Consider the following 92,094-nt stretch of genomic DNA (forward strand, 5'->3'; position numbering starts at 1 on the left):
ATTCCGTTTTTTCAATGCCTTTTCAATCGCATTTTCCATCCAATATCCAATCATTCCTTGGCTCATTGCCCCACAAGTATCTAATGGCATTGCAGGTGTCTTTTCCGTTTCTGCAGCTTTTTGCTGCAATAAAATATTCCCCACTTGTGGGCCATTTCCATGTGCAATTACTATATCTACATCATTTTCCATTATTTTCACAAGTTGTTCCGCTGTTTTTTCCAACGCTTCTTGCTGCGCTCCCGCAGTAGCTTTTCCAGACTGTATCGCATTTCCCCCTAGTGCAACTACAATTTTTCTTCGTGCCATATTTCAGCCCTCCAGTTTATTTCGTTTTCACAGAGCTTTATAAAGTAATGCTGCCTGTAATTAATCCATAAATCGCAAAAAATGCTAAAGCACCAATTGCTACGGATGATGCTAATTCCACTCGAGTAAATATTTGCTTCGAACTCTTTTGCTTTTGAACATTGTAAAAAATAAAAATACCTGGCGCATATAAAGTCATTGTTAATAGTAGATACTCTAAACCAGCTGCATAAACTAACCAAACGCCATAAATACTTGCTATCAAGCCAATTACTATATTTTTATTTCGATCTATTTCCTCAGACTTTAAGCTATGCTTCAGTTGATAAAATGCTGAAAAAGCATATGGAATTAAAATAGCTGAAGATGCTAAAGAGAATGCAAAGTTATACGCCTGATCAGAAACGACGAATGTTAACAAGAACATTTGAATTAAACCATTTGTTATCCATAATGAATTTACTGGAGCCTTATTTTTATTTTCTTTTGCGAACCATTTTGGAAATACTCCATCTTTAGCCGCTAAATATGGAATTTCAGAAGCGAGCAAAGTCCAACCTAACCAAGCACCTAATACAGAGATGACTAAACCTAAATTAATAAAGATAGCACCCCATTTTCCAACAACACTTTCAAATAAATAAGCCATAGCCGGATTTTTCAAACCAGCAATATCTGCTTGCTGCATAAGTCCAAGAGACAATAATGTGATTAAAATGTAAATGATGAGTGTACCAATTAAGCCAATAACCGTTGCTTTCCCTACATCACTTCTATCTTTTGCTCGACTGGATAAAACAACAGCACCTTCTACCCCAATAAATACCCATAAAGTTACAAGCATTGTACTTTTAACTTGGCTGCCAACTGCTCCCCATGAAAAAGAACCAGTTTGCCCCCAAAATCCATCTAAGAACGTATCAATATGAAACGCGAAGATTCCTATGACAATAAATACAAATACAGGTACTAATTTTGCGATTGTAGTTACTAAATTCACAAGTGCTGCTGATTGAACTCCACGTAAAATTAACATGTGAACACACCATAATAATACGCTTGCACCAATAATGGACGCTACATTTTGCCCGCCTTCAAAGATCGGGAAGAAATATCCTAATGAAGAAAACAATAATGTGCCGTAAGCTACATTCCCAAGCCAAGCAGATAGCCAGTATCCCCACGCACTATTAAACCCCATAAAATTACCAAACCCTGCTTTTGCATAGCTAAAAATACCACCATCTAAATCTGGCCGTTTTACAGTTAGATTTTGAAAAGATAATCCAAGTGCAATCATCCCAATTCCTGTTATAACCCAGCCAATAATAATGGCTCCAGCTCCAGCACCTTTTGCCATATCACTTGCTAAATTAAAGGCTCCACCGCCAATCATAGACCCCACTACAAGAGCCGTTAATGTAAACAACCCTAGTTTCTTATCTTCACCCATTCCACTCACCTCTCTTTAATTGCAATAACAATACAAAAGCAATAGTGAATGATAGTGTCTAAAGGAGGAGAAAGAAGAAAGGAATACTCCCTTTCTTCTTTACTCCATGTTTCCTAAAGTAGCTGCCATAACCGCTTTAATTGTATGCATTCTATTTTCAGCTTGATCAAATACTTTTGAATGTTTACTGCGGAATACTTCGTCAGTTACCTCCATTTCTTTCAACCCATATTTCTCATAAACTTCTTCGCCATACATCGTTTCGACATCATGAAATGCAGGTAAACAATGTAAGAAAATCACGTTTTCATTCCCTGTTTCTTTAATCATTTTCATATTTACTTGATAAGGTTTCAATAACTCGACACGTTCAGCAAATTTTTCTTCTTCCCCCATAGACACCCATACATCTGTATAAATTACATCTGCATTCGCAACAGCTTCTTCCACATTACTTGTTATCATTACCTGTTCATTATATTTTTTTGCTAAATCTATTACTTCTTGTGCAGGCCATAAAGTTTCCGGTGTACAAATACGTACATCCATTCCAACGATTGCGCCACCAACTAGTAAGCTATTAGCAACATTATTTCGTCCATCTCCAACGTAAACGAGCTTCACATTTTTCAATTTCCCTACATGTTCTCTAATTGTTAATAAATCTGCTAGTGTTTGTGTTGGATGCCACATGTCTGTTAATCCATTCCAAACTGGCACACCAGAATTTTGTGCTAAAGATTCTACAGTTTCATGATTAAATCCACGAAACTCAATTCCGTCAAACATACGCCCTAACACTTTTGCTGTATCCTCTACAGATTCTTTTTTCCCAAGCTGAATATCACCTTTCCCTAAATATTCAGGATTCGCTCCTAAATCTGTACATGCTACTGTAAATGCACAACGCGTACGAGTGGAAGTTTTTTCAAATAAGAGCGCTACATTTTTACCTTCTAAATAATGATGAGGGATACCATTTTTCTTTTTCTCTTTTAATTCTGCTGCCAAATCTAGAAAATATAACAATTCTTCTTGTGTAAAATCTTTTTCTGCTAGAAAGCTTTTTCCTTTTAAATTTGATCTCGTCATTAACATACTTCATCCCTACTTTCTCCGTTATTTATACTAGATATCTTTACGAACAATTGGCATACTCATGCAACGTGGACCCCCACGACCACGAGATAATTCCGAACTTAGCACCTCAATCACTTCTATACCGTGTTCCCGTAATAACGTATTAGATACATAGTTGCGATCATATGTAACAACCACACCTGGCGCGATTGCTAATGTATTCGAGCCATCATTCCATTGTTCACGAGCAGAAGCAATTACATCTCCTCCTCCACATGGAATAAGAACTAATTCACTTAAGCCTAATACTTCTTTTAATGCTTCCATTAAAGAAGTACGATGTGTAATTTTGAGTGTTTCCTCATCTGGTCCTTTTTCTAAAATATAAATATTCATATTCCCTTTTGGCCCTTGAATAGCTGGATGAATTGTGAACTTGTCATAATCAACCATTGTAAATACTGTATCTAAATGCATAAATGCTCGGCATTTTGGAATTTCTATTGCTAATACTTTCTTAATTTTATTTTGTCGACTAAAGAGATTTTTAGCTAAACGTTCAATTGCTTTAGCTGAAGTACGAGCAGATACTCCAATCGCAATTGTTTCTTCATTTAAAATTAGCTCGTCGCCACCTTCAATTGGAAATTTATAATCACGATCTAACCAGATTGGTACATTATGTTTTGCAAATCTTGGATGATATTTAATGATGTACTCCATGAATAATGATTCACGTCTACGCGCTGGTTCTCTCATTTTATTTATCGTTAAGCCATCACCCACACTAGCTGCTGGATCTCGAGTAAAATATAAATTAGGCATTGGGTCTAAGTAAAACGGATAGTGATCTTCCATTAATTCATATAAATGTGTCTTCTTACTTGTTTCAATTTCGTTTTTCCGTACACCGCCCATAATTTTTTGAATTAATTCTTCATTTGAAAAGGAAAGTAAATATTCTTTTAAAGTTTGATGTGCAACATTTACGTCGGCCTGTCCTTCTTTTAAAATACGATCAACAAATTCTTCTCGAAGTTTTTTATCTACTAACGCCTCAGCGGCTAGTTTTTCTAAATAAAGAACTTCAACACCCCGATTGCGTAACGTTTGTGCAAAGTAATCATGCTCTTTTTGAATAATTGGTAAATATGGAATATCGTCAAATAATAATTGCTGTAAATAATCTGGTGTTAAGTTTTCCACTTCTTTACCAGGTCGTTTTAATAAAACCGTTTGTAATTCCCCAATTTCAGACGTAACATGTATCGGATGCTTCATTTGTTTTACCTCCTTTTAAATATGTTTGATGTCTTACAAGTACATAATAAATGCTACGCGCTTTCACCTTTGTGAAATCATCCACATTATCATTGTGAAATATTAAACAAGTTATTTTTTTAAAATCATATTAATTTGTATTTTTATAATAATCCATCCAGATTTTTTAATAGAAAATACATATATTACGCATATATGTTGAATATTTAACTTCCGTATTTACACAAAAATCCTGTTTTTAATAAAAATTAAAAACAGGACTTTGCATCTAAATAATTAAATTTAATCTTTCTTCTAAAATCTCCCTATCTGATTTCGACTGAGAAATTATAAGGCATGTATCATTTCCACATATACATCCTATTTTTTCTTTCCAATCTAACTCATCAAACAAAGCACCAATAACATGTGCATTTCCAGGTAATGTTTTAATAACTATTAATTGATCTACACAATCAATTTTCACAACAACCTCTCGTAATTTTTTCTTTAACTTTATATCAGTTTGTAAATGCTCTTCTGAGAAAATTTTATATATCATCAATCCTTCTTGAGAAGGTACCTTCGTTAAGTTTAACTCACGAATATCTCGAGAAACCGTAGCTTGTGTTACTAATACATCCTTTTTTGCTAACAATTCTACTAATCTTTCTTGTTTCTCTATTTCATACTCTTTTACAAATTGTTTAATTAATCGTTGTCTTTTTTCTTTTTTCATAAAAGACACCCCTTTTAATATTATAGCTCACTATAATTTTCATCCGAAAGGGACAGAAAAGAATGTTGCGGAAACGTTCATAGTTTATATCTTTGAACTATAGATATTAAATCTAGCTAAAAAAGAGAAGAACAGTATTCTGTTCTTCTCTTTTACATTGAAAATCGTTCAATTGTTTGTTTCAAGTCCTCTGCTTGTTGCTCTAAATCCTTTAATAATTGATCAATTACTACCATATTTTTAGATTGTTGCAACGTCACACGCGCCACTTCTTGTGAACCAGCTGATGTTTCCTCAGCAATTGCTGCCACAGCTTTCGTCTGTGCTCCTGTTTGATGAATGTGGCTCACTTGTTCGTTCATATAGCCACTAATTTGCTTCGTTGCATCAGCAACTTCCATAATACTTGATGACATTTCTTTTAAAATTAATTCCGTAGCTTCCCCACGTTTCGCCTCTTCTTTAGCTATTTTCACTTGTTCTGTCATTTTCATTGCAACTTGTTGTACTTCCTCTTGCATATTTCGTAATAACTGCGATATGTTTCTTGCAGAATGATCACTTTCATCAGCAAGTTTCCGTACTTCCTCCGCAACAACCGCAAAGCCTCTTCCATGCTCTCCTGCACGAGCAGCCTCAATAGAAGCGTTTAGTGCTAATAAATTTGTTTGGCTAGCAATCTCACTCACAACAGATACAATGTGTTCTACTTGTTTCATTCTTTCCTCTAACTTCTGTACATTTTGCATTGAATCTTCATTTTCTTTCGCCAATGTTTGAATACCTTGAATTAAAGACGTAAAGACACGAGTACTATGCCCTAAAGCTTGAACCATTTCTGAAGACAACTCATCAGACTGTTTCGCTTTCTCTTCTACTTCACTTGCAATTGATGTTGTTGTATCAACAGCAGAAACAATTGCCTGAATGGATGCCGCTGATTGCTCAGCTCCAGAAGAAATCTCTGCAAGTGTTTCAGAAACACCTTGTGCTTGTTTCGTTGCTTCGCCTGTTTGTTTTCTAATTTGCTGTACTTGATTGTTTGTATACGAAAATGTTGTATCAATATTTTTTACCATGCCCCTTAAGTTCCCTAGCATCATATTAAATGCAACACTTAAAGATTTAATTTCATCATCAGTCTTTGGTAATGGAACATCTTCACGAATATCTCCTTCAGCCGCTTTTCTCGCCGCCTCCTCTAACTTTCGAAGCGGTTTAATTAAAAATACCGCTGCTCCATATGCTAAAATTCCAGACCATACTACCCCTAATAACATAACGATAATATTATATGCAGTTTGACTTACATAACTTTGAAAATAATCGTATATCACATAAATAAAAAATATACTTGTTGAATATGTAATTAAAGCTAAAACTGTAGTGAATAGCATAAGTTGTGTACGTAAGCCAAAGGAAAATGTCTTCCTTTCTTTTTCCATCTCTTCTTTCCCCCTTTTTATAAGTAATATAAGTACTACCTATATATTATTATCCATATTTTCATTATAGAAGGATATAGGGATTTAAAAAATTATTATTTCCTTGAATATCAAATCCACTAAAAAAAATAAAGGATTCTGACAATTTGTGACTAATAACAGAAATAAGGGGCAACATTTGTAAAATTTATTTTTGACTGGGGGTTTTGTATGATTCAGGTTCGAAATCTAGTAAAATCATTTGGCTCACTTGATGTTTTAAAAGGAATTGATTTAGAAGTACAAGAAAAAGAAGTTGTTGTTTTAATTGGTGCCAGTGGTTCCGGTAAAAGTACATTACTTCGCTGTCTTAACTTTTTAGAAATGTACGATGAAGGTGAAATTCACTTACAAGGTGAACGAATTGATCCAAAGCATTCAAATTTAAACAAAGTCCGTGAAAATGTCGGTATGGTTTTTCAGCACTTTAATCTCTTTCCCCATATGACCTCACTAGAAAACATCATAGAAGCACCTATTCATGTAAAAAAATTAGAAACAGCAAATGCAAAGGAAATCGGAAATCAGCTTCTGCAAAAAGTCGGCTTACAAGACAAAGCAGATGTAACGCCCCACCTCCTGTCAGGTGGTCAAAAACAGCGTATTGCCATAGCACGAGCTCTTGCTATGAATCCTAAAATTATGCTATTTGATGAACCTACCTCAGCCTTAGACCCTGAACTTGTTGGAGAAGTACTTCAAGTTATGAAAGAACTTGCTGAAGAAGGAATGACCATGGTTATTGTTACTCATGAAATGAATTTCGCGAGAGATGTAGCTGATCGCGTCATTTTTATGGACGACGGAAAAATTGTAGAAGACGCTCCGCCAGCGCAATTCTTTTCAGCTCCATCACACGAACGAGCAAAACAATTTTTACGCAACGTTTTATAGTGTAACTTCTGTTTCAAACGAAAAGAAATACATTCATACGGTGCACAACTAATCATCTAAATACAATATTCAATAACATACTTAAAGCCATCCGTATGATCAATATATAGGAGGGGTTTTATGAAAAGAAAACTATTAACCATTGTTGCGAGTATTACATTATGTACATCTTTCATACTAGGAGCATGTAGTAAGGAAAGCTCTACTACTTCTTCAAATAGTGAAAAAGAATTTCGTTATGCGATGAGTGGCTTATATAAACCTTTTAACTATAAAGAAAATGACGGAAAGCTTGTCGGCTTTGATGTAGAAATAGGTGAGGCACTTGCGAAAAAAATGAATATGAAACCCACTCCTATTACAAATCCATGGGAAACGCTAATCCAGGGTCTCAAAGCGAAAAAGTATGATGTAATACTAGGAAGTATGGCCATTACAGAAGAACGCTTAAAGGCTGTTAATTTCTCCAATCCTTATTACCGTTCTGGTGCCCAAATTTTTGTGGCTAAAAAGAATGCATCTATCTCTTCTCCAGAGGATTTGAAAGGTAAGAAAGTTGGTGTTGTAAAAGCTAGTACCTTTAAAAACCTTGTTGCAAAACATACAGATCAAATTACAGAATACGATAGCGATATTACTGCACTTATGGATTTAGAGCCTGGACGTATTGATGCGGTAATCACTGATCAAATGGTTGGTTTAAGAATGATTAAAGAAGGTAAATCAAATATAAAAGAAGCTGGAAAACCATTAAATCTTGATGAAATGGGAATTGCTATTCGTAAAGATGATAAAGAAATGGTTGAGAAAGTAAATAAAGCTTTAGATGAAATTATTAAAGATGGTACGTATGAAAAGATTAGTAAAAAATGGTTTGGACGTAATATTCTTGGTGAGGAGGAAAAAACGAAGTAAATTAGTTATTCAAAAGTTTCATCCATTACGCCCCACTTTTTATCCCGCTATTTATGGGCAGTAAAACTCCCAATTAGTGCGAGATACTAATCAGTGGGGTATTTCATTCCCTACCAAAATCCATACAATATGAGGTGACACATATGTTTGAAATTTTTATGTCTACTTATCCCACACTCTTAAAAGCTACTATTGTCACATTACAATTAACACTAACATCCCTATTACTCGGTTCACTAATTGGATTACTATTCGCTTTTTTTCGGATCTCTAACAATAAAGTTTTAAATAGTATTGCTCATGTATATATCGCCATTATTCGTGGTACACCTTTAATTGTTCAAATTGCCATTCTCTATTTCGGGATTACATCCGTTGTTGTTTTTACTCCTTTTTGGGCAGGAGCAATTGCTTTAGCAATCCATAACGGTGCATATATTACTGAAATTTTCCGCGGATCCATCCAATCTATTGACCGTGGACAATTGGAAGCTGCTCGTTCTCTAGGTATGCCTTATCCTTTAGCAATGCGCCGTATTGTACTGCCGCAAGCATTTCGTCAATCTCTTCCTCCTTTAGGAAATCAATTTATTATTGGATTAAAAGATTCTTCACTTGTTGCTTACGTAGGAATGTCCGAATTATGGGGATCAGGTTTATCTATTGCTGCAGGTAACTTCCAACAATTAGAAACATACATAATCGTTGGTTTATATTATCTCGTGCTTGTTCTCCTATTCACTTACCTTGTTAACCTTTTGGAAAAACGACTACAAAGAAAAGAAACTAACTCCGTCCAACTCCCTACAAAGAACAAAAAGGAAGTTTCTTTATAAGAAAAAGCAAGCCTGAGATGGCTTGCTTTTTCACTGCAACATATATCTATTTTTACTGATTTATTTTTTTAATACTCTCTTCTTCCTCTATATGTTCCTCACGATATGAAATATTATGAGGATCTAGTCCATTTCCTAAAGAACCATAGAAATGCTCTCTATGCGGATCTACTAATTCACTTCCTTGATAATACACACGTGGTGTATTCCATAGCGCTGCCAAAGCTTTTGTCATTGGCATCTCATGATAGCGTTCCGGCCACATTTCTTTAATTTTCTCTTTTACTAATGGATAGTATTTAGAACTCATAGCAGGGAACAGATGATGTTCTGTATGATATGAGAAATTGAAATGTAAAACGTCTACCCAACGCGGCACTGTTACTGACAAACAGTTTGCTAACGGATCATTTACTGGAACAATTGGATTTAAACGGTGATTTGTTGCGATATATGCCATTACAATAAAGTTAGCAATTAACAACGGAATCACATATGCAAATAACCATTTTCCAGGTCCCATAATAAACAATAAACTAATCCAAACTGTCCAAGGCAAAAGAAGTTGAAGCCATACAGATTTTTGATTGGATGACTTAAATTCTTTTATAAAATGAAAGAACATTCGAGTCGAATGCAATGTAAATTGAATGGTTAGTGACAGAAAACTAAAGAATGAACGTACATGAAGAGGCATGCGATATACCCAACTCAAAAACTTACTCTTTTTCAGCTTCTCAAGTGTAGGCCATGCATCTGGATCATTCTCTTCATGTTGTGTATGAACGTGATGCGTTGCATTGTGCCACTTTCTCCAAAGTTTAGGACCCGTCGATAATGGCATAAACGCAATTGCTCCTAAGAAATCTCGAAGCCATGCCTTTCTTACAACAGTTCCATGTAAAATTTCATGCCCTAAAAACCCCAGTGAAGCAAAACATAATCCAAGAACAATCGCAATTCCTAGATTCGCCCACACATTCAATTCAAATACACCAATCGATATTAATCCCGCCAATGCCACAAGCAAATAAGCCAGTCCACCAAATAAACGAGTAGGAACTGGTTTGAATGCTTTTTTCGGCAAATGTGGTGATACACGTGCTGCATACCACCCAAACGTATGAAGCTCCTTCATCCTTTTGCCCCTTTCTTATGCCGCGTCTTGCGCAACTTACATATATCAATTCTTGCTTCCAGATTGATTTTACTAGCTGATTAAAAAGCATCTATGTATAAGGAAAATATACTCACTCTATCGTCACTTATTTTTTCGCTTTTATTATTAATGAAAAACATTTCTCTTTTTACTCTCTATCAACCTTTCCACATGATAAATCATATCAATAGAATTTCCATATTGTCAACAACTTTTATGACCTAGTAATAAAAGTTGGTTATATTTTTATAATTATACTTTATTTCACTAAAGAAAAAACATAGATTTTATAAGGTTTCATCCATTATCTATATACATACACTTATATACTATAGACTCTATCTTATTCAATAACTCTCTGTGTAAATAACAAATAAACTCACCTGAATCTAGCTTTGCACAACTCCTATCTCTTCATACCGACAACACTAAAAATTATATTAAAATAATTTTATCTTTCTTTTAATAAAAATAGGCCCTCTCTAAAACAGCACACATGAATTTCATATCTTATGGAAATATTAAAAGGAAAATTGTTCTAAAATCGGGAGGTTTCTATAATGACAAGCGATACATTTCCACAATTTCCATTATCTTATTGGATTGAATCTACTCAAATCCCTGCTTTTCCCCCTTTATCCGAAAATGTAAAGACGAAAGTCGCTGTTATCGGTGCTGGTATTACAGGTATTACTACTGCTTATTTACTTGCGAAAGAAGGCATCGATGTTGTTTTAATTGATTCTGGTCTTATTTTAAACGGAACAACTGGGCATACAACAGCAAAGGTAACAGCTCAACATGACCTAATTTATGATGAATTCATAAATCATTTCGGTTTGGAAAAAGCCAGGCTTTACTATGAAGCAAATAATCATGCTCTACAATTTATTAATGAAACTGTGCAAACATATAAAATCGACTGTAATTTCTCAAATGAAGATTCATATTTATATACAACTACCGATAATGGATTAAGAAATTTATCGAAAGAATATGAAGCCTATCAAAAATTAAATATACCTTGTGACTATGTTCAATCTCTATCGATTCCAATTCCAGTACAATCTGCACTTGTCATGAAAAATCAAGCACAATTCCATCCCCTTCTTTATTTGAAAACACTTTTAGAAAAGTTTGTGGAGATGGGCGGAAAAGTTTATGAACAAACTACAGCTATTGATGTAGAAAAGGGTGATTATCCACAAGTCATTACAAAAGGCGGACATCGCATCACTTGTGAATATATTGTCTCTTGTTCACATTTTCCTTTTTATGATGCGAATAGCTTTTTCTTTACGCGAATGTACGCAGAACGCTCTTATGCTCTTGCTATTAAAGCAAAAACAGATTATCCAGGTGGCATGTATTTAAGTATTGATGATCCAAAACGCTCCTTACGCTACACAACAAACAATGGTGAAAAATTAATTTTAATTGGCGGAGAAAGTCATAAAACAGGACAAGGAATAAACACGATGCTTCATTACGAAGCACTTTATTCTTTTGCGGAAGCAACGTTTGGAATAGATAAAGTTCCTTATAGATGGTCAGCACAAGATTTAATCACGCTAGATAAGCTCCCTTATATTGGACATATTAACGAGAGCAATCCAAATATATTTGTTGCAACTGGATATCGTAAATGGGGAATGACAACTGGAACTGCTGCCGCTCATTTACTGAAGGATTCCATTCTAAAAGTACACAGTCCATATAAAGAACTGTATGCACCATCACGCTTCCATGCAAATCCAGATATAAAAACGTTCCTCTCCCAAAACCTTGATGTTGCGAAACATTTAATTGAAGGAAAGATTGAAACCGCATTACGTAAACCAGAAGACCTCGAAGTTGGTGAAGGATCTGTCGTACATGTTAACGGGAAACGAGCAGGTGCTTATAAAGACAAAGATGGAAAATTACATATTGTTGATACAACTTGTACACATCTCGGCTGCGAAGTTGAATGGAATAATGGTGATTGTACTTGGGACTGTCCTTGCCACGGTTCCCGCTTTTCAATTGAGGGAGATGTTATTGAAGGTCCGGCAGATCAACCGTTAAAACGAGTTGATAATGAGTAAATAAATAAAGAAGTTCAACAGGTTTTCTGTTGAACTTCTTTATTTGTTATAAACCTTTTCAGGTAAATCCCGATACAAGAAGGAAAATATTAATCTCAAATAAAATAATATACTCATCTACAAATTAAAAGGGGTGAACATTATGCAACCTTCAGCTCCACCTCACCTAGAATCTACAGAAACTATCTTTTCGAGCTCTATTACAAAACTTGTTGTTTTTATTTGTTGGCTAGCTATTCTAGCTGATGGATATGATTTAGGTATTTACGGTGCCGTTCTGCCAAAGCTCCTAGAAGACAAAAGCTGGGCACTTTCACCAGCACACGCTGGTACAATTGCTAGCTATGCTTTATTTGGTATGTTTATTGGCGCTATTCTAGTTGGAACCATTACAGATCTAATTGGACGAAAATGGACTCTTATATGCTGTTTAGCACTTTTTTCTCTCACAATGGGTATAGCTGCACTTGCGCCTTCTCCCGAATTATTTGGTTTATCTCGGTTTATCGGAGGAATCGGATTAGGTGGTGTTATTCCAACAGCTTCAGCACTTACCGTTGAATATTCACCAAAAAAGCGACAATCTTTTATTTATGCTCTTATGTTTACTGGCTATCCTTTAGGGATCGTATTAGGCACTATTTTGTCTATGTTTATGTTAGAAGATTTCGGATGGAGAACTATGTTTGGCATCGGAATGATTCCACTGCTCCTCATTCCTTTCATTATTCGTTATTTACCTGAATCCATTCAATTTTTATTATCACGTAATCGCCAGGAAGAAGTAGACAAAATCCTTCATCGTTTTCAAATTGAATTCCATAAAAACGATGAAACTCATCAACCCGCATCTAATATACGAAAGAAAAATGGATTCCTTACTTTATTCTCAAAAGAATACAGAAAAGCAACGCTGCTTTTTTGGATCACTTATATAATGGGTATGTTTTTAATTTACGGTTTAAATACTTGGTTACCGCAGATGATGCGCCAAGCGGGATACCCTCTTGGATCTAGTTTATCATTTCTACTTATGTTAAATATTACTGCCGCTATCGGTGCATTATTTGCTGGAGCAATCGCCGATCGTATAGGAGCTAAAATTGTTATTAGCATCTCCTATCTTATGGCAGCTATATGTATTGGACTATTAACAATTAAACCATCTGTTACAATCATCTATCTTTTAATTGGTCTTGCTGGAATTGGATCAGTTGGCATTACTCAAATATTAAATGCATATGTAACACAATACTTCCCATCCCATATTCGGGCTACTTCCTTAGGATGGGGACTTGGACTTGGCCGAGTTGGTGCAATTGCTGGTCCTATTCTTGTCGGTATTATTATGACAATGCAATACGACTTAGCATGGAATTTTTACTTATTCTCATTTGCAGGTCTTCTTGCAGCTATATCTGTTTTCTTTATTCCTACAAAATAAAGCAGAGCACAATCTTACTTGTGCTCTGTTTTATATACTGCAAACAACATATCTCGAAACAACGTATTTAAACTCTCAATATCAATTCCTGATCCCTTTTCAATTCCTTTTACATATTGCTGATAGTAATGAATTTGCTCTTCTAAAAATTGATTCAACACCTCAATTTTCAATCCAATATCTAGCTCAGTACCTGCCTTTTTCTTTATTAACAATTGTTCAATTTCATCTAATACGCTACGTTCTAATGATAATTCTGTAATCAATCGATCAAATTCTACAGGTGGTAAAGTCTCTTTCTCCTCTAGCCACTTACAAGCTAAAATAGGACGTAATACGTAGAAGTACTTTTTCAACTTTACATTCTCACCTTGCAAAAATTCACGATAATTTTTTGAAGCCATATGTAAGTAATGATATATCGTTGCTTTTGGATCAAAATCCTTTTCACTCATTTGTTGAAGTTGCTCTGGGAAATTAGAGTTTTTCGAATAAAAAATTGGTGATCGAATCCACTCGAGTAAAGCTGGATTTGACTTTGCGAATAGTTGTAATGCCTTTTTAATATCCCATCCGCTTATATCTAAATCATCACTAATCGGATACTCAATTACATCTCGTTTATCATGAATTGATAAATACCACTCTACCGGATGCATATAAACAAATCTAACATCATAATCACTATCTTTTGATGGAAATCCCCAAGCACGACTCCCTGATTCTACTGCAAATAAAATTTTCACATCATTCTCTTTTTCAATTCTGTCTAACTCCAACTTAATTTTTTCTCTCATTTCATACCCTCTCCATTTTTTGATTATTTCCTTGGAAATTCGACAAATATACTACTAAGTTTACTACATACTAAAATAGCTGTCAGAAAATTCCCGACAGCTTGTCAAAACCTCTTATTTTTACTTATTCTTTTCTGTTACACTAACCGCAATTCGTTCAAACTCTTTTTGAATCTCCTCTTTATATGCGTCTACTTTTGAAAAATCCATAGCAGCAATATAAATTCGTTCCAATTTATCACGAACTGATTTTGCCTTTGCTAAGAAAGACATTGCTTCATTCATTTTTGCTTTATATTGAATCGACACATCACGAATCTCTGTCGCATACTTTTCATCTGTCCCTGGTGTCACGATCAAGGCATACATATCTATAATTTCATCACCTTCGCGGCTCGGAAAATACTCATGTGGCGCAGTGCTATCAAAAATTGCAAATCCTAATTCTCTTACGATCACCATATCAAGACTATTTGGATCAAATCCACAATGATATACTTCAACTTCAAATCCTTTTTCTTCTGCTGCCTTAGCTAATTTTTTGAGCATTGTTGATTTTCCAGAGCCAGGACGTCCTTTTATAAAATAACGATGTGATAATCCTTCTGTTAAATTAGGAACAAAATCAACTGCACCTTTCGGTGTAGCTGCTCCTAAAAAGCGATGTTTTACAAGCGATTGTTTCCCAACCTTATCTGTAAATAATTTCTGAATGAGCTGATCTGTTAGTTCATTTGCTTTATCAAAATTAATATTATCAATATATATTTTCTCCCACTCATCATGTATAACCAATGCCTCATTAAAACGAGCGTAAGCAGCTTGAAAAGCTTTGCTTGCTTCTGAAACAAATCGTTCAATTTCCACCTTCTGCTTTCTTAATTTATCTGAATCCCAAGCAACACCTAAATTGATATACTCCTCGACAACTCCTGGCATTTTCGGCTCAATAACATGCGGTGATGTTCCATCAACAATTCCTACTTTTAACTTCGGGATAATGACACCATCAACCGATTTGTTATCAGAAGAACAGTGTAAAAATTCAATATCATATCCCTTTTCAACCCATTCACGACCTATTGCCTTAATTAAAGAAGATTTTCCCGTTCCAGGTCCACCCTTTAAAATAAATAATCTGTTTAGTCCTTTTAAATTCTCTTCGTATAAATTATGAAATCCTCTAGCCGTATTTCCACCAGCATAATAATTCAATACATTCCCTGTCACTGCACTCACTCCTTCGCAGCATTCTATTTACATAAGCTACAATATGCGAGCAACTTTATTTGGGTGAATACCTATTTTATGTTGCACATAAAAAGGAAATGAATTACAATTTTATTATAACGAAAATTCCGAACTTTAAATTAAATATACCTTTATCAAGAGAGGCAGAGGGACCGGCCCTTTGAAGCCCAGCAACCTCAGTTGATACAAACTGAATAGGTGCTAATTCCTGCAAAATGCATTGCATTTTGAAAGATAAAACGTAACTATTGTGTGCAAAACTCATCTTTCTTGACTATGAAAGGTGAGTTTTTTATATTTCAAAACATATACTTGGAGGTATTTAAAGTGAAAGTAATTGACCTATCGCAAACATTTGAAAACAATATGTCTCAATTTCCTGGAACACCAAAAATCAATTTAGAGGCCATTACAAGTGTTGAAGAGACAGGCTATCAAGTTACAGACTTTCATTCTGTCGTTCATGTTGGTACGCATTGTGATGCTCCTGCTCATTTCATTTCAGGCGCAACGACGATTGACCAATTACCTTTAGATCAATTTGTAGGTGAAGCTGTTCTTATCGATGTAACTCATGTACAAGAACGGAAGCTACCTAAAGAAGTATTACAAAACGCTGACATAAGAGAAGATGATATTGTCATTTTCCATTCCAATCTATCTACTAAATGGAATACAGAAGCATATGAGAAAGAAGCTTTTTATCTTTCGGAAGAATTAGCTGAAGAACTCGTTCAATTAAAAGTAAAATCTGTCGGTTTAGATTTCATCTCTCCTGATGAGGTAACGACAGAAACATCGCCAATTCATCACATACTACTTGGAAATAATATTTATTTAATCGAAAACTTAACAAACTTAGATGCCATTCACACGAAACGTTTCTTTTTCTCAGCAGCACCTTTAAAAATTAAAAATAGCGACGGTGCTTTTGCAAGAGCATTCGCTGTAATTTTTTAAACAAACTATACAAAAAAGCAAAGGTCATCATTGACCTTTGCTTCTATTTCTTTTATTTAAACTAAGAAAGAATTGCTCGACACGAGGACGTAACCAAGCTAAATAATCTTTCTCTTTCTTCTTTGTACAAGCTATTTCTTCCCCATCTACCATTCCAACAAGCTCTAGCTCTAACAGTTGCCTCGTAAATGCTAACATATTTATTTCTTCATCCGGATACTCTTCTTTTAATTTCTCCTCAATTTCCCCTAATAAAAAACCGTCACGCATCATTGCCAATGCATCAATCCAAAGTGGCGGCATTTCATATTTTTCTCCTGTAATTGTATCTTTTACAATATAATTCTTTTGCTCTTTTCGAAATTGAATCGTGTGTAAGCATACAGTCGAATTTAATGTTAATTCCATCATACCACCTCTTTCATAATATCTGCATAGAAAAAAGGATGCGCGTGCACCCCTTCTTTTTCTGACACTACCGAACCGTTACATGAATAACAAATCTCATGTCGATATTTTCCTCCATTATAAACGAAGTATTTTATAAAAAAAACCCTTCTTGAAACATTTTATAAAATGTTTATATTTACACAACAAGAACACTTTTCTGAATTTTTTTCTTCTAGCCCATCATACTATCGATCAAAAAATCTTCACCTTCGTTCCTATTCCCATCTACTTGCAATTGAAAATTCACTCTATATTGTGCTGCATAACTTTCCACAAGCTGTACAACATATAACATAATATCGTATCGGCAGGATTTCTTTCTTTTTGCATTTGTGTAAATCCTTTTACAGCTCCTCTTTCCTCATATATCTAACTTTTAAAGTAGTTGTTCATATAAGTATAAAATTGCTTTCAGGGCAATATGTAATCTTATCATACGAAAAGGAAGGAGATCTCCCCTTCCTTTTCATCACAACTTATATCCATCTTACCCGGTCATGCAGCAACCCATCCGCAAAGTCATTTTCACCAACTACAAAATCATTCATATATAATTTCAAATATTCTCCATACTTACTTTCTGTATTTAATAATAATTCCTCTACATAATAAGCACCTTGTTTAAAGTCATCGAACAGCAAACTACACAAGCCAGCATAAATTCCGCATCCTACTTGGAAGTAAGTCGCATTCGTTTTATATTTATGAAAAACTTGACTGCTATTCATTACGTTATACATATATGTCTCGCTATTTTCATAAACGAGTAATACACCGACTAGATCCTCGCCCGCAATCTCTTCTTCGGCTGGATTAAATACTTTACGATTCCAGTTCCATAAATCTTCTACCTTATCTAAATTTTCCCTAATTATATTTGTTGTATACTCATTAATTCGGTAAAGAAACCCAACTTCCATGTTAAAGTTTTTCCCTAAAATTAAAACTTCCTCATGTGGCATTAAACAACCATAGAACTCTTTCTCCCCTAACTTTACTTTATACTCTGAAGCATATACATCTTCATAAAAATAAAGAGGACGATGATGACTCATATACATCGGATAACTCCATATCGCTTCATCTAAAAATCGCTCTACTGCCCATGAAGCATAAAGTGTATGAGGCTTTATAAGTGCTGCATCATGTAAAAATGACGTATCATGTTCTACTATATAACATGCTTTTGGCTTTTCATTTGGACGTTCCTTCATAAGTTCAACAACCATCCATTGAACAACACCTGGGTTCATACCTGAGCCTATAATTGCTTTTGTATTTGTAAATTTCTCTTTTTCCTTCTCAAACCGCGTATATCTTTCCGTAAGCTGAAAGCCAATTAAACTATCGTCCTGATCTACTGCCTCATTTTCCAAAGCTGAATTAATATAGCAAATTCCAAGTTCATTACAACAGCTTAATACTCTAATTGTATCTGCCCCTGAAACATCAATAACAACGCTCGTACCACTTTCTTTTAAATGCTGTTTAAATGTCACTACATCTTGGAGATTTATTTCAGATAAAAACAATTGCTCTTTTAAATTTGGAAACAACTCATCATAATAATTCCTATCTTTTTGTTTTATATCAACCAAATGAAATGTCACATTCTTTATCGTTTCATAAATTGGGTCTTTTTCATTTACTATCGCTTGATTTAAAATTGCTAAAACTGCTTTTGCTGCTCCACCAGCACTACCAAGTAAGGTAATCGATAACGAATTCGGAAACTGCTCCACCAACAAAACCCCTTTAATATATTAGTTAAGCAGTTCTCCCTCAAAAAAATAAATTGAATATACGAAAAGATAGCTCGTACAGATTTTTTGTAATTTTGCACAAGATTATCACCCCATAGATAAAGCTAACATATTTATATTCAGTTCATTTTTTCCCTCATATTCAAATCGAGCTAAACAAATAGGCTCGACCTTTTCTTCTGCATATAAAAGAAAAAGCCAGCCCTTCCAACTCGCTTACGGACAGTGGACAGATTTTACATGTTGAATATTTACATACATTTTCGCATCACGCGCTTTTAATATTTCAATATGCCCCTCATCAATCTTCGCCATCTTTCCGATTTTATTAGATTCCTCACCTAAATCGAACACCATGATTTTTCCAGCCATTTTAATAAGTTGTTCTTCAAACGTTCGAGCTAACGTAATATTTAACGGATTCACGGGGAGTTCATTTTTATTGAGGGCATAAGGCACTTGATTCTCTTTATACGGAATTAACCACTTCAAGTGTTTTAAAGATATATATACAGTTTTATAAACTGGACTATAAAAAACGATATAATCGTTCATTATACTTGTAACATACCCATGTATTGGAGCATTTCCAGCTACATAAATTTCTGTAAAAATCCCTTTAGAAGTACTTAATACTTTCCTCAAAGAAATGGAAGGGGATTCTCTCTTAATTACAGAATCCACATCTGGTTTTGAGATTTCTTCATCATATGGTCGTAAAAACTTATAATATTGTACATGGTATAAAGATATATATACGTAGTCTTGTCCATTGTAAAGAACCACGATATCATTTCCTACGTCTATTAATACACCTTTAAATCTTTTTTCACCGATTAGTTTGACATATATATTTTCTCCAATCCTTTTGTTTAACTCATTCATCTATATCCTCCTTCCTATAAATTTTTTTCTTTCCTATTTTTCATTTCAAAAAATAATCAGGGGCAATGTTCCGTCTGAATAGTAAGGACTTCCTTTTCATACTATCCGAAATAAGAAATCGTTCTTCACCTTCAACCATAATGCCCCTCTTATTTATAAAACATTATTCTTCTTCATTCTTTTTACATTTAACTATTTGGCTCACACTCTTAATATGAGACTTAATTACATAAATAACTTCATCGCAGTTTACTAGTGTAATACATTTAGCATGTACTTCGCTTAATAAACCTTCCACACATTCTGGACCGCCACGATTAATTTTTACCCACTTATACTTCAAGTCTTTTAATATATCTAAAAAAGTATCCTCCTCAGAGCAGAAACATGAACTATAGCAATCGCCACATTTACTTTCTTTCACTTTCTTCACTAGACTCTTCACATGTTTCAAATGATAATATACTAATTCACCATGAGGTAATTGTAACGTTAGATAATCTTTTCCTAACGATACGAGCTCACCCACTCGGCTTTCTGGTCCGCGAAGGTTTACCTTTACAGTCTCACCAACTAAACATTTAATTTGGTCACAGCATAATACGTTTTCCAATTTTACATCCCCCTTTCTTATTATCATCCTCTTCTTGATTGTCTTTGTGCACGAGCGCGCCCTGAATTATTGCTACTACTTTCCTTACTGCTACTATCGTCACTCTCATCGCTCTCTCCGCATGCTAATGCATTATAGTTAACGCTTTTAATATGCTTTATTGCAACTAATATAATTTCTTCTTTTACGATCAATGTCACGAAATCACAAGAAACATCTTGTAAGATGCCTTCTACTTTCTCTGGACCACCGCGATTAATTTTCACCCAGCAATATTTGAAGCTTTGAAGTAGTGCTTCAAAATCTTCTGCACATGCGCAATCTTCCCAATCGCACTCACTTGTTCCACAGTCTTTCGCATTTTTTGTAATACTTTTTAGATGATTAAGTTGATAGTAATACAGTTCACCTTTTTCATTCTGCAATACGAAGTAGTCCGGACATACTGATATTATTGTTCCTTTTTGAGATTCTGGACCACCCCTGTTTACTCTCACAAAAGATCCGATTAAGTCTTTCAAAAAATCCCAATGAAATAAACTCACGAGAAAACCCCTTCCATTAATTTATAAGCTTTTGCACTGATAGTATATGTATCTGTACAGGTTACGTTCTCTATGTTTGTCCTAGCTAGAAAAAAATATGCTTTTAACATGGTAGACTACTACCTATCAAAAACCCGAAAAATCCTAAAACCTCCTTAAATTTTTGATATTTCGAGACAAAAAAATCCCGTATGAAGATACATTTCTGCATATCTTCATACGGGATTTCCCATCGTTTAATCTTCATCTTTAACATCCATATCTTCTGGAATTGGTTCGTTTAATATTTCTTCCACTAATTGCTTATATTTCTTCATTTGTTCTAAATGTGTATTGAATTGTTCTTTATTTAATAAATATTGCTCTCCATCAAATAGCGCACGAACTTTCTTTTGCTGAATTAGCTCTTCAATATACGACTTTGGTAAATTCAAATACTCCGCAGCTTCTTCTACTGTTATATACAACGCGTTCATTCCTTTATCATTTTTTCCTATATACTGTATCTTACTTTATTTTTGTAAACAAATAAAAAAGATTTTGTAAATGCAATTTAAAAAGAAGGTGGATGCATTCCATTTATTGTATAATAATATAGTAAAGATTTTTTTAAATATAGAATGGTATTACCCATTTACACAAAGGAGAGTTAACATATGGCTACTCGTCACATCATTACAATGTTAGAAAAAACATTACAAGCTGAAACAGAAAACACAATTTCTCATTTAACTGCATCTTTATCTGATCGTATTCTTTCTCAAAGCACAGCAATACATGAAAACAATTGTTACCATACAATTAGGGAATGGTACAAAAATCATTTCTTATTCCAACAAGATGATTTCCTTTGGGCTAAATACGCTTTCTATGACGCATATTGTGAAGCTATAAAGGAACAAGGACATCTTACAAAACGCGTCCGTCAAATATTAGAATCATTAGCTCGTATGCATGGCAAACAGTACATTTCTTCTATATTAAATATGCCATTTCCTAATGAAAAAGCTAAAGGGACAGCATGATGTAATACTGTTCTGCGTCAGCAAAACATAGATTCATTGTTTTCTAGGCAAATTTACAAATAAAACGTTCATTTCACATGAACTAATGAAACCGGTGTCATTATAATGATTGAAAATATAGTAAACAGGAAAACCCCCATTTGCCTCTCTTATCATTCGAATAGAGAAGTAAATGGGGGTGTACTTGTTTTTTATTATTTCATCATCTGCTTGATCAATTCACGATTTCTTTTCTTAAATACTTCATTGTGCGAAGAAACCATTCCATACTCGCTTGCATCTGGCTGAATAAATTGTTTCGCTTTATTTACAGCATTTCCAGCATCTTGGAATGCTCCCGCAATTAATTGTAATTTCCCTTCATGCTTTAAAATATCTCCCGCAGCATATAATCCATCTACTGAAGACTCACTATTTGCATTACCAGCAATAAAGTAATTATCTACAATTGCGACATCTAGCTCACTATTTTCCAACAATGTAATGTCACGTTCATATCCATGATTAATAATAACTTCATCGATAGCTAACTGAGAAACCTCACCTGTTTCATGATTTGTTAATTCTACATATTCAATCGTTTCATGGTTATCACCAGCAATTAATGTTGTAATCGATGTATTAAAGAAACATTCTGCCGAACTGTTCATAAGTTGTTTTACTTGCGCCTCATGACCCGATAATTCTTCTTTTCTATATGTTAAATAAACTTTTTTCGCAATTGGTTCTAACTCATTTGCCCAATCAATTGCAGAGTTACCTCCGCCTGAAATAATGACCGCTTTATCTTTGAAACGTTTTAACGATTTAACTGTATAATTTAAATTTGATACTTCAAATCGCTCCGCACCTTCTATTGATAACTTTTGTGGATTTAATATACCACTTCCTGTTGCAACGATCACTGTTTTCGAAAAATGTTCTTCTCCAGTGCTTGTTTTTAACGTAAAAATACCATCTTTATTACGAATAATGGATTCTATCTTTGTATTCAATACAACTTCCGGCTGAAATGTTAACCCTTGTTGTACAAGTTGCTCAATTAACTTTTCACCAGTAACCGGTAATAATCCGCCAATATCCCAAATCATTTTCTCCGGATAAACATGTATTTTTCCACCTAACTGTGGTTGAAATTCTATTATTTTTGTTTTCATCTCTCTGAGTCCACTATAAAAAGCTGAATAAAGCCCTGCAGGTCCCCCGCCTATCACGGTTACATCAAATAATTCTTCTCTATTCATTAACCTTCACTCCTCAGCTACTAATCATTGATTATCATTCTCAATAAAATATAACCTGTTTCCGCAAAATTTACAATTAAAATTACTATTGACAATACACCTATATAAAATTATATTATTTAAAGAATCAATAGTGATAATCATTATCAACTTGTTAATAATTAGCAAATTTGAGATTACATCTTCTTTCATTACTATGGTTAATACTATATTGTAAAATCTCATATTCAAGATTTTTAATAAGCATTTTGCATTAACACTACTCTTTCAAAAAGATTGCAGTTAAACAACTTATTGTATACACATATCATCTATTTAAAGGAGACAGACGATGAAAAAGTTATTTATTTCACTAACAGTTCTTTTCGTTTTTGTTATGAGTGCTTGTAGCAATGGCTCTACGGACAAAAAGAACGATGCAAAAGGTAGCAAATCAGAAACAATTACATACCAATCTGAAGATGGTAAAAAAGTAGAGGTTCCTGCAAATCCAAAACGCGTCGTTGTTTTATCATCATTCGCTGGTAACGTAATGTCATTAGGAGTAAATCTTGTTGGGGTAGATTCATGGTCTAAACAAAACCCACGTTTTGATAGCAAACTTAAAAATGTTGCTGAAGTATCAGATGAAAATGTTGAAAAAATCGCTGAACTAAATCCAGATTTAATCATTGGTTTATCAAATATTAAAAATGTTGATAAGTTAAAGAAAATCGCTCCTACTGTAACATACACTTACGGCAAAGTTGATTACTTAACACAGCATTTAGAAATCGGTAAGTTATTAAACAAAGAAAAAGAAGCAAAAACTTGGGTTGATGACTTCAAGAAACGTGCACAAGATGCTGGTAAAGACATTAAAGCAAAAATTGGTGAAGATGCAACAGTTTCTGTTGTAGAAAACTTCAACAAGCAGCTTTATGTCTACGGCGAGAACTGGGGCCGTGGAACAGAAATTCTGTACCAAGAAATGAAATTAAAAATGCCTGAAAAAGTAAAAGAAAAAGCATTAAAAGAAGGTTACTACGCATTATCTACTGAGGTATTACCTGAGTTTGCTGGTGATTACTTAATCGTAAGTAAAAACAAAGATACTGATAACTCGTTCCAAGAGACAGAATCATATAAAAACATCCCAGCAGTAAAAAATAATCGCGTATACGAAGCAAACATGATGGAATTCTATTTCAATGATCCACTTACATTAGACTTCCAACTAGACTTCTTCAAGAAAAGCTTTCTTGGTAAATAATACAAACATGAGGAATTCTTAAATTAAGAATTCCTCTTCCTTTATTCTATGAACAGAAAAGATGTGAAACGAATGACAAAAGATCACGACAATCCACGTTCTATAGCTTTTACATACAAGCTTATTTTAAGCATAATTGCATTCTTTCTTATTTTTATGGTGGCAATGGTATTAGGGGCTGCAGATACTTCAATAAAAGATGTATGGTTAGCACTCACTTCTTCCGCTAAAGGGGACAAGCTATCTATTATTCGCGAAATTCGTTTACCACGTGAAGTAGCTGCTATTTTTGTAGGAGCTGGACTTGCTGTTTCTGGAGCAATTATGCAAGGATTAACACGAAATCCACTTGCGGATCCTGGATTATTAGGATTATCTGGTGGAGCAAATGCTGCACTTGCGTTAACGCTGGCCTTCAACCCTTCCATCAGCTATCTTTACTTAACATTTGCTTGCTTTATCGGTGCTGCAATTGGTGCAGTTATGGTATTTGGCATTGGTATGGTGAAAAAAGGCGGACTTTCTCCTCTTCGAATTGTATTAGCAGGGGCTGCCGTTTCCGCATTTCTACTCGCAATTTCAGAAGGCGTCGGCATTTATTTTAAAATTTCACAAGAGGTATCACTTTGGACTGCTGGGGGCGTAATTGGAACAACTTGGGGTCAATTAAAAATTATTATTCCAATCATTTCAATCAGCATCTTTATCGCTATCTTACTAGCAAAAAAATTAACGGTTCTTAGTTTCAGTGAAGAAGTGGCTATTGGACTAGGTCAAAAAATTATTGTTATTAAAACCATTCTATTTATCATTATTATCTTACTTGCAGGTGCGTCTGTAGCGCTTGTTGGAAATATGGCATTTATCGGTTTAATGGTACCTCACATGGTACGCCCAATTGTCGGTCCAGATTACCGATTTGTTATACCGATGTCAGCAATTGCTGGGGCCTCCTTTATGCTACTTGCAGATACAATCGGACGTACTATTAACGCTCCATATGAAACACCAGTTGCTGCTATTGTCGCAATTGTAGGGTTACCATTCTTCCTATTCATTGTACGTAAAGGAGGAAAAACATTCTCATGATGCAATCTATTCTAAGAAAACAACGTCTTATTATACTCGCTTTACTTTTACTAACCATCACAACCATTGTAGTTGGAATGGGACTCGGTTCAGCATCTTTATCTTATGATCGACTACTCCCGACATTAATGGGACAAGGGACTTTTAAAGAGGAGTTCGTTTTATACTCTTTACGGCTACCTAGACTTGTCATTACATTATTAGCTGGTATGGCTCTCGCTTTATCAGGGGCTATTCTGCAAGGAATTACCCGAAATGATTTAGCTGAACCTGGTATTCTCGGAATCAACTCTGGGGCCGGTGTTGCTGTTGCTATTTTCTTTTTATACTTTCCAATAGATGTAGGTTCATTTCTTTACTTACTACCTGTCGTTGGATTTATCGGAGCATTTCTGACAGCTGTTCTAATTTACGTATTTTCATACAGTAAATCAACTGGACTTCAACCAATCCGACTAACATTAACTGGTATTGGTTTTTCATTTGCACTATCTGGAATGATGATTGTTCTTATTTCATCGGCTGATCGTATGAAGGTGGACTTTATCGCCAAATGGATTGCCGGAAACATTTGGGGAGATGACTGGGTCTTCGTTTTAGCAATGCTCCCGTGGTTAATCGTATTTATTCCGTTCGTTTTCTATAAAGCAAATCGATTAAACATTCTAGCATTAAACGAGCCAGTCGCAATCGGCGTTGGAATTGAAATTGAAAAAGAGCGTAGATACTTATTAGTTGCAGCCGTTGCGCTTGCTGCTGCAGCAGTTTCCGTAACAGGGGGAATTAGCTTTATCGGACTAATGGCTCCTCATATCGCGAAATCTTTAGTAGGTCCGAGACATCAAATATTCATGCCTATCGCCGTTTTAATCGGTGGATGGCTCTTGTTACTAGCAGACACAATCGGAAGAAACATCGTTGAACCTAATGGCATCCCAGCAGGTATTGTCGTTGCTTTAATTGGTGCTCCTTACTTTATGTATCTGTTGCTTAAGAAGGCGTAAGAAACACCCTCAAGAGTGAAATCTTGAGGGTGTTTTTATCCCGCTTTAATGGGCAGTAAGACCCCCGCCTCAAAATGCAGCGAAAGCAAAGAATTTAGGTGGGGGGCGGGCTGCCCATTAAAGTCCGATTGGTGAGGGCTAACAATCAGTGGGGGATGAAGAAAACCCCCACTGATTAAAGTTTCACTTTATCTCATTCTACTGCTGCCCATATCCTTCAAACTTCTTCGCCAAATTCTCCATCTCATCTTCTGGCAATAACTTCGGTTCTCCGATGCTTTTCGTTTGATAATAAATTTGCGCACAAAACTCAATTTCTTCCGCAACTGTAAATGCCATTTTGATGTTATTTGCACCCGCAATTAAACCGTGGTTCGCAAGTAATACTGCACGGCGATCGATCATGCCTTCAAAAGCAGCCTCTGCTAATTGCTTCGTACCAAATGTTTCATACGGTGCACAGCGTACATTCGGGCCCGCGAAAGCAATTAAATACGATACAGCAGGAAGTTCCCATCCTAATGATGCAATCGTCTTCGCATACGGAGAATGTGTATGCACAAGCGCATTTATATCTTCACGATTTCTATAATAAATAAGATGCATATCTAGCTCACTTGATGGTTTTCTCTCTCCCTCTACCACTTCACCATCTAAGTTTAATATAACAACATCTTCCGGCTTCGTTTCATAATAATCTAAACCACTTGGACTCATTGCAACAAGACCTTGCTCACGATTGAAAATACTAATATTACCGCCTGTCCCCTTTGTTAAACCACTAGAAATCATTTTCTTTCCATACGCTACAATTTCTTCTCTTTCTTTCTGTAATAACATATACATCCCCCTAAGTATGAAGCTTATGATGACTGACTTTTTCATTCTATCTACTTATTGAAATAGCTTTTTTAAGTTCTCCGTAAACGGTGCTTTTACAATCCCTTTTTCCGTAATAATTGCTGTTACATTTTCATGTGGCGTGACATCAAATGCTGGATTATATACTTTACTTTCTTTCGGAGCAGAATATTGTCCGAAACGATTAATTACTTCAGAAGCATCTCTTTCCTCAATCGGAATTTCTTTTCCTGTCGGTGTTTTCAAATCAATTGTCGGTGTTGGTGCCGCTACATAAAACGGAATGTTGTAGTATTTCGCTAAAATAGATACACCTAATGTCCCAATTTTATTTGCTACATCACCGTTTGCTGCCACACGATCGCACCCAACAATCACCGCATCAATTTTCCCTTGTGACATGACCATAGCTGCCATGTTATCCGTAATGACAGTAACATCAATTCCCGCTCGCTGTAGTTCTAATGCTGTTAACGTTGAACCTTGTAACCTAGGACGAGTTTCATCTGAATAGATTTTCAAGTCCCATCCTTTTTCTTTCGCTAAGTACATTGGAGCTGTTGCAGTACCATACTTAGTCGTCGCTAACGCACCAGCATTACAATGTGTTAAGACTCCCATTCCATCATGGAATAATGTTAATGCATGTTCTCCAATTTGACGGTTAATTTCTTCATCTTCTCTATGAATCTCTTTTGCCTCTTCTAGTAATCTATCTTTCAACTGAGCAATTGATAAATGTGAGTTCTCTGCCGCGACTGCCTCCATTCTTTCAAGTGCCCAGAATAAATTTACTGCTGTCGGCCTTGATGTTGCCAAATATGCACATACCTTTTTGACTTCCTCTATAAAGTCTTCCATCGTATTTTGAATAACTTCCTTTGTTCCTAAATACACACCATACGCTGCCGAAACACCAATTGCTGGAGCTCCTCTTACTTTCATTACTTGAATGGCATCCCAAACGCTTTCAGCTGTCTTGAAAGATTCATAGACAACCTCATTCGGTAATAATGTTTGATCTAATAAAATTAAAGAATCATCTTTCCACTGAATGGGTATTAATTGCTCTTCCATCATCTTCTCCCCTTACTTCGCGTAGTTCATCGACTGTTCTTTTAACGTTTCTACAAAGCTTGTGCCTGTTTTATATTGATTCGCCTGTAAAATAAATTTCTTCGCTACTTGAAGACAAACGCGCTCTGCTCTAGCACGTGCTTCCTCATTCTCGATGCAAGTAATATCCTTTACTTTTGCTAGCCCAACAATACGACGAATTAACTCAAGCCCCGTCACTGCAGCTGTATCCTCTAATACAGATTGTAAATATACTTCGTTAAAGCCTTCTTCTTTCGCCATAATCTCGGTCACATGAATATCCCAAGCTTCTAAAAACTTCTTCTTAAACAAATCAATTACCTCTACCATTGTCGATTGTAGCCAACTCATATACGTATCCTTCTCAGCACCGGGCGACATGGTTGCATCTGCATTCACCCAAGCGAACATTAAATTCGCCATTACATTCCCAACGTCATATCCCATCGGTCCATAAAAGGCAAACTCAGGATCAATAACCTTTGTGGAATCATTTTTCACAAAAACAGAACCAGTATGCAGATCACCATGAATAAGTGCCTGTGCATTCGTCATAAAATAAAACTTAAGTTTTGCTGCCTCCATACGAAGCTCTTTATCACTATAAATATGCTCTCTAATCCATCCTTCATTTAGCGGAAACAGCTCATTACGCTTATTATGATTTGTAAATGGCTCAGCGTATACGAGGTCCTCTGTAATCTCACATAATTCAGCATTTATATAATTCTTCACAAATTCCTTCTTCTCTTTATGATTCATTACAACATCCGATGTTAATAAAAGTGTATTTACCAAAAAGGTCGTTAAATCATCCGCAAGCTTCGGAAACATTTGATGATTTATAAGTGCTGTACGTAATATTGTGTGGTCCGATAAATCTTCCATTACGCAACAATTCATCACACTATCAAACAAATACACCTTTGGAACGAGCCCAGGTGCTAACTCCTCCTCTAACTGCAAAACATCTGATTCTATACGAATACGATTCGTCGACAACTTAAACTCATCTGAAATCCTTGCTGTATCCCCAGCTTGCTTTACAATGACAGAAATATTCTTCCGTTCATCCCAAACGCGGAATACATAATTTAAATTACCATCACCTATTTCTTTACACTGTAACCCCTTTGCATCCTCAAACTTAGATAATTTCTCTTTCACATATACAATCACATCATTAGCTTCCATTAAAAAATACTTTGTGAACTTAGACATGGTTTCCCCTCCATACCAATTGTAAGCGTTTTCTAAAAGCTATAAAAAATAATAGGTTGAATTTTTTTCATCCTATAATGTATGTTCTTCTTTTTAAAATGTATATCTAGGTTTTATTATATCTTGTTAGCCCCTCGAGTCAATGCTTCTATATCAACCCAAATATACTTCCTAATTATATTTGAGATGACAAAAATTGTTCAAAAAGATTTTAATTCATTTTATTTTATTTATCACACAATTCTTTGTAAAATAGAAATAAGCAATCCCTTTTCAAATCCACAACTTCTAAGAATTATTCCCTTCCTATCTATTTATACTTACAACATGTCTCTAACATACGCACTACACTTTTACATAATCATTGAAAATCTATTACATGAAAACTACCTTTTCATTCTCTAACAACCTTAATTGAGAATAAATATTAATTAAATTGATATAAAGTTGGTTTATTCTCTTGACAAAATAACCACTTCTATATGATAATTAATATCGAATTAGAATTATTATAGTTAATTAAAAAATATATTTTATGAGCACACTATTTTTTGATGCTCAAAACCAACATTTAGGAGGAATTTTAATATGTTATTAATCGGCACAGAAGTAAAACCGTTTAAAGCTAATGCTTACCATAATGGAGAATTTATCCAAGTTACTGACGAAAGTTTAAAAGGAAAATGGAGTGTAGTTTGTTTCTACCCAGCTGACTTCACATTCGTTTGCCCAACTGAACTTGAAGACTTACAAAACCAATATGCAACTCTTAAAGAGTTAGGCGTTGAAGTATACTCTGTATCTACAGATACTCACTTCACTCACAAAGCATGGCATGATAGCTCAGAAACTATCGGCAAAATCGAATACATTATGATTGGTGATCCAACTCGCACAATCACTACAAACTTCAACGTTTTAATGGAAGAAGAAGGTCTTGCTGCTCGTGGTACATTCATCATCGATCCAGACGGTGTTATCCAATCTATGGAAATCAATGCTGACGGTATCGGCCGTGACGCAAGCATTCTTGTTAACAAAATTAAAGCAGCTCAATACGTACGTAACAACCCAGGTGAAGTTTGCCCAGCTAAATGGCAAGAGGGTTCTGCAACACTTAAACCAAGCCTTGACCTTGTAGGCAAAATCTAAGGAGTTCGATCAAAATGATACTAGATGCAGATATAAAAACACAACTTTCCCAATACCTTCAGTTAATGGAGAACGATATTTTACTTAAAGTAAGCGCAGGAGACGACGACGTATCTAAAGATATGTTAGCTCTAGTAGACGAATTAGCTACTATGTCATCTAAGATTACAGTAGAAAAAGTTGAATTAGAGAGAACACCAAGCTTTAGCGTAAATCGCCCTGGTGAAGACACTGGTGTTGTATTCGCTGGTATTCCATTAGGACACGAATTTACATCATTAGTACTAGCTTTACTACAAGTAAGTGGACGCGCTCCAAAAGTTGAACAAAAATTAATCGATCAAATTAAAAACATTCAAGGCGAATATCATTTTGAATCTTATATCAGCCTAAGTTGTCATAACTGTCCTGATGTTGTACAAGCTCTTAACGTAATGAGCGTTCTAAACTCTGGTATTACACATACTATGATTGATGGCGCTGCATTCAAAGAGGAAGTAGAAAGCAAAGATATCATGGCAGTACCAACAGTATTCCTAAACGGCGAATCTTTCGGAAGCGGTCGTATGACACTTGAAGAAATTTTAGCTAAAATGGGTAACGGTCCAGATGCATCAGAGCTTTCTGATAAAGATCCATACGATGTTCTTGTTGTTGGTGGCGGCCCTGCTGGTGCAAGTGCAGCAATTTATGCAGCACGTAAAGGCATCCGCACTGGTATCGTTGCTGAGCGCTTCGGTGGTCAAGTAATGGATACTATGGGCATTGAGAACTTCATCAGCGTAAAACGCACTGAAGGTCCTAAGCTAGTAGCAAGTCTTGAAGAGCACGTTAAAGAATACGACATCGATGTAATGAATCTACAACGTGCGAAACGTTTAGAGAAAAAAGAACTTATTGAAGTGGAACTTGAAAACGGCGCTATTCTAAAAAGTAAGAGCGTAATCGTTTCTACAGGTGCTCGCTGGCGTAACGTTGGCGTACCAGGTGAAGCTGAGTTCAAAAATAAAGGTGTAGCATACTGCCCACACTGTGACGGTCCATTATTCACTGGAAAAGACGTAGCAGTTATCGGTGGAGGTAACTCTGGTATTGAGGCAGCTATCGACTTAGCAGGTATTGTTAAGCACGTAACTGTTCTTGAATTCATGCCAGAATTAAAAGCTGATGCTGTATTACAAGAGCGTCTTAACAGCTTACCAAACGTAACTGTTCTGAAAAACGTTCAAACGAAAGAAATCACTGGTACTGACAAAGTAAACGGTATTTCTTACATCGATCGTGAAACTGAAGAAGTTCATCACGTTGAATTACAAGGTGTATTCGTACAAATCGGTCTTGTTCCAAACACAGACTGGTTAGGCGAAACAGTTGAACGCGTTCGCGGTGAAATCGTAACAGACAAGCACGGCGCTACAAACGTACCAGGAGTGTTTGCTGCAGGTGACTGTACAAATAACCCGTACAAACAAATCATCATCTCTATGGGTTCAGGTGCAAACGCAGCTTTAGGTGCATTTGATTACTTAATCCGTAACTAATTATATAGACGTGAGTAAAGAAAAGCAGGTGCCGTGGCACCTGCTTTTTTATAATCTTAATGTATAAACTAAAAACCGCTCATTCCCATTCTTCTCATAAACCCCAGGCAACCTTACTTCCCTTTTCAGCTCAAACGCAGTCTGATTCTCCAAGAAGAAAATATAATCTTCAGAAGGATAGTATAAAATGATATCCACTTCTCTCTCCGCCTCTTCTACCGAAAGCAAAATGTTATTTACTACATTCATAAACACTTGTACAGAAAATGGATTGAAGAAATAAAACCGGTTATCACGTAGATCAATTTCATATTCCTGCGCTAAACAGCATTCAAATTGAATTTTCCCTTTACTGTTTCTTACCTTTCGTGCATAACGATCAAGATTATCCAACGCGTCTTTATAAAACTCTTCATTCATTTCAATTCCAACCGCTGAAGCGCCACACTTATGATGCATGTAAAAGTTTAATCGTCCTTTTCCACATCCAAAGTCTACAACCCGATCGCTACTTCTTATTTCATATTGATTCAATAGCTCATCTAATCCGCTATATGGCGTCGGTTCATAACGGTGATAATGCATAGATTTATTAAAGCCCTTTTGCTCGCCGACAGTTTTTATATGTAATACAGCATCGTAATATTGTTCGTTCATTCGTCTTCTCCTATTAGAAAATGGTACTTATTATTATACACCATGTACCGGAGAGGGATTTTTCATTGCATTAATTGGTGCGTGAAATTATATCGACGATTTTTTTAATATATCGACTTACCGACAATTCACGAAAAAACAGGAGCTCTCTAGCCCCTGTCCTCTAATACCTTTAATACAGTTTGTTTCAATATTTCTACTCCATCCATAATACAACTATGATCGAACTTCATATACGGATGGTGTAATCCAGGTTGTAAGTTTGCCCCAAGTCCGAGCATGACAGCTTTTAAATGTGGTCTCTTCACTGTGTAGTAATGAAAATCATCGCTTCCTGTCGTATACAGCGTTCCAGTGCACCCCTCTTCCCCGTATACTTCAAGAATACCTTTTCGCATAAAGCGCTCAGCTTCTTCTGACACTTCAGCTCCTGGTGCAAGGTCAATCCATTTGTATGAAGTTTCCGACCCCATCGATGCGGCCGATTCTATTACATGTTCTATTTTTTTCTTCAATTCTTCTAATAATGTATTACTCTCCGCTCTGACATCTAAGCTAAAATGGCCATTTCCCGGAATAATATTTAAATTATCTCCACCAGCTTGGCATCTCGTCATCTTCACTGAATAGGAACTTTGCGGTGGTAGCCATATATTTTTCAAACCAATGTTAATCATAGAAATGACATCGATTGCATTTATCCCTTGATGTGGGCGTGCTCCATGTGCATCATCTCCATGAATTGTTCCTTCTAAAAATCCTGCCGCTCCGTGACGAATAGATGGGGCAGCTTGTTTCAAAGGCAGTTCTTCAATCGGTCTTAAATGAACACCAAATAAGAAGTCCGCATCATCCACAGCACCCTTCTCTACCATCTTTAAAGAGCCATTTCCTTTCTCTTCTGCCGGCTGAAAAATAAATCTAACCGTTCCGCTATCCCATCTCATATTTTTCAATTGTAAAATAAGCCCCATCACAATTGTCATATGTGCATCGTGACCACATGAATGGTTCGCTTTAAATTCTCCATCTACTTCTTGCCATAATGCATCCATATCGGCACGAATCGCAATAACTGGGGTTCCGCTTCCGATTTCTGCGATCACGCCTGGACAATCATCAAATATTTTATATGAAATTCCTTCTTCTTTTAAAAAGTTAGTAATATACGCTGTTGTTTCATACTCTTTCCAACTCACTTCAGGGTTTTCATGTAAATGCTGAAAAATTTCAGTTAAACGCTCTTGTAATTCTAATGTTTTCAAAGCTACATTCTCCTTCCCAAATTCCAAAACCATTCAGGTTAATTATACTTATGAAAAACAGATGTTTTTATGAACATATTGAATTTTAAGAAAAAAGTCAATTGTTTATTTTTAAATACAATCGACAACTTATTCCTACTCACTTTATAATGATTGAACATTCCTTATTTTCTGTTTTTTATTGACGCTTACATTAATTTTTAGTTATTATAACTTAATAACGTCTATTTTGCGACAATTCTAAAAAATAAAAACATATATAATGAGGAGGAAGTTTATGAAAAAAGAAATACCTTTTGGCGTAGCAATGATCCCTATTATCATTACAGTTGCAGTTATGATGGTTACAATTGTTGTATTAAAGCAAAGCCCTCACGTCCCACTTATTATCGGTACAACCGTTGCTTCTATCGTCGCTTGGCGTTATGGCTACAAATGGCACGATATTGAAGAAGCAATGTATAAAGGAATTCGCCTCGCATTACCCGCTATCGTTATCATTATTCTAGTAGGTTTAACGATTGGTGCTTGGATTGGCGGTGGAATCGTCGCAACAATGATTTATTACGGTTTGAATCTTTTAACTCCATCACTATTTCTAGTTTCAATTACAATTATTTGTTCTATCGTTGCATTAGCTATCGGTAGCTCTTGGTCTACAATGGGCACAATTGGTGTTGCGGGAATGGGAATTGGCCTAAGCATGGGAATCCCAGCTCCAATGGTTGCCGGTGCTATCATTTCCGGTTCTTATTTCGGCGATAAAATGTCACCGCTTTCAGACACGACAAACTTAGCTGCAGGATTAACAAATACAGATTTATTCACACATATTCGTCATATGTTATTTACTACAATTCCAGGTTTAATTATTACTCTTATCGTTTATGCGTTCTTAGGAAGAAACTTCGGTGCTAACAATATTGATGCAAAAGGCATCGATCAAACGTTACAAGTACTGCAACAAAACTTTGTTATCTCGCCCTTCCTATTAATTATCCCTGTAGTCGTTATGGTATTGGTCGCTAAAAAGGTCCCTGCTATACCAGCTATTCTCGTAGGTATTATTTTAGGGTTTTTATCACAAGTCTTTATTCAAGGTGGTTCTGTCTCCGCCTCTGTCGGTGCGCTCCAAAATGGATTTGTTATAGACACTGGTAACAAACTAGTAGATGAACTCTTTAACCGCGGCGGCTTAGATTCGATGATGAATACCGTTTCTATGACAATTGTCGCTATGACTTTCGGAGGAGTACTAGAACATACTGGCATTCTTCGCTCAATTGTAAATCAAATTTTAAAATTAGCGACATCAGCAAAAGGGCTTATTGCTTCTACTATCGCATCTTGCTTTGCAACAAACCTTACTTGCTCTGAACAATATATTTCGATTGTTGTTCCTTCAAGAATGTACGCAAATGCATACACAGAAAAAGGACTACATTCTAAAAATTTATCCAGAGCATTAGAAGATGGCGGAACATTAACTTCTGTTTTTGTACCTTGGAATACATGTGGTGTATTTATACTCGCAACACTTGGAGTTGGCGCATTCGAATATGCTCCTTATGCTATATTGAACTTCATCGTACCTATTATCTCGATCATTTACGGTATAACTGGTCTCACAATTACAAAACTATCTGACATTGAAAAAGCAGAACTATTAAAAAAACAAAAAGCTCAATTAGAAGCTTAAAGATAACGGTAAATTCAGTTCATATATTGCGCGAGGGCGTCCTTGTTGATAGGGCATTTCCTCGCCGCAAATATGAGCATACCCGTAATCAACTAGTTTCTTTAATAACCTTTCTGTTGATCGGCGAGTCACTTGTAAGTATTCAGAAAGGTCTGCTGCTGTAAACTTCAATGAAGAATGTGATTGACTAAATTGAATAATTTTTGATAAGTTTGCTGGACTAAGTTTCGTTTCCTTCGCTATTTTCATTAGTTCCGGGTTTTCATTCTTCAAACTTTGTACTCTCTTTTCTTTCGGGAACGGACCAAATAGTTCTTTATCACTTGTTAGTATATAAAAACAGTGGTCTATTGGATTATTTTCCGCAAAATCTTGAGCGATTTTAGCATTTTGCTCCGCTTCTTTTACGGTTTTTCCGTAACCAAATCCAATAGCTATCGTTCCTTCTATACTCGCAAATAAATGATTTATCATATTTGTTTTTATAACCGATTCTATATCACCACGAGTCGTATACAAAATGAACGTCATTTCATCAATTTTTTTAAATGAACCATGCAGTTCTTTTGAAATGGTATCTAATTGCTCAAGCAAACCTTCTCGTAATTCTAAAGAAGAAATCATACAAGCGCCAACAGTAGCTGAATGGCTTTTTGCTAACTCAGCTTTTATTTTTGCATCTTTTAGCCCATGTATAATGGACTGTGTTGGATCAATCATACGCTCTGAAGGAACACCTATTTTTTGAAGCTCGTCGTAAACAGCGTGAATACTAGTTAAAGCTAAATGAGCCTTTCCAGATTGATATTTAGCTACATGAAAATCGATAACTCTATTTATTTCATCTTTACTCCACAGCATATTTTCATAATCTAACACTTGTGGATTTTCTTTTATACCAATATCATCGAACACATTTGTAATAAATGAACGGTCTACTAAATCAATTGAAATTTGATGTGGTTGAATACCTTGGTGATACATGACAGAGAGAATAGAAGATGCAATAGTTGCCTCGTCTTGCTGTAAGTACGTACTTGGAATTCGTAATTGTTCTCTTATTTCTTTTGCCATATAATAAGGTAAAGCACCTGAGAAAAAGATGAAATCACAAGGCTTTAAACGCTTTAATAGTTCAGAAGATTCTGCCGGATGAAGGTAAATATATGGATCAATCTCTATTTCTTCTAGTTTATGAGCAACAGGTAAAAGTGTCTCCATAAACTCTTTTGAACCGACGACTGCAATTTTTATCATCATTTCTCTAACTCCTTATCATCAATTAACGACTATTTAACGTCAACTATATCAAATGTACAAAACTATTGTAAACAGGAAGGGGTCTCTACCTAATGAAAATTACAGCTATTCATCATTATGCAATTCGTTTACCGCTTCGCGATCCGTTTGTTATTAGTTATGGTTCTTATTCTGATATGCCTTCTATTATCGTCAAAATGGAAACAGATGAAGGCATTATCGGTTACGGTGAAGGCGTTGCTGATGATCACGTTACAGGGGAATCATGGGAAAGTACTTTCCATACTTTAAAACATACACTTGCTCCTGCACTCATCGGACAAAACCCAATGAATATCGAGAAAATACACGATATGATGGACAATACAATTTACGGCGTACCAACAGCGAAAGCCGCAATAGATATTGCTTGTTTTGATATAATGGGAAAAAAACTAAATCAACCTATATATCAATTAATTGGCGGACGCTACCATGAAGAGTTTCCTGTCACTCACGTCTTAAGTATCGCCGAACCTGAAGAAATGGCTAAAGAGGCTGCCTCTATGATTCAAAAAGGTTACCAATCTTTCAAAATGAAAGTTGGTACAAATGTAAAAGAGGATGTAAAAAGAATTGAAGCTGTACGTGAACGTGTAGGAAATGATATCGCAATCCGTGTTGATGTAAACCAAGGTTGGAAGAATAGCGCAAACACATTAACAGCACTTCGTTCATTAGGTCATGTAAACATCGACTGGATTGAACAGCCTGTTGTCGCTGACGATATTGACGCAATGGCCCACATTCGTTCTAAAACAGACTTTCCGCTTATGATTGATGAAGGATTAAAGGGCTCTCGTGAAATGCGCCAAATTATTAAATTAGACGCTGCTGATAAAGTAAATATAAAACTAATGAAATGCGGTGGCATATATCCAGCTGTAAAACTTGCTCATCAAGCAGAAATGGGAGGCATTGAATGCCAAGTTGGATCTATGGTCGAATCATCTATTGCCTCTTCCGCAGGATTCCATGTCGCTTTCTCGAAAAAAATTATTACGAGCGTTGAACTTACAGGTCCATTAAAATTCACGAAAGACATCGGCAACTTACACTATGACGTACCATTTATTCGCTTAAACGAAAAGCCAGGACTCGGCATTGAAATAAATGAAGATACATTACAAGAACTAACCGTATTTCAAGACGTTGTACGCTAAAGGAGGGCTAACGCATGACAGTTCTATATGAGGGCAAATTAAAGCAAAATAACGATCCATTTCACATTACATTACTATCAAGAGAGCACATCGAAAAAATCTTATCACTACAAGACGTTGTAGTTGGGGCACTAGAAGATAAAAGTCGCTTACAACCACTCTCTTTAGAAGAATTTCAATACATTCTAGAAGGAAACGGCATGATGATCGGTGCTTTTATCGAAAACGAACTCATCGCATTTCGTGCCCTACTCGTCCCTCCTATCGACGAAGAACATTTAGGACTTGATATTGGCATACCAGAAAACGAACTACATCGCGTCATCTATCAAGAAATCTCAAACGTTCACCCGAACTGCCGAGGAAATGGGATGCAAAAAATATTAGCGAAAGTCATCATGGACGAATTACAAAAAGAAGACAGCAAATACGACTATGTTTGCTGCACCGTTGCCCCTTTTAACATTCCAAGTTTGAAGGATAAGTTTGCGCAAGGGATGGAGATTGCTGCATTGAAAGAGAAATATGGCGGGAGTATGCGGTATGTTTTTGTGAAGGAATTGCGTGGGGACAAGGAAAAAGATTGGACGGGTGTTAAGAGCATTCCGATGAGTGATGCTGGCGAGCAGCAGGCGTTGCTTTCGGAAGGGTATCGTGGGTATGAGATGGAGAAGGTGGATGGAGATTTTGTTGTGAAGTTTGGGCGATAATTGTTACGCCAAAAAAGGAGATGTCTGCTGTGACCTCTCCTTTCACTTTCTCTTGATTGAGCATATCGATCGCAACCTATATAAAGTGCACCACTAACCACTAAACCGTCATCTTCCAACTAGATAACGCTAACCAATTCTCCATTTCCTTATAATCAGGCATGATCTTCCCGACAAGGCGCCAAAAAGAGCGATCATGATTTAAATGAACCATATGGCACATTTCATGAACAACTACATAATCAATTACTCGCTGTGGTGCCATCGCTAGCTTCCAATTGAATGTTAGTTGTAAATTCGAATCGCAAGTACCCCAAGTACGACTACTATCTGTAATACGAATAGAACGTGGTTTTGTTTTGAAATTGCTTTGATGCACTTTAATGCTCTTCTCTACTAAAGCTTTACACTGCTTATAGTAAAATCGTTTTAAAGCTTGCTGTATTTTCTCATCTTTAAGCTCTTTCACATAAATATGTAGCTTATCCTTTTCAAACACTGCATTGTCTTGCTTAATGTTTACGTCTTGAGAGATTTGTATCGGATACGTACTTCCTAAATACAAAAAGCCTTCTCCTTGATCATAATCCTTTTCCTGTGGTCCACGCGCTCGCTCCGCCATTTCCTTACGTGTTGTCTGAATCCAATCCCACTTCTCTTCTAGCAACTGGACTAAGTATTCAACAGGTGTACCTTTCGGAGCTTGCACTTCCACATTTCCGTACGAATCTACAAAAAGACGCACCGACTTTTTCTTTTTATAAGTTATATGAAAATTAATCGTCTCACCTAAATAAGTATGTATCATTTCATCACCTAACGTATTATTTTGCAAATAAAAAAGAGTAGGATACGAACGTCCTACTCTATCTATTATATCATTTACTGCTTTAACGGACTCATTATCCTCTATACTTTACAGCTAATCCCTTAATGAAGTTCCTTGCATATCTATCGCCGCACTCTTTGTAATTTTTATGGCCTTTTTTTCTTAATAGAGCGCCTAGTTCTCCCTTAGTCACCGTAACGCCTACGCTATCTAATATATCAAGTACATCCTCACTCGTTAATGAAAGTGCAATTTTCATTTTCTTTAGAAGAAGGTTATTCGCACTCTCTTTGCTTTGTACAGGTGCTGGTTGCCCAGGTTTCGGATCTTGCTTCCCTCTTTTTAAGGTAATAAATCCATTGAAAAACGCCTCTAACATCATCATATCGCATGTTTTTACATACTCATCTTCAGCTACCTCATCATTTTCAGCTTCATGCTGAGGAGTTCTCTTTATTTTTGTAAGCATATCAACTACGTCTTCTTTCGTTACTTCCATTCCGCCAAGTTTAAAGATTTCTACCATATCTATATCTTTTATATCTAAAGCGTATCTTACTCTTTTTAATATATCGTTGTTGCTCATTGCCATTGGGTTTCCTCCTGAAATGTTGATTATCATAATGCTTTTAGCATGTGTAAATGAATGTCGTCAAATTACTACTTTAACATTTTAGGAGGTGGTTTTGTAGTCTTAGGTGGATTAATGTTTGTGGAGATGATTTTAAAACAGCAACATATGCTGTTTAGCTACTTTATTCTACATTTAATTCAAAAAAATCATACTGATACTAGAATTAATATGAGAAGAGGTCAATATTGAATTATGTAATTGATTATAAACATGTTGAACGGAACTTCGGATGAGGATTTACTATTAATTAACACACTTAAAAATGGACAAATCTAATATAGATTTGTCCATTTTTTATACTACTCAAATATAAATATTTTTGGTACAGTTCAACAAAACTAATCTAAATAAGATTAGTTTTTATTATTTTGATAATCGAATTTAACAAAAAAGGTAGTGCCTTCTGATCCCGTTTGAATTTCTATTTTTGCATTATGACGTGCAGCAATGGCATAACATACACCTAACCCTAATCCAGTTCCATTATGTTTTGTCGTGTAAAATGGCGTACCTAGTTTCTCTAATACTTCAGGCCTGATACCTTTTCCTTGATCACGGACTGCAAGCACGACACAATCTCGACCTTCTTTATAGGTGCTAATGGTTAGAACTTTCTCTTTTTCCATCGCTTCTAAGCCATTACGGTATAAGTTTATCAATAATTGTCGTATCTCATTACGATTTAAAAGTAATTTCGGAATGTCATTTGCATCGACTTCAATATATTTATTTTGATTATACGTATCAATCTTTATTAAAGGAATAATATCGCGGATAATTGAATTTAAATCTAACATCTGCAAATCCGATTTCCTTGTATTACCCATTGAGAGAAATTCAGTAATAATAGAATTGGCACGGTCAAGTTCTTCAATCATTAAATTAAAGTGCTTATTATGTTTCTCATAGGTGGGCTCTTCTTTTAATAACTGCAAAAACCCTCGTACTGTTGTCATTGGATTTCTAATCTCATGGCTGATACCAGCTGCCATTTGCCCTATTAAATCTATGTTTGATAACCTTTTCAATTCCTGCTCATATTGCTTTTTTTCCGTTATGTTTTTAAAAATACAACAAATACCATCATCATACGGGTATGCAATAACTTCGTGCCAATATTCATCAGGGGCAGAAAAAAATTCAAAATACACTGTAGTTCGCTCTGACATTACACGATGAAGTTCCTTATACATGACTTCGTCAATGCTACTCGGGAAAATCTCCCATATATTCTTTCCTAATACATCTTTTGCTGTTTTTCTTTGTGGAAAATATTGATGCTTATTTACGTACGTAAATTCCCATGTATTATTTAAAGTAAAGAATCCATCCGTAATACTTTCAATCACACTTGTAACCTTTTCATTAGCAACAGCCAGTTCTCTCGTTCGCTCTTCCACCATGCTTTCAAGTAGATCCATATATAACAAGTTTGAAAACGTAGGCGCGGTTGCATCAACGATAGATTTTGCCAGTTGTATTTGGGAATTATCATAATTGTGAGCTTTTCCCTCTTTGCCAACGACGATTACCCCTAATACTTCTCCCATTGAAACCAATGGAATCATCAGTAGACCATTACTATCTATATTTTTTGTTTGGATAACCTCTTGGATCTTAGCTTCATAGCTTTTCTCCATCCAATCCACTTCTGTCCAATCACATTCCTTGCTTAATTTCGTTGTTTTAATCGTTGTTTTGTCTAGGGGGTCTAAAAGGTGGGCTACCATGTTTTTACTCTCTAAAATCTGTCCTAAGTAAAAAAAACATTTATCAAAACTCTCCTGTATCGAGGAACACATTGATAAATCACGGGTAACATTTAGTAACAGCTGCTTCTCGGCAATAAGGTTTTCTTTTTGTTTTAAATTATTTGCATTTTGAATTGCGACCGCAGCCATATTTACATAAGCTTCAACACTTTGAATTTCTGAATTTGTTAAGTTCATTGGAACTCCATAATCAAATAAAAAAACTAGACCAAATAATTCTTGCCCAAATGAGATGGGTAGGGCTAATAAGGACTTAATTTTGAACGCAGCAACCGGTCTCGAATCCGGTCGATTATCCTTTGATGTATCAGGGATATAAATCGTTTTTTTTGTTTCAATAACTTCTTTTGCCAGTAAGTCTATTTTAGGATCAATTACCTGAGTATCGAGCGTTACGCCATTTATTGTCTCTGGTTTTCCTGCAAACCCTCTAAATGTTCCATCTGCCTGAGGTAAATAAATTCCAACAGCGTTGCACTTAACAATCTCCTCTGATATCGCCATTGTTACACGCTGCAATACTTCACGTAGTTCTAATTTTGTATTTATTATTTTTGTTATATTCGCGAGTCTAGAATATCTCGCCTGATCACTTAACATTCACATGACCTCCAATTATAGGCATAATAAAATAAACATGATACTATCATTGAAAATCAAGACCAACCTACCATTTTCGCTTTTCTCCTGTATTCTTTTCTTACCCTTGTTTTACGCCTTTACTTCTGATACAGTCCACCTTAATTAAAATGAAACAGTGTAACTTTCAAAAGTTACACTGTTTCACTACCTTCTACTACATTCACACTCGCCTCAAACTTATCAAGCAATGCACGTACTTCATTCGTTGATTTCGTACTCATCAATTGATTTCTCAATTCAGCAGCTCCAGGGAAGCCTTTTACATAAATTTTGAAGAAGCGATGAAGCCCTGTGATTGAGCGTGGCAGTACTTCTGCATATTGATCTTGAAGATCCAGCTGCAGTCTTAACAGATCAAGATGTTCTTTACTACTATGCTCTCTTGGCTCTTTTTCGAAAGCAAATGGATTTTTAAAGATTCCTCGTCCGATCATTACGCCATCAATGCCGTATTTTTCAGCAAGCTCCAGCCCAGTTTTACGGTCAGGGATGTCACCATTTATTGTTAGGAGCGTATTTGGTGCAATACGATCACGTAATTTTTTAATTTCCGGAATTAGCTCCCAGTGCGCATCCACTTGGCTCATTTCTTCTCTTGTACGTAAGTGAATAGAAAGATTTGCAATATCTTGTTTGAAAATATGCGTTAACCAATCTTCCCACTCGCTTAACTCTTTAAAGCCAAGTCTTGTTTTTACGCTGACAGGTAATCCGCCCGCTTTTGCTGCTTGAATAAGTTCTGCCGCAACGTCTGGACGCAAGATAAGGCCACTACCTTTTCCTCTTGATGCTACGTTTGGCACAGGGCAACCCATATTAATATCGATGCCTTTAAATCCTAACTCTGCCATACCAATACTCATTTGACGGAAATATTCAGGATTATCTCCCCAAATATGCGCCACGATTGGTTGTTCATCTTCTGTAAAAATTAAACGGCCACGTACACTTTTCATACCCTCTGGATGACAATAGCTATCCGAGTTTGTGAACTCCGTGAAGAATACGTCTGGGCGACCAGCTTCACTTACTACGTGACGGAACACAACGTCCGTTACATCTTCCATTGGTGCAAGTACGAAAAATGGTCGTGGTAAATCACGCCAAAAATTATCTATCATTTCAAATTCAAATCCTCTCACTATGAATACAATTTCAAACTCTCAATAAACCAAAAAGCAGATGGTATAGATTTTCCTATATCAACTGCTTTCCTATTATACCAACTTAAGCCAAGCTACACACTCTACATGAGTCGTATGCGGGAACATATCAACAGGTTGTACTTCCTGCGTTTTATATCCGCCTTCTTCTAGTACTTTTAAGTCACGTGCTAATGTTGCTGGGTTACATGATACGTATACAACGCGTTTTGGTTTCATGTCGATGATTGTGTTTAATAGTGCCTCATCGCAACCTTTACGCGGTGGATCTACGACCATTGTATCAGCGATTACGCCTTCTTTGTACCATTTTGGAATGACTACTTCTGCTTCTCCTACACCAAATTCAGCGTTTGTCATATTGTTTAGCGCTGCGTTTCGGTTTGCGTCTTCGATTGCTTCCGGGACGATTTCAACGCCGTACACTTTTTTCGCTTTTTGTGCTAGGAATAAGGAGATTGATCCAATTCCGCAATAAGCATCAATTACTGTTTCGTTACCATCTAATTTTGCGTATTCTAACGTTTTATCGTACAGCACTTTCGTTTGTTCTGGGTTTACTTGATAGAATGAACGTGCTGAAATCGCAAATTTAATGTCACCGATAAAGTCATAAATATATTCTGATCCATACAGTACTGTCGTTTTGTCTCCGAAGATTACGTTTGTACGTTTCGTGTTTACGTTTTGAACAATCGATTTTACTTCAGGGAATTTCGCAGCAATTTCTTCAATGATTGCTTTCTTGTTTGGTAATTCTGCTGTACGAGTGATGAAGACAAGCATAATTTCCCCTGTTACTTGCCCGTAACGAGCCATTACGTGGCGAAGTGTTCCTTTGTTACGCTCTTCGTTGTATGCTGAAATCCCGTGTTTTTCACAAATACGTTTTACTTCTTGAATTAATGTATCGTTTTCTTCTGCTTGAATTAAACACGATTCCATATTAATGATGTCATGTGTTCCTTGACGATAGAATCCAGCTACAAGTCCACCTTCACGTTCTCCAATTGGTACTTGTGCTTTGTTACGGTATACCCACGGATTCTTCATGCCAAGTACAGGATGAACAGGAACATCACTTAATCCGCCGATGCGCTGCATAACGTCGCGTACTTGTTTTTCTTTCGCTTGTAATTGTCCTTCATATGTTAAATGCTGAAGCTGACAACCGCCGCACTGATTGTACACTGGGCATTCTGCATCTTTACGATATGGGCTCTCTGTATGAAGCTTCATTAAACGACCGAATGCGAAGTTTTTCTTTACTTTAATAATTTTAATTTGTGCTTCTTCACCTGGTAATCCGTTTTTAACGAAAATAGGATAGCCTTTTACTTTCGCAACACCGGCACCATCATGTGTTAAATCTTCAAATACTACATCTATAAACTCGTTTTTTTCAACTGGTGGCGTCATTTTTGTACTCATTTTCCGACCTCTCTTTTTCATAACACTGCGTTACATTTTATCATACTTATATGGTCTATTTCTATTGGAAGAAAAAAAGCTATTGACGATAGTTCTCTGTTAATGTTACGCTACTACTAATTTAATACGGACGATGTTACCTCATATATACTCGATAATATGGATCGAGAGTTTCTACCCGGCAACCTTAAATTGCTGGACTATGGGGAAAACTAATGAATATTAGCCCATGTGCAAAAAAGGACTCATATTGATTAGCTTTCTCTCATAGATGAAAGTGAATCCATATGGGTCTTTTTTTATTTTTATTTTTCTAAAAGGTCAGACATCTTACGTATGACATAAAACCTCCTTGTTTTACTTTTAGTAATATAACGAGCGTTTTATGTACAAACTTTATACGAACTTCTGAAAGGGGCAACCACATGCAATATGTAATGAGCATTATCGGTATTCTTGTCGTTTTAGGTTTATGTTTTGCTTTGTCAAACAACAAAAGTAAAATCAACTTCCGTGCAATTGCTATTATGATTGGTTTTCAAATTTTAATCGGTTGGTTTATGTTTGGCACAAAAATTGGTCAACAAATCATTATTTTCATTGGTAAAGTTTTCAACAAACTAATTAAACTTGGTACGACAGGTGTCGATTTTCTCTTTAATGGGATTCAAAGAGATTTTGTCTTTTTCTTAAACGTACTATTAATTATCGTATTTTTCTCAGCACTACTTTCTATCTTTAGTTATTTAGGTGTTTTACCATTCATCGTTCGCGTTGTCGGCGGTGCAATTTCAAAAATCACTGGTTTACCACGCGTTGAATCATTCCATGCGGTAAACTCTGTATTCTTCGGTTCAAGTGAAGCGTTAATCGTTATTAAAAATGATTTACAACATTTCAATAAAAACCGTATGTTTATCATTTGTTGTTCTGCAATGAGTTCAGTTTCTGCCTCTGTTACAGCATCATACGTAATGATGTTAGATGCGAAATATGTACTAGCAGCTCTTCCGTTAAACTTATTCTCAAGCTTAATCGTTTGTTCGCTATTAACACCAGTTGATACGAAAAAAGAAGATGAAGTGATTCAAAAATTCGATAGAACTTTATTCGGTGACAGCTTTATCGGTGCAATGATTAACGGTGCACTTGACGGTTTAAAAGTAGCTGGTATCGTTGCCGCATTAATGATCGCCTTCATCGGTGTGATGGAAGTTGTAAACTACGTAATTAGTGCCGCTTCAGGTGCAATGGGATATGCTGTTACGTTACAACAAATCTTCGGTTATATACTTGCTCCATTCGCGTTCTTAATGGGTATTCCAACTCAAGATATTATCCCAGCTGGTGGTATTATGGGTACGAAGATTGTATTAAACGAGTTTGTAGCAATACTTGATTTAAAAGGTGTTGCATCAACATTATCTCCACGTACAGTTGGAATCGTTACAGTATTCTTAATTAGCTTCGCAAGTATTAGCCAAATTGGTGCAATCGTTGGTACAATCCGTGCCCTTTCTGAAAAACAAGGAAGCGTTGTTTCTAAATTTGGTTGGAAAATGCTATTTGCATCAACACTTGCTTCTATTTTATCTGCGACAATCGCTGGATTGTTTATTTAATAAAAAATCACCTTACTCGTTGAAGTAAGGTGATTTTTTTATCTATTGTTACTTTTCTCATTCCATACATTTTCTCCAAATGCTATGATGAACAAGGGTATGTCCCCACCTCTCTTACAGCGGTGGGGATTTTAAATATAAATATGTAACATAATACACAATAGAAGGTGATTTTATGAGAAAATATGCAGCAATCGCTTTATGCACATCTGCCATTCTAGCAGGTTGTAATACTAGCAATGTAAACCAGGAACCTAAAAAAGAGAAAAAGGTTCAAGAAGTTAAGAAACAAACAGAAACTGTGCAAGAACAAGGTAAAATTTCTTATCAGCCCATTACACACGAATCTACAAATACTACTATTCATATGACAGATATAAAAGATACTTTAAGTGAAGTACAATATAAAATTTGGCGAACAGCTGATGGGAAGGAAATTGCTAAATCTTTTTCTTCTAAAGAAAAGGAGAAGCAATTTTCACTTCCTTTTGACATAAAAGAATTTGAAGGAAAACGCGGTGAATTTCAAATTGAAGCAATAGGAATAAAAGAAGATGGGAAAACCATCCCACTCACAAAAGCTGCTATTACTTTCGAACAAAAGGTTCCCGTTCTTATGTATCATGCAATCGATGATTATCACGGACAAGGCATTAAAGATTTATTCGTCTCACCTGCTAACTTTGAAGCCCAAATGAAATATTTAAAGGACAACGGCTATACATTACTAACTTTTGAACGTTGGGGTGATATTAATAAAGTAAATAAACCTATCTTTGTTACATTTGATGACGGTATGAAAAATAATATGAATGCATTCCATGTTTTACAAAAGCTAAAAGACGATACATTTAAACCAACAGCAACAGAATATATGATTGTTGATAACGTTGATGTAGAAGGATCACTGTCTACTTCTGAAATAAAAGAAATGGTCGATTCCGGCATTTTCTCAGTGCAATCTCATACAGCGACGCATGCAGACTTACCGAAAATTACAAACTATGAAGAGGAATTAAAAGGATCAAAAGAAAAGTTAGAAAAAATAACAGGTAAGCCCGTTATCGCAGTTGCTTATCCATTCGGTCATGTAGATGATAAAGTCGTTGCAGAAACGAAGAAATATTATCAATTTGCGACGACAACAAAACCCGGAAAATTCATTACAAAAGGTGAACCCGATGAATTGTTAAAAATGAAGCGTGTTCGCATACACCATACGACGACCGTAGAACAGTTTGCTTCTTCGATTAAATAACGATGAGGGCTCAATATATTTTGAGCTCTCTTTTTACGCTATATTTATATATATTTTTTGAATTTTCTTGTATTATATATAGTAAGAAATCTTTCAAATTAAAGGAGATTATACATATGTCATTTGAACAAACGTTAGAGAAATATGCTGCCCTTGCAGTCAATGTTGGTGTTAATATTCAACCAGGACAAACATTATCAATTAGCGCACCTCTTGAAGCTGTACAATTTGTACGCCTCGTTACAGAAAAAGCATATAAATCTGGTGCAAAACACGTATATGTGGATTGGAATGATGAGACGTTAACACGCTTAAAGTTCGATCTAGCTCCCGAAGAAGCATTCGCTGAGTTCCCATCTTGGAAAGCAAACGCTCGTGAAGAATTAGCAAAAGAAGGCGCTGCATTTCTGTCTATTTATGCAGAAAACCCTGATTTATTAAAAGGTGTAGAACCAACGCGTATCGCAACAGCTCATAAAGTAGCTGGTGAAGCAATGAAAGTATACCGTGATTACATACAAGCTGATAAAGTAAGCTGGTGTGTCATTTCTGTTCCTACGAAAGAATGGGCTGCGAAAGTATTCCCTGACGTTGCACCAGAAGAACAAGAAGCAAAACTATGGGATGCCATTTTCAAAGCTACTCGTGCTGATTTAGAAAATCCTGTGGAAGCATGGAAAGAACACGATAAAACGTTACATACAAAAGTTGATTACTTAAACGAAAAGCATTATAAAGCTCTTCACTATACAGGTCCTGGAACAGATTTAACAATCGAACTTCCAGAAAAGCATGTATGGGCTGGTGCTGGTAGCTTAAATGAAAAGAACGTACCATTTATGGCGAACATTCCAACTGAGGAAGTATTTACAATGCCGCTTAAAACAGGTGTCAACGGCCAAGTATCTAGCACAAAACCGTTAGCATTTGCAGGTAACATTATCGATAACTTCACGTTAACATTTGAAAACGGACGTATCGTAGACTACAAAGCTGAAGCTGGTGAAGAAGCTTTAAAACATTTAGTGGAAACAGATGAAGGTTCCCACTTCTTAGGAGAGGTTGCTTTAGTACCGCATGATTCACCAATTTCAAACACAAATATTTTATTCTACAATACACTATTTGATGAAAACGCATCTTGCCACCTTGCAATCGGAAATGCTTATGCATTCAACTTAGTTGGCGGAAAAACAATGTCTAAAGAAGAACTGGCGGAAAACGGAGCAAACGCTAGTATTACACACGAAGACTTCATGATTGGCTCAGCTGAACTTGATATCGACGGTATTACAGCTGATGGCAGACATGAGCCTATCTTCCGTAAAGGTAACTGGGCATTTTAATACAAATAAAAGGCTATCTTCCACACTGGAAGATAGCCTTTTATGATGCCGATGAAACCTTAAGTCCAATTACGCCTAAAACGATAAAGAGAATACAAAAGGCTTGGAATAAGCTAATGTGCTCTTTAAAAAAGTACACACTAATAATTGTAATAAGTAACGTTCCAACGCCAGACCAAATTGCATAAGCGATACTTAAATGAATCTTTTTTACAACGATGGCGAACACGCTGAAACAAATTCCATAAAATACGAAAATAAGTACACTTGGAACAAGCTTTGTTAAACCATTCGATAACTTCATCGCAATTGTTCCTGCTACTTCAAAAATAATTGTTACGAGTAATAATAGCCAATATACCATACTAGAATCTCCTTCTCTGTTACCTTATAGAGATTCTAGTATACTACTTATAGCCCTAATGAAATATATTTAATTTCTAAATATTCCTCGATACCGAAATGGCCTCCTTCACGGCCAATACCACTTTCTTTAAAGCCACCGAACGGTGCTTGTGCAACTGATGGGAGACCATCATTTAATCCGATAATACCGTACTCTAACGCTTCGCTAATTTGGAATGCTTGACTAATATCTTTTGTAAAAATATAAGCAGCCAATCCATATGGTGTATGATTTGCACGTTCGATTACTTCTTCAACCGTTTTAAATTTCGCAACTGGTGCCACTGGTCCGAATGTTTCTTCATTCATGCAAAGCATCGTATCGTTCGCCAGCCCAATTACAGTTGGTTGCATAAAGTGTCCATCTAGCTCGGCAACCTTTTGACCACCATATAAAACTGTTCCACCCTTTTGAATAGCATCTTCAATATGTTCCTGTACTTTCGAAACTGCATTCTCGTCAATAAGTGGTCCTACAGTCGTTCCATCACCGAAACCGTCTCCTACTTTCAACTGCCCTACTGCCTTTTGGAACTTCTCTGCAAATACTTCGTAAACTTCTTCCTGAACAAATACTCGGTTTGTGCATATACACGTTTGTCCTGCGTTACGGAATTTCGAACCGATTACCGCCTCTACCGCTTTATCTAAGTCCGCATCGTTCATAACAATAAACGGTGCGTGACCACCTAACTCAAGTGAAACCTTTTTCATCGTTTGTGCAGCACTGGCCATTAATTCCTTCCCAATCTCAGTTGATCCTGTGAAGGAAACTTTTCGAACACGTCCATCTTCCATCCACGTATCAGCAATTGCTTTCGCACTACCTGTCACAATATTTATTACGCCTTTTGGAATATCTGCTTCATGAGCTAATTCAGCTAATTTTAACGCAGTTAACGGCGTTTGACTTGCAGGTTTTACAACCGCTGTACATCCTGCTGCAAGCGCCGGGGCTACTTTTCTCGTAATCATAGCGGCCGGGAAGTTCCAAGGCGTAATAGCTGCCATAACTCCAACTGGTTGCTTCATAACTAAAATACGTTTATTCGGATGAGAAGCAGGAATCATTTCACCATATACGCGTTTTCCTTCTTCTGCATACCATTCAACAAAGCTATTTGCATAATTCACTTCACCAAGCGCTTCTGCAAATGGCTTTCCTTGTTCTCTCGTCATGATCGCTGCAATCTCTTCTTTATTTTCATCAATAAGTGTGAACCATTTTTTCAACTTCATTGCACGGTCTGCTGCTGTTAACTTAGACCATGATTTAAAAGCTTCATGGGCAGCATCAACAGCTTGCTTTGCCTCTGTTACCCCGCCCTTTGGCACCGTTGCAAATATTTCTTTCGTTGCTGGATTATTTACTTCGATTTGTTCTTGCAATGTAATCCACTCACCATTTATATACATCGCCTTTTTCTCTACATTTACAAACGTCGCTTTTTTATCCAATGTTTTCTTCCTCCTCTATAAGTCTCTTTATTTTCCTAGTGGCAGCAGATTGACTTATTTTTAAAAACTCCGCTACTTTATAACTTGATCCATATGTTTTATATGCTTTCAAAATAATATTCCGTTCTACTTCTTCTAACATTTTATAGAGACTTTGACCGGACTGTTCAACCGTTGATTCTTGCATCGCTATTGGTAAATCTTCTATCGTAACGATATCATCAGCAGTTATAACAATTCGCTCAATCACATTTTCAATTTCTCTATTATTTCCTTCCCACGGGTAACTAACAAACATTTGTAATGTGCTAGGTGCTAACTTTACATTCCGGCCATATTTCTCGTTAAAGTGTTGTAAATAATGATAAATGAGTGGCAAAATGTCTTCTGTTCTTTCCCGAAGTGGCGGAATTACAATTGGGATGACATTCAGACGATAATATAAGTCTTTCCGAAATGTTCCTTGTTTCACCATCATACTTAAATCTCTATTTGTTGCCGCTACAATTCTAACATCCACCTTTTTTAATTCTCTTCCGCCTATAGGGCGAAACGTTTTTTCTTGCAACACTTGCAAAAGCTTCGCTTGAATTTCAAGCGGCATTTCGCCAATTTCATCTAAGAATAGCGTTCCTTTATGCGCTGATTCTAATAGTCCCTTTTTCCCTTCACGATTCGCACCTGTAAAAGATCCACCTGAGTATCCAAAAAGCTCTGATTCAATTAAATTTGTCGGCAATGCCGCACAGTTAATTTCATAGAAACTTTCATTCTTCCGGTTACTAACTTCATGTAAATGACGTACCAATCGACTCTTCCCTACTCCTGTCTCACCTAAAACGAGAACAGTACTATCTACTACAGATACTTTCTTAATTGTCTCGACTATTTTTTGCATAGCGATACTTTTAAAAATAAGTCCTTCATGTTCATATGTTTCTCTTAATTCTTTTTTATATGTTTTTAACTGATTATCCATTTCCTCTACCTTTTGACGTAATTGGTAGAGCTCTGTAAGATCACGAGAATAACTAATTACTCTTCTTAAATTTCCCTCATCATCAAAAACAGGTCTTGTACGAACGTGTAAATACTCTCCTGATTTTGTCGTCTGAACGAGTTCGATTGGCCTCTTTTTTTCAATTACTTCTAACGTTGCTGATGGATAAAAGATACCATCCTTCTGCAACTCTTTTACATGCTTACCTACTAATTCTTTAGCAGCTAATTGATAGTGTCTTTCACATGTACTATTTACACGCACGACGATTCCCTTTTCGTCAGTTACAAAAATTTCGTCAAACGCATATTCAAATACATCTTGTAAATCCATTAACACTCGTTCCTTTTCTGCAACCATCCTAGCCACCCCTAACTTCCAAAATCCATCGATTCACTTCACTACCTTTATTATAAAGCGAATTTTCTGCATTTTATATAGAGTCAGCTAGAATGTTTGCGATTTATTATTTAGCTTTTAAACACGAGCAGTATTTGCTTTCTCATAGCATACTTGCAATGATTCTTCAATGATTGTTAATCCTTCTTCAAGTTGCTCATCTGTAATCACTAATGGCATTAACACACGGATAACATTACCGTATGTCCCTGCTGATAGTAGAAGTAATCCACGTTTGTTTGCTTCTGCACACAAATTAGCTGTTAATGTTTTATCAGGTGCTTTCGTCTTACGGTCTTGAACGAGCTCGAATGCACACATTGCTCCTAAACCACGCACATCACCAATGCAATTATATTTATTTTTCATCTCTTCAAATCGGTTCATTACGACTTTTCCTAATTCTATCGCTCTATCATTTAAATTCTCTTTTTCTATTACATCCAGTACTGCTAATGCTGCCGCACACCCTAGTGGGCTTCCCGCGTACGTTCCGCCAAGCTCTCCCGGTGCAGACTCATTCATAATTTCTTTGCGCCCAATAACACCACTAATCGGTACACCAGCGCCTAATGATTTAGATACCGTAATTAAATCTGGAACGACATCATAATGATCAATCGCAAAATACTTTCCTGTACGGCTAAATCCTGTTTGAATTTCATCCGCGACAAATAAGATGCCGTGTTCTGAACAAATATTGCGTACTGCTTGCACAAACTTCTTACTTGGTACGATAAATCCGCCTTCCCCTTGAACAGGTTCCATGACAACGGCTGCTATTGTTTCTGGTGCTACTTCTGATATGAAGAAATTCTTAAACTCTTCAATCATAAAGTCATCGTATTGCTCTTCAGTTAGTCCTTCTGGGCGACGATATTCATAAGGGAATGGCGCTTTATATACTTCTGGAGCAAATGGGCCAAATCCAAATTTATATGGTTTTACTTTACTTGTCATCGTCATTGTCATTAATGTACGTCCGTGGAAACCTTTAGAAAATGCGATAATACCAGGTCTTTTTGTATATTTACGAGCGATTTTCACCGCGTTCTCAACCGCTTCGGCACCACTATTTAAAAATAGTACTTGCTTATCAAAACTTCCTGGCGCTAATGCCGCAAGTTTTTCTGCTAATTCAATATATGGCTCATACATCATGACATTAAATCCAGTATGAATGTATTGATCTACTTGTTTATGAAGCGCTTCTTTAACAGCTGGATGACAATGCCCTACATTAATTGTTCCGATTGCTCCTGCGAAATCAATGTACTGATTACCATCAACATCTGTTACAAGAGCACCATTTGCAGATTGTACAAACGTTGGGATGCCGTTACTTACTCCTTTTGGTACTATATTTTGGCGGCGTTCTAATAAAGACGCTGCTTTCGGTCCAGGAATTTGTTCATTTACTTTAGCAAATTTTTTTGTGTTCATTACGTACCCCATCCTTTTCTTTACATTGTTTTCTCTTTTCTTTGCAAAATGTATGCCAACATTCTTTTCCACTATTCATCCTACATGCTTTCTTATTGGCATAAAAAATAAGTCTACAAAGACTTATCAAGAGTCCCTGTAGACTTATTTTTCTTACACACTAGACTTTCCTTGTTCCCAAATAAACTCACCCGAATGAGAAATGAAATCTCCAACAGATTGTACGACTAAATCCGCAAGTGGTTCTAACGTTTGACGATCCCCTGTACCAGATAGTACTCCAATTGCATAACAATCGCCGCCATTTCTCGCTAAATATAGATCAGTTGGTGTATCCCCAACGACTGCCACCTCACATGCTTCTAAATGAAACCTCTCACAAAAAGATTCTACAATTCTTTTATCCGGCTTTTGTGCTGGAAACGTATCTGAAGCTACAACATAATCAAAAAAAGAATCTAATTGATACTGTTTTAAAAATAATTCTGTCGGTGCGTAATCATCAGCTGTCACAACACCTAAAATAAATCCTCTATCCTTTAAACCTTGTAAAATCCTTGGTAAATCCGCCGTCATTTTCATATAGGAACGATGCTCGTACATAAGAGAAAATAATTTTTCACTTACCCACTCATGCATTTCCTCTTCCTTACATGACGTAATATACTTACAAAGCCCCTTTGCGACATCAAGGCTTGTTCCTGCCGCTATTGCGCTAAGAGGGTTCACAAATGCCCCATCCACGCCGATTTCTTTTAATAAAGTAGACTTCATTGACTTTGGTAGTTCATATAAATTTATACATTCCGCCACAAGTTCTTCAGCTACTTTTATCCAAATTGAATGAAAATCCATTAACGTCCCATCTTTATCAAATAGTATTGCTTTTACCTTCTCCATAGCACCCTACCTCTCGTTTCTTATCTCCTCCAGTGTATCAATAAAATATGGATATAAAATAAACGAATTGTAAAAATACCATAAAAATCAAACTAACTCCCAATTTACAATTCCTCTATATAATAAAAAGGATGCCTTTACAGGGCATCCTCTTGGTGTTCAGGAACAAAGAGTTCAAGACAATGATACATATTTTCGAATTCCATCGGTGCATCTCCACCGTATTCACCATCTAAATTAATCATTAGTTTATCTGGTGAATGTACTTTAATTCGATTCGCTTGTGTGTATAGCACTTTTGGATTATTAATATGTTCACCACGCTGCGCTTGTGTTGCTGCCTTAATTAAGTCAGCAATAGAACCTTTTTTCAACACTAATAAATCAAATAAGCCATCGTTAATTGATGCATATGGTGCTACCTTTTCAAAGCCACCCACTGAACGAGTATTCGTAATTAAAAACATCGTAATTTCTTCTTGTAGTAATTTTCCATCATACTCAATTTCAACATATGTTGGATGTAATGACGGTAACATTTCGATACCTTTTAAATAATAAGCAAGTTGTCCTAATACTGTCTTTAGCTTACTCGGTACTTCATATGTTAATTCTGTAATACGACCGCCACCAGCGATATTAATAAAATATGTATCGTTTGCTCTACCAAGGTCTAATGGTACAGTTTTTCCTTCACAAATTATATCTGCTGCCTCTTCAATAGAACGAGGTACACCGATTGCACGTGCAAAATCATTAGTCGTTCCAACTGGAATAATTCCAAATTTCGGACGGAATTCATGCCCAACTAAACCGTTTACGACTTCGTTTAACGTGCCGTCACCACCAGCTGCGATAACAACATCAAATTTACGCTCTACAGCTTGCCTCGCCGCCACAGTTGCGTCTCCAGGACCCGTTGTCGCATGACAAGACGCTTCATATCCAGCTTGTTCTAATTTTTGTAGTACTTCTGGTAAACTCTTCTTAAATAGCTCACGCCCAGAAGTAGGGTTATAAATAATTCTTGCTCGCTTCATCATTTATTAGCACAGGAAATTTCTTTATGTATTAAAAAAGAACATACCGAACTTCTATTCAGTATTCCCATGCCTACCTCCTCTCATCTTCCTATCCTTTTTTTATCTCGCTTAAACAGGCAGTAAGAACCCGATTCGTGTAGCCCATCAAAAATAAATATTCATTTTGATGGTTTTGTTTTATTTAACAAAAAAATTTATGTCCATCTATTTCCTCTTAACAATTTACATATAACGAATAATAATTATCTATTATTTCATGAGATGAAAAAAACCTCTATGTCTAGATTTATCATTATTCCCACCTTTTTGCAACTATCATACCATAGTTGCTATACAAACATTTTTCCACTTTTGACAGTTAATCAAACGTTTGTTTAAACGATTTCCTCTCATTTAAACAAACGTTTGATTAACCTAGAAAAACACCCATGTACGGGTGTTTTTCTACTTAACCTTTAAAAGTTACTACTATTATCGCTTATTAATCTCTTCAAGTAAGATTTTGTTAACAAGCGGTGGATTTGCTTGTCCTTTTGTAGCTTTCATAATTTGACCAACTAAGAAGCCAATTGCACGGTCTTTACCGTTTTTAAAGTCTTCGATAGATTGCTCATTATTATCAAGAATTTCTGTTACAACTTTACGAAGTGTACCCTCGTCAGAAATTTGAACAAGACCTTTTGCTTTAACGATTTCTTCTGGGTCTCCACCTTTTTCAATTAATTCATTAAATACTTTCTTCGCGATTTTAGAAGAAATTGTACCTTTTTCAATTAATTGAACCATTTTAGATAAACCAGCAGGCGTTAATGCAACGTCTTTTAATTCTTTTTGTTGTTTGTTTAAGTATGCAAGTACTTCACCCATTAACCAGTTTGATGTTAATTTCGCATCAGCCCCGTCTGCAACAGTTGCTTCAAAGAAATCAGACATTTCTTTCGTTAATGTTAATACATGTGCATCATAAGCTGGTAAGCCTAATTCTGCAACGTAACGAGCTTTACGCGCATCTGGAAGTTCTGGAATAGAGGCACGAACCGCTTCTTTCCACTCATCATCGATGTAAAGTTCAACTAAATCTGGCTCTGGGAAGTAACGGTAATCGTCAGATCCTTCTTTCACACGCATTAAAATTGTTTTCTTCGTTGCTTCATCATAACGACGTGTTTCTTGTTGGATGATACCGCCAGATAACAATTCTTTTTCTTGGCGCACTTGCTCGTGCTCAAGACCTTTTTGTACGTAAGTGAATGAGTTTAAGTTTTTCAGTTCCGCTTTTGTACCGAACTTTTCTTGTCCAACTGGACGAAGGGAAATGTTCGCATCACAGCGTAAGGAACCTTCTTCCATCTTACAATCAGATACGCCAGTGTATTGAATGATTGATTTTAACTTCTCTAAGTATGCATATGCTTCTTCTGGCGTACGCATATCTGGCTCAGATACGATCTCGATTAAAGGCATACCTTGACGATTGTAATCTACTAATGAACCATCAGCTGTATGCGTTGATTTACCAGCATCTTCTTCTAAATGAAGACGTGTAATACCGATACGTTTCTTTTTACCGCCTACTTCGATTTCAATCCAACCATTTTCACCGATTGGCTTATCAAATTGAGAAATTTGGTAAGCTTTCGGATTATCTGGGTAGAAATAGTTTTTACGGTCGAACTTCGTTTCTGTTGCGATTTCACAGTTTAATGCCATTGCAGCTTTCATTGCAAAGTTAACTGCTTCTTTATTTAAAGTAGGAAGTACCCCTGGGTATCCTAAGTCAATTACACTTGTTTGTGTATTTGGCTCCGCTCCGAATTCTGTTGGACTCGCAGAGAAAATTTTCGAATTTGTTTTTAACTCAACGTGAACCTCTAAACCAATAATTGTTTCTAAATTCATCTATGCTCGCCTCCTTACAGACTTGCTTTTTTTGTATGATAGTCTGTTGCTTGCTCAAACGCATGTGCAACGCGGTAAATTGTCGCTTCATCGAAGTGTTTACCAATGATTTGTAGCCCAAGTGGCATGTTGTTAGCACCGAATCCACATGGAACAGAAATCGCTGGAACACCCGCTAAGTTTACTGGGATTGTTAAAATGTCATTTGCATACATTGTCATTGGATCATCAACTTTTTCGCCCACTTTAAATGCCGGAGTTGGCGTTGTTGGTCCAATAATAACATCGTAGTTAGCAAATACGTTTTCAAAGTCGTTCTTAATTAATGTACGTACTTGTTGTGCTTTTTTGTAATATGCATCATAGTAACCAGAGCTAAGTGCAAATGTACCAAGCATAATACGACGTTTTACTTCATCACCGAAACCTTCGCTACGTGTGTTTTTGTATAGATCTAATAAATTATTTACATTATCAGAACGAACACCGTAACGTACGCCGTCAAAGCGTGAAAGGTTAGCAGATGCTTCAGAAGAAGATAATAAGTAATACGTTGCTAGAGCGTATTTAGAGTGTGGAAGAGATACTTCCTCCCAAGTTGCGCCCATACCTTCTAATACTTTTAAAGCAGCTAGTACTGACTCACGAGCTTCTTCGCCAACACCTTCTCCTAAATATTCTTTCGGTACAGCAATACGTAAACCTTTAACGTCGCCTGTTAAACCAGCTAAGTAGTTTCCTACTTCAACGTTAGCAGAAGTTGCATCCATACGATCAATGCCTGAAATAGCTTGTAATAAGTATGCATTGTCTTCTACTGTACGTGTAATCGGTCCGATTTGGTCAAGTGAAGATGCGAATGCTACTAATCCGTAACGAGATACGCGTCCGTAAGTTGGTTTTAAACCTACAACGCCGCAATATGCAGCTGGCTGACGGATAGAACCACCCGTATCAGAACCTAGAGAGAATAATACTTCTCCTGCTGCTACAGCTGCTGCAGAACCACCACTAGATCCGCCTGGAACGTAATCTAAGTTCCATGGATTTTTCGTAGCGTAGAAACCTGAGTTTTCATTTGAAGAACCCATTGCGAACTCGTCCATATTTAATTTACCGATTGTAATCGTGTCAGCAGCTTTTAGCTTTTGCACAACTGTCGCATCATAAATTGGATCGAAGTTTGCTAACATTTTGCTCGCACAAGTAGTACGAAGACCGTTAGTTACAATGTTATCTTTTACACCAATTGGCATACCGAATAATAAACCATTATCTTCAGCACCAATTTTCGCATCTAATTCTTTCGCTTTTGCGCGTGCATTTTCTTCATCTAATGTAAGAAAAGCTTTTACGTTATCTTCAACATCCGCAATACGTTTGTAAGATTCTTCTACTAAATCCGTAACGGAAATTTCTTTGTTGTTTAATTTCTTATGTAACTCTGATACTGAATGATCAAATAATGACATCGAAATTCCCCTCCTCTATTCTAATACTGCTGGAACACGGATTTGATTATCTTTGTGATCCGGTGCATTTTTTAATACTTCTTCAACTGGTAAACCCTTTTCTGGTATATCTTCACGCATAACATTTTTCATAGTTAATACATGAGTTGTTGGTTTTACATCTGTTGTATCTAATTCATTTAACTGTTCTGCAAATGTAACAATTGCATCTAGTTGTTTTTGAAATTTTTCTGCTTCTTGATCAGTAATTGCAAGACGTGCTAAATGTGCTACGTGCTTTACATTCTCAACGGAAATTCTTGACACGGCTAGGCCACCTCCATAATATATCGTTCAATCTACAATACTATTGATGATACCAAATTTTCAGTACTTCAAGCAAGTCAACACACGGCACTTACGGTATTTTTACATAAAAAAAGAAAGGCAAATGCCTTTCTTTACAATTTACTCTTTATCTAACGGTTTATTTTTCGGAAATCTCTCGTTATCTTCTTCATTATCACGAATTGTTTTTTGTAATACAAAACAAGACATCGTTAAAAATAATGTTCCAATTAAATAATATCCTTTTACACTAAGCGTTTCATCTAACGTATAAATTCCAATTAGCATACCTGAAAGCGCGCAAACAAATGAAGTCCATGCTAAAAATGTGAACGCTTGCGTATTACGTCTTCTCATCGTTCTCCCCCTCGTTAGCTGTACATCCATTATAGATAAATATATTTATCACGATGGATTTTTATCCCACTTTAATGGGCAGTAACCCCCCCCACCTCAAAATTCAGCGAAAGCAAAGAATTTAGGTGGGGATCGAGCTGCCCATAAAAGACCGATTGGTTCAACTAATAATCAGTGGAGATGAAGAAAACCCCCACTGATTAAAGTTTCACTTTATGTAAATTCTCATTTTATATTTATAAATCTATCACAAAAGAATACTATTTTAAAGTTAGTTTTCTGTCTAATCTGAAAAAACAGCCAAAATAATTGACATTTATTTCAATTCTACATAAAATAAAAACAAATATTACGAACCTCGAAATATACGGGAGTGGAATTAATTGTTGCAATACGAACATTTTTTAGACTTACTGCTAGATAACGCCAAGAAACTTTTCTATCCTGAGGAATGGGTAAGCCTAGATTTAACACTTTCTAAAACAGAAGTATTTTGTTTACTTTGGATGGAGAGAAATACAGATATTACAATGACAAAAATCGCTGACCTTCTTGATATACCGATGAGTACAACGACAGGTGTTGTAAATCGCCTTGTAAAAAAGGGATATATCGAAAGGTACCGTGATGAAAACGACCGACGCATTGTATTAATTCGCTTAACAGAAAACGGTGTAACGCTCGTTCAAGAAGTAAAACAAAATGCAGCCCATTACTTTAACCTAGTGACAGAAGCATTATCAGAAGAAGAAAAAACATTCTTACTACAAATATTCCAAAAGATTATGAATCACATTGCTACGTCACAGCAAAGAACAGAAGAAAAAGTTTCTACACCTAAAATAAAAAACATTCCGATTGAATAAAAACCCTAATAGGGTTTTTATTCAAAAAAATATTTCGTAACTCGTAATATTCGATACTCGAAACAAAGGGGATATGATAATGAGAATTATTTTGTATACAGGTAAAGGCGGCGTAGGAAAAACTAGCATTTCCGCAGCAACAGCACTTCAAAGTGCAAAACAAGGCTTAAAAACTTTAGTGATGAGCACAGACCCAGCCCATAGTTTAGGAGATTCATTTGGTATAAAGTTATCTTCTGAGCCACTAGAAATTTGTGAAAATTTGTGGGTACAAGAAATTAATACGATTTATGAGATGGAAAAAGGCTGGGGAAAGTTACAGAAATACATTACCTTGCTATTTACTTCCAAAGCAGCTGATGATATTACAACCGAAGAGTTAACGATGTTTCCTGGTATGGAAGATTTAATTAGCTTACTTCGCGTACTAGATTATTATAAACAAAACACATTTGATGTTATTATCATTGATTGCGCGCCAACAGGAGAAACATTAGCCATGCTCAGTTTCCCAGACATGCTCGGCTGGTGGATGGAAAGATTATTCCCTATTAAAAGAAAAGTTTTAAAAATCGTTCGTCCTGTAGCTCAACCACTTCTTGGTGTCCCCCTTCCAACCGATGATATTATGGACGAATTAACAAATACACTTGAACAGCTTGGAGAAATGAGAGATATTTTATCAAACCGAGACGTAACAAGTATCCGCATCGTTGTAAATCCCGAAAAAATGGTCATTAAAGAGGCTCAGCGTAGCTTTACTTATTTAAACTTATACGATTATAACGTAGATGCCATTATGATTAACCGCGTCATCCCTAACACTGTCACCGATCCTTATTTTCAAGCATGGAAAGATACCCAAAAGAAATATAAAACATTAATTCAAGATAGTTTTCAGCCCCTTCCTATTTATGAAGCTCCAATGTTTGAACAAGAGGTTGTCGGTCTATCTATGTTAGAACGTGTAGGAGACGCTTTATTTAAATCTGACTCTTCTCCTACAGAAGTGAAATTTAACGGCCGCACTCAATATGTAAAAAAAGATGGCGCTGAGTATATTTTCGTTCTGTCCATTCCTTTCTCAAACAGAAGCGAACTTTCATTAAATCAAAAAGGTGATGAGCTTATTATTCGAGCTGGGTCTGTTAAGCGGAACATCACATTACCAAAAACGTTAACACACCTTTCTATTCAAGGAGCAAAATTCGAAGATGATGTACTAAACATTCGATTTGGAGGTGTAGTACATGCGTGAGGAACTACTAAGGAAGGTAATTCGTACAAAAATAGAAGTCGGCATGCATATATTAGAAGAGTTACCTACACCAATCCAGAAATCAGCTAAGCAAATGCTAAATATTTTACAAGAGGAGCTAGCTGCTTATCCGCAAGAACAAGAGCATCATGAAGATAATTTAAAAAGTATCATAATTGAATGAACATCTCTGGATAGAGGGCCTTTGTAGGCTTTCTATCTCCATATTGGAGTGATCTAAGTTGTTGAAAAAACATTCCACTATTATGTTTTGGATTATTCCCTTGTTATTTTTCATTCATAACCTAGAAGAATCTTTCCAAATGCCACAATATCTTGCTAATCAATTTTCAATTCATTTTATAACAAGCCAACAATTTTTCATTGCCATTTCCGCATTAACAATCTTTGTCTTACTTATCGTCTTTCTATATCAACTAAACTTCTTGTCTTCTATATACTGGGTTATTTTTATACAAGGGGCTATATTCTTCAACTCCGTTCAACATATTATTTTGTTTTTCATTTACCGTTCCTATAACCCTGGCGTAATATCGGCAGCTTTCATTTTCATCTTTTCGATTTTCTTTTTTTCATCCCAAAAACACTTAATTTATCAAAAGAAATTCGTAATTACACTCATTTTCAGCTTATTTTCTTACCCTGTTATAATTTGGATTACCTTACTATTCGCTAGCTACCTTCATTCATAAAAAAAAGACCAGGAAAACTCCTGGTCCATTACTCTACTTAACAAACATTGGATTCTACGTTATACAGAATTGGAAGGTACAGAATTAGGGTTTGTTTGTTAAGTAGATTATATGTTGAACGAACTAACAGCGGAGGGGTTCCTTCTGCTAGCCCGTTAAACTCAATCATTATTTTACGATTTTTTCAAGCTCATCAAGTGAAAGATCTACTGAAATGGAACCATCATTTGTTTCTTTCTTAATTGCATCTGTTACTTCTTTTGAATGATATAGTTCAATTACTTTTTTCAGTGTTGGATCATCTTTATCTTTCGTACGAGCTGCGAAAATATTAATATATGGCTTCGCATTTTCATTCTTTGGATCTTCTAAGAAAATCGGATCCTTCGCTGGATCTAGTCCAGCTTGACCAGCAACACCGTTATTAATAACTGACGCTGCAACATCTTTTAATACACGAGGTGTTTGCTGTGCGATAACCGGTGTAACTTTTAACTTCTTCGGGTTTTCAGCAATGCCGCTTGGATCTCCGAATAAGCCAAAGTCTTTCTTAAGCTTTAATAATCCAGCTGCATCAAGAAGTTTTAATGCACGCGCTTGGTTCGTTGGATCATTTGGAATCGCAATTTCTGAACCATCTGGAATTTCATTTGCTTTCTTATATTTTTCAGAATATAAGCCCATTGGTGCAATTTGCGTTGTACCAACAGCTGTAATATCTAACTTATGCTCTTTTTTAAACTGCTCTAAGAAAGCAATATGCTGGAATGAATTTAGTTCAATATCTCCATCAGCTAACGCTTTATTTGGCGTTGTGTAATCAGAGAACTCAACCAGTTTAACTTTAATCCCTTCTTTTTCAGCTTTTTCCTTTACAATTTCCCAAGCGTTTCCATCCGTTCCAGTTACACCAATGCGGACTGTCTTCTCTTTTGCTCCTGCATCTGAACAACCACTTAACGCTGAAATCCCTACAATTGCTGATAATGCAAATGCTAAAATTTTCTTCATTTCCTTTTCCCCTCTTCCCTTTTATGATCTGCGTAAAAAGACTTTTGCAAAGTAGTTTCCTAAATTTTGAGCTACCTGTACGAGAATAATAAGTAAAACGACTGTTACGAACATAACTGATGTATCAAAACGTTGATAACCATATGTCATCGCTAAGTCACCAAGACCGCCACCACCGACAAGCCCAGCAACTGCAGAAAATTCAATTAAACCAACTGTCATAAATGTAACTCCTAAGATTAATGGTGCTAACGCTTCTGGTACAAGAATTTCAAAAACAATTCTAAATGGTGAAGCACCCATTGCTTGAGCAGCTTCAATGACCCCCTTTGGAACTGAAACAAGATTTGTTTCAACCATTCTAGCAATACCAATTGATGCAACTAACGTCATTGGGAAAATTGCTGCTGCTGTTCCAATCGTCGTTCCGATAACACTTCTTGTTAGTGGGCTTAAAGCTACTAAGAAGATGATGAATGGAACCGGACGAATTGTATTAATAATGATATTAAGAATAGAAAAGATCCATTTATTTTCTAAAAAGTTTCCTTTTCTCGTTACATATAAAAGTAAACCTAGGGGTATACCAAGAATTGTAGCGAATATTAAGGTTACAATTACCATTAAGAGGGTATCCCCCGTCGCATCTACTATGCGGGGCCAAAATATACTCCAATCAACTCGCATGAGCTTCTACCTCCTTCAGCTGCACTTGTAGTCTTAGATGTTGTAATGCTTTTTGAATTTCTTTCTGCTCACCTTGCAGTTCTACAAGTAAATTTCCAAATAACACATTTTGAAGTTCAATAATATTTCCGTACAGTACGTTTACATCGACGTTATAATTTTTCGCGATATACGATAGTACCGGCTGTCCTGTCTCTTCGCCAGTAAATGTTAAGCGATAAATCTGTCCACCATTTTGAATTTTCCCTAGAACACTTTCCGGTAAATGATCATTAATGATAGAGCGTACAAAGTTTTGAGTCGTCTTTGTTTTTGGTTGTGTAAAAACGTCAAACAGTTTTCCTTCTTCAATAACCTTTCCCTTCTCCATTACAGCTACACGGTGACAAATTTCTTTCACAACATGCATTTCATGTGTAATAAGAAGAATTGTTACATTGTATTCTCGATTTACTTTCTTTAATAAGCTCAAAATTTCTGTCGTTGTTTCTGGATCTAAAGCTGATGTTGCCTCATCACATATAAGGATATCAGGTGATGTCGCCAGTGCCCTAGCAATACCAACACGCTGTTTTTGACCACCTGATAGTTGCTCTGGATAATAGTCTGCTTTATCTTCTAACCCGACAAACTTCAGCAGTTCATTTACTCTTTCTTTTATCTCATTCTTTGGTACTTTCGCTAATTTTAATGGATACGCAATATTCCCAAACACTGTTCTTGAATTAAATAAATTAAAACTTTGAAAAATCATCCCTATTCTTTGTCTTAGCTTCCGTAATTCTTTCGTCGATAGTGATGTAATATCTTTATCATCTATTGAAATCGTTCCTGCTGTTGGTCTCTCTAACATATTTACTAAGCGTAATAACGTACTCTTTCCAGCGCCACTAAAACCGATAATGCCGAAAATTTCGCCCTTTTCAATCGATAACGTTACATCCTCCACCGCATGAACAGATTGCCCACCTGATTCATATACTTTGCTTACGTTGTTAAAAGAAATCATTTTTTCCCCTCCTATATGCTGTAAAAACTTGAAGTAGAGCTTTCGAGGTAAAATAAAAAGTGCTCTCCTTCTTATCAAACATAAAGATAAGAAGGAGAGCACTTATATGTACTCGTTCACATCTTCTCATCTTCCAAGCCTTTATAAGGCTTGCTGGAGTTAGCACGGTATTAAAAAACCCGTTGCTGAGGTATCGTAGGGCCAGTCCCTCCACCTCTCTGGATAAGAATGTATCGATTTAATTGTCGTTTAATTAATTCTCATTATAGAACTCAGAATAATAAGAGTCAATACATTTTTTAGAAAAGTATCAATTATTTCTTTATTATAATTTTCAGATGAAATTCCATGAGAAAATCGTATTTTTTAAAGTTATGTAAAATTCTCCTCTCGCATATTTTTTAAAAGGATAATCTTCTCTACTAATTGAATACCATTATTTGAATATAAAATCGGAGGAAGATAAATATATGAAAACAGCCCTTTTACTCGTTGATATTCAAAATGATTATTTTCCACAAGGAAAGATGGAATTACGTAATCCGGTAGAAGCAAGCGACTATGCTAATCAGCTACTACAACTCTTTAGAACGAGAAATGAACCTATTTTTCATATCCAACATGTAGCAATAAAAGATGACGCTACTTTTTTCCTACCAAATACAGAAGGTGTACATATTCATAAAAGCGTACGCCCACTTAGAAATGAAACCGTTATAATCAAACATTATCCAAATAGTTTTCGGGAAACTGATCTTCTAGAACAATTACAACGTTTAAACATCGAGCACGTCGTCATATGTGGGATGATGACTCATATGTGTATTGATGCTACCGTGAGAGCTGCTTTTGATTTCGGCTTTCAATGTACCGTTATACATGATGCTTGTGCTACAAAAGATCTTTCTTTTAAGAATGCTACTATACCAGCCGTTTATATTCATAACACAATTTTGGCTAGTTTAAATGGCGTATATGCAAATGTAATGAGCACAGAGGAGTTTGTAGCTACAAAAAAACACTCCCTTCAGTGAGCAAAACCGAAAGGAGTGTTTCTTGTCAAACCATAGATTTTCTTTCAAATTGTATTATACAGGAAATCCTTAAAATGAATACTAAAAATGTGACTAATAAGTCAACTTTTCTCATTGTTTTGTTTCTATTTACATGTTTATCCCGATATGAATAGGGTTTAGCTAGTTCTATTCGCCAATTAGTAATATATAGTAAATCGTTTTTCGTTCAAACTAACTAGTCTCCCCTATTATTTTCCTGTTTGTTTTTGCTTCTTTTTCAAATATTCCGCACGCAATTTTTCAATTTGCTGCTTTTTATCAAATTTGACAGGCGTCTGTTTTTCATGAAACTTTGCCACAGCTACCTGGCCTTTATAATCCAATTGATATTTTCCCACTTTGTTCACCTACTTTTCTTGTCTTTAAAGAGAATCTATTCAATCAATATAATATACCTTATTTTACTGAAGTAAACCTTATTAGTTTTTCTACTGATATCTATCTTGATCCATATATAGATAATTTTTTCAAAAAAAAGAGATCTTCGCAGACTGCGAAGATCTCTTTTACTATTTCTTATAAAGTTTCAGAAGTAGTTTTTGCTTGCATGTGAAGTGCTAAGTAGTCAGGGCCACCAGCTTTAGAGTCTGTACCAGACATGTTAAAGCCACCGAATGGTTGGTAACCTACGATTGCACCAGTACATCCACGGTTGAAGTATAAATTACCTACGTGGAAGTCTTCACGTGCTTTTTCAATATGGTCACGGTTGTTAGAAATAACTGCTCCTGTTAAACCGTATTCTGTATTATTTGCAATTGCAAGTGCATGGTCAAAGTCTTTTGCTTTACAGAATGCTACTACTGGTCCGAAGATTTCTTCTTTCATTAGGCGAGCATCTTCTGCAACGTCAGCAACGATTGTTGGTTGGATGAACCAGCCTTTAGAATCGTCTCCTTCGCCACCTGCTAAGATTCTACCTTCTTCTTTACCAATTGCAACATAGCTCATTACTTTATCGAATGCAGCTTGGTCATTAACAGGACCCATATTTGTACCTAATACAGCTGGGTTAGCAACTGTTAATTCTTTCGTTAATTCAACAGCACGATTTAATACGTGATCGTATACATCTTCGTGGATTACTGCACGAGAACATGCAGAACATTTTTGTCCTGAGAATCCAAATGCTGATGCAACGATAGATTTAGCTGCTAATTCAAGATCTGCTTCTTTATCAACAACGATTGTATCTTTACCGCCCATTTCAGCGATAACGCGTTTTAACCAAATTTGGCCTGGGTTTACTTTCGCTGCGCGCTCATAAATACGGATACCTACATCACGAGACCCAGTGAAGCTAATGAAACGTGTACGAGGGTGATCTACTAAGTAGTCACCAACTTCAGAACCGCTACCCGGTACGAAGTTTACTACACCAGCTGGTAAGCCAGCTTCTTCTAATACTTCCATGAATTTCGCTGCTACTACAGGAGTTGTACTAGCTGGTTTTAGTAATACTGTGTTACCAGAAACTAAAGCCGCTGTTGTCATACCTGCCATAATTGCGAATGGGAAGTTCCAAGGAGAAATGATAACACCTACTCCTAATGGAATGTAAGAGAAACGATTATATTCAATTGGACGGCTTTCTACTGGAATTCCGTCTTTTAATTTCAACATTTGACGACCATAATATTCCATAAAGTCGATTGCTTCTGCTGTATCAGCATCTGCCTCATTCCATGGTTTACCTGCTTCTTTTACAAGAATAGCAGAGAATTCATGTTTTCTGCGACGAACGATTGCTGCAGCACGGAATAAAATGTCTGCACGCATTTCTGGCTTTGATTTTCTCCAAGTTTGGAATGTTTCATCCGCTACTTGCATTGCTTTTTCAGCTAACTCACGGCTTGCTTTTGAAACGCGACCAACAAGTTCCTCTTTATTTGCAGGGTTTACAGAAACAATTTTGTCTTCTGTAGTGATTTTTTCTCCCCCAATAATTAATGGATAGTCTTGTCCAAGATACGATTCTACTTTCTTTAAACCTTCTTCAAACGCTAATTTGTTAGCCTCCACTGAAAAATCTGTAAATGGCTCATGTTTGTATGCTACTACCATTCTTTTTAGCCTCCCCTTAGAAAAACGTTTACATTTTACAACATTATTCTACACGATAATTTAGATTTATTCAAATATTCCTAGACTTATATTTTAAAAATTAATTAATTTTTAAAATATAATAAAAAAACAGAGTTATACAAATGTATAACTCTACAAAATATGAGTATATTCCAAAATGTTTTTGCTAATCAATAAAATAGTTACTAACAAAAATAAAGTTCTTATGTATCCAACACCTTTTTGAACCGCAAACTTCGATCCAAAATAAGCGCCCAAAATCATTGATAATCCCATAATAATACCGTATTCAAAATGAATTACATCTAAAAATAAAAAAGTGATTAACGATACGATATTGCTAACAAAGTTCAAAAGTTTTCCAGATGCTGCCGCTTGAATAAAATCCAAACCAATTAATAAAAATGCAAAAATTAAAAAGGATCCTGTCCCTGGCCCAAAAAATCCATCGTAAAACCCTATCATTAAAATAACAAAGAAAAATATTAATGTTTTTCTTTTCGTCATCTTCTTATAGGTAGATACACTTCCCCAATCTTTTTTCGCAATAATATAAATGGCAATGAATACCAACATCACAAGCACTAACGGTCGTAAAATATCCGGCGGAATAAACTTTACTACTAAAGCACCTGCGACTGCTCCTATAATAGTTAACGGGATTAACTTTCCTACAATTTTAAAATCGACCTTTCCCGATCGAATGAAATAAATCGCACTCGTAAACGTCCCCATCGTTGCAGCTAATTTATTCGTTGCAATTGCCGAAGCTGGTGGTAAACCAACAAACATAAGTGCCGGAAGCGAGATTAATCCTCCGCCGCCAACAACTGAATCAATAAAAGCTGCTAAAAAGCCGAATGCAATTAATAAAATAATGACTTGAAAACTTAATTCGTCCATGCGCTTTACCCCTTACCCCATTATTTATAACATTTTAAATTATAACAAAATTAACCAAGAAAAAAAGCCGTTCCATAAAGGAACGACCCTTCTATTTAATCTAAAATTTTCACAAATGGTTCATCTTGCTTCGCTTCACGTATAATAATCGCTTCTGGGCGTTCTACAGATTTAATCGTTACTTGTACTTTCATATAATTCGGGAAGTATTCCATAACAAGCCCAGCTACATATTGTGTAAAGCCAATTATTTCTGCTTTCCCATTAAACTGGACAGGAATATCAAGCTTTACTTCTCTTAATTCATCGTCTCTATACATACCAGTACCGATAACAGCTGTATAGTCTCCTTGGAAATAATCTCCTAGTTTTGCTTTAAAGTTTGATACTCTCGCCAGATCTTCACGTTTATTATCTGTTTTCGCTTGTTCAGATGGGAACAAATAATATTTCTCATTAATTTGTTGCCAATCCTCAACCGTTTCACTGCCTTTTTCAACATTCGCATAAGAAACAAAGTTACCTGGTACGAGTGAAGCCTTTGGAGCCTGACGGTAAATTGCAAATGTTATCGGAAGGTTTTTTGTTTCAGGTTTTTTTTGATGCATAACTTTCAAAATTTCTTGCGCCATTTTTTTCCCTTCAGCTAACATTTTTGCTTGCTCAATTTTAGCTTCACGCGGATAACCATGCTCTTCCTCATAATAATGAACCGAATTCATTGCTAAACCAATTACAATGCCTTTACGCTCATCTGTTTCACCTTTTTTCACATAATAATCATGCTCTAAAATATTTGAAATATATATTGGATTTTTTTGATTCTTTGCCTCTAATGATTCAGATCCTCCACCTAACGCTGGGTTTAAACCAATGTTTGGAAATTTAACTGCGTCTTTTTTTAATTTGTCCTCTAGTTCCTTTTGCTCAGCATCTGTACGCTTTCTTTTAACAAGCATTTGTATAGTTTGAGCATCTAGAACATCTCCACCTTTAAAGAAATGATCTTTCGTACTAAAGGATTCTTTCGCAATACGCATTAACCCTGTTTCAAATTCATCTATATCAAGGCGATTACTTACTCCTTGTACAACTAATCCACGTGCTGCTCCTGCTTCAAATGGAATAGTCGCTTTATAATATTCATCCGAAATAGCGTACTTCGGAACGATTGCTTGTTCTTTTGCTTTCCCCGATTTCTCATCTTTATCGGCACCTGCACTACACCCACTTACAAGTAGGCCAAGGCTTAATACCGCTAATGCTATTTTTCTCATGGTAAGTTTGCACCTCTTACTTATTTAGCTCTTGTAAGAACCTCTCTTCATTCCAAACCTCAACATTATGCTTCTCCGCTTGTGCTAATTTCGAACCTGCTGCTTCACCTGCAACAACTAAATCCGTACTTTTACTAACACTTCCTGTTACTTTTCCACCTAATGCCTCAATCTTTTTCTTTGCTTCACTACGTCCCATCACTTCTAATTTACCTGTTAAAACGACAGTTTTTCCTGCGAAGTACGACTCAACATTTTGTAAATCAGCAATTTTTATACCTTTGTATGTCATGTTCACGCCGTATTCCTTAAATTGTTGTAATAACTCTAATACGTCTTCATTATCAAAATACGTCACAACGGATTGAGCCATTTTTTCACCAATCTCATTAATTGCTTTTAGTTCTTCTTCCGTCGCTTTCACAAGTGCATCCATCGTTTCAAAATGCTCTGCAAATGTACGTGCTGCTTTCGCTCCAACATGGCGAATACCAAGACCAAATAATAATCGCTCTAATGAGTTTTCTTTAGAATTCTCAATTGCTTGTACTAAATTCGTTGCTGATTTTTCACCGAATCGTTCTAACTGCAATAATTGCTCTTTCGTCAACGAATATAAATCAGCGAATGTACGAATATAATCAGCATCAAAGAGTTGTGTAATGACACGTTCTCCAAGTCCATCAATATTCATTGCATTTCTTGAAACGAAGTGGATTAACCCTTCTCGAATTTGAGCTGGACAAGTTGGATTTATACAACGAAGAGCTACCTCTTCTTCTAAACGAACTAGTTCACTCTCACATGCTGGACAATGCGTTGGCATATGATATTCTTCTTCCTCACCAGTACGCTTATCAAAAATAACGTTCACAACTTCAGGGATAATATCTCCGGCCTTCTTTACAACTACGTAGTCACCAATTCGAATGTCTTTTTCACGAATTAAATCTTCGTTATGTAAAGAAGCACGACGAACGATCGTACCAGCCACTCTCACTGGCTCTAGCTCTGCAGTCGGTGTTACAACCCCCGTGCGACCAACACTTAATTCAATACCTGTTAATCTTGTTACAACTTCTTCAGCCGGGAATTTATAAGCAATTGCCCATCTTGGACTCTTTGCTGTAGTTCCTAAACTTTCTTGAAGAGCAACATCATCTACTTTTATAACGATTCCATCAATCTCATAATCAAGATGCGGGCGTTTTTCTTGCCATTCTTCTACATAAGCTATAACTTCTTCAATTGTTTCACATGTGCGTCGATTGGGATTTGTTTTGAATCCAAGTTCACCTAAGAAATTAAGCGATTCACTATGTGATGGAATTGTTTTTTCCTCTACATTCGCAAGACCGTATACAAACATAGATAAGTTACGCTTCGCTGCAATTTTCGGGTCCAGTTGACGTATTGATCCCGCTGCCGCATTACGCGGATTCGCAAATACATCTTCACCATTTTGCTCTTTTTCTTCATTTAATTTAACGAATGAACGCTTCGGCATATAAGCTTCGCCTCGTGCTTCTAACGTTACTTCTTCATTTAAACGAAGCGGGATCGCTTTAATCGTTTTTAGATTTTGGGTAATATCTTCACCTGTTACACCATCACCACGTGTTGCCCCCTGAATAAAGCGCCCTTTTTCATAATGAAGTGAAACAGCAAGCCCGTCAATTTTTAATTCGCATATATATCTTACATTCGCACCATCAATTCCTTGGCGTACTCGTCGGTCGAAATCACGTAAATCTCCTTCGTTAAATGCATTTCCTAAACTTAACATCGGTGACTTATGTGTTACTTTTTCAAATATATCAAGAACAGTCCCCCCAACGCGAACGGAGGGAGAGTCTTCACTCATAAACTCTGGGTTCTCTGCTTCTAATTTTATAAGCTCCTGCATATTACGGTCGTACTCCGCATCAGAAACAGAAGGATTGTCTAATACGTGATATTGATAGTTAAATGTATTTAACAAATCACGCAATTCTTCTATACGTTTTTTTGCTATCTCTTTTGACATATCCTCATTCCTTTCCTATTGTTTCGTCACAGGTGCAAATTTTGCTAACAAACGTTTAACACCAATTGGGCTTGGGAACGCAATATCTAATTCTTTTGCATCACCTTCACCTTTTACACTGACAACTGTACCGACTCCCCATTTTTGGTGGGAAGCTTTATCGCCTACTGCCCAGCCAATTTGCTCGCCGCCTGTCGTCTTAGCTGCAGGACGCGCGAAAGCTGAACGAGAGCGTGTTGTAGTTGTGACTGTCGTTTTACTGCTACTAGCCGTTCTTCCTTTTGTACCAAACGAAGTTTCACGCTTTGGTGCTGTTTCATTTAATGATTCGACTAGTTCTGCCGGGATTTCCGTAATAAATCGAGATGCGGCGTTCATACTTGTTCTACCAAATAAAGTGCGCATTTGTGCATTGGATAAATATAACTCTTCTTCTGCACGAGTAATACCTACATAAGCAAGACGACGCTCTTCTTGCATTTCATCTTCTTCCATTAGAGAGCGAGTATGCGGGAATATTCCTTCCTCTAAACCGACAATAAAGACAACTGGGAATTCTAATCCTTTTGCTGAGTGCATCGTCATTAAAATAACTTCCTCACCAGCAGTTGGATCTTCATCTACACGATCAATATCAGCAACAAGTGCTAAGTCTGTTAAGAATGCAACAAGGCTCTTATCTTCGCTTTGAGATTCAAATGTTTGCGTAACAGATAAAAACTCATCTAAGTTCTCTAGACGACCTTCCGCCTCTAAAGTACGCTCGTTTTTCAACATATCGCGATAGCCTGTTTTTTCAATAACTTCTTCCACTAATTCTGTAACAGATAAATACTCTTGCATATTTACCCAGTTGTGTAATAAACCTGCGAATTCTTTTACTGCCTTTGTAACCTTTGCACTTACTCCAACATGCTCAATCTCATCAAATACAGCTGTTAATGAAATTCCATTTTGCACACCGTAATTAATAATTTTATCGATAGAAGTCGCACCAATTCCGCGCTTTGGCACGTTTATAATACGTGCGAAACTAATCTCATCATCTGGATTTCCAATTAAACGTAAATACGCTAAAATGTCTTTAATCTCTTTACGATCATAGAACTTCGTACCGCCGACAATTTTGTAAGGAATATTAGATTTCAGAAAAATCTCCTCGACCATACGAGACTGCGCATTCGTACGATATAACACTGCAAAATCAGTATATTTTCGTTTCCCCATTTGAATATCATCACGAATTTTTTTCGCAACAAAGTACGCTTCGTCTTTTTCCGTTGCAGCACGATAGTATGAGATTTTGCTTCCAACTTCATTATCAGTCCATAATTTCTTCGGTTTACGATTCGTATTTTTTTCAATAACAGCATTCGCTGCATTTAAAATATTTTGTGACGAACGATAGTTCTGTTCTAACAAAATAACTTGCGCATTCTCATAGTCTTTTTCGAATGACAAAATATTAGAAATATCCGCACCACGCCAGCGATAAATAGACTGATCAGAGTCACCTACAACGCATAAATTTTTAAAACGTGCAGCTAAATGTTTAACAAGAAGGTACTGTGCTTTGTTCGTATCTTGATACTCATCCACGTGAATATACTGGAATTTACGCTGATAAAACTCTAGTACTTCTGGAACACGTTCAAATAATTGAATCGTTGTCATAATTAAATCATCAAAGTCTAATGAGTTATTTTTCAGAAGACGCTTTTGATATTCTGTATATACATCGCTCGTTAATTTTTCATATGGATCAGCAATTGTAATTTTTTTTGCGTATTTATCCGCAGATAGCAGTTCATTTTTCGCATTACTAATGCCAGCTAAAATAGAGCGAGGCTCAAATTTCTTCGGATCAATATTGCGCTCTTTCATAATTTTTTTGACCACAGTTAACTGATCGCCTGAATCTAAAATTGTAAAGTTACGATTAATACCAATACGATCGATATCACGTCGTAAAATACGAACACACATAGAGTGGAACGTAGAAATCCAAATATCTTCCGCTTCTGGTCCGACAAGTGTATCAATACGCTCGCGCATTTCACGAGCGGCTTTATTTGTGAAGGTAATAGCTAGTACATTCCACGGTGCTACACCTTTTTCACCAAGTAAATACGCAATACGATGTGTTAACACACGTGTTTTACCACTACCTGCACCTGCCATTAATAGAAGTGGTCCGTTCGTTGTTTGTACTGCTTTTTGTTGCTGCGGATTTAAACCATTTAATAACTTATCTGTCATACTCATATACGCCTGCACCTACTCTCCTTTTACTGCTTTAACCGTTTTTATCGCTGCTTTTATATCATCATAAATAATATTTCCAACAACTACCGTATCAGCGTACTGCGCCATTTCCTTCGCTTGTTCTGCATTAGAAATACCACCGCCATAATATAACTTCGCTTGTTTCAATTGTGCTTTTACATTTTTAACAAGTTCAACGTCTCCATACGTACCGCTATATTCTAAGTAAAATATCGGTAAACGTAATAGCTTGTCTGCTAAACGCGCGTATGCAATCACATCATCTTCTGTTACATCACATTTCGCATCTGTAAGCTGAGCTACTTTCGCTTCAGGATTTAAAACACAATACCCTTCCATGAAAATTTCGTCCCAATCCATAATATCCCCAAATTCTTTCAAAGCCTCATGATGAACACCTGTTACCCATTCTACCTTTCGGCTATTTAAAACGCTTGGGATATAATAAAAATCAAATCCTGGTGTAATTGCTTCTACATCAGAAACCTCTAACACACAAGGAACTGCATATCTACGAATGCTAACTAGCATGTGTAATACATTATCGATTGTCACTCCATCACTTCCGCCTACAATAACAGCATCTGTTCCAGACTCACAAATCATTTCTAAATGTTCGTCACTTAACTCCTTATTTGGATCAAGCTTAAATACATGTTTCCATCCGGAAATATCGTACATGAAAACACCCTTTCTTTTCTCTATTTATGTATATTTCTGTTCAAAATAACAGCTTATTTTCATTAGGATTTTTTTAACTTCATCTTAAATATTTGTGTAAAACGGAGAATTAAGTTTGGAATTCCCTCTTCCACATTTTTCTAAAAGAGAGGATTTAATTTTGAACTTCCTTTTATGCATTCTTTCATTATAACAAAAAAAGCTACTTACACACACGCACATTCCAACATCTTTTTCACCGTCAAATGTTGGATTACATATCCCAAAAATCACGCGGGATACTAATAAGAGAAATAGTATTATCTATTTCAACTTTCATAAAAAGGAGTGTTTTTCTAATGAAGCAAAACATCGGTACAATAAATGCCCTAATTCGAATTACACTCGGACTTATCCTCTTCGGTTGTAGTGCAACGAAACTCGTACGCAAACCTTGGTGCGCTTGGTCTAACATTTTGCTATGGATTGGTGCAATGAAAGTTGCAGAGGGAATTGTTCGTTTCTGCCCTGTTGTTGAAATGTGGAAATTCGGAAAATATATGAACATGGGGGCATTTAAAATGCCTAGCATGAATTTCGCTGAAAAGGGACATACTAAAGAAGAAGTGAACCAAACTTCCAATCATGACAAACCACGGTCAAATGGAAGTTATGACGCTTCTGACAAAGAGATTGAGTCAGCGATTGAAGATATAATCCTGGCAAAACCGCTTTGAATCATTTGTCACGATGTAAGATGCTCTCAAAGGGACTTAGCTGCTGCAGTGGGCGGTTAAGTCTTCTTTATTTTACCACAAAACAGAACATACATTCTTATTTTAATCCTTAAAATATACATAAGATATACCTAACCAATAAAATTCAGAAAATTAGGTGTAAACCTCTTGCTTAAAATGATATAAAAGTGATATCATTTTTATATCAGGAGGCGATCATATGAAAGAAAAACAAGTATTTTATGTTAATGGTTTTCTTGGGATTATTGGCATTTTGATTTTAGCCGCTATCGGTGTATTTTTCCTCGCGCAAGAAATTTTCATAGGAGCAGCATTAACTATTATTTTAGCTGCAGTTCTTGCTACAGGTATTGGTATTGTTCAACCAAACCAAGCAAAAGTCATTACGTTTTTCGGTAATTATTTAGGAACAATTCGTCAAAACGGTTTATTTTTAACGATTCCGTTCGCATTCCGTCAAACTGTATCGTTACGTGTTGAAAACTTTAATAGTAAGAAATTAAAAGTAAATGATGTTGACGGAAATCCAATTGAAATTGCAGCTGTTATCGTCTATAAGGTTGTTGATTCTGCAAAAGCGATGTTCGGCGTTGAACATTATGATCGATTTGTAGAAATTCAAAGTGAAACGGCAATCCGCCACGTTGCAACGAAATATCCTTATGACAATTTCCAAGATGAAACCAGCGTTACATTACGTGGAAATACTGAAGAAGTCTCTGAAGAATTAAAACGTGAATTAGAAGCACGCCTTGAAATTGCTGGCGTAGAAGTATTAGAAACTCGTTTAACACATTTAGCTTATGCAACAGAAATTGCCCATGCAATGCTACAACGTCAACAAGCAAAAGCAGTATTAGCTGCTAGAAAAGAGATTGTTGAAGGTGCTGTGAAGATGGCAAAAGATTCAATCCATATGCTAGATGAAGAAGGCGTACTAGAACTTGATGACGAGCGTAAAGCAAATATGGTAAACAACTTATTAGTTGCCATCGTTTCAGATAAAGGTGCGCAACCGGTTATTAATACAGGAAGCCTATACTAAAAGGTTGTAAATCATTATGGCTAAAAAGAAAAGCTTTCCATTACGTATTGATCCTGAATTACACGCAGTCATCGAAAAATGGGCGAATGATGAGTTTCGTAGCGTCAATGCACACATCGAGTATTTACTTCGAGAAATGGCAAAGCAAAAAGGTAAATTGAAGAAAGATAAAGATGCATAAAAAATCCCGCTGAGAAATCAGCGGGATTTTTACATATTAGCTTCTCGTCATCTCATGCCCAATTGCACGATATCCTATATCACTTCGGTAAAACAGACCATCACTCTCAATTTTACCGATTTCTTTATACACCTTATCTTTCGCTTCTTGTAAACTATTTGCCTTACAAGCAACAAATAGTACACGGCCACCGTTTGTTACAAAATCACCATGTTTCATTGCTGTACCTGAATGAAACACAATTACATCTTGCAATGCATCTAATCCTTTAATAATGTCACCTTTTTTATATGCTTCCGGATATCCTTTCGAAGCAAGTACAACACCAATTACCGCTTCCTCTGACCATTGTAACGTTAACTCACTTTCATCTAATATGGCGTTACATACATCCACTAAATCATTTTCTAAGCGGGGTAATACAACTTCTGTTTCAGGATCACCAAAGCGTGCATTAAATTCAATTACCTTTGGCCCATCATTTGTTAAAATAAGTCCCGCATATAAAATTCCTGTAAACGATCGATTTTCTTGGATCATCGCCTTAGCAGTTGGATGCAATACCGTTTTTATCGCCTCTTCAACTGCTGATTCCGGAATTTGTGGTACCGGAGAATACGCACCCATTCCGCCTGTATTTGGACCTTTATCACCATCAAAAGCTCGTTTATGATCTTGAGCGATTACCATCGGATACACAGTTGTTCCATTCACAAATGCCATTAATGAAAATTCTTGTCCATCTAAAAATTCTTCAATAACAACCTTTTTACTTGCTTCGCCGAACTTTACATCTTGTAGCATTTCTTTCGTAGCCTGTAATGCTTCTTCAAGCGTCATCGCTACCGTTACACCTTTTCCAGCAGCTAGGCCATCCGCTTTAATAACGATTGGTGCACCAACTTTTTGAATGTACTGTACTGCTTCTTCATAATCTGTAAAAGTTTCATATGCCGCAGTTGGAATATTATACTTTTTCATCAATTCTTTTGTAAAAGCTTTACTACCTTCAATAACAGCAGCCGCTTTATTTGGGCCAAATACACGAAGCCCCTCTTCTTTAAAGCGATCAACAATGCCATTCATAAGCGGAATTTCTGGTCCAACGAAAGTTAATTCAACCTTATTCTCTTTAGCAAATAAAACTAATGCATCAAAATCATTTTCATCAATATCAACTGGTGTTGCAACATCGCGCATACCTTCGTTACCCGGTGCTACATATACCTTTTCTACCTTTTCAGATTGCGCGAACTTCCAAGCTAAAGCATGCTCACGCCCACCGCGACCGATTACTAAAACATTCATATTTCATCCCCCGATACTTAAATAAGTACAAACTAGAAGCTATGCTGCTCCTAGTTTGTTTTCATATAAATAAAAGTTTAAAAAAGAGGATCAAGAGAACCGAGCAGGTCGAGGCGCATTTGACAGGAGGACACGGAGTGTAGTTTTCCTACATGAGTACCGCACTGGCAATGCAACGACGACATGCGACTGTTATCTTGACCGGACTTTTTAAAAATCCTCTATTAATGTTTGAAATGACGTACGCCAGTGAACACCATAGCAATCCCATACGTATCCGCCACTTTAATAGAATCTTCATCACGGATTGACCCGCCCGGTTGAATGATTGCTGTAATTCCTGCTTTTGCTGCTTCTTCTACTGTATCTGGCATTGGGAAGAAAGCATCAGACGCAAGCGCGCTACCTTGTGCTTTTTCACCAGCTTGTGTAATTGCGATTTTTGCAGAACCTACACGGTTCATCTGTCCCGCACCGACACCAATTGTCATATCATCTTTCGCTAAAACAATTGCATTTGACTTCACATGCTTTACAACTTTCCAAGCTAGTTTTAAATCTTTCCATTCTTGCTCTGAAGGTTCACGTTTCGTTGGAATTGAAATTGTACTTTCATCTAATGATAACGTATCTTCCTCTTGAACGAGAAGTCCACCTTGTACAGAAGTTAGTTTTTTGCTTGCATTTGTCGCTTTTTCAATATTTACAGTTAGTAAGCGTAAGTTCTTCTTACTTTGTAGCACTTCTAAAGCTTCTTGCGAGAACGAAGGTGCGATAACAATTTCTAAGAAAATTTCATGTAACTTTTCTGCTGTAGCTTTATCAATTTCACGATTTGCTGCGATAATACCTCCAAAGATTGATACTGGATCTGCTTCATAAGCACGCGTGTATGCTTCATGAATATCAGTTCCTACTCCAACACCACATGGATTCATATGTTTTACTGCTACTACTGCTGGCTCTGTAAATTCTTTCACGATACTAAGCGCTGCATCTGCATCGTTAATATTGTTATAAGATAATTCTTTACCGTGTAATTGTTCTGCGTACGCAACAGAAGAAGTTACAGCGAATGGTGCTTTATAGAATGTTGCTTTTTGATGCGGATTTTCTCCATAGCGTAAATCTTGTTTTTTCTCAAATGTCACTGTTAATGTTTCTGGGCTTTCTTCACCCATTTGCTTTGTTAAGTAGTTAGAGATTAACGCATCATATGCCGCTGTATGACGGAATACTTTCGCTGCTAATTTACGTTTCGTTTCTTCTTTTACTTCACCGTTCTCTCTCAGTTCTGCTAATACAACATCATAATCTACTGGATCTACAATTACCGATACAAATTTATGATTTTTCGCAGCAGAGCGAATCATTGTTGGGCCACCGATATCAATGTTTTCAATTGCATCAGCAAATGTTACATCAGGCTTAGCGATTGTTTCTTTGAATGGGTATAAGTTAACAACAACAAAATCAATTGGCTCCATACCTAACTCATTCATTTGCGCTACATGCGTTTCATTATCGCGAACTGCTAATAGACCACCATGAATATTTGGATGTAATGTTTTCACACGACCATCCATAATTTCTGGGAACCCAGTTACTTCAGAAATACCAATTACTTGTAAGCCGTTTTCTTCTAGTAATTTTTTCGTACCACCTGTTGATATAACTTCGATCCCTTGTTCTAGTAAACCTTTAACAAATTCTACTACTCCTGTTTTATCTGAAACACTTACTAATGCACGCTTCTTCATTTATCCTTCACCCCTGGTTGTATGTTAGTTAACAGTTGGTTCTTTCACAGATTGAACGATTTGATTCACTGTATTTACGTATAATTTATGTTCAACTTGTTGAATTTTCTTTTGTAAGCTTCCTCTCGTATCCTCATCAGAAACAACTACTGCTTCTTGTGCAATAATTGGCCCTGTATCCATACCTGCATCCACATAATGAATCGTTACTCCCGTTACTTTCACACCCGCTTCTAACGCTTGGCCAACAGCATCTTTCCCTGGAAAACTCGGTAATAGTGATGGATGAATATTAATAATCCTTCCGCCATAAGCTTCTAGTAAAGTCGGTCCAATTAAGCGCATATATCCAGCTAAAATAACATAATCAATTTCATACTCTTCTAGCTTCTTTAATATTTCTTTTTCAAATGCTTCTTTTGACTCATATGCTTTCGCTGAAAAAGCGAAACATGGAATATGATGATAATGTGCCCGTCCAACGGCACGTGCTTCTGGTTTATCACATACTAATAAACTAATCTCTGCGCCTAATCTTTTTTCTTCTACCGCATTGATGAGAGATTGAAAGTTAGAGCCACTTCCAGAAGCAAAAACTGCTAATCTACTCATAGTGCTGTGCCTCCATTGAAGGTAACGCCAGCCCCTTGTACAGTACGTCCAATAATACAAGCTGTTTCTCCTTGTTCTTCAAGAAGACGAACGATATCTTTTGCTTCTTCTTCCTTCACCGCTACTACCATACCAATACCCATGTTAAAAATATTGAACATTTCTTTCTCTTCTAGTTTTCCAACCTCCTGAAGTAAACTAAAAATCGGTTGAATTTTCCAAGATCCTAATTCAATTTCTGCACCGATTCCTTCTGGTAACATACGTGGAATATTTTCAATGAATCCGCCACCTGTAATATGCGCCATACCGTATACTTCATATTTCTTCAATAGTTCTAAAATAGGTTTGACATAAATTTTCGTTGGTTTTAATAACTCTTCACCAAGAGGTAGTTCTAAGCGTCCGTAAATGCGATCTAAAGATAATTCTCCATCTTCTAGTAATACTTTTCGTACTAGAGAATAACCGTTACTATGAATACCGCTAGATGCTAATCCAATTAATACGTGACCAGCTTCAATTTTTTCACCTGTTACAATTTTCTTTTTATCAACAATCCCAACTGTAAAACCAGCTAAATCATACTCTTCTGTAGAATACATTCCTGGCATTTCAGCTGTTTCTCCACCAATTAATGCACAACCAGCTTGGCGACAGCCCTCTGATATACCTTTGACGATGTTTTCAATTTTACTAGGTTCAGCTTTACCACAAGCAATATAATCAAGGAAGAAAAGCGGCTCTGCTCCTTGGACAACAATATCATTTACACACATCGCTACTGCATCAATACCAATTGTGTCATGTTTATCTGCCATAAAAGCGAGCATCAATTTCGTTCCCACGCCATCTGTTCCAGATACTAATACAGGTTCTTCTAATGCAAATTTTGATAGATCAAACATACCTCCAAAACCGCCTAAACCGCCTAGTACTTCTTTTCTCATTGTTGTTTGTACGTGTTTTTTCATGCGAGATACCGCTTCATATCCAGCTTCAATATCTACTCCTGCTTGCTTATATGCATTCGCCATCGTTATCTACACCTCGTCTTTTAATTTCTCCCTATCCTGTGCGGGCCGTTTTAAGAAAGAAGCTAGCTTCTACATCAAAAGAAGTAGAAGCTTTTTCCTTCTTATTTCATACTTTCAAAAAGCTCTTGCTCATAATCATAAAGGGCTGTTGGATAATCTCCATTGAAGTACGCCATACATAGGCCGCCGTATTTCCCTTCATATGGACGTCCAATTGCATCTACTAATCCATCTTCACTTAAAAATGTTAATGAGTCTGCGCCAATCATTTCACGAATTTCTTCTACTGTATGATTTGCTGCAATTAATTCTTTTCTCGTTTGAATATCAATACCGTAGAAACATGGATATTTCAGAGGTGGTGAAGCTATTCTTACGTGAACTTCTGTCGCTCCAGCCTCACGAAGCATACGAACAATTCGTTTACTCGTTGTTCCTCGTACGATAGAATCGTCAATCATAACAACCCGTTTTCCTTCAACTACACCTCTTACTGCTGAAAGCTTCATCTTAACCCCTTGCTCTCGCAGTTCTTGCGAAGGTTGAATAAACGTACGTCCGACATAACGATTTTTAATTAATCCTAACTCATATGGAATGCCTGTCGCTTCCGCATAACCAATTGCTGCTGAAATACTAGAGTCTGGTACACCAGTAACAACATCAGCTTCAATAGGAGCTTCTGCCGCCAAACGTTTTCCCATGTTTTTACGTGCTGCATGGACGTTAACACCAGCAATATTTGAATCTGGGCGTGCAAAGTAAATGTATTCCATGCTGCAAATTGCATGTTCTACATCATTTGTGAAACGATCTACGTGAATTCCTTCATCATTAATGATAAGTAATTCACCCGGTTCTACATCACGCATGTATGTTGCACCTACTACATCAAAAGCACATGTTTCTGATGCTACAACGTAAGCATCACCCATCTTTCCAATTGAAAGAGGACGGAACCCATTTGGATCTAACGCAACGATCATTTCATTTCCAGTTAGTAAAAGATACGCAAATGCACCCTTCACTTTATTTAAAGCCTCTTTTACACTTTCAATTAATGAATCTTTCGTACTACGTTTAATAAGATGTAAAAGTACTTCTGTATCTGAACTTGTTTGAAAAATACTTCCCTCTGCCTCTAATTCGCGGCGAAGCATTTTTGCATTAATTAAATTCCCGTTATGAGCTAATGCCATACTATGATCAGAAAAACGGAATAATAATGGTTGAACGTTAGCTACTTCACTTCCACCAGCCGTCGCGTATCGTACGTGTCCAATTGCTGATTTTCCGTTCAATCCTTCTAGTTCACCTCTTGAAAACACTTCCGATATTAAACCTAACCCCTTGTGACCGACGATTTTTTCCCCATTATTTACGACGATGCCTGCGCCTTCTTGCCCACGGTGCTGTAAACTATGCAATCCGTAGTATGAAACTTGTGCTGCATTTTCATGCCCCCAAATTCCGAAAACGCCACATTCTTCATTTAACCCCTTTATTTCAGCAAGCATGGGATTGCCCCTTTCCAAGCCTTTCTCATTTCATCTACATTTGCTGTAAGTAATACTTCATTTTCTTCATTATGAATTGTTACTTCATTTGTATTTGTCACTTCTCCAACTTGAATTGCTTCTACCGCTTTCTCGAACGCTTCTTTATTTTCACGTTTTACTGTTATCACGAAGCGAGATTGTGATTCAGCGAATAATGCTGCTGTTTCTTCTCCGCCTAATTTCACAGTAGCACCTAAGCCGTTAGCACCAATTGCACTTTCTGAAATTGCAACTGCTAAACCACCTTCAGCAACATCATGAGCAGATTGAACAAGGCCAGCTTGAATTGCTGCTAAGACTTGTTTTTGACGTTTTAATTCTATGTCTAGATCGATACTTGGTGATTGGCCGAAAATTTTCCCGTGAATCATTTTCTGTAATTCACTTCCACCAAACTCAGCTTTCGTCTCTCCGATAACATAAACTAAATCGCCAGCTTGCTTAAACTCTTGTGTTGTTACATGTTTTAAGTCATGTACTAGTCCAACCATCCCAACTGTCGGTGTTGGATATACCGCTTCACCACTACGTTCGTTATACATTGATACGTTTCCGCCGATAACTGGTGTTTGTAATGTACGACAAGCTTCACTCATACCATCTACTGATTTCTCAATTTGCCAGAAGATTTCTGGTTTCTCTGGATTACCAAAGTTTAAGCAATCTGTAATTGCAAGTGGCTCTCCTCCAGAACATACGATATTACGTGCTGCCTCTGCTACTGCAATTTTACCGCCTACTTCTGGATCTAAATAAATGTAGCGAGAGTTACAGTCTGTCGTCATTGCTAATCCTTTTTCTGTACCGCGTACACGTACAACCGCTGCATCTGAACCCGGTGTAACAACTGTGCTTGTGCGAACTTGATAATCATATTGATCATAAACCCACTCTTTACTTGCAATCGTCGGTTGTTGTAATAAAGCGAATAACGTTTCTTTATAATTTTCTACTTTTGGTGTTTCCATTTTCATCTGCTGGAATTCAGCAAAGTATGCTGCTTCTTTTGATGGTTTATGATAAATTGGCGCTTCTTCTGCAAGGGCATCTGCTGGCACTTCAGCTACCATTTCACCTTTATGGAATAAACGAAGCATTTTGTCTTCCGTTACTTTCCCCATCGTAACGGCTGCAAGACCATACTTCTCAAATAAATCTACTATTTCTTGCTCTCTACCTTTTTTCACAACAATTAACATACGCTCTTGTGATTCAGATAGCATCATTTCATATGGTGTCATTCCTGTTTCACGCTGTGGTACATCATCTAAGTACATTTCAATACCCATTCCTGCTTTACTTGCCATTTCTGCAGAAGATGATGTTAAACCAGCTGCACCCATATCTTGAATTCCAACAAGTGCATCTGATTGAATAAGTTCTAAGCAAGCTTCAATAAGAAGTTTCTCCATAAATGGGTCTCCTACTTGAACTGCTGGACGCTTCGCTTCTGAGCTTTCAGATAACTCTTCAGATGCGAATGTTGCACCGTGAATACCGTCACGACCAGTTGATGCTCCTACGTACATTACTGTATTTCCAGCACCGTGCGCTTGCCCTTTTTTAATATCTTCGTGGTTAATTAAACCTACACACATTGCATTTACAAGTGGATTTCCTTCATAACATGGATCGAACTGTACTTCGCCACCAACAGTCGGAATACCGATACAGTTACCGTATCCTGCAATCCCTGCTACTACTTCTTCGAATAAATATTTCACACGTGGTGATTGTAATTCCCCAAATCGAAGTGAGTTTAATAGAGCTACTGGACGTGCTCCCATAGAGAATACGTCACGGATAATACCACCAACGCCTGTTGCTGCTCCTTGATATGGTTCAATAGCTGAAGGATGGTTATGGCTTTCCATTTTAAATACAACCGCTTGATTATCACCGATATCTACAATTCCAGCACCTTCCCCAGGTCCTTGCAAGACGCGCTCACCTGTTGTTGGGAATTTTCTAAGCACTGGTTTTGAATTTTTATAACTACAATGTTCTGACCACATTACAGAGAATAAACCTGTTTCTGTATAATTTGGCAGACGACCTAAAATCTTTTCAACCATGGCAAACTCTTCGTCTGTTAGCCCCATTTCCGCATATATGCGCTCTTCTTTAATTTGTGTTGGATTTGGTTCAAGCATTAACGACATATGTTTCCCTCCACTGTTTTAAGATAGATTGAAAGACTTTTAACCCTTCAGCACCGCCAAGTAATTCATCTACAGCGCGCTCTGGGTGTGGCATCATACCAAGTACATTTCCTTTTTCGTTCACAATACCTGCAATATCTGAAACGCTACCATTCGGGTTTTCCACGTAACGGAATGCGATTTGATTATTCTCTTCTAATTGTTTAAGAGTCTCTTCATCACAATAGTAATTCCCCTCACCATGTGCAATTGGAATATTGATTACTTCATCTTTTTCATATTGTGATGTAAACATCGTTTCATTATTTTCAACACGTAACTGAACAGTGCGACACATAAATTTTAAGTTTTCGTTTCTCATTAACGCTCCTGGTAGTAATCCTGATTCAACAAGAATCTGGAATCCATTACATACACCTAAAATTGGCTTTCCTTGCTCAGCGGCTTTTTGCACTGCTTTCATTGCATTTGCAAAGCGAGAGATAGCACCGCAGCGTAAGTAGTCACCGTAAGAGAATCCACCAGGTAGTAGAATTGCATCATACTCATCTAAATTCTCTGTATCGTGCCAAACGTAATCTACTTCTTCGCCAAGCTCATCTTTAATTGCATGGAACATATCAACATCACAGTTCGAACCTGGAAATACTATTACGGCAAATTTCACTGTGCGACAACCTCCTCAACTTCATAACGGAAGTCTTCCATTACAACGTTTGCTAATAGTTTTTCACACATTTCCTTTACCTTGCTATCTAAGTCAGTTACCGATTTATCAATTGTTAGTTCCATGTACTTTCCAATTCGAACATCTTGTACTTCTGTGAATGAAAGGCTATGAAGTGCTCCTTTTACTGCTGTTCCTTGTGGATCTAATACGCTTTCTCTTAATGTTACATATACCTTAACTTTATACATGTGAAATTCCCCCTAAACGTTTTAAAATTTCTTCATAAGCATCTGTTAAATTTCCAAGGTCGCGACGGAATACGTCTTTATCGAACTTTTCATTGCTCGTTTCATCCCATAAACGGCAAGTATCTGGTGAAATTTCATCCGCTAAAATAATTTCTCCTGCTTCCGTTACACCAAACTCTAATTTGAAATCTACTAATCTTACACGACAGCTTGCGAAATGATCAATCAACACTTGATTGATTTGTAGAGCCATCTCTCGTAATACGCTTACTTGCTCTGGCGACGCAACGTTTAATACACGAATATGATCTTCCGTTACAAGCGGATCTCCTAAATCATCATCTTTGAAGTAAAATTCTACGATTGGTTCTGCAAGTACAGTTCCCTCTTCCATTCCTAATCGTTTTGAAAGACTTCCTGCAATTACATTTCTTGTGACAACTTCTAAAGGAATAATACTCACTTTTTTAACAAGTTGCTCTGTCTCAGATAACTTCTCAACAAAATGCGTTTTAATTCCCACTTCTTGTAACTTTCTGAACAATAAGGTTGTAATCTCATTGTTCAAACGACCTTTTCCTGTAATCGTCTCTTTTTTCTCCCCATTGAAAGCAGTCGCACTATCTTTGTACTCTACCCAAACCATATCTGCTGATTCTGTACGATAAATTCTTTTTGCCTTACCTTCATACAGCAATTCTAGCTTTTGCATTTCGCAAGCCCCCTGTAGTTTGAAAAATGTGAATAATGTTTTTATAAAGAATGGCACAGAATGACTCTATTCTGTGCCATATGAAATTTTACGCTTCGTTTAATCCTAGGCGTTCAAAGATTGTATCAACGTGTTGCATATGATGCTCATAGTTGAAGCATTCATTAATTTCTTCTTGTGTTAACTTGCTTGTAATACGCTCATCAGCTTCTACAAGCTCTTTAAATTGTACTTGTGTTTCCCAAGCTTCCATCGCTTTAGGTTGTACGATATCGTAAGCCTCTTCACGTACCATACCTTTATCGATTAATGTAAGCATTACGCGCTGAGAATAAATTAAGCCGTATGTTCTTGTCATATTGCGTTTCATATTCTCTGGGTATACAGTTAAGTTTTTAACAATATTACCAAAGCGGTTTAGCATGTAATTTAACGCGATTGTAGCATCTGGTAAAATTACGCGTTCTGCTGAAGAATGAGAAATATCACGCTCATGCCATAATGGAACATTCTCATAAGCTGTCATCATATAACCGCGGATAACACGAGCTAAACCAGTCATATTTTCAGATCCAATTGGATTACGCTTATGTGGCATTGCAGAAGAACCTTTTTGACCTTTCGCGAAAGCTTCTTCAACTTCACGTGTTTCACTCTTTTGTAAACCACGAATCTCAACTGCCATCTTTTCGATAGATGTTGCGATTAATGCAAGTGTTGACATGTAATGAGCATGGCGATCACGTTGCAATGTTTGTGTTGAAATTGGTGCTGCTTCTAATCCTAAGTTCTCACAAACATACTTTTCTACGAATGGATCGATATTTGCATATGTACCAACCGCACCAGATAATTTACCAACGCGAACTGTATTAGCAGCTTGCTTGAAACGCTCTACGTTACGCTTCATTTCTTCATACCAAAGACCAAGTTTTAAACCAAATGTTGTTGGTTCTGCATGAACACCATGTGTTCTTCCCATCATGATCGTGTATTTATGCTCTTTTGCTTTGTTAGCTAAAATACTTACAAAGTTTTCTAAGTCTTTTAATATGATTTCATTCGCTTGTTTTAAAATGTAAGATAACGCTGTATCTACTACGTCTGTAGATGTTAAACCGTAATGAACCCATTTACGTTCCTCGCCTAATGCTGGTGTTTCTGATACAGCACGAGTGAATGCAACTACATCATGACGTGTCTCTTTTTCAATTTCATAAATACGATCAATATCAAATGATGCATGCTCACGAATTTTCTTAACATCTTCTTTTGGAATATCGCCAAGCTCAGCCCATGCTTCACAAGCTAAAATCTCAACTTCTAACCACGCTTTAAATTTGTTCTCTTCCGTCCAAATTGCACCCATTTCTGGGCGTGTATAACGACTAATCATCTTTTTCCCTCCAACAGTTGTTCTTGATGGTCCCAAATATGCAAACTCTTCGCTTTTTCTAGAGCGACTTCAATATTATCATTTAAAATATTAACATGCCCCATTTTTCGCTGCGCTTTTGCTTCTTCTTTTCCATACAAGTGTAAATAGCACCCGGTTAATCTATTCACTTGTCTTAGGACCCCTTCTATATGTTCGCCTAAAATGTTTACCATGACAACTGGTTTTAACAAATTTGTTTCTCCAAGAGGTAAATTACAGATTGCTCGAATATGTTGACCGAATTGACTCGTTTCACATGCATCCTGTGTATAGTGTCCTGAATTGTGAGGTCTTGGTGCTAGTTCATTAATGTAAATCTCACCATCAGCTGTAGCAAACATCTCTACCGCTAGTGTTCCCACAAGTTCTAGTTCATCCGCGAGCACTTTTGCATAAGCAATTGCTTTTTGAGAAAGTTCTTCTGTAATGCGAGCTGGAACGATAGATTCATGCAAAATGTTATTTACATGAATATTTTCCGCTACCGGAAATACTTTCGTTTCACCACTTACACTACGAATGACAATAACTGATACTTCTTTTTCAAAAGGCACCCATTTCTCTAAAATACACTCTGCTGCATTCGCAAGCTCTCGCGCTGTATCAACGTCAGCCTCACTTCTTAAAACAACTTGACCTTTCCCATCATATCCGCCTGTCGTCGTTTTTAAGACGGAAGGATATGATAACTCAGTAATTGCTTCAGTAAGCTGATCTTGATTTTGAACGAATCTATACGTTGCTACTGGTAGCCCCGCTTTCTCAATCGCATTCTTTTCTGTAAAACGATTTTGCGTTTTACTTAACAACTGACTGCCTTGCGGTAAGTAAGCATGTTTTTCAAGCCATTGTAAACATCTATAATCAATATTCTCAAATTCATATGTGACGACATCACTGATCTCCGCTAAATGCTGAATTGCTTTTAAATCGTCATATGATGCAACAATTTCAATATCAGCAACTTGTGCACATGGTGAATGTTTTGTAGGATCTAAAACAGCAATTTTATATCCCATCTCCTTAGCTGCCAATGCCATCATTCTTCCTAGCTGGCCGCCTCCAATAATGCCGATTGTTTTTCCAGGTAAAATGATTCTCGTCATACTAGCTCACTACCTTCACGCACATCTTTTTCAATTGCTTCTCTTCTCAATTCTAATGCATCATGTATATCATCATGGAATGATCCAAGTATTTGTGCAGCAAGTAAACCAGCATTTGTTGAACCAGCCTTACCGATTGCAACAGTTGCAACTGGAACCCCTCCTGGCATTTGGACGATGGATAATAATGAATCTAAGCCGTTTAACGCTTTTGATTGAACTGGAACTCCGATTACAGGAAGATTCGTCTTCGCTGCAACCATTCCTGGTAAATGCGCTGCTCCACCAGCTCCAGCAATAATAACTTTCAATCCACGTTCACGAGCCGTCTCTGCATATTCAAACATATAATCCGGAGTCCGATGAGCGGATACAACTTTTTTCTCATACGGTATATTTAATTCATCTAAAATGTCACAAGCATATTTCATTGTTTCCCAGTCTGACGTGCTTCCCATTATGACTCCAACTAGTGATTTCATATTAGAATCCCCCCGATTCAAATAAAAAAAGCCTGAAATAGAACAGTTTCTCTTTTTACTATGAGAGAAAGTGCTCTACTCAGGCATACGTATCCCTTGTGAATAGAAAAATACCGAGTGACTTTCCCTCATAGTCTAACGAATAACGGTCGTTAGGTAGAGACTTGCAGGCCATATCCCCGCGATTATATGAGGTCTTATATATTATTCTTTCTATGGCTATATTAACAATATTTCATAAACAATGTCAACAAATAATCGAATGTTTTTTTATTACTCATCAATAACGTTCGTGTTTTAGTTATATTCAAAAGAATAATTGTAACTATATGCAAGAAGGATAGGAAATTAGAATATATATTTCTAGAGATCTATCATACACATAGCAGTTTATATACTAATTCGGTACGCTTTAATATAAGCATATCATTTTCATTCCTTTTATTTATACTAAGGATAATAATGAAAGAATATCAACACTCTTTTCATATTTATTCCTTTAAATAGCCTCATTTTCATTCTTTTTCTTCTTTCAGGTTATTAAATATATGAATT

Annotated in this window: 85 protein-coding genes, 2 pseudogenes and 4 riboswitches (1 of these 91 cut by a window edge); of the genes and pseudogenes, 26 read left to right on the forward strand and 61 right to left on the reverse strand. The window is 36.5% G+C overall.

Features of this window, described 5'->3' with window-relative positions; translation table 11 throughout:
* The 7 genes and pseudogenes from arcC to ACZ76X_RS22935 form a co-directional block, all read right to left on the reverse strand.
* Positions 1–309, reverse strand: the 5' portion of a protein-coding gene (gene arcC, locus ACZ76X_RS22905) for a carbamate kinase (protein ID WP_070805138.1). It extends 654 nt beyond the left edge of the window; 309 of the gene's 963 nt are visible here — the first part of the coding sequence; its start codon is at positions 307–309; its stop codon lies off the left edge, out of view.
* A gap of 37 nt (positions 310–346) precedes the next feature.
* Positions 347–1,762: an arginine-ornithine antiporter gene (arcD, locus tag ACZ76X_RS22910; RefSeq protein WP_479851768.1), complete on the reverse strand. Its 1,416-nt coding sequence runs from the start codon at positions 1,760–1,762 to the stop codon at positions 347–349.
* A gap of 99 nt (positions 1,763–1,861) precedes the next feature.
* Positions 1,862–2,860 (reverse strand): ornithine carbamoyltransferase, encoded by a 999-nt coding sequence (argF, locus tag ACZ76X_RS22915; protein ID WP_479851769.1) that lies wholly within the window; start codon positions 2,858–2,860, stop codon positions 1,862–1,864.
* A 30-nt stretch (positions 2,861–2,890) separates the two neighbouring features.
* The gene (arcA, locus tag ACZ76X_RS22920; RefSeq protein WP_097844125.1) at positions 2,891–4,123 is read right to left on the reverse strand and encodes an arginine deiminase; all 1,233 of its coding nucleotides are present in this window, start codon (positions 4,121–4,123) and stop codon (positions 2,891–2,893) included.
* A gap of 268 nt (positions 4,124–4,391) precedes the next feature.
* Positions 4,392–4,841 (reverse strand): arginine repressor, encoded by a 450-nt coding sequence (gene argR / locus ACZ76X_RS22925; protein ID WP_098668779.1) that lies wholly within the window; start codon positions 4,839–4,841, stop codon positions 4,392–4,394.
* 152 nt (positions 4,842–4,993) lie between these two features.
* Positions 4,994–5,944, reverse strand: coding sequence for a methyl-accepting chemotaxis protein (locus ACZ76X_RS22930; protein WP_479851820.1), 951 nt, complete (start codon positions 5,942–5,944; stop codon positions 4,994–4,996).
* Positions 5,936–6,286: pseudogene (locus ACZ76X_RS22935) on the reverse strand (HAMP domain-containing protein); the annotation flags it as partial. The pseudogene ACZ76X_RS22935 and the gene ACZ76X_RS22930, both read right to left, overlap by 9 nt.
* A 210-nt stretch (positions 6,287–6,496) precedes the next feature.
* Between ACZ76X_RS22935 and ACZ76X_RS22940 the strand changes: the two are divergent.
* The 3 genes from ACZ76X_RS22940 (at position 6,497) to ACZ76X_RS22950 (ending at position 8,970) form a co-directional block, all read left to right on the forward strand.
* Entirely contained in the window at positions 6,497–7,219 is a 723-nt protein-coding gene (locus ACZ76X_RS22940) for an amino acid ABC transporter ATP-binding protein (RefSeq protein ID WP_048567175.1), read from the forward strand.
* 120 nt (positions 7,220–7,339) lie between these two features.
* Positions 7,340–8,134: an ABC transporter substrate-binding protein gene (locus ACZ76X_RS22945; protein ID WP_479851770.1), complete on the forward strand. Its 795-nt coding sequence runs from the start codon at positions 7,340–7,342 to the stop codon at positions 8,132–8,134.
* 143 nt (positions 8,135–8,277) lie between these two features.
* Positions 8,278–8,970 (forward strand): amino acid ABC transporter permease, encoded by a 693-nt coding sequence (locus ACZ76X_RS22950; protein ID WP_479851771.1) that lies wholly within the window; start codon positions 8,278–8,280, stop codon positions 8,968–8,970.
* Between the two features lie 52 nt (positions 8,971–9,022).
* Here ACZ76X_RS22950 and desB read toward each other — a convergent pair whose 3' ends face one another.
* Positions 9,023–10,108, reverse strand: a complete 1,086-nt coding sequence (gene desB, locus ACZ76X_RS22955) for a Delta(10) desaturase DesB (protein ID WP_000661224.1) — start codon at positions 10,106–10,108, stop codon at positions 9,023–9,025.
* Between the two features lie 581 nt (positions 10,109–10,689).
* Between desB and ACZ76X_RS22960 the strand changes: the two genes are divergently transcribed.
* Positions 10,690–12,216: an FAD-dependent oxidoreductase gene (locus tag ACZ76X_RS22960; RefSeq protein ID WP_479851772.1), complete on the forward strand. Its 1,527-nt coding sequence runs from the start codon at positions 10,690–10,692 to the stop codon at positions 12,214–12,216.
* A gap of 142 nt (positions 12,217–12,358) precedes the next feature.
* A complete protein-coding gene (locus ACZ76X_RS22965; protein ID WP_479851773.1) occupies positions 12,359–13,660 on the forward strand; it encodes an MFS transporter in 1,302 nt (433 codons plus the stop codon).
* A gap of 14 nt (positions 13,661–13,674) precedes the next feature.
* On the opposite strand, the gene ACZ76X_RS22970 is transcribed toward ACZ76X_RS22965, so the two are convergent.
* Both ACZ76X_RS22970 and ACZ76X_RS22975 read right to left on the reverse strand, forming a co-directional pair.
* Complete coding sequence (locus ACZ76X_RS22970) at positions 13,675–14,457, reverse strand: nucleotidyltransferase domain-containing protein (RefSeq protein ID WP_098668775.1); 783 nt, start codon at positions 14,455–14,457, stop codon at positions 13,675–13,677.
* Positions 14,458–14,577: 120 nt separating this feature from the next.
* A complete protein-coding gene (locus ACZ76X_RS22975; RefSeq protein WP_479851774.1) occupies positions 14,578–15,687 on the reverse strand; it encodes a PRK06851 family protein in 1,110 nt (369 codons plus the stop codon).
* 149 nt (positions 15,688–15,836) lie between these two features.
* Positions 15,837–15,949, forward strand: a riboswitch (SAM riboswitch).
* A gap of 86 nt (positions 15,950–16,035) precedes the next feature.
* Between ACZ76X_RS22975 and ACZ76X_RS22980 the strand changes: the two genes are divergently transcribed.
* A complete protein-coding gene (locus ACZ76X_RS22980) occupies positions 16,036–16,668 on the forward strand; it encodes a cyclase family protein (RefSeq protein WP_479851775.1) in 633 nt (210 codons plus the stop codon).
* 27 nt (positions 16,669–16,695) lie between these two features.
* Here ACZ76X_RS22980 and ACZ76X_RS22985 read toward each other — a convergent pair whose 3' ends face one another.
* The 7 genes and pseudogenes from ACZ76X_RS22985 to ACZ76X_RS23015 all read right to left on the reverse strand — a co-directional run bounded on the left by ACZ76X_RS22985 (position 16,696) and on the right by ACZ76X_RS23015 (position 21,400).
* The gene (locus tag ACZ76X_RS22985) at positions 16,696–17,076 is read right to left on the reverse strand and encodes a hypothetical protein (RefSeq protein WP_097844133.1); all 381 of its coding nucleotides are present in this window, start codon (positions 17,074–17,076) and stop codon (positions 16,696–16,698) included.
* A gap of 259 nt (positions 17,077–17,335) precedes the next feature.
* Positions 17,336–17,469 (reverse strand): annotated as a pseudogene (locus ACZ76X_RS22990) (ATP-binding protein); the annotation flags it as partial.
* A 125-nt stretch (positions 17,470–17,594) separates the two neighbouring features.
* Positions 17,595–18,860 (reverse strand): S-adenosylmethionine decarboxylase related protein, encoded by a 1,266-nt coding sequence (locus ACZ76X_RS22995; protein ID WP_479851776.1) that lies wholly within the window; start codon positions 18,858–18,860, stop codon positions 17,595–17,597.
* A gap of 237 nt (positions 18,861–19,097) precedes the next feature.
* Positions 19,098–19,766, reverse strand: a complete 669-nt coding sequence (locus ACZ76X_RS23000) for an LSm family protein (protein WP_479851777.1) — start codon at positions 19,764–19,766, stop codon at positions 19,098–19,100.
* Positions 19,767–19,929: 163 nt separating this feature from the next.
* A complete protein-coding gene (locus ACZ76X_RS23005) occupies positions 19,930–20,379 on the reverse strand; it encodes a spore coat protein (RefSeq protein ID WP_097844136.1) in 450 nt (149 codons plus the stop codon).
* 23 nt (positions 20,380–20,402) lie between these two features.
* Positions 20,403–20,924, reverse strand: a complete 522-nt coding sequence (locus tag ACZ76X_RS23010; RefSeq protein ID WP_479851778.1) for a spore coat protein — start codon at positions 20,922–20,924, stop codon at positions 20,403–20,405.
* 236 nt (positions 20,925–21,160) lie between these two features.
* Positions 21,161–21,400 carry a helix-turn-helix domain-containing protein gene (locus ACZ76X_RS23015; protein ID WP_479851779.1) on the reverse strand — a complete coding sequence of 80 codons (240 nt, stop codon included), beginning with the start codon at positions 21,398–21,400 and terminating at the stop codon, positions 21,161–21,163.
* A gap of 180 nt (positions 21,401–21,580) precedes the next feature.
* On the opposite strand from ACZ76X_RS23015, the gene ACZ76X_RS23020 reads away from it, so the two are divergent.
* Positions 21,581–21,949 carry a hypothetical protein gene (locus ACZ76X_RS23020; RefSeq protein ID WP_479851780.1) on the forward strand — a complete coding sequence of 123 codons (369 nt, stop codon included), beginning with the start codon at positions 21,581–21,583 and terminating at the stop codon, positions 21,947–21,949.
* A 194-nt stretch (positions 21,950–22,143) separates the two neighbouring features.
* Here ACZ76X_RS23020 and ACZ76X_RS23025 read toward each other — a convergent pair whose 3' ends face one another.
* Positions 22,144–23,193 carry an NAD(P)/FAD-dependent oxidoreductase gene (locus ACZ76X_RS23025; RefSeq protein ID WP_479851781.1) on the reverse strand — a complete coding sequence of 350 codons (1,050 nt, stop codon included), beginning with the start codon at positions 23,191–23,193 and terminating at the stop codon, positions 22,144–22,146.
* Positions 23,194–23,524: 331 nt separating this feature from the next.
* Here ACZ76X_RS23025 and ACZ76X_RS23030 point away from each other — a divergent pair, with 331 nt between their 5' ends.
* The 3 genes from ACZ76X_RS23030 to ACZ76X_RS23040 are packed head-to-tail and all read left to right on the forward strand — an operon-like array spanning position 23,525 to position 26,538.
* Positions 23,525–24,445, forward strand: a complete 921-nt coding sequence (locus tag ACZ76X_RS23030) for an iron-hydroxamate ABC transporter substrate-binding protein (protein ID WP_479851782.1) — start codon at positions 23,525–23,527, stop codon at positions 24,443–24,445.
* 48 nt (positions 24,446–24,493) lie between these two features.
* Entirely contained in the window at positions 24,494–25,534 is a 1,041-nt protein-coding gene (locus ACZ76X_RS23035; RefSeq protein ID WP_479851783.1) for a FecCD family ABC transporter permease, read from the forward strand.
* Positions 25,531–26,538: a FecCD family ABC transporter permease gene (locus ACZ76X_RS23040; RefSeq protein WP_098668767.1), complete on the forward strand. Its 1,008-nt coding sequence runs from the start codon at positions 25,531–25,533 to the stop codon at positions 26,536–26,538. The genes ACZ76X_RS23035 and ACZ76X_RS23040 overlap by 4 nt, the downstream gene beginning before the upstream one ends.
* Before the next feature lie 198 nt (positions 26,539–26,736).
* On the opposite strand, the gene ACZ76X_RS23045 is transcribed toward ACZ76X_RS23040, so the two are convergent.
* From ACZ76X_RS23045 to mtnK, 3 genes are read right to left on the reverse strand one after another with little or no spacing between them, the layout of a single operon-like run.
* Positions 26,737–27,378 (reverse strand): L-fuculose-phosphate aldolase, encoded by a 642-nt coding sequence (locus ACZ76X_RS23045; protein ID WP_098670388.1) that lies wholly within the window; start codon positions 27,376–27,378, stop codon positions 26,737–26,739.
* A gap of 54 nt (positions 27,379–27,432) precedes the next feature.
* Positions 27,433–28,476, reverse strand: a complete 1,044-nt coding sequence (gene mtnA, locus ACZ76X_RS23050) for an S-methyl-5-thioribose-1-phosphate isomerase (protein WP_479851784.1) — start codon at positions 28,474–28,476, stop codon at positions 27,433–27,435.
* Between the two features lie 12 nt (positions 28,477–28,488).
* Positions 28,489–29,718, reverse strand: coding sequence for an S-methyl-5-thioribose kinase (gene mtnK / locus ACZ76X_RS23055; protein WP_479851785.1), 1,230 nt, complete (start codon positions 29,716–29,718; stop codon positions 28,489–28,491).
* Between the two features lie 588 nt (positions 29,719–30,306).
* Between mtnK and ahpC the strand changes: the two genes are divergently transcribed.
* Positions 30,307–30,870, forward strand: a complete 564-nt coding sequence (ahpC, locus tag ACZ76X_RS23060; RefSeq protein WP_000924422.1) for an alkyl hydroperoxide reductase subunit C — start codon at positions 30,307–30,309, stop codon at positions 30,868–30,870.
* 14 nt (positions 30,871–30,884) lie between these two features.
* A complete protein-coding gene (ahpF, locus tag ACZ76X_RS23065) occupies positions 30,885–32,411 on the forward strand; it encodes an alkyl hydroperoxide reductase subunit F (RefSeq protein ID WP_000599492.1) in 1,527 nt (508 codons plus the stop codon).
* Positions 32,412–32,459: 48 nt separating this feature from the next.
* Here ahpF and ACZ76X_RS23070 read toward each other — a convergent pair whose 3' ends face one another.
* Together ACZ76X_RS23070 and ACZ76X_RS23075 are read right to left on the reverse strand one after the other, a co-directional pair.
* A complete protein-coding gene (locus ACZ76X_RS23070; RefSeq protein ID WP_479851786.1) occupies positions 32,460–33,068 on the reverse strand; it encodes an SAM-dependent methyltransferase in 609 nt (202 codons plus the stop codon).
* Positions 33,069–33,217: 149 nt separating this feature from the next.
* Positions 33,218–34,333, reverse strand: coding sequence for a M20 peptidase aminoacylase family protein (locus tag ACZ76X_RS23075; protein ID WP_479851787.1), 1,116 nt, complete (start codon positions 34,331–34,333; stop codon positions 33,218–33,220).
* A 277-nt stretch (positions 34,334–34,610) separates the two neighbouring features.
* Between ACZ76X_RS23075 and nhaC the strand changes: the two genes are divergently transcribed.
* Positions 34,611–36,032, forward strand: a complete 1,422-nt coding sequence (gene nhaC, locus ACZ76X_RS23080; RefSeq protein ID WP_479851788.1) for a Na+/H+ antiporter NhaC — start codon at positions 34,611–34,613, stop codon at positions 36,030–36,032.
* On the opposite strand, the gene ACZ76X_RS23085 is transcribed toward nhaC, so the two are convergent.
* On the reverse strand, positions 36,021–37,292 hold the full coding sequence (locus ACZ76X_RS23085; protein ID WP_479851789.1) for a transcriptional regulator: 1,272 nt from the start codon (positions 37,290–37,292) through the stop codon (positions 36,021–36,023). The two genes, nhaC and ACZ76X_RS23085, sit on opposite strands and share 12 nt — an antisense overlap.
* Before the next feature lie 92 nt (positions 37,293–37,384).
* Here ACZ76X_RS23085 and ACZ76X_RS23090 point away from each other — a divergent pair, with 92 nt between their 5' ends.
* Positions 37,385–38,494, forward strand: coding sequence for a mandelate racemase/muconate lactonizing enzyme family protein (locus ACZ76X_RS23090; protein WP_479851790.1), 1,110 nt, complete (start codon positions 37,385–37,387; stop codon positions 38,492–38,494).
* A 14-nt stretch (positions 38,495–38,508) separates the two neighbouring features.
* Entirely contained in the window at positions 38,509–39,204 is a 696-nt protein-coding gene (locus ACZ76X_RS23095) for a GNAT family N-acetyltransferase (protein ID WP_479851791.1), read from the forward strand.
* Between the two features lie 100 nt (positions 39,205–39,304).
* On the opposite strand, the gene ACZ76X_RS23100 is transcribed toward ACZ76X_RS23095, so the two are convergent.
* The 5 genes from ACZ76X_RS23100 to rlmD all read right to left on the reverse strand — a co-directional run bounded on the left by ACZ76X_RS23100 (position 39,305) and on the right by rlmD (position 45,675).
* On the reverse strand, positions 39,305–40,012 hold the full coding sequence (locus ACZ76X_RS23100) for a M48 family metallopeptidase (protein WP_479851792.1): 708 nt from the start codon (positions 40,010–40,012) through the stop codon (positions 39,305–39,307).
* Positions 40,013–40,106: 94 nt separating this feature from the next.
* The gene (locus tag ACZ76X_RS23105) at positions 40,107–40,625 is read right to left on the reverse strand and encodes a YehS family protein (protein WP_479851793.1); all 519 of its coding nucleotides are present in this window, start codon (positions 40,623–40,625) and stop codon (positions 40,107–40,109) included.
* Positions 40,626–41,020: 395 nt separating this feature from the next.
* A complete protein-coding gene (locus tag ACZ76X_RS23110; protein ID WP_479851794.1) occupies positions 41,021–43,039 on the reverse strand; it encodes a GAF domain-containing sensor histidine kinase in 2,019 nt (672 codons plus the stop codon).
* Between the two features lie 173 nt (positions 43,040–43,212).
* Positions 43,213–44,202: a tRNA dihydrouridine synthase gene (locus ACZ76X_RS23115; RefSeq protein ID WP_479851795.1), complete on the reverse strand. Its 990-nt coding sequence runs from the start codon at positions 44,200–44,202 to the stop codon at positions 43,213–43,215.
* Positions 44,203–44,298: 96 nt separating this feature from the next.
* On the reverse strand, positions 44,299–45,675 hold the full coding sequence (rlmD, locus tag ACZ76X_RS23120) for a 23S rRNA (uracil(1939)-C(5))-methyltransferase RlmD (protein WP_046199382.1): 1,377 nt from the start codon (positions 45,673–45,675) through the stop codon (positions 44,299–44,301).
* 121 nt (positions 45,676–45,796) lie between these two features.
* A riboswitch (purine riboswitch) is annotated at positions 45,797–45,898 on the forward strand.
* A 202-nt stretch (positions 45,899–46,100) separates the two neighbouring features.
* Here rlmD and ACZ76X_RS23125 point away from each other — a divergent pair.
* The 3 genes from ACZ76X_RS23125 to ACZ76X_RS23135 all read left to right on the forward strand — a co-directional run bounded on the left by ACZ76X_RS23125 (position 46,101) and on the right by ACZ76X_RS23135 (position 49,901).
* A complete protein-coding gene (locus ACZ76X_RS23125) occupies positions 46,101–47,297 on the forward strand; it encodes a NupC/NupG family nucleoside CNT transporter (RefSeq protein ID WP_098670375.1) in 1,197 nt (398 codons plus the stop codon).
* Positions 47,298–47,472: 175 nt separating this feature from the next.
* Positions 47,473–48,555 (forward strand): polysaccharide deacetylase family protein, encoded by a 1,083-nt coding sequence (locus tag ACZ76X_RS23130; RefSeq protein ID WP_479851796.1) that lies wholly within the window; start codon positions 47,473–47,475, stop codon positions 48,553–48,555.
* A 116-nt stretch (positions 48,556–48,671) separates the two neighbouring features.
* A complete protein-coding gene (locus ACZ76X_RS23135) occupies positions 48,672–49,901 on the forward strand; it encodes an aminopeptidase (RefSeq protein WP_479851797.1) in 1,230 nt (409 codons plus the stop codon).
* Between the two features lie 40 nt (positions 49,902–49,941).
* Here ACZ76X_RS23135 and ACZ76X_RS23140 read toward each other — a convergent pair whose 3' ends face one another.
* The 10 genes from ACZ76X_RS23140 to ACZ76X_RS23185 form a co-directional block, all read right to left on the reverse strand.
* On the reverse strand, positions 49,942–50,265 hold the full coding sequence (locus tag ACZ76X_RS23140) for a DMT family transporter (protein ID WP_000263262.1): 324 nt from the start codon (positions 50,263–50,265) through the stop codon (positions 49,942–49,944).
* Positions 50,266–50,312: 47 nt separating this feature from the next.
* Positions 50,313–51,764: an NADP-dependent succinate-semialdehyde dehydrogenase gene (gabD, locus tag ACZ76X_RS23145; protein ID WP_098670372.1), complete on the reverse strand. Its 1,452-nt coding sequence runs from the start codon at positions 51,762–51,764 to the stop codon at positions 50,313–50,315.
* Complete coding sequence (locus tag ACZ76X_RS23150; RefSeq protein WP_479851798.1) at positions 51,757–53,124, reverse strand: sigma-54 interaction domain-containing protein; 1,368 nt, start codon at positions 53,122–53,124, stop codon at positions 51,757–51,759. Before ACZ76X_RS23150 ends, gabD begins: the two co-directional genes overlap by 8 nt.
* Positions 53,125–53,241: 117 nt before the next feature.
* Positions 53,242–54,606, reverse strand: a complete 1,365-nt coding sequence (gene gabT, locus ACZ76X_RS23155; RefSeq protein WP_479851799.1) for a 4-aminobutyrate--2-oxoglutarate transaminase — start codon at positions 54,604–54,606, stop codon at positions 53,242–53,244.
* A gap of 153 nt (positions 54,607–54,759) precedes the next feature.
* On the reverse strand, positions 54,760–55,506 hold the full coding sequence (locus tag ACZ76X_RS23160; RefSeq protein WP_479851800.1) for an HAD family hydrolase: 747 nt from the start codon (positions 55,504–55,506) through the stop codon (positions 54,760–54,762).
* A 137-nt stretch (positions 55,507–55,643) separates the two neighbouring features.
* On the reverse strand, positions 55,644–56,549 hold the full coding sequence (locus ACZ76X_RS23165) for a diacylglycerol kinase (protein WP_000977677.1): 906 nt from the start codon (positions 56,547–56,549) through the stop codon (positions 55,644–55,646).
* Positions 56,550–57,020: 471 nt separating this feature from the next.
* Positions 57,021–58,448, reverse strand: coding sequence for an Asp-tRNA(Asn)/Glu-tRNA(Gln) amidotransferase subunit GatB (gatB, locus tag ACZ76X_RS23170; protein ID WP_098670368.1), 1,428 nt, complete (start codon positions 58,446–58,448; stop codon positions 57,021–57,023).
* 14 nt (positions 58,449–58,462) lie between these two features.
* Positions 58,463–59,920 (reverse strand): Asp-tRNA(Asn)/Glu-tRNA(Gln) amidotransferase subunit GatA, encoded by a 1,458-nt coding sequence (gatA, locus tag ACZ76X_RS23175; RefSeq protein WP_000051441.1) that lies wholly within the window; start codon positions 59,918–59,920, stop codon positions 58,463–58,465.
* A gap of 15 nt (positions 59,921–59,935) precedes the next feature.
* Entirely contained in the window at positions 59,936–60,226 is a 291-nt protein-coding gene (gatC, locus tag ACZ76X_RS23180; protein WP_071729694.1) for an Asp-tRNA(Asn)/Glu-tRNA(Gln) amidotransferase subunit GatC, read from the reverse strand.
* Positions 60,227–60,367: 141 nt separating this feature from the next.
* On the reverse strand, positions 60,368–60,604 hold the full coding sequence (locus ACZ76X_RS23185) for a YiaA/YiaB family inner membrane protein (RefSeq protein ID WP_001254393.1): 237 nt from the start codon (positions 60,602–60,604) through the stop codon (positions 60,368–60,370).
* Between the two features lie 383 nt (positions 60,605–60,987).
* Between ACZ76X_RS23185 and ACZ76X_RS23190 the strand changes: the two genes are divergently transcribed.
* From ACZ76X_RS23190 to ACZ76X_RS23205, 4 genes are all read left to right on the forward strand, one after another.
* Positions 60,988–61,470, forward strand: a complete 483-nt coding sequence (locus ACZ76X_RS23190; RefSeq protein ID WP_479851801.1) for a MarR family winged helix-turn-helix transcriptional regulator — start codon at positions 60,988–60,990, stop codon at positions 61,468–61,470.
* Positions 61,471–61,546: 76 nt separating this feature from the next.
* Entirely contained in the window at positions 61,547–62,728 is a 1,182-nt protein-coding gene (locus ACZ76X_RS23195; RefSeq protein WP_479851821.1) for an ArsA family ATPase, read from the forward strand.
* Positions 62,721–62,912 (forward strand): DUF3926 domain-containing protein, encoded by a 192-nt coding sequence (locus ACZ76X_RS23200; RefSeq protein ID WP_479851802.1) that lies wholly within the window; start codon positions 62,721–62,723, stop codon positions 62,910–62,912. Before ACZ76X_RS23195 ends, ACZ76X_RS23200 begins: the two co-directional genes overlap by 8 nt.
* Positions 62,913–62,973: 61 nt before the next feature.
* The gene (locus tag ACZ76X_RS23205) at positions 62,974–63,441 is read left to right on the forward strand and encodes an HXXEE domain-containing protein (RefSeq protein WP_479851822.1); all 468 of its coding nucleotides are present in this window, start codon (positions 62,974–62,976) and stop codon (positions 63,439–63,441) included.
* Positions 63,442–63,609: 168 nt separating this feature from the next.
* Here the strand turns inward: ACZ76X_RS23205 and ACZ76X_RS23210 are convergent, their stop codons facing one another.
* The 3 genes from ACZ76X_RS23210 to ACZ76X_RS23220 are packed head-to-tail and all read right to left on the reverse strand — an operon-like array spanning position 63,610 to position 66,148.
* The gene (locus ACZ76X_RS23210; RefSeq protein ID WP_479851803.1) at positions 63,610–64,452 is read right to left on the reverse strand and encodes a MetQ/NlpA family ABC transporter substrate-binding protein; all 843 of its coding nucleotides are present in this window, start codon (positions 64,450–64,452) and stop codon (positions 63,610–63,612) included.
* Between the two features lie 21 nt (positions 64,453–64,473).
* The gene (locus ACZ76X_RS23215) at positions 64,474–65,139 is read right to left on the reverse strand and encodes a methionine ABC transporter permease (protein ID WP_078420116.1); all 666 of its coding nucleotides are present in this window, start codon (positions 65,137–65,139) and stop codon (positions 64,474–64,476) included.
* Positions 65,129–66,148: a methionine ABC transporter ATP-binding protein gene (locus tag ACZ76X_RS23220; protein WP_479851804.1), complete on the reverse strand. Its 1,020-nt coding sequence runs from the start codon at positions 66,146–66,148 to the stop codon at positions 65,129–65,131. Before ACZ76X_RS23220 ends, ACZ76X_RS23215 begins: the two co-directional genes overlap by 11 nt.
* A 123-nt stretch (positions 66,149–66,271) precedes the next feature.
* A riboswitch (SAM riboswitch) is annotated at positions 66,272–66,377 on the reverse strand.
* A gap of 241 nt (positions 66,378–66,618) precedes the next feature.
* Here ACZ76X_RS23220 and ACZ76X_RS23225 point away from each other — a divergent pair.
* Positions 66,619–67,182 carry a cysteine hydrolase family protein gene (locus ACZ76X_RS23225; RefSeq protein WP_479851805.1) on the forward strand — a complete coding sequence of 188 codons (564 nt, stop codon included), beginning with the start codon at positions 66,619–66,621 and terminating at the stop codon, positions 67,180–67,182.
* A gap of 230 nt (positions 67,183–67,412) precedes the next feature.
* Here the strand turns inward: ACZ76X_RS23225 and ACZ76X_RS23230 are convergent, their stop codons facing one another.
* From ACZ76X_RS23230 to pcrB, 7 genes are all read right to left on the reverse strand, one after another.
* A complete protein-coding gene (locus tag ACZ76X_RS23230; RefSeq protein ID WP_479851806.1) occupies positions 67,413–67,562 on the reverse strand; it encodes a hypothetical protein in 150 nt (49 codons plus the stop codon).
* Between the two features lie 178 nt (positions 67,563–67,740).
* Positions 67,741–69,288, reverse strand: a complete 1,548-nt coding sequence (pruA, locus tag ACZ76X_RS23235) for an L-glutamate gamma-semialdehyde dehydrogenase (RefSeq protein ID WP_000259559.1) — start codon at positions 69,286–69,288, stop codon at positions 67,741–67,743.
* A 153-nt stretch (positions 69,289–69,441) separates the two neighbouring features.
* Positions 69,442–70,212, reverse strand: a complete 771-nt coding sequence (locus tag ACZ76X_RS23240) for a TSUP family transporter (RefSeq protein WP_479851807.1) — start codon at positions 70,210–70,212, stop codon at positions 69,442–69,444.
* A gap of 95 nt (positions 70,213–70,307) precedes the next feature.
* Positions 70,308–71,489 (reverse strand): CamS family sex pheromone protein, encoded by a 1,182-nt coding sequence (locus ACZ76X_RS23245; RefSeq protein WP_479851808.1) that lies wholly within the window; start codon positions 71,487–71,489, stop codon positions 70,308–70,310.
* Between the two features lie 16 nt (positions 71,490–71,505).
* Positions 71,506–73,515: an NAD-dependent DNA ligase LigA gene (ligA, locus tag ACZ76X_RS23250; RefSeq protein ID WP_479851809.1), complete on the reverse strand. Its 2,010-nt coding sequence runs from the start codon at positions 73,513–73,515 to the stop codon at positions 71,506–71,508.
* Positions 73,516–73,530: 15 nt separating this feature from the next.
* The gene (pcrA, locus tag ACZ76X_RS23255; protein WP_142337634.1) at positions 73,531–75,780 is read right to left on the reverse strand and encodes a DNA helicase PcrA; all 2,250 of its coding nucleotides are present in this window, start codon (positions 75,778–75,780) and stop codon (positions 73,531–73,533) included.
* 12 nt (positions 75,781–75,792) lie between these two features.
* Positions 75,793–76,482 carry a heptaprenylglyceryl phosphate synthase gene (gene pcrB, locus ACZ76X_RS23260; protein WP_098670353.1) on the reverse strand — a complete coding sequence of 230 codons (690 nt, stop codon included), beginning with the start codon at positions 76,480–76,482 and terminating at the stop codon, positions 75,793–75,795.
* A gap of 338 nt (positions 76,483–76,820) precedes the next feature.
* Between pcrB and ACZ76X_RS23265 the strand changes: the two genes are divergently transcribed.
* The 3 genes from ACZ76X_RS23265 (at position 76,821) to ACZ76X_RS23275 (ending at position 78,445) form a co-directional block, all read left to right on the forward strand.
* Positions 76,821–77,198: a YgaP family membrane protein gene (locus tag ACZ76X_RS23265; RefSeq protein ID WP_479851810.1), complete on the forward strand. Its 378-nt coding sequence runs from the start codon at positions 76,821–76,823 to the stop codon at positions 77,196–77,198.
* 220 nt (positions 77,199–77,418) lie between these two features.
* The gene (locus tag ACZ76X_RS23270) at positions 77,419–78,264 is read left to right on the forward strand and encodes an SPFH domain-containing protein (RefSeq protein WP_088231847.1); all 846 of its coding nucleotides are present in this window, start codon (positions 77,419–77,421) and stop codon (positions 78,262–78,264) included.
* 16 nt (positions 78,265–78,280) lie between these two features.
* Positions 78,281–78,445: a type II toxin-antitoxin system antitoxin gene (locus tag ACZ76X_RS23275; RefSeq protein ID WP_001085171.1), complete on the forward strand. Its 165-nt coding sequence runs from the start codon at positions 78,281–78,283 to the stop codon at positions 78,443–78,445.
* Positions 78,446–78,481: 36 nt separating this feature from the next.
* On the opposite strand, the gene purD is transcribed toward ACZ76X_RS23275, so the two are convergent.
* The 12 genes from purD to purE all read right to left on the reverse strand — a co-directional run bounded on the left by purD (position 78,482) and on the right by purE (position 91,539).
* Positions 78,482–79,753, reverse strand: coding sequence for a phosphoribosylamine--glycine ligase (purD, locus tag ACZ76X_RS23280; protein WP_479851811.1), 1,272 nt, complete (start codon positions 79,751–79,753; stop codon positions 78,482–78,484).
* A 224-nt stretch (positions 79,754–79,977) separates the two neighbouring features.
* Complete coding sequence (gene purH, locus ACZ76X_RS23285) at positions 79,978–81,513, reverse strand: bifunctional phosphoribosylaminoimidazolecarboxamide formyltransferase/IMP cyclohydrolase (RefSeq protein WP_479851812.1); 1,536 nt, start codon at positions 81,511–81,513, stop codon at positions 79,978–79,980.
* Between the two features lie 24 nt (positions 81,514–81,537).
* Positions 81,538–82,125, reverse strand: coding sequence for a phosphoribosylglycinamide formyltransferase (purN, locus tag ACZ76X_RS23290; protein ID WP_479851813.1), 588 nt, complete (start codon positions 82,123–82,125; stop codon positions 81,538–81,540).
* The gene (gene purM, locus ACZ76X_RS23295; protein ID WP_479851814.1) at positions 82,122–83,162 is read right to left on the reverse strand and encodes a phosphoribosylformylglycinamidine cyclo-ligase; all 1,041 of its coding nucleotides are present in this window, start codon (positions 83,160–83,162) and stop codon (positions 82,122–82,124) included. The genes purN and purM overlap by 4 nt, the downstream gene beginning before the upstream one ends.
* Before the next feature lie 101 nt (positions 83,163–83,263).
* Positions 83,264–84,679, reverse strand: a complete 1,416-nt coding sequence (gene purF, locus ACZ76X_RS23300) for an amidophosphoribosyltransferase (protein ID WP_479851815.1) — start codon at positions 84,677–84,679, stop codon at positions 83,264–83,266.
* The gene (gene purL, locus ACZ76X_RS23305) at positions 84,664–86,883 is read right to left on the reverse strand and encodes a phosphoribosylformylglycinamidine synthase II (protein ID WP_479851816.1); all 2,220 of its coding nucleotides are present in this window, start codon (positions 86,881–86,883) and stop codon (positions 84,664–84,666) included. The genes purF and purL overlap by 16 nt, the downstream gene beginning before the upstream one ends.
* On the reverse strand, positions 86,867–87,550 hold the full coding sequence (gene purQ / locus ACZ76X_RS23310; RefSeq protein WP_000666779.1) for a phosphoribosylformylglycinamidine synthase subunit PurQ: 684 nt from the start codon (positions 87,548–87,550) through the stop codon (positions 86,867–86,869). The genes purL and purQ overlap by 17 nt, the downstream gene beginning before the upstream one ends.
* Positions 87,547–87,801, reverse strand: coding sequence for a phosphoribosylformylglycinamidine synthase subunit PurS (purS, locus tag ACZ76X_RS23315; protein ID WP_000278826.1), 255 nt, complete (start codon positions 87,799–87,801; stop codon positions 87,547–87,549). Before purS ends, purQ begins: the two co-directional genes overlap by 4 nt.
* A complete protein-coding gene (purC, locus tag ACZ76X_RS23320) occupies positions 87,794–88,513 on the reverse strand; it encodes a phosphoribosylaminoimidazolesuccinocarboxamide synthase (RefSeq protein ID WP_098347368.1) in 720 nt (239 codons plus the stop codon). Before purC ends, purS begins: the two co-directional genes overlap by 8 nt.
* 88 nt (positions 88,514–88,601) lie before the next feature.
* The gene (gene purB, locus ACZ76X_RS23325) at positions 88,602–89,909 is read right to left on the reverse strand and encodes an adenylosuccinate lyase (protein WP_000625683.1); all 1,308 of its coding nucleotides are present in this window, start codon (positions 89,907–89,909) and stop codon (positions 88,602–88,604) included.
* Positions 89,906–91,057, reverse strand: coding sequence for a 5-(carboxyamino)imidazole ribonucleotide synthase (purK, locus tag ACZ76X_RS23330; RefSeq protein WP_479851817.1), 1,152 nt, complete (start codon positions 91,055–91,057; stop codon positions 89,906–89,908). Before purK ends, purB begins: the two co-directional genes overlap by 4 nt.
* Positions 91,054–91,539, reverse strand: coding sequence for a 5-(carboxyamino)imidazole ribonucleotide mutase (purE, locus tag ACZ76X_RS23335; protein ID WP_000839367.1), 486 nt, complete (start codon positions 91,537–91,539; stop codon positions 91,054–91,056). Before purE ends, purK begins: the two co-directional genes overlap by 4 nt.
* 111 nt (positions 91,540–91,650) lie before the next feature.
* Positions 91,651–91,752, reverse strand: a riboswitch (purine riboswitch).
* Positions 91,753–92,094: the final 342 nt, after the last annotated feature.

Source organism: Bacillus sp. BC05(2025), assembly GCF_056725905.1.

Excerpts from the sequence above, each read along its gene's own strand:
- ACZ76X_RS22945 (WP_479851770.1), top strand. The coding sequence starts at position 7,340 with ATGAAAAGAAAACTATTAACCATTGTTGCGAGTATTACATTATGTACA.
- purB (WP_000625683.1), bottom strand. The coding sequence starts at position 89,909 with ATGATTAGTCGTTATACACGCCCAGAAATGGGTGCAATTTGGACGGAA.
- ACZ76X_RS23030 (WP_479851782.1), top strand. The coding sequence starts at position 23,525 with ATGAAAAAGTTATTTATTTCACTAACAGTTCTTTTCGTTTTTGTTATG.
- pcrA (WP_142337634.1), bottom strand. The coding sequence starts at position 75,780 with ATGAGTATGACAGATAAGTTATTAAATGGTTTAAATCCGCAGCAACAA.
- ACZ76X_RS23245 (WP_479851808.1), bottom strand. The coding sequence starts at position 71,489 with ATGAGAAAAATAGCATTAGCGGTATTAAGCCTTGGCCTACTTGTAAGT.
- ACZ76X_RS23040 (WP_098668767.1), top strand. The coding sequence starts at position 25,531 with ATGATGCAATCTATTCTAAGAAAACAACGTCTTATTATACTCGCTTTA.
- mtnA (WP_479851784.1), bottom strand. The coding sequence starts at position 28,476 with ATGGAAGAGCAATTAATACCCATTCAGTGGAAAGATGATTCTTTAATT.
- gabT (WP_479851799.1), bottom strand. The coding sequence starts at position 54,606 with ATGAACACAAAAAAATTTGCTAAAGTAAATGAACAAATTCCTGGACCG.
- purN (WP_479851813.1), bottom strand. The coding sequence starts at position 82,125 with ATGAGTAGATTAGCAGTTTTTGCTTCTGGAAGTGGCTCTAACTTTCAA.
- ahpF (WP_000599492.1), top strand. The coding sequence starts at position 30,885 with ATGATACTAGATGCAGATATAAAAACACAACTTTCCCAATACCTTCAG.
- ACZ76X_RS23025 (WP_479851781.1), bottom strand. The coding sequence starts at position 23,193 with ATGAATAGAGAAGAATTATTTGATGTAACCGTGATAGGCGGGGGACCT.
- ACZ76X_RS23090 (WP_479851790.1), top strand. The coding sequence starts at position 37,385 with ATGAAAATTACAGCTATTCATCATTATGCAATTCGTTTACCGCTTCGC.
- ACZ76X_RS22950 (WP_479851771.1), top strand. The coding sequence starts at position 8,278 with ATGTTTGAAATTTTTATGTCTACTTATCCCACACTCTTAAAAGCTACT.
- ACZ76X_RS23095 (WP_479851791.1), top strand. The coding sequence starts at position 38,509 with ATGACAGTTCTATATGAGGGCAAATTAAAGCAAAATAACGATCCATTT.
- purS (WP_000278826.1), bottom strand. The coding sequence starts at position 87,801 with ATGTATAAAGTTAAGGTATATGTAACATTAAGAGAAAGCGTATTAGAT.
- purK (WP_479851817.1), bottom strand. The coding sequence starts at position 91,057 with ATGACGAGAATCATTTTACCTGGAAAAACAATCGGCATTATTGGAGGC.
- ACZ76X_RS23000 (WP_479851777.1), bottom strand. The coding sequence starts at position 19,766 with ATGAATGAGTTAAACAAAAGGATTGGAGAAAATATATATGTCAAACTA.
- ACZ76X_RS23015 (WP_479851779.1), bottom strand. The coding sequence starts at position 21,400 with ATGAACGCGTTGTATATAACAGTAGAAGAAGCTGCGGAGTATTTGAAT.
- purE (WP_000839367.1), bottom strand. The coding sequence starts at position 91,539 with ATGAAATCACTAGTTGGAGTCATAATGGGAAGCACGTCAGACTGGGAA.
- gatB (WP_098670368.1), bottom strand. The coding sequence starts at position 58,448 with ATGAATTTAGAAACAATTATTGGTTTAGAGGTTCACGTTGAGTTAAAA.
- pcrB (WP_098670353.1), bottom strand. The coding sequence starts at position 76,482 with ATGTACGATATTTCCGGATGGAAACATGTATTTAAGCTTGATCCAAAT.
- desB (WP_000661224.1), bottom strand. The coding sequence starts at position 10,108 with ATGAAGGAGCTTCATACGTTTGGGTGGTATGCAGCACGTGTATCACCA.
- ahpC (WP_000924422.1), top strand. The coding sequence starts at position 30,307 with ATGTTATTAATCGGCACAGAAGTAAAACCGTTTAAAGCTAATGCTTAC.
- ACZ76X_RS23110 (WP_479851794.1), bottom strand. The coding sequence starts at position 43,039 with ATGTTAAGTGATCAGGCGAGATATTCTAGACTCGCGAATATAACAAAA.
- ACZ76X_RS23130 (WP_479851796.1), top strand. The coding sequence starts at position 47,473 with ATGAGAAAATATGCAGCAATCGCTTTATGCACATCTGCCATTCTAGCA.
- ACZ76X_RS22960 (WP_479851772.1), top strand. The coding sequence starts at position 10,690 with ATGACAAGCGATACATTTCCACAATTTCCATTATCTTATTGGATTGAA.
- ACZ76X_RS23185 (WP_001254393.1), bottom strand. The coding sequence starts at position 60,604 with ATGAGAAGACGTAATACGCAAGCGTTCACATTTTTAGCATGGACTTCA.
- ACZ76X_RS23215 (WP_078420116.1), bottom strand. The coding sequence starts at position 65,139 with ATGCGAGTTGATTGGAGTATATTTTGGCCCCGCATAGTAGATGCGACG.
- ligA (WP_479851809.1), bottom strand. The coding sequence starts at position 73,515 with ATGTCAAAAGAGATAGCAAAAAAACGTATAGAAGAATTGCGTGATTTG.
- argF (WP_479851769.1), bottom strand. The coding sequence starts at position 2,860 with ATGTTAATGACGAGATCAAATTTAAAAGGAAAAAGCTTTCTAGCAGAA.
- rlmD (WP_046199382.1), bottom strand. The coding sequence starts at position 45,675 with ATGAGTACAAAAATGACGCCACCAGTTGAAAAAAACGAGTTTATAGAT.
- mtnK (WP_479851785.1), bottom strand. The coding sequence starts at position 29,718 with ATGTCTAAGTTCACAAAGTATTTTTTAATGGAAGCTAATGATGTGATT.
- pruA (WP_000259559.1), bottom strand. The coding sequence starts at position 69,288 with ATGGTAGTAGCATACAAACATGAGCCATTTACAGATTTTTCAGTGGAG.
- arcD (WP_479851768.1), bottom strand. The coding sequence starts at position 1,762 with ATGGGTGAAGATAAGAAACTAGGGTTGTTTACATTAACGGCTCTTGTA.
- ACZ76X_RS23100 (WP_479851792.1), bottom strand. The coding sequence starts at position 40,012 with ATGATACATACTTATTTAGGTGAGACGATTAATTTTCATATAACTTAT.
- ACZ76X_RS22940 (WP_048567175.1), top strand. The coding sequence starts at position 6,497 with ATGATTCAGGTTCGAAATCTAGTAAAATCATTTGGCTCACTTGATGTT.
- purH (WP_479851812.1), bottom strand. The coding sequence starts at position 81,513 with ATGAAGAAGCGTGCATTAGTAAGTGTTTCAGATAAAACAGGAGTAGTA.
- purL (WP_479851816.1), bottom strand. The coding sequence starts at position 86,883 with ATGTCGTTAATGCTTGAACCAAATCCAACACAAATTAAAGAAGAGCGC.
- purF (WP_479851815.1), bottom strand. The coding sequence starts at position 84,679 with ATGCTTGCTGAAATAAAGGGGTTAAATGAAGAATGTGGCGTTTTCGGA.
- purD (WP_479851811.1), bottom strand. The coding sequence starts at position 79,753 with ATGAATGTTTTAGTAATCGGTCGCGGTGGGCGTGAGCATGCTTTAGCT.
- purM (WP_479851814.1), bottom strand. The coding sequence starts at position 83,162 with ATGGCGAATGCATATAAGCAAGCAGGAGTAGATATTGAAGCTGGATAT.
- ACZ76X_RS23210 (WP_479851803.1), bottom strand. The coding sequence starts at position 64,452 with ATGAAGAAAATTTTAGCATTTGCATTATCAGCAATTGTAGGGATTTCA.
- ACZ76X_RS23070 (WP_479851786.1), bottom strand. The coding sequence starts at position 33,068 with ATGAACGAACAATATTACGATGCTGTATTACATATAAAAACTGTCGGC.
- ACZ76X_RS23115 (WP_479851795.1), bottom strand. The coding sequence starts at position 44,202 with ATGATAGATAATTTTTGGCGTGATTTACCACGACCATTTTTCGTACTT.
- ACZ76X_RS23160 (WP_479851800.1), bottom strand. The coding sequence starts at position 55,506 with ATGGAGAAGGTAAAAGCAATACTATTTGATAAAGATGGGACGTTAATG.
- ACZ76X_RS23035 (WP_479851783.1), top strand. The coding sequence starts at position 24,494 with ATGAACAGAAAAGATGTGAAACGAATGACAAAAGATCACGACAATCCA.
- ACZ76X_RS23265 (WP_479851810.1), top strand. The coding sequence starts at position 76,821 with ATGAAGCAAAACATCGGTACAATAAATGCCCTAATTCGAATTACACTC.
- purC (WP_098347368.1), bottom strand. The coding sequence starts at position 88,513 with ATGCAAAAGCTAGAATTGCTGTATGAAGGTAAGGCAAAAAGAATTTAT.
- ACZ76X_RS23105 (WP_479851793.1), bottom strand. The coding sequence starts at position 40,625 with ATGGCAATGAGCAACAACGATATATTAAAAAGAGTAAGATACGCTTTA.
- ACZ76X_RS23240 (WP_479851807.1), bottom strand. The coding sequence starts at position 70,212 with ATGGACGAATTAAGTTTTCAAGTCATTATTTTATTAATTGCATTCGGC.
- nhaC (WP_479851788.1), top strand. The coding sequence starts at position 34,611 with ATGAAAAAAGAAATACCTTTTGGCGTAGCAATGATCCCTATTATCATT.
- ACZ76X_RS23140 (WP_000263262.1), bottom strand. The coding sequence starts at position 50,265 with ATGGTATATTGGCTATTATTACTCGTAACAATTATTTTTGAAGTAGCA.
- ACZ76X_RS22930 (WP_479851820.1), bottom strand. The coding sequence starts at position 5,944 with ATGATGCTAGGGAACTTAAGGGGCATGGTAAAAAATATTGATACAACA.
- ACZ76X_RS23125 (WP_098670375.1), top strand. The coding sequence starts at position 46,101 with ATGCAATATGTAATGAGCATTATCGGTATTCTTGTCGTTTTAGGTTTA.
- ACZ76X_RS23150 (WP_479851798.1), bottom strand. The coding sequence starts at position 53,124 with ATGGTTGCAGAAAAGGAACGAGTGTTAATGGATTTACAAGATGTATTT.
- ACZ76X_RS22985 (WP_097844133.1), bottom strand. The coding sequence starts at position 17,076 with ATGGAATTAACATTAAATTCGACTGTATGCTTACACACGATTCAATTT.
- argR (WP_098668779.1), bottom strand. The coding sequence starts at position 4,841 with ATGAAAAAAGAAAAAAGACAACGATTAATTAAACAATTTGTAAAAGAG.
- ACZ76X_RS23135 (WP_479851797.1), top strand. The coding sequence starts at position 48,672 with ATGTCATTTGAACAAACGTTAGAGAAATATGCTGCCCTTGCAGTCAAT.
- ACZ76X_RS22970 (WP_098668775.1), bottom strand. The coding sequence starts at position 14,457 with ATGAGAGAAAAAATTAAGTTGGAGTTAGACAGAATTGAAAAAGAGAAT.
- arcA (WP_097844125.1), bottom strand. The coding sequence starts at position 4,123 with ATGAAGCATCCGATACATGTTACGTCTGAAATTGGGGAATTACAAACG.
- gatA (WP_000051441.1), bottom strand. The coding sequence starts at position 59,920 with ATGTCATTATTTGATCATTCAGTATCAGAGTTACATAAGAAATTAAAC.
- ACZ76X_RS22965 (WP_479851773.1), top strand. The coding sequence starts at position 12,359 with ATGCAACCTTCAGCTCCACCTCACCTAGAATCTACAGAAACTATCTTT.
- ACZ76X_RS23045 (WP_098670388.1), bottom strand. The coding sequence starts at position 27,378 with ATGTTATTACAGAAAGAAAGAGAAGAAATTGTAGCGTATGGAAAGAAA.
- ACZ76X_RS23275 (WP_001085171.1), top strand. The coding sequence starts at position 78,281 with ATGGCTAAAAAGAAAAGCTTTCCATTACGTATTGATCCTGAATTACAC.
- ACZ76X_RS23270 (WP_088231847.1), top strand. The coding sequence starts at position 77,419 with ATGAAAGAAAAACAAGTATTTTATGTTAATGGTTTTCTTGGGATTATT.
- ACZ76X_RS23220 (WP_479851804.1), bottom strand. The coding sequence starts at position 66,148 with ATGATTTCTTTTAACAACGTAAGCAAAGTATATGAATCAGGTGGGCAA.
- ACZ76X_RS23020 (WP_479851780.1), top strand. The coding sequence starts at position 21,581 with ATGGCTACTCGTCACATCATTACAATGTTAGAAAAAACATTACAAGCT.
- ACZ76X_RS23085 (WP_479851789.1), bottom strand. The coding sequence starts at position 37,292 with ATGATGATAAAAATTGCAGTCGTCGGTTCAAAAGAGTTTATGGAGACA.
- ACZ76X_RS23165 (WP_000977677.1), bottom strand. The coding sequence starts at position 56,549 with ATGATGAAGCGAGCAAGAATTATTTATAACCCTACTTCTGGGCGTGAG.
- ACZ76X_RS23200 (WP_479851802.1), top strand. The coding sequence starts at position 62,721 with ATGCGTGAGGAACTACTAAGGAAGGTAATTCGTACAAAAATAGAAGTC.
- ACZ76X_RS23225 (WP_479851805.1), top strand. The coding sequence starts at position 66,619 with ATGAAAACAGCCCTTTTACTCGTTGATATTCAAAATGATTATTTTCCA.